Annotated in this window: 86 protein-coding genes and 1 pseudogene (1 of these 87 cut by a window edge); 41 read left to right on the top strand and 46 right to left on the bottom strand. The window is 64.4% G+C overall.

Features of this window, described 5'->3' with window-relative positions; translation table 11 throughout:
* Positions 1-799: ISNCY family transposase (locus DVW87_RS16345; RefSeq protein ID WP_239017968.1), on the bottom strand; the 799-nt coding region annotated here is incomplete at its 3' end.
* A 572-nt stretch (positions 800-1,371) separates the two neighbouring features.
* Between DVW87_RS16345 and DVW87_RS16340 the strand changes: the two genes are divergently transcribed.
* A complete protein-coding gene (locus DVW87_RS16340) occupies positions 1,372-2,346 on the top strand; it encodes an HWE histidine kinase domain-containing protein (RefSeq protein WP_125945982.1) in 975 nt (324 codons plus the stop codon).
* Positions 2,347-2,352: 6 nt separating this feature from the next.
* On the opposite strand, the gene DVW87_RS16335 is transcribed toward DVW87_RS16340, so the two are convergent.
* A complete protein-coding gene (locus tag DVW87_RS16335) occupies positions 2,353-2,541 on the bottom strand; it encodes a hypothetical protein (protein ID WP_114688876.1) in 189 nt (62 codons plus the stop codon).
* Positions 2,542-2,797: 256 nt separating this feature from the next.
* Here DVW87_RS16335 and DVW87_RS16330 point away from each other — a divergent pair, with 256 nt between their 5' ends.
* The 3 genes from DVW87_RS16330 to DVW87_RS16320 all read left to right on the top strand — a co-directional run bounded on the left by DVW87_RS16330 (position 2,798) and on the right by DVW87_RS16320 (position 5,469).
* Positions 2,798-3,277 carry a DUF892 family protein gene (locus tag DVW87_RS16330; RefSeq protein WP_114688875.1) on the top strand — a complete coding sequence of 160 codons (480 nt, stop codon included), beginning with the start codon at positions 2,798-2,800 and terminating at the stop codon, positions 3,275-3,277.
* 354 nt (positions 3,278-3,631) lie between these two features.
* The gene (locus DVW87_RS16325) at positions 3,632-4,621 is read left to right on the top strand and encodes an aldo/keto reductase (protein ID WP_114688874.1); all 990 of its coding nucleotides are present in this window, start codon (positions 3,632-3,634) and stop codon (positions 4,619-4,621) included.
* A complete protein-coding gene (locus DVW87_RS16320) occupies positions 4,618-5,469 on the top strand; it encodes an SDR family NAD(P)-dependent oxidoreductase (protein ID WP_225883564.1) in 852 nt (283 codons plus the stop codon). Before DVW87_RS16325 ends, DVW87_RS16320 begins: the two co-directional genes overlap by 4 nt.
* 519 nt (positions 5,470-5,988) lie before the next feature.
* On the opposite strand, the gene DVW87_RS16315 is transcribed toward DVW87_RS16320, so the two are convergent.
* The 4 genes from DVW87_RS16315 to DVW87_RS16300 form a co-directional block, all read right to left on the bottom strand.
* Positions 5,989-6,666: a sigma-70 family RNA polymerase sigma factor gene (locus DVW87_RS16315; RefSeq protein WP_225883563.1), complete on the bottom strand. Its 678-nt coding sequence runs from the start codon at positions 6,664-6,666 to the stop codon at positions 5,989-5,991.
* A gap of 177 nt (positions 6,667-6,843) precedes the next feature.
* Complete coding sequence (locus DVW87_RS16310; protein WP_114688889.1) at positions 6,844-8,457, bottom strand: ABC1 kinase family protein; 1,614 nt, start codon at positions 8,455-8,457, stop codon at positions 6,844-6,846.
* Positions 8,457-9,131: a TetR/AcrR family transcriptional regulator gene (locus DVW87_RS16305; protein WP_225883562.1), complete on the bottom strand. Its 675-nt coding sequence runs from the start codon at positions 9,129-9,131 to the stop codon at positions 8,457-8,459. Before DVW87_RS16305 ends, DVW87_RS16310 begins: the two co-directional genes overlap by 1 nt.
* Before the next feature lie 125 nt (positions 9,132-9,256).
* Entirely contained in the window at positions 9,257-10,201 is a 945-nt protein-coding gene (locus DVW87_RS16300; protein ID WP_114688872.1) for an MlaD family protein, read from the bottom strand.
* Positions 10,202-10,319: 118 nt separating this feature from the next.
* Between DVW87_RS16300 and DVW87_RS16295 the strand changes: the two genes are divergently transcribed.
* From DVW87_RS16295 to DVW87_RS16270, 6 genes are read left to right on the top strand one after another with little or no spacing between them, the layout of a single operon-like run.
* Entirely contained in the window at positions 10,320-10,733 is a 414-nt protein-coding gene (locus tag DVW87_RS16295) for a PaaI family thioesterase (RefSeq protein ID WP_165800952.1), read from the top strand.
* Positions 10,730-11,134, top strand: coding sequence for a PaaI family thioesterase (locus DVW87_RS18640; RefSeq protein WP_165800951.1), 405 nt, complete (start codon positions 10,730-10,732; stop codon positions 11,132-11,134). Before DVW87_RS16295 ends, DVW87_RS18640 begins: the two co-directional genes overlap by 4 nt.
* A 33-nt stretch (positions 11,135-11,167) precedes the next feature.
* Positions 11,168-12,406, top strand: coding sequence for an HlyD family secretion protein (locus DVW87_RS16285; RefSeq protein WP_114688869.1), 1,239 nt, complete (start codon positions 11,168-11,170; stop codon positions 12,404-12,406).
* Positions 12,406-13,932 carry a DHA2 family efflux MFS transporter permease subunit gene (locus DVW87_RS16280; protein ID WP_114688868.1) on the top strand — a complete coding sequence of 509 codons (1,527 nt, stop codon included), beginning with the start codon at positions 12,406-12,408 and terminating at the stop codon, positions 13,930-13,932. Before DVW87_RS16285 ends, DVW87_RS16280 begins: the two co-directional genes overlap by 1 nt.
* Positions 13,932-15,359 carry an efflux transporter outer membrane subunit gene (locus DVW87_RS16275; RefSeq protein ID WP_083949046.1) on the top strand — a complete coding sequence of 476 codons (1,428 nt, stop codon included), beginning with the start codon at positions 13,932-13,934 and terminating at the stop codon, positions 15,357-15,359. The genes DVW87_RS16280 and DVW87_RS16275 overlap by 1 nt, the downstream gene beginning before the upstream one ends.
* Positions 15,340-15,891 carry a MarR family winged helix-turn-helix transcriptional regulator gene (locus DVW87_RS16270; protein ID WP_374297650.1) on the top strand — a complete coding sequence of 184 codons (552 nt, stop codon included), beginning with the start codon at positions 15,340-15,342 and terminating at the stop codon, positions 15,889-15,891. Before DVW87_RS16275 ends, DVW87_RS16270 begins: the two co-directional genes overlap by 20 nt.
* A gap of 66 nt (positions 15,892-15,957) precedes the next feature.
* Here the strand turns inward: DVW87_RS16270 and DVW87_RS16265 are convergent, their stop codons facing one another.
* Both DVW87_RS16265 and DVW87_RS18525 read right to left on the bottom strand, forming a co-directional pair.
* A complete protein-coding gene (locus DVW87_RS16265; protein ID WP_066516399.1) occupies positions 15,958-16,527 on the bottom strand; it encodes a DUF4142 domain-containing protein in 570 nt (189 codons plus the stop codon).
* 21 nt (positions 16,528-16,548) lie between these two features.
* The gene (locus tag DVW87_RS18525) at positions 16,549-16,680 is read right to left on the bottom strand and encodes a hypothetical protein (protein ID WP_255210224.1); all 132 of its coding nucleotides are present in this window, start codon (positions 16,678-16,680) and stop codon (positions 16,549-16,551) included.
* A gap of 73 nt (positions 16,681-16,753) precedes the next feature.
* Between DVW87_RS18525 and DVW87_RS16260 the strand changes: the two genes are divergently transcribed.
* Both DVW87_RS16260 and DVW87_RS16255 read left to right on the top strand, forming a co-directional pair.
* Entirely contained in the window at positions 16,754-18,232 is a 1,479-nt protein-coding gene (locus tag DVW87_RS16260; RefSeq protein ID WP_066516395.1) for a DUF4403 family protein, read from the top strand.
* Positions 18,233-18,312: 80 nt separating this feature from the next.
* Positions 18,313-18,990, top strand: a complete 678-nt coding sequence (locus tag DVW87_RS16255; protein WP_083949045.1) for a phosphoribosylanthranilate isomerase — start codon at positions 18,313-18,315, stop codon at positions 18,988-18,990.
* A 66-nt stretch (positions 18,991-19,056) separates the two neighbouring features.
* Here DVW87_RS16255 and DVW87_RS16250 read toward each other — a convergent pair whose 3' ends face one another.
* Together DVW87_RS16250 and DVW87_RS16245 are read right to left on the bottom strand one after the other, a co-directional pair.
* Positions 19,057-19,434 (bottom strand): response regulator, encoded by a 378-nt coding sequence (locus DVW87_RS16250; RefSeq protein ID WP_066516394.1) that lies wholly within the window; start codon positions 19,432-19,434, stop codon positions 19,057-19,059.
* A gap of 47 nt (positions 19,435-19,481) precedes the next feature.
* Complete coding sequence (locus DVW87_RS16245; protein WP_114688867.1) at positions 19,482-22,445, bottom strand: Tn3 family transposase; 2,964 nt, start codon at positions 22,443-22,445, stop codon at positions 19,482-19,484.
* A gap of 136 nt (positions 22,446-22,581) precedes the next feature.
* Between DVW87_RS16245 and DVW87_RS16240 the strand changes: the two genes are divergently transcribed.
* Genes DVW87_RS16240 through DVW87_RS16230 form a run of 3 tightly spaced genes read left to right on the top strand, consistent with a single transcriptional unit; the run spans position 22,582 to position 25,546 of the window.
* On the top strand, positions 22,582-23,151 hold the full coding sequence (locus DVW87_RS16240; protein WP_114688845.1) for a recombinase family protein: 570 nt from the start codon (positions 22,582-22,584) through the stop codon (positions 23,149-23,151).
* Positions 23,152-23,162: 11 nt separating this feature from the next.
* A complete protein-coding gene (locus DVW87_RS16235; RefSeq protein ID WP_114688866.1) occupies positions 23,163-23,945 on the top strand; it encodes a helix-turn-helix domain-containing protein in 783 nt (260 codons plus the stop codon).
* A gap of 56 nt (positions 23,946-24,001) precedes the next feature.
* Positions 24,002-25,546 (top strand): type IV secretory system conjugative DNA transfer family protein, encoded by a 1,545-nt coding sequence (locus tag DVW87_RS16230; RefSeq protein WP_220149841.1) that lies wholly within the window; start codon positions 24,002-24,004, stop codon positions 25,544-25,546.
* A 524-nt stretch (positions 25,547-26,070) separates the two neighbouring features.
* On the opposite strand, the gene DVW87_RS16225 is transcribed toward DVW87_RS16230, so the two are convergent.
* From DVW87_RS16225 to DVW87_RS16220, 3 genes are read right to left on the bottom strand one after another with little or no spacing between them, the layout of a single operon-like run.
* Positions 26,071-27,024 (bottom strand): replication initiator protein A, encoded by a 954-nt coding sequence (locus tag DVW87_RS16225; RefSeq protein ID WP_114688865.1) that lies wholly within the window; start codon positions 27,022-27,024, stop codon positions 26,071-26,073.
* A 46-nt stretch (positions 27,025-27,070) separates the two neighbouring features.
* A complete protein-coding gene (locus DVW87_RS18165; protein ID WP_181814876.1) occupies positions 27,071-27,370 on the bottom strand; it encodes a ribbon-helix-helix domain-containing protein in 300 nt (99 codons plus the stop codon).
* 2 nt (positions 27,371-27,372) lie between these two features.
* On the bottom strand, positions 27,373-28,020 hold the full coding sequence (locus DVW87_RS16220) for a ParA family protein (protein WP_114688864.1): 648 nt from the start codon (positions 28,018-28,020) through the stop codon (positions 27,373-27,375).
* Positions 28,021-28,330: 310 nt separating this feature from the next.
* On the opposite strand from DVW87_RS16220, the gene DVW87_RS17860 reads away from it, so the two are divergent.
* Positions 28,331-28,534: a hypothetical protein gene (locus DVW87_RS17860; RefSeq protein WP_147276293.1), complete on the top strand. Its 204-nt coding sequence runs from the start codon at positions 28,331-28,333 to the stop codon at positions 28,532-28,534.
* Between the two features lie 54 nt (positions 28,535-28,588).
* Here DVW87_RS17860 and DVW87_RS16215 read toward each other — a convergent pair whose 3' ends face one another.
* From DVW87_RS16215 to DVW87_RS16200, 4 genes are all read right to left on the bottom strand, one after another.
* Complete coding sequence (locus DVW87_RS16215; protein ID WP_220149840.1) at positions 28,589-29,278, bottom strand: RNA ligase family protein; 690 nt, start codon at positions 29,276-29,278, stop codon at positions 28,589-28,591.
* Positions 29,279-29,291: 13 nt separating this feature from the next.
* Entirely contained in the window at positions 29,292-29,807 is a 516-nt protein-coding gene (locus DVW87_RS16210; RefSeq protein WP_220149839.1) for a hypothetical protein, read from the bottom strand.
* A gap of 11 nt (positions 29,808-29,818) precedes the next feature.
* Complete coding sequence (locus tag DVW87_RS16205; RefSeq protein WP_220149838.1) at positions 29,819-31,150, bottom strand: AAA family ATPase; 1,332 nt, start codon at positions 31,148-31,150, stop codon at positions 29,819-29,821.
* A gap of 207 nt (positions 31,151-31,357) precedes the next feature.
* Positions 31,358-32,236 carry a LysR family transcriptional regulator gene (locus DVW87_RS16200; protein WP_114688860.1) on the bottom strand — a complete coding sequence of 293 codons (879 nt, stop codon included), beginning with the start codon at positions 32,234-32,236 and terminating at the stop codon, positions 31,358-31,360.
* A 107-nt stretch (positions 32,237-32,343) separates the two neighbouring features.
* Between DVW87_RS16200 and DVW87_RS16195 the strand changes: the two genes are divergently transcribed.
* The 6 genes from DVW87_RS16195 (at position 32,344) to DVW87_RS16170 (ending at position 37,797) form a co-directional block, all read left to right on the top strand.
* Positions 32,344-33,435, top strand: a complete 1,092-nt coding sequence (locus DVW87_RS16195; RefSeq protein WP_114688859.1) for a YeiH family protein — start codon at positions 32,344-32,346, stop codon at positions 33,433-33,435.
* A gap of 59 nt (positions 33,436-33,494) precedes the next feature.
* The gene (locus tag DVW87_RS16190) at positions 33,495-34,565 is read left to right on the top strand and encodes a sulfite oxidase (protein WP_114688858.1); all 1,071 of its coding nucleotides are present in this window, start codon (positions 33,495-33,497) and stop codon (positions 34,563-34,565) included.
* Positions 34,562-35,074 (top strand): MgtC/SapB family protein, encoded by a 513-nt coding sequence (locus DVW87_RS16185; RefSeq protein WP_114688857.1) that lies wholly within the window; start codon positions 34,562-34,564, stop codon positions 35,072-35,074. Before DVW87_RS16190 ends, DVW87_RS16185 begins: the two co-directional genes overlap by 4 nt.
* A gap of 123 nt (positions 35,075-35,197) precedes the next feature.
* On the top strand, positions 35,198-35,761 hold the full coding sequence (locus DVW87_RS16180) for a recombinase family protein (RefSeq protein WP_114688887.1): 564 nt from the start codon (positions 35,198-35,200) through the stop codon (positions 35,759-35,761).
* A gap of 280 nt (positions 35,762-36,041) precedes the next feature.
* Complete coding sequence (locus tag DVW87_RS16175; protein WP_114688856.1) at positions 36,042-37,349, top strand: DNA cytosine methyltransferase; 1,308 nt, start codon at positions 36,042-36,044, stop codon at positions 37,347-37,349.
* Entirely contained in the window at positions 37,342-37,797 is a 456-nt protein-coding gene (locus tag DVW87_RS16170) for a very short patch repair endonuclease (protein WP_114688855.1), read from the top strand. Before DVW87_RS16175 ends, DVW87_RS16170 begins: the two co-directional genes overlap by 8 nt.
* Here the strand turns inward: DVW87_RS16170 and DVW87_RS16165 are convergent.
* The 5 genes from DVW87_RS16165 to traA form a co-directional block, all read right to left on the bottom strand.
* A complete protein-coding gene (locus DVW87_RS16165; protein ID WP_147276292.1) occupies positions 37,726-39,036 on the bottom strand; it encodes a hypothetical protein in 1,311 nt (436 codons plus the stop codon). The two genes, DVW87_RS16170 and DVW87_RS16165, sit on opposite strands and share 72 nt — an antisense overlap.
* Before the next feature lie 3 nt (positions 39,037-39,039).
* Positions 39,040-40,728 (bottom strand): AAA family ATPase, encoded by a 1,689-nt coding sequence (locus DVW87_RS16160; RefSeq protein ID WP_147276291.1) that lies wholly within the window; start codon positions 40,726-40,728, stop codon positions 39,040-39,042.
* 266 nt (positions 40,729-40,994) lie between these two features.
* A complete protein-coding gene (locus DVW87_RS16155) occupies positions 40,995-41,762 on the bottom strand; it encodes a hypothetical protein (RefSeq protein ID WP_114688852.1) in 768 nt (255 codons plus the stop codon).
* Positions 41,763-42,233: 471 nt separating this feature from the next.
* Positions 42,234-42,905, bottom strand: coding sequence for a DUF6118 family protein (locus DVW87_RS16150; protein ID WP_114688851.1), 672 nt, complete (start codon positions 42,903-42,905; stop codon positions 42,234-42,236).
* A gap of 51 nt (positions 42,906-42,956) precedes the next feature.
* Positions 42,957-45,884, bottom strand: coding sequence for a Ti-type conjugative transfer relaxase TraA (gene traA / locus DVW87_RS16145; protein ID WP_114688850.1), 2,928 nt, complete (start codon positions 45,882-45,884; stop codon positions 42,957-42,959).
* Positions 45,885-46,054: 170 nt separating this feature from the next.
* Here traA and DVW87_RS16140 point away from each other — a divergent pair, with 170 nt between their 5' ends.
* The 4 genes from DVW87_RS16140 to DVW87_RS16125 are packed head-to-tail and all read left to right on the top strand — an operon-like array spanning position 46,055 to position 47,522.
* Positions 46,055-46,381 (top strand): conjugal transfer protein TraD, encoded by a 327-nt coding sequence (locus tag DVW87_RS16140; RefSeq protein WP_114688849.1) that lies wholly within the window; start codon positions 46,055-46,057, stop codon positions 46,379-46,381.
* Positions 46,382-46,397: 16 nt separating this feature from the next.
* Positions 46,398-46,682, top strand: a complete 285-nt coding sequence (locus DVW87_RS16135; RefSeq protein ID WP_239017966.1) for a conjugal transfer protein TraD — start codon at positions 46,398-46,400, stop codon at positions 46,680-46,682.
* Positions 46,683-46,707: 25 nt separating this feature from the next.
* Positions 46,708-47,223 carry a Ros/MucR family transcriptional regulator gene (locus DVW87_RS16130; RefSeq protein WP_114688848.1) on the top strand — a complete coding sequence of 172 codons (516 nt, stop codon included), beginning with the start codon at positions 46,708-46,710 and terminating at the stop codon, positions 47,221-47,223.
* Positions 47,224-47,270: 47 nt separating this feature from the next.
* Positions 47,271-47,522: a hypothetical protein gene (locus DVW87_RS16125; RefSeq protein WP_114688847.1), complete on the top strand. Its 252-nt coding sequence runs from the start codon at positions 47,271-47,273 to the stop codon at positions 47,520-47,522.
* A 41-nt stretch (positions 47,523-47,563) separates the two neighbouring features.
* Here DVW87_RS16125 and DVW87_RS16120 read toward each other — a convergent pair whose 3' ends face one another.
* Positions 47,564-50,527, bottom strand: coding sequence for a Tn3 family transposase (locus DVW87_RS16120; RefSeq protein WP_114688846.1), 2,964 nt, complete (start codon positions 50,525-50,527; stop codon positions 47,564-47,566).
* Positions 50,528-50,663: 136 nt separating this feature from the next.
* On the opposite strand from DVW87_RS16120, the gene DVW87_RS16115 reads away from it, so the two are divergent.
* The 8 genes and pseudogenes from DVW87_RS16115 to DVW87_RS16080 all read left to right on the top strand — a co-directional run bounded on the left by DVW87_RS16115 (position 50,664) and on the right by DVW87_RS16080 (position 56,931).
* On the top strand, positions 50,664-51,233 hold the full coding sequence (locus DVW87_RS16115; protein ID WP_114688845.1) for a recombinase family protein: 570 nt from the start codon (positions 50,664-50,666) through the stop codon (positions 51,231-51,233).
* A gap of 11 nt (positions 51,234-51,244) precedes the next feature.
* Complete coding sequence (locus DVW87_RS16110) at positions 51,245-52,027, top strand: helix-turn-helix domain-containing protein (RefSeq protein WP_114688844.1); 783 nt, start codon at positions 51,245-51,247, stop codon at positions 52,025-52,027.
* A gap of 51 nt (positions 52,028-52,078) precedes the next feature.
* Positions 52,079-53,449: pseudogene (locus tag DVW87_RS16105) on the top strand (multicopper oxidase domain-containing protein); the annotation flags it as partial.
* Positions 53,450-53,472: 23 nt separating this feature from the next.
* Positions 53,473-54,651, top strand: coding sequence for a copper resistance protein B (locus DVW87_RS16100; RefSeq protein ID WP_174236674.1), 1,179 nt, complete (start codon positions 53,473-53,475; stop codon positions 54,649-54,651).
* Entirely contained in the window at positions 54,642-55,379 is a 738-nt protein-coding gene (locus tag DVW87_RS16095) for a PepSY domain-containing protein (RefSeq protein ID WP_066779346.1), read from the top strand. The genes DVW87_RS16100 and DVW87_RS16095 overlap by 10 nt, the downstream gene beginning before the upstream one ends.
* A 47-nt stretch (positions 55,380-55,426) precedes the next feature.
* Positions 55,427-56,026: a DUF305 domain-containing protein gene (locus DVW87_RS16090; RefSeq protein WP_197420567.1), complete on the top strand. Its 600-nt coding sequence runs from the start codon at positions 55,427-55,429 to the stop codon at positions 56,024-56,026.
* Between the two features lie 75 nt (positions 56,027-56,101).
* Positions 56,102-56,476, top strand: a complete 375-nt coding sequence (locus DVW87_RS16085; protein WP_066779343.1) for a DUF305 domain-containing protein — start codon at positions 56,102-56,104, stop codon at positions 56,474-56,476.
* A gap of 59 nt (positions 56,477-56,535) precedes the next feature.
* Positions 56,536-56,931, top strand: coding sequence for a DUF411 domain-containing protein (locus tag DVW87_RS16080; RefSeq protein ID WP_239017965.1), 396 nt, complete (start codon positions 56,536-56,538; stop codon positions 56,929-56,931).
* 166 nt (positions 56,932-57,097) lie between these two features.
* On the opposite strand, the gene DVW87_RS18395 is transcribed toward DVW87_RS16080, so the two are convergent.
* The 5 genes from DVW87_RS18395 to DVW87_RS16060 form a co-directional block, all read right to left on the bottom strand.
* Positions 57,098-57,349, bottom strand: a complete 252-nt coding sequence (locus DVW87_RS18395; protein WP_239017964.1) for a hypothetical protein — start codon at positions 57,347-57,349, stop codon at positions 57,098-57,100.
* On the bottom strand, positions 57,331-58,068 hold the full coding sequence (locus tag DVW87_RS16075) for an AAA family ATPase (RefSeq protein WP_239017963.1): 738 nt from the start codon (positions 58,066-58,068) through the stop codon (positions 57,331-57,333). Before DVW87_RS16075 ends, DVW87_RS18395 begins: the two co-directional genes overlap by 19 nt.
* Positions 58,068-59,729 carry a DDE-type integrase/transposase/recombinase gene (locus tag DVW87_RS16070; RefSeq protein ID WP_114688843.1) on the bottom strand — a complete coding sequence of 554 codons (1,662 nt, stop codon included), beginning with the start codon at positions 59,727-59,729 and terminating at the stop codon, positions 58,068-58,070. Before DVW87_RS16070 ends, DVW87_RS16075 begins: the two co-directional genes overlap by 1 nt.
* Positions 59,729-60,373 carry a recombinase family protein gene (locus DVW87_RS16065; RefSeq protein ID WP_114688842.1) on the bottom strand — a complete coding sequence of 215 codons (645 nt, stop codon included), beginning with the start codon at positions 60,371-60,373 and terminating at the stop codon, positions 59,729-59,731. The genes DVW87_RS16070 and DVW87_RS16065 overlap by 1 nt, the downstream gene beginning before the upstream one ends.
* 192 nt (positions 60,374-60,565) lie before the next feature.
* Entirely contained in the window at positions 60,566-61,006 is a 441-nt protein-coding gene (locus DVW87_RS16060; RefSeq protein ID WP_114688841.1) for a MerR family transcriptional regulator, read from the bottom strand.
* 75 nt (positions 61,007-61,081) lie between these two features.
* Between DVW87_RS16060 and DVW87_RS16055 the strand changes: the two genes are divergently transcribed.
* From DVW87_RS16055 to DVW87_RS16040, 4 genes are read left to right on the top strand one after another with little or no spacing between them, the layout of a single operon-like run.
* Positions 61,082-61,471, top strand: a complete 390-nt coding sequence (locus DVW87_RS16055; protein WP_114688840.1) for a mercuric transporter MerT family protein — start codon at positions 61,082-61,084, stop codon at positions 61,469-61,471.
* Positions 61,472-61,481: 10 nt separating this feature from the next.
* On the top strand, positions 61,482-61,805 hold the full coding sequence (locus tag DVW87_RS16050; protein WP_114688839.1) for a heavy-metal-associated domain-containing protein: 324 nt from the start codon (positions 61,482-61,484) through the stop codon (positions 61,803-61,805).
* A 30-nt stretch (positions 61,806-61,835) separates the two neighbouring features.
* A complete protein-coding gene (locus DVW87_RS18520) occupies positions 61,836-62,063 on the top strand; it encodes a GDCCVxC domain-containing (seleno)protein (RefSeq protein WP_317892284.1) in 228 nt (75 codons plus the stop codon).
* A 41-nt stretch (positions 62,064-62,104) separates the two neighbouring features.
* Positions 62,105-63,451: a dihydrolipoyl dehydrogenase family protein gene (locus tag DVW87_RS16040; protein ID WP_114688838.1), complete on the top strand. Its 1,347-nt coding sequence runs from the start codon at positions 62,105-62,107 to the stop codon at positions 63,449-63,451.
* Between the two features lie 262 nt (positions 63,452-63,713).
* Here the strand turns inward: DVW87_RS16040 and DVW87_RS16035 are convergent, their stop codons facing one another.
* On the bottom strand, positions 63,714-63,935 hold the full coding sequence (locus tag DVW87_RS16035) for a hypothetical protein (RefSeq protein ID WP_058733717.1): 222 nt from the start codon (positions 63,933-63,935) through the stop codon (positions 63,714-63,716).
* Positions 63,936-64,350: 415 nt separating this feature from the next.
* The gene (locus DVW87_RS16030) at positions 64,351-65,118 is read right to left on the bottom strand and encodes a MauE/DoxX family redox-associated membrane protein (RefSeq protein ID WP_444544615.1); all 768 of its coding nucleotides are present in this window, start codon (positions 65,116-65,118) and stop codon (positions 64,351-64,353) included.
* 47 nt (positions 65,119-65,165) lie between these two features.
* Between DVW87_RS16030 and DVW87_RS16025 the strand changes: the two genes are divergently transcribed.
* On the top strand, positions 65,166-65,573 hold the full coding sequence (locus DVW87_RS16025; RefSeq protein WP_041043303.1) for a MerR family transcriptional regulator: 408 nt from the start codon (positions 65,166-65,168) through the stop codon (positions 65,571-65,573).
* 38 nt (positions 65,574-65,611) lie between these two features.
* Here DVW87_RS16025 and DVW87_RS16020 read toward each other — a convergent pair whose 3' ends face one another.
* The 5 genes from DVW87_RS16020 to DVW87_RS16000 all read right to left on the bottom strand — a co-directional run bounded on the left by DVW87_RS16020 (position 65,612) and on the right by DVW87_RS16000 (position 70,939).
* A complete protein-coding gene (locus DVW87_RS16020; protein ID WP_114688837.1) occupies positions 65,612-66,163 on the bottom strand; it encodes a recombinase family protein in 552 nt (183 codons plus the stop codon).
* 135 nt (positions 66,164-66,298) lie between these two features.
* Positions 66,299-67,393: an ABC transporter permease gene (locus DVW87_RS16015; protein WP_114688836.1), complete on the bottom strand. Its 1,095-nt coding sequence runs from the start codon at positions 67,391-67,393 to the stop codon at positions 66,299-66,301.
* A complete protein-coding gene (locus tag DVW87_RS16010) occupies positions 67,390-68,517 on the bottom strand; it encodes an ABC transporter permease (RefSeq protein WP_114688883.1) in 1,128 nt (375 codons plus the stop codon). The genes DVW87_RS16015 and DVW87_RS16010 overlap by 4 nt, the downstream gene beginning before the upstream one ends.
* An 8-nt stretch (positions 68,518-68,525) precedes the next feature.
* Positions 68,526-69,542 (bottom strand): HlyD family secretion protein, encoded by a 1,017-nt coding sequence (locus DVW87_RS16005; RefSeq protein ID WP_114688835.1) that lies wholly within the window; start codon positions 69,540-69,542, stop codon positions 68,526-68,528.
* Positions 69,539-70,939 (bottom strand): TolC family protein, encoded by a 1,401-nt coding sequence (locus DVW87_RS16000; RefSeq protein ID WP_239017962.1) that lies wholly within the window; start codon positions 70,937-70,939, stop codon positions 69,539-69,541. The genes DVW87_RS16005 and DVW87_RS16000 overlap by 4 nt, the downstream gene beginning before the upstream one ends.
* On the opposite strand from DVW87_RS16000, the gene DVW87_RS18160 reads away from it, so the two are divergent.
* Positions 70,938-71,108 carry a hypothetical protein gene (locus DVW87_RS18160; protein ID WP_181814879.1) on the top strand — a complete coding sequence of 57 codons (171 nt, stop codon included), beginning with the start codon at positions 70,938-70,940 and terminating at the stop codon, positions 71,106-71,108. The genes DVW87_RS16000 and DVW87_RS18160 overlap by 2 nt on opposite strands.
* On the opposite strand, the gene DVW87_RS15995 is transcribed toward DVW87_RS18160, so the two are convergent.
* The 5 genes from DVW87_RS15995 to DVW87_RS15975 form a co-directional block, all read right to left on the bottom strand.
* Positions 71,102-72,265, bottom strand: a complete 1,164-nt coding sequence (locus tag DVW87_RS15995) for a patatin-like phospholipase family protein (protein ID WP_114688833.1) — start codon at positions 72,263-72,265, stop codon at positions 71,102-71,104. The two genes, DVW87_RS18160 and DVW87_RS15995, sit on opposite strands and share 7 nt — an antisense overlap.
* On the bottom strand, positions 72,262-72,711 hold the full coding sequence (locus DVW87_RS15990) for an acyl-CoA thioesterase (RefSeq protein ID WP_069319930.1): 450 nt from the start codon (positions 72,709-72,711) through the stop codon (positions 72,262-72,264). The genes DVW87_RS15995 and DVW87_RS15990 overlap by 4 nt, the downstream gene beginning before the upstream one ends.
* A gap of 1 nt (position 72,712) precedes the next feature.
* Entirely contained in the window at positions 72,713-74,011 is a 1,299-nt protein-coding gene (locus tag DVW87_RS15985; protein WP_239017961.1) for a Dyp-type peroxidase, read from the bottom strand.
* A gap of 74 nt (positions 74,012-74,085) precedes the next feature.
* Positions 74,086-74,781 carry a hypothetical protein gene (locus DVW87_RS15980; protein ID WP_114688831.1) on the bottom strand — a complete coding sequence of 232 codons (696 nt, stop codon included), beginning with the start codon at positions 74,779-74,781 and terminating at the stop codon, positions 74,086-74,088.
* 22 nt (positions 74,782-74,803) lie between these two features.
* Positions 74,804-75,892: a catalase family protein gene (locus tag DVW87_RS15975; RefSeq protein WP_239017960.1), complete on the bottom strand. Its 1,089-nt coding sequence runs from the start codon at positions 75,890-75,892 to the stop codon at positions 74,804-74,806.
* A gap of 67 nt (positions 75,893-75,959) precedes the next feature.
* On the opposite strand from DVW87_RS15975, the gene DVW87_RS15970 reads away from it, so the two are divergent.
* Entirely contained in the window at positions 75,960-76,628 is a 669-nt protein-coding gene (locus tag DVW87_RS15970) for a TetR/AcrR family transcriptional regulator (RefSeq protein WP_066693440.1), read from the top strand.
* Between the two features lie 136 nt (positions 76,629-76,764).
* Here DVW87_RS15970 and DVW87_RS15965 read toward each other — a convergent pair whose 3' ends face one another.
* The 6 genes from DVW87_RS15965 to DVW87_RS15940 all read right to left on the bottom strand — a co-directional run.
* Positions 76,765-77,418 (bottom strand): recombinase family protein, encoded by a 654-nt coding sequence (locus DVW87_RS15965; protein WP_063690335.1) that lies wholly within the window; start codon positions 77,416-77,418, stop codon positions 76,765-76,767.
* 186 nt (positions 77,419-77,604) lie between these two features.
* The gene (locus DVW87_RS15960) at positions 77,605-78,024 is read right to left on the bottom strand and encodes a hypothetical protein (protein WP_063690332.1); all 420 of its coding nucleotides are present in this window, start codon (positions 78,022-78,024) and stop codon (positions 77,605-77,607) included.
* On the bottom strand, positions 78,021-79,943 hold the full coding sequence (locus tag DVW87_RS15955; protein ID WP_114688830.1) for a hypothetical protein: 1,923 nt from the start codon (positions 79,941-79,943) through the stop codon (positions 78,021-78,023). Before DVW87_RS15955 ends, DVW87_RS15960 begins: the two co-directional genes overlap by 4 nt.
* The gene (locus DVW87_RS15950) at positions 79,943-82,066 is read right to left on the bottom strand and encodes a hypothetical protein (RefSeq protein WP_114688829.1); all 2,124 of its coding nucleotides are present in this window, start codon (positions 82,064-82,066) and stop codon (positions 79,943-79,945) included. Before DVW87_RS15950 ends, DVW87_RS15955 begins: the two co-directional genes overlap by 1 nt.
* Before the next feature lie 416 nt (positions 82,067-82,482).
* Positions 82,483-85,545, bottom strand: a complete 3,063-nt coding sequence (locus DVW87_RS15945; protein WP_114688828.1) for a DEAD/DEAH box helicase — start codon at positions 85,543-85,545, stop codon at positions 82,483-82,485.
* Positions 85,542-86,973, bottom strand: the 3' portion of a protein-coding gene (locus DVW87_RS15940) for a phospholipase D family protein (protein ID WP_114688827.1). It continues 410 nt past the right edge of the window; only the last 1,432 of its 1,842 coding nucleotides appear in the window; its start codon lies off the right edge, out of view; it ends in the stop codon at positions 85,542-85,544. The genes DVW87_RS15945 and DVW87_RS15940 overlap by 4 nt, the downstream gene beginning before the upstream one ends.

Below are 86,973 nucleotides of genomic sequence, written 5' to 3'. Positions count from 1 at the left end.
CGTTCGCGCGCTCGACGCGCCCCTTGGCTTGCGGCGAGTTGGCGCAGATGATCTCGATGTTGAGCGCGTGCAACGCCCGCCCGAGATGGGTCATGCCGTCGCCGTTCGCCGAGGCCGTGTTGTTGCGAAACGCGCTGTGCTTGTCGGAGTAAAGGGCCACGGGTTTGCCATGGCGCTCGATATAGCTGCGCGTCGCCCGCATATACGAGAAGGTGCTCTCGCTCTCCACCATCTCCAGGTGCATCAGCTCGCTGGTCGCATCGTCGATATAGACCAGCAGCGTGCATTGCGGGCCCCGGTCCTCGAACCACCAGTGTTTGGACCCGTCGACCTGGATCAGCTCGCCGCGGCAGTCCCGCCGATAACGCGGCTGGTACGGGCGAGGGCGGCGCGCTGCGCGGTCCTTCCACAGCCCCGCTGCCATCATCATCTGCCGCAGCGTCTCGCACGAGATTCGGATGCCGTGCCGCTCGGCCAGATACTCGCGCGCGAGCGTCGGCCCGAAGCCGCTATACTGCTCGCGCACGAGGCTGACGACCTGATCACGAACGGCATCGCCGTAACGCCGGTTGCTCGGACGCCCACGCTTGCGGGATATGAGCCCGGCTGCGCCGTCCTGCCGAAGTCGCTCCAGCAACCGGTAGATCTGTCGACGCTCAAGCCTCAGCAGCGCCATCGCGTCCGCCACCCTGATCTCACCGCGGTCGAGCCGCATCAGCGTGTCGTACCGCCTCACCTCGGCAGCACTCATTGTCAGCACCGTCATCGCTTGCACATCCTCGCTGCCGAGGATGGCCATGACACCGGCGACCCGCTGGCACTCGTTGTGCCTTTTCTATCTAGCGGAGGAGTGTCATTTCTACTTAGCGCCTACAATCTGCTAGGCTGATAATATAGATTATGTTAAATTCGCGTGTTGTGCGGTGTGAGAGGGAGGATCCGGCGAGGAAATCCGCTGGTCGTCGGCTGAACCTCAGCCGCGTTGACGGACGCACAGACCAGTTCCTGCACGAGATTTAAGAGACGCGACAGCGCAGCACTTATGAGCGCCTCCTCGTCGCGGCACACCCGTCGGCTGCGTAAGGCGGGAACCACGTTGAAACGGAACGGTTTCCTTTTGTTGCGCTTCTCCTCTATCCCGCAGGTGCGACAATGCGGCCTGATCAAGAGAATGTCAGAGAACATGAACCGGCACAATCCGGCACTCGCCGGGCGAGTGTTCCGGGAACTCTTCTCGAAAGCTATGGCCTCTGCTCGCGCGGAGAATGCCGGCAGGGAGCGAAGCAGGCGATTTGATTGAGACCTGAGCGCGGAACGAAGCTCGGGGCTACAAGCGGGGCCACAGAGCAGATCGAATGGAAGAGGATCGTCGTGGATAAAGAGGCAGCGGAGCGAACGGCGGCCGTTCTTGCTCGGAGAGCGCTGAGCTTGTTGGACGGCGTTGACGCCGGCGGCAGCCTCTTTGCTTGTCGTCTCTCCGAGGCGCTGGATGTCGCCGTACCGAATGCGACCGACATGGCACCGCGGTCCTCAATGATGGAGCTGGTCTCTCCCGGCCCGCACGCGGCTACGCCGCTCGCCACCTTTGGCTTGGCTGATGGCCAAGTCGTTGCGATCAATCCCGCTACCGTGTCGCACCTGTGCAGCGACGATTTCGCGACGACAATTCGCTTCCTTGATGGCTCGCAGGTGCAGCTCAAGGTTCCGTACGAAAAGGTCGTGATGGGGCTCGGTCTGCCCTCCAAAAGTCAGCCGCCAGCAAATGGCTTCATGCCAGTCAATGGCGCTCGCCATGTTCTTCGAAACCTGCTCACCATCGTCTCAGCGACGACCAATCAGGTGTTGGACGGCGACGAGCCTCTTCTTGAGAAGGGCCGAGAGCTGTCAGCCCGGGTGGCGATGCTCAGCAGGATCAGCGACTTGATCGTGCAACCCGAGGCCCACGTCACCGATCTTCAGACACTGGTCGAGCTGGCGCTTGCCGAAGGGGGTCGTAGTCGCGTTCGCATCGTCGGCTCACCTGTTCCGGTAGGACCGAGCACGGCGGCGGCCCTTGCGCTCGCTGTTCACGAGCTGGAGGTGCATTCGCTGCGCTACGGCGCCTTAAGTGAAAAAGACGGATACGTGTCATTACGTTGGGAGGTCAACGTCACGGACCAGCCGCACATCTGGCTTCAATGGGCAGAACGTGACGGTCCGCAAGTAAGGACGCCGCTTTGCACATGGAGTGAACGCTTGCTCGAGGTCGCCACCCCAAAGCGGCTAGGCGGTGTTGGAGGCGTCGATGACCTCCCAACCGGGCTGATCTGGTCGCTTCATGCACCCGTCGCTGCGCTTCAGGCCTGAACTGCTTTAGTGACGGTCGCCCGGTTCGCTGAGGTTCTGTTCGACAAGCGCCTCGACCGCAGCACTGCTGATCCGCTCGGCCGTACGCAACGCTGCTTTTGGCGTCATCACGACGTCGACGGCATCCGGGCCTTTAACTGCGACCAGGCCGTGGTTCGCCTCCGCTTCCGAAGGGGCGTCGTGTACCTCTTTCATAGTTCTGCTCCTCTCAAGTGGGAACGCAAGAGCTCTTGCCAAGGTTTCCACGATCACGTTGGCGACGATTGCTCAGGTGGGCGCGCGGTTCCTAACTCATTCCGACGCCGGTGCCTTCCCCAGGCGATCATCCGCGATCGACAAAGGGTATAGTCCATACTCCCGCCTCGTGTTCCGACGGAACTTCAATCGCCTTCAAGGTTAATGAACAAGCCGCTCTTCGTTCGAGCCGGCCGCAGGATGAGGATGAGGCTCCATGGAAAAAGACAATCTGCAGAAGCTCGTAGTTCAGGGACTGGCTGCGATGAAGGCCGGCAGTGATGTGGCTGCAAAGGCAACCGACGAGGTCAATAATGATGCCCGCCACCCGGCCCTGAAAGCGGCGCTCGAGGAAGGAAACCGGGCATCCCGGCAGTGGGCCGATAAGATCGAGCGTGCTGTCCAGCAGACGGGGTCGGGTGAGCAGCAGGACAACCCCGTGCTCGAAGCCCATTACGAAGTAAGTCGCAGGATCCGCCAACAGGCTGCGGACGACACCTCACGGGACCTCGGCATTATTGCAAGCGGACAGTTGGCGCTGCACTACTGGGTCGCATCCTTCGGCACGATGGCGAGCTATTGCGGACACCTTGGGATGGAGGACGTGGCGCGTGACATGAAGGCGTGCGCGGACGAGGCAAAAGAGGCGGACGCCAAGCACACCGAACTCGCCGAACAGCTGCTAAGCGGGAACTGAGCGACAAGCGTTTCGAACGGCCTCAGAACTCGTCCGGGATCGAACGGTTTCAGCAAGGCGAAGGAGCAGTGGGTGATTGTGCCCCTGCCCTTTCGCCTGGAACGCAATGATCATGGATACGGCTGGTAAGCGCCTCGAAGCCAGGACTGCGCGCTAGGTTGTACCACACGAACTGCACAGGCCGAGGGCGCGCCGCCAGTCGGCCGGCTCGTGTGGCATGTCGGTATCAGGACGGCCGAGTCCCGGTCGGAACAAGAAGTGAGCGGCGCCGCTGAGTTCGCCACAATCGCTGATTTGCACAATGGGAAGCGGGCCCAGACTTGGCACACTCGCCCGAAGACGAGAGGATCAACAATGACGGTAAAACAACGAACGCTGGGCGGTGAGTTGCGCGTGTCGGGGCTGGGACTGGGATGCATGGGTATGTCCGAGTTCTACGGACAGGCCGACGACGCCGAGGCGGTAGCAACGATTCACCGGGCAATCGAACTCGGCGTGACCTTTCTCGACACGGCCGATATGTATGGCGTCGGCCGTAACGAGGAGCTGGTCGGGCGCGCGATCCGCGATCGTCGTGACAAGGTCGTGCTTGCGACCAAGTTCGGCAATGTCCGGGACGAGGACGGGAGCTTCAGGGGCGTGTGCGGGCGACCCGATTATGTCCGAGCGGCCTGCGAAGCGAGCCTGCGCCGGCTAGGAATAGAGGTGATCGATCTCTTTTATCAGCACCGTGTGGACCCCGACACGCCGATAGAGGACACGGTGGGTGCGATGGCCGATCTGGTCCGCGAGGGCAAGGTGCGCCACCTCGGCCTTTCGGAAGCGGCGCCCGCAACAATCAGGCGCGCGCACGCCGTTCATCCGATCGCGGCGCTCCAGACCGAATATTCGCTTTGGAGCCGTGACCCGGAGGGCGAGATCCTGGAAACCATTCGGGAGCTGGGGATCGGCTTCGTGCCGTACAGCCCGCTTGGCCGAGGCTTCCTGACGGGCGCAATCCGGCGGGTGGAGGACCTCGCACCCGATGATTATCGCCGGCACAGTCCGCGATTCCAGGGCGACAATCTCCAGCGTAACCTGGAGCTTGTCGCCGCGGTCGAGGCGCTTGCGCGGGAAAAGGGCTGTACGCCGTCCCAGCTCGCGCTCGCCTGGGTGCTGGCACAAGGCGAGGACATTGTTCCGATCCCGGGCACCAAGCGCCGCCGCTATCTGGAGGAGAATGTCGCCGCGCTCGACGTCATGCTGAGCCGGGAAGAACTGGAACGTCTTGATTACGCGGCGCCAAGGGGGGCTGCCGCGGGCGAGCGTTACGCGGCACCTCAGATGCAGGCGCTAAACAGGTGAGCGCGCCCGAGGAGCACGGGCTCGCCGGCCAAGTCGCGATCGTCACGGGCGGCGGTCGCGGGCTGGGCCGCGCCATGACGCTGGGGCTAGCGCAGGCCGGCGTGCGGGTGATCGCCACCGCTGCACGCGAGCTTGCCGAAGTCGAGGCGGTCGCAAAGGAGGCAGAGCGTGAATGCGGCGACGATCGGGTGCGGCCGCTGCTCGCCGACGTGACCCGGGCGGCGGATTGTGCCGCGGCGGTGCGCGAAGCGGTCGCGCGGTTCGGCCGGCTCGACATCCTCGTCAACAACGCCGGGCGCGGCATGAAGTATGTAAGCGATACCTTCCTGACCGAACCGACCCGATTCTGGGAGGTCGCCCCCGACACCTGGCGCCTGGTGATCGACACCAACGTCAACGGACCGTTCCTGATGGCGCGCGCGGCTGTCCCGGCGATGCTGGAGAGAGGCAGCGGGAGGATCGTCAACGTCTCGATGAACCGCGAGACGATGCGGCGCAGAGGCTTCTCGCCCTATGGCCCGTCCAAAGCGGCGCTGGATTCAGAAACCGCGATCTGGGCGCAGGACCTTGCTGATAGCGGCATCACGGTGAACGCGCTGCTGCCAGGGGGCGCAACGCTGACCGGCATGATCCCCGAAGGGCTGCCGGACAGTGCCCGCGCCGGGCTGCTGTCGCCCGAGATCGTGGTCCCGCCGCTGCTCTGGCTCTGCTCCGACGCTGCCGCGACGGTGACGGGCAAACGGCTGGATGCCTGGCGGTGGACGGGGGCGCAGTCGGCGGGCGAGCCGGGGCATGACGCGATCGAGGATGCCGCCTGGCAGGACAGCCACGGGGCAGAACTCGCCTGACCAGCCGAGACCGCGTCCTTTCACGATCGCAGCGTCGTCCAGACGCGTAGTGCCCAGCGTGGCAGCGCCGAACGATCCGCAATCGTCCGATCGCCCCACCTTCCCCAAGCGACGCCCAGACGCGAACCAGCGCGTTCAGCTGCTGCTCCCGGACAGTGATGGCGTTGAGCTCGACCGCGAAGAGGTTTCTGTGGGCATCAAGCTCGTCGAGGTACGAGGCATAACTCCGCGGTAACGATCGCGAGCGAGATTCGACGGTCGCTGCAGGATCGACCGTCGAACCGAAACGTGGACGATCTGTTCCCGTAGCACCTGCTCGCTTGTAACCAGGGCGCAACGATCAGAGGTGAATGCTAACGAAAATACATGATCCAGGGAAAATCGCCTGTTTGGCAGCGATTAACGGGCAAACTCGCGAGACGACTCCATCGCGCCATCATTAACTCGTGGCGCCACGGGGGCTCATCGCGGGTCTGAAACGGAAGGGACACAAACGGGATCTGGTGGATCCTAAGAAAGTCATCCGACGGCGCAGCGAGCGGCCGCACGCTCCGCGCGCCACCTTCGCAGCAGTTCGATCTGCTTTGAGTGTTCATCATCAACGCGCGACGGCTCATACCGAGGGGACGAATCGACCGACAGGATCCGGGATGCTGTCCCCTTGGCTGGCACGACGTTCGCTTGATCCAGGAGTGCGCGCAGCATCTGCCGCCCTCTCACCACGCGGCTCTTGATCGTACCGACAGGAACCTGTTCGATCGTGGCTGTCTCTTCGTAGCTCAAACCCTCGATCCCGACAAATTGGATGCACCGCTGCTGCTCGGGTGTCAGGCGCGGCCACAGGCGGCGAACATCGCCCAATGTCACGACCGATTCTTGATTTGACGCCACCGGAACATCAATGAGTTCGGCGGTCTCGCCTGCCTGTCCCGCACCTTTACGACGAACCTGCGACAAAAAGGAGTTGCGAAGGATACGGAAGGTCCAAGCTTTCAAATTCGTGCCGGCCTCGAAGGACGCACGGCTGCGCCAGGCTTTCAGCACGGTATCCTGAACGAGATCCTGTGCAGCATCGGGATTTCTTGTTAGCGATCGCGCATAGCTCGCCAGCCTGGGCATCAAGTCGCTCAGTGCAGCACCGAAGTCAGACAACTCCTCAGCCGGTACATGCGCTTCGTGATCCGGTTGTTCCGACACGCAAAAGCCCTCGCTCGATCGAACCAGGGTGCGGTTTATACACCGCCTGGTTTACTTGTTCGGAAACGCCCCCTCTCGTGGGTTGTTCCACTTCTCAGCGAGGAGCCGGATACCCGAACAAGCGCGCGAAAGGGTAAGGGTGGAGAGTCGGGTGTGGGAAGGTCGGGCAGCAGGAAGTCAGCGCCTCTGCCTGCTCGAAAACCAAGCCCAGCCTGCAGGCAGCACCGCAGACGCCATCAACATCGCGCCGACAACATCATGGTCGCGCTGAAGGATCGCGCCCGCGACAAGCAGTCCGGTGGACAGAATGTTGGGATCGGCGCGCCGGGGCGATGCCGGAGTTGGGAAAACCGCGCCTCCCTGCAATTCGATCGGCAGCGCACCCGACCGCGCAACCCGCTCGGCGAAGGCCACCAGCTCGGGCGAGGCGGCGGCCAGACGGCCCAGGCTCGTCGCCAGCCGGCGTCCGCCACGCTTTAGGCCGGCTAGGCCGATCCGCTCCCGCAGCAGTTCGCGCGCGATCGGTGCCGCGCGCGCGGCAATGTCAAAGCCGGGATCAAGCCGTCGCACGAATCCTTCGGCGATCAGCAGGGTGCGCAGCAGCAGGGCGAGGTCGGGTGGCAGCGCCAGGCGGTAGGTGCGCAGCAGCGCGAACACGCGGCCGAAGATGTCGGCGAGCTCGATCTGCTGGAGTACCGCCCCGCGGAACTGGTCGATCAGCGCGTCGAGGTCGCGGGTCAGTGCCGGGCGATCGACGTCGGTCTCGCCCGACCATTGCAACAGTACGTCCGTCACCGATCGTGTGTCCTCACCCGCGATGGCAAGGACGAGCGTGACAACCTCGTTCCGCCGGGCGGGACTGAGCACGCCGACCGCCCCGAAGTCGATGAACGCCAACGACCCGTCGGCCAGAACAAACACGTTGCCGGGATGGGGGTCCGCGTGGAACCGGCCGTTGAAGATGATCATCCGCAGCACCGCATCGGCATATCTGCCGGCGACGTCGGCAGCGCCCTGACCCGCCCCGTCCTCACCCGCTCGGTCGAGGATCGCGCGGACCGGCACGCCGTCGAGCCGTTCCTGCACGTTGATCCGGCGACCAACCTGATCCCAGTAGAAGCCGGGCGTGCGAACGCCGAGCGGCTGCAGGAACACGCCGATGCTCTCGCAGGCTGCCGCTTCGGCGCTGAGGTCCATTTCCTGCGACAGGCTCTCAGCGAAGAACCGGAGCAGTTCGTCAGGCTTGAGGCGACGGATCTCCGGTGAGTGTCTCGCGGCGAGCCGCGCAATGCGGCGAAGCAGCCTCAGGTCGGCATCGACGCGTTCCGCGATCCCCGGTCGGCGTACCTTTACCACGACCTCGGTTCCGTCGCGCAGGATGGCGCCATGAACCTGCGCGATCGAGGCCGCGGCGATCGGTTCGCGGTCGAAGCTCGCGAACACGTCCGCGATCGGGGAGCCAAGCGCGGTCAGGATCGTCGGCTCCAGCGCCTCGAACGGCAGCGGGGTCACCCGGTCCTGCAGCGTCGACAACGCGCGCACCCATTCCGGCCCGAGCAGGTCTTCACGGGTCGCGAGCACCTGCCCCAGCTTGACCGCGACGGGTCCAAGGTCTCGCAGCAGCGCGACGACCCGCTCGGGGGTACCGACGTCCACCGGCTGCTCCGAACGACCGGGCAGCAGGCCCAGGCGCGAGGCGAGCCCGTTGAAGCCATGGCGCCCCATGATCTGGAGGAGCTCGGCCAGGCGCGCGCGCTCACCGATCTGAGGTTCGTCGTCGGTGGTGGGCATCAGGCGCTGCAACCATCCGCCTCGCGCGGACGGCAGCCATCGAGGAACAGGTCGATACCGCGAGAGATACGATCACGTGCGGCATCGTCGTACGCGGGAGGAGACAGCCCGAGCGCTGCGCGGCGCATGGGTGCGACCACTACGAGGGTGACGAACTGCTCGGCGGCAAACACCGGGTCTGCCAGCGATAGCTCACCCTTTGCATCGGCATGGGCGAGGATCGAGGCCACCCACTGCACGGCCCGCTGGTAGCCGAAGTCGTGGATGTTTGCCGCAAGCGCTGGAAAGCGCACGGCCTGCGCGATGACGACGCGTTCCATGGAGGTGATCCGCGGCGTCAGCAGCCACTCAAGCAGACGATCGGCGATTACGCGAAGCCGCGATCGGATGTCGGGTTCGTCGCTGCCGGAAGGTTCGAGCGCGCGCAGCTGCGTATCGATCTCGTCGAGGATCACCGCCTCGAACACGCGGGCCTTGCTGCCGAAGCGCGCGTACAGGGTTCGCTTGGAGATACGCGCCTGTTCGGCGATCATGTCGGCACTGGCGCCGTCAAACCCGTGTGCGAAGAACATCTCGCGGGCGCTCTTGAGGATATGCGAGGTCAGGCGAAGCGCATCCTCGGTCGTGGGTCTGCCCATCTTCCTGGGCCGACCTTTCTTTTCGTTGTCGCTCAATCTCGTTCTCCTGGATCGACGGTAGCCTGATCCGGACAGGTTGACGAGAAATCACGCCGAGAGGGTCGCTTGCTCGCCTGCCAGCTCGATCTCAGCCCAAGGCTGTGCTTTTGTATCGCCGTCGCTCAATCCTGTGACGTTGGCTTGTAGACGGGAAGAGACGCAGCACCCACGCCCAGTCCCTCCTGATCGATGCGAACGGCCGTATCCCTGACAGCACCGACCTTGTTCCTTGCTGAACGAATGGTCTCACGCAGTTGAGCCTGTTTGGCAGTCGTGCCGCGGATCGCGGGTCGAACCGCCTCAACGCGCGCCACAAATCGCTCGGCTCCGTCTCGAGCGTTCACCAACGTGCGGTTCGCTCTCGCGAGAACGGTCGCGCTGCGTTCGTCCACTGCCGCTCTCAGCTGTTGGGCGCTGTCGCGGGATCGCTGCAAGGCGTCGCCCACGGCAATCACGCGGCCGCGCGCACCGGTGAGAGCATCGGACGCTGCTCCGGCTTTGTCTGCCCAACCGGCGGAACTTTCCGCAAGCGCCGCCAGTCGATCGCTGGCCCGCTGCTGCTGAGCGGCGTCGAGGTTGCGAGAAACAGAATCCACGGTGCGGCTGATCTTTTCGACCAGTGCGACGGGGTCCCCTCCGCCGCCAAGGAGCCCGCCTTCCTTGGCGGGAATGACGGGAAGCTCGGTGTCGCTCGCCGCAACGATCGGGGGCGCACCAGATGTAGCGCCGTCGAGGCTGATGTTCGCGGTGCCGGCCAGTGCCGATCTTGCGATCGACGCTTTTACGCCTGCGACGATGGGGATCCGCGGGTCAAGGCTGACGGTGACGAGAACCGCTGACGGGTCATCCTTATCGAACCGTATCGATGTGACATGACCGGCCGGTACGCCCGAGAAGGTCACCGGCGACCCCTTCTCCAGGCCGGCAACGCTCCCGGTGAAGCGGATCATATAGGGATTGCCGTCTCCATCGCGTGCATCAAACAGCCACAGGGTGAAGATCAGGAGCGTGCCAAGCAGAAAGCCGGTCACTACGAGCACCAGGAATTTGTTCGACCGCGTTTCCATGCGAGACCATAACCATTAAGAAGCAGGACCATATATGTAAACCGTACCGTTTCCCAGGTGGCTGGAGCAAAGGCGGCCTTTTAAGCTGGCAAGGCCTGATCAGGACGAGGATGGAATCGTGGCTGGAGACTGGAGCCTGCAACCAGGCGACATACCGTGGGGCAACAGGCTTGGCCTGGAGCTGGTTTCGATCGGCGATGGCCTCAGCTCGCTACGTGTCGGTTGGCGTGAGGAGCTGGCGGACGACGACGAGACTTTAGCAACGGGCGTGTTGACGAGCCTTATCGATCAGGCCTGCGGCGTTGCTGTAATGTCCCGACTGGGAAGGCGATTGGCAATCTCGACTCTCAACCTGAAGGTGGACCATGTGCGGTCCCCCGAGGCGAGATGCTCCGCGACAGCGTGGGCGCATTGTTACGACGCCACCGAGCACCGTGCGTTCGTACGGACCGAAGTCTGGGATACCGATCCTTCTCACCTGATCGCGACTGCCCAAGGCGTCTTTTCGATCAATCGGGCTGTCGGGTCATGAGCGGCTTCGCGCAGCTGCTAGGCTCCACGATTTCGGAGAGCGGTGACGCCTTTGTTTTGACGCCAGTGGAATACATGATCGGCAACCCCCTCCTTCCCGCCTTGCATGGCGGAGCTGTGGCATCCTTTCTCGAAGTGGCAGCGAAGCGTGCCCTTGCACGCCAACTTCCGCATGGGCACGTCCCGAAGCTCATCAGCGTGAACCTCCAGTTCCTTGCCTCTGCTCGGCCCGATGCCCTTGTCACGACGCCTAAGGTCAGGCGTGTCGGGCGTCGGATCGCAGTCGTTCACGCCGAAGCATTCCGCCGCGGAGATCCCGCGGCTGTATGCTTCGCGCAGCTTGAGTTTGCTGTGCACGAGCCCATCAGAGTGGGTGGCAATGCCGACCGACACACACTATGATACGGCTTAGTTTACATACGATAGGGTTGCTGGGTGGCTGACGAGCAGGCTGAAGATCGAGGCGGCGACGCGCCGCATGACCACTCGGACGCAAATTCCCAGCAAAAAGCCGGGTCAGAGGACGGTTCCGAGGAGAAGAATGGCGAAAAGAAGCCCTCGCTTCTCGAGCGCTTTCCGATCATCCGCTACGTCCTCATCGCCGCGCTCGTTGCGGGCATCCTCGCGGCGGTCGTCTGGTACCTGAACTACCGCGCGAGCGGCCAATACCTGCAGTCGACCAACAACGCCTATGTGCGCGCGGACTTCGTGACCGTTTCACCGAAGGTGGGCGGCTATGTCGAGCGAGTGCTCGTCGCCGACAACCAGCCTGTCGGCCGCGGCCAGCTGCTTGCCGTCCTCGATCCTCGTGACTACCGCGCCAATGTCGAACAGGCGCAAGCTCAGATCGCCGCCGCCGGCGCCAACATTACGACTGCGCGCCGGACGCTTGACGAACAACAGGCCACTGTCGCTCAGGCCGCCGCCCAGGTTGCGAGCGCCGAGGCTGCCGCCGCAGCGGCAGAGAACGAGGTAAGACGCTACGAACCCCTTACTCGGACAGGAGCGGAATCGCGTGAGCGTCTGGCAAACCTTGTCCTTCAGCGTGATCGAACCGCCGCAGAGCTGCGCGCGCAGCGAGCCGCCTACCTCGCCGCCCGTCGTAGTGTCGCGACGCAAGCGGCTCGCATCGGCCAGGCGGAGGCGCAGCGTGGCACCGCGCAGGCGCAGCTTGCGCGCGCCTCGACGGACCTCGGTGCGGTCGAGATCCGCAGCAGCATCGACGGCATTGTCGCCGACAAGGCGGTCCGGGCCGGGCAATATGTCCAGCCGGCGACCCGGCTGATGTCGGTGGTGCCAGTCGATCAACTCTACATCGAAGCCAATTTCAAGGAGACCCAGGTCGCACTGATGCGCGTCGGGCAACCCGTGACCATCAAGGTGGATGCACTGGACGGCGCCGAACTGCGCGGCCGGGTTGCGAGCTTCTCGCCAGGCACGGGCGCGCAGTTCTCGCTCATCCCGCCCGAGAATGCGACCGGGAACTTTACCAAGATCGTTCAGCGAGTGCCCGTGCGGATCAGCATTGAAGCCGGGCCGGAGGCGCGCCGGGTGCTGCGTCCCGGCCTGTCGGTCGAGGTCACGGTCGACACGATCAGCGCAAAGGGAAGTCGTGACCGGATCGAGCAGGAAACCGAGCGGCTGAAGCGCGACGAGACGCAGGGCTCGCGCTGATGGCGTCCGAACGCGCCGGCCTGCGCGACTGGCTCGCCGTTGCGGCGGGCACGATCGGGTCGTTCATGGCGCTGCTCGACATCTCGATCGTCAATGCGGCCTTGCCCACCATTCAGGGCGAGATCGGCGCGAGCGGCACCGAGGGCACCTGGGTCGCGACCTCCTATCTCGTGGCAGAGATCGTCATGATACCGCTCAGCCCCTTTCTCGTGCGCCTGTTCGGCCTGCGCAACTTCCTTCTGGGGGCAGCGGTCAGCTTCACTGGCTTTTCCATCGTGTGCGGGATCTCGACGACGCTGCCGATGATGATCGCTGGCCGCGTGGGCCAAGGCTTCACCGGCGGTGCACTGATCCCGACCGCCATGACCATCATCGCGACACGGCTGCCGCCGTCGCAGCAGCCGATCGGCACCGCCGCGTTCGGCGGCACCGCAATCCTTGGTCCGGTGCTCGGGCCGATCATCGGCGGTTGGCTCACCGACAATTACAGCTGGCATTACGCCTTCTTTCTAAATGTGCCGGTCTGTGCAGGGCTTGTCCTCCTCCTGCTGTTCGGGCTCAAGCACGAGCATCTGCGGCTCGACCAGCTACGCCATGCCGACTGGTTCGGGATCGCGGGACTCGCGATCGGCCTGGGTGCGCTCACCGTCATGCTCGAGGAGGGGCAGCGCGAGATGTGGTTCGAGTCCGCCATGATCGTGAAACTCGCGATCGCCACGGTCTTCGGCTTCGCGCTCATCACGATCGGACAGGTCCGCTCCGCGCATCCCGTGCTCAAGTTGTCGCTGATCTTCAGCCGCTCCTTCGGTAGCGTATTCGTCCTCAGCCTCATCATCGGCGTCGTGCTCTACGGCGTGACCTTTCTCATCCCCCAGTTCCTCTCGTCGATGGCGGATTATAGCGCGCTGCAATCGGGCAAGGTGGTCTTCGTCTCCGGTATCCCCGCCCTGATGCTGATGCCGTTCCTGCCGCTAGCGTTCAAATATCTTGACGTTCGCCTGGCGGTTTTCGTCGGCATGACGCTGATCGGCGTCAGCTGCGCCATGGACTGGCACCTCACCGCGCAGTCGGCTGGGGGCGACCTGACGGGTTCACAGCTCGTCCGGGGCTTCGGGCAGATCTTCGCCATGATGTTCCTCAACCAGGCAGCGATCAGCGCTGTAGCACCCGAGGATGCTGGTGATGCGTCCGCGCTGTTCAATGCGGGGCGCAATCTCGGCGGATCGATCGGCCTTGCCATGATGGCGACCCTCCAGGACCGGCAGACCTTTCTCCACTTCAATCGGCTGGGCGAAACGGTGTCGGCCAATGCAGCGACCACGCAGGAATGGTTCGCGAAGGCTATGGCCATGCCGTCCGGCGAAGCCGGCGCCTATCGGCAGCTTGCGGGTCAACTCCTGGAGCAGTCCACCGTTATGGCCTATAATGACCTGTTCTTCGCGCTCGGCGTTGCGATCGCGGTCACGACGCCGCTGGCACTGTTCCTCCGCCCGATCTCCTCCGACACGCAGATGGCGATGCACTGATGAAGCGACTCAGCTGGGCCATTCTGCCCGCCCTCCTGACCGGATGCGTCGTCGGGCCCAACTATGGAGGGCCGCCGGGCGTCGCGAGTGGGGAGCGCTCCGGATCGACATTTCGCCGCGCAGATCAGGCAGTCACGTCACCGCAGCTCCCTATCGCACGCTGGTGGGAAGGCATGGGCGACCCGCAGCTCACGACCCTGGTCAACCGCGCGCTTGCCTCCAATCCGGACGTGGCGATCGCCGAGGCGCGCATCCGCAAGGCGCGCGCCAGCTTGCGCGAACAGCGCGCGAACCAGCTTCCCACCGTGTCGGCGTCAGGCACTGCGATCGTCGCCGATCTTCCCGCAGGCTCGCTCGCGCTGCCGACGCAAGGCGAGCAATCCGATCGTATCAGGGCCGAGTTCTATAATGCCGGCCTGGACGCATCGTGGGAGATCGATCTGTTCGGCGCGCGACGCCGCGCTGCCGAAGGTGCCGAGGCCCAGGCTCAGGCGGCCGAAGCCAATAAAGCTGATGCGCAGGTTCGTCTGTCGGCGGAGGTTGCCCAGAATTATGTGACTCTGCGCGAACTTCAGCAGCGCCTGATCCTGGCTCGCCGCTCCGCGCAGCTTCAACAGCGATCACTCGCCCTGCTTCAACAGCGCGAACAACGCGGTGCATCGTCGCGCGACGAGGTGGTTCGGCTGAAGACCGAGCTGACCCGCACGGAGGCCGGGCTGTTGCCGCTCGAGGGACAGATCGCGACCACGCTCGACCAGCTTGCCCTGCTCACCGGCGACGAGCCCGGAACACACGATGCCTTGCTGTCCACTCCTGCCCCGATCCCGATGATCCCAGGAACTGTCGCGATCGGCGACCCGGCCGCGATGCTGCGACGCCGGCCTGACATTCGCGCAGCCGAGCGGCAGCTGGCGGCATCGAACGCGCAGATCGGGGTCAACGTCGCCCGGCAGTTCCCATCGGTCAGCATTATGGGGATCATCGGGCTCGGTGGTCCCAATATCGCCGATGTGGTTGATCCTGACAGCGTCGCGGGCCTGCTCCTGCCGCGGATCAGCTGGAGCTTTCTCGACTTCGGCCGTAATCGTGCCCGGGTCGAGCAGGCGCGGGCTGACCGAGACGAGGCGGAAGCACAATACCGCAAGGCGGTTCTCGGCGCGCTGTCTGATGCTGAAACCAGCCTGACCCGCTTCGGCAATCAGCGCCGTAACCTGTTTTCGTCTGTCGCGAGCCGTAACGGTGCCAGACAGTCAGCGACCTATGCCGGGCAGCGATATGCACAGGGAGCGATACCGCTGACCACGTCCATCGATGCCGAACGCGCGGCGCTGGCTGCCGACCAGTCAGTGCTGGAAGCGACCGGCGAACTTGATCGTGCCTTTATCGCCCTCCAAAAGGCGATGGGACTTGGATGGAGCCAGCAGTGACAGTCTTGCAGCGATGCGAGGGGAGGGCACCGACCGCGTGACGGCTCCGCTTCTGCCGCCTCCTGCCCAGTATCTGCGTGATGACGCGATCAGGGGAGGAATGGATCTGATGTTCTTTGCCCACAGATCCCATCTGGCGCATGCCGACGCCGAGCTGGCAACGCGTACCCTCGGACGGGCGCATCACCGCGCCCTGTACTTCCTCGGCAGGTACCCGGAAATCTCAGTCAGCGAACTACTGGACGTTCTCTGCGTCACAAAGCAATCGCTCGGCAGGGTAATGCGGGATTTGATAGACCGCGGGCTAGTCTGCGGACGTGTCGGGGAGCGCGATCGACGGCAGAAGCTGCTGTCGCTCACCGACGAGGGACGTGCGCTCGAGCACGCGCTGTTCGAGGAGCTCAGGCGTAACATGGCGAACGCGTATCAGGCGGCAGGAGAGACAGCCGTCACGGGCTACTGGATCGTAATGCAGCATCTCATGCGCGGTGAAGCACGGGACCAGTTCCGCAGGCTGCACTCCCGTCAATAATCGCCATAAACAGGTACCGGACCAGGTCTAAAGGGGGCTTCATCGACCTGGCCCGGTGGGTATCACCTATCCTGCAAGCCCGGAGGGAGTAAGCGACTTGCCGGTGGTGAGCTCGTTTTCCAGCACCGGGACCGCGGTGCCGGCGACCTGCTGCAGCGCCGGGTCGGTCCCGTCCTGCGCGTAACCCTTGTGCACGGCCCAGGCGGCCTGCTGAACCTGCGCGGACTGCGTCAGATACAGATTGTCAAAGGCGCTCTTGGGCGCCTTCTGGAGCAGCTTGAGGAGGGCAGCGCGGTCGGCGGACAGGCTCGAGGACGGCGCCTTGATCGTGCGCTGATCATTCTTCAGCGCCGCCAGCAGCGCCTTGTGGCTGCTCTGCGTTTCCGCCAGCACGCGCTTTGCATAGGCCTTGACGTCGTCTCTCTGCGCGCGCGTCGCGGCAAGCTGCGCGGCCTTGATCTGGTAAAGGTTCGCATCGGCCGCAGCGAGCACGTAATTGGGTCCGCTCTGGCTCGCGATCGGCGAGACGCCGACGTCAGCGCTGGTCATTGTTCCCGAAGTGGCGGGCGAAACGGCCTGCGCCAGCACTGGTACCGGCGCCAGGGTGAGCAGCGCAGCGACAATCGCAATCTTCATCGAGGTTCTCCGTTGGTGTTGTCAGGCATTGACCGAAATCAACGGGTCGAACGATAAGGAAACGGAACGGTTCCCTTTCTTGCGACGCACCTCGGCGCTCTGCTGGAGAGGTGGCCGCTCGGACGTCTGGAGGTACGCGGCGATGATGAACATGGCGGCTCTTGAAGCCGTTCCAATGCCGGTTAAGTCGAAATCTGAAGCGGCAGACCGAATTGCGAGGTTTTCCTTGCGCAAAAGCGACGTCTCCCGCGCCTCGATCGTGTTCGCTCTGCTCTGCGTTGCCATCCTCACTGGCTGCGACCGAACTCCTCGCGAGGCGCCTCCGCGAGCGAAGGACACGATCAGCGTACCGCCGCAGACCTCCACCATCGACGTGCCGATCGTCGCGGACCTGGGCAAGCTGGCGGCAACTCTCGAAAAGGCGGTTCCGCGTCGCCTTTGGTCAATCGACAAGCCGGAGCAGACCTGCGTCCCGCCGAAGAAGGTCAAGATCCTCTTTGCGAGAATTAAGACGCCCGCGATCCGGTGCCGCATCACGGGCACCGTAGTCCGAGGGCCGTTGGTGCTGGAGGGCTCGGGCAAAACGATCACCGTCACCATGCCGCTTCACGCCGCGATCAGCGCCCGGGACGTGGGAGGCGTGCTCAGCCGGGAAACAGCCGAGGCGGACGCCCGCGTTCGGGCAGTAGCCAGGCTCGACATCGCCGGCGACTGGTCGCCGCGCGCAACGGTATCGATCGCCTACGACTGGACCGACGAGCCGCACGTCGACTTCCTGGGCCAGCGTATCGAGTTCACCAGCAAGGCCGACGCCAAGCTCGCCGGCGTCGTCGCGCGCCTGGAGCACACTCTGCCGCAGGAGCTCGGCAGATTGCAGCTGCGCGAGCAGATCGCGCAGGTGTGGGGCGCGGCGTTCACCTCCGTCCAGCTGAACCGGGCGAACCCGCCGGTGTGGATGCGGATCACTCCCCGACAGTTGAGCTACGGAGGCTACACTATTTCGCGCAATCGGGTGAACCTGGCGCTGGGGCTGACGGCGGGGACGGAGACCTTTGTCGGCGATCGGCCGCCTGATCCGCAGCGCCAGCCGCTCCCCGCCATGACGCGCATGCAGCCTGGACCCGGCCGCATCCTGTTCGCCATACCCGTCATCGCCGACTATCGTCAGCTGGAGCCGGTGCTCGCAAAGGCATTGGTGAAGCGTTCCCGCCGCCCCTTCGAGGTGCCCGGTGTCGGTGCGGTGCGCGCGCAGTTTTACCAGGTGACCATCTACGGCACGACGGGCGGCAAGATCGCGGTCGGGCTCCGCTTCAGTGCGGCAGCCGAAGGCGGGGAGCCTTCGCGGGGCACGATCTGGCTTACCGCCACGCCGCGCAACGCCGTCAATGATCGCCGTGTCGCGTTTGACGATCTCACCGTCGCAGGTGTGACCGACTCGGTCCGAACAAGCCTGCTTCTGAAGCTCGTCAACGCCCCCGGCATCTCCAGCACCGTGTCCGCCGCGCTGACGCAGAACTTCGAAAAGGATTTCGACGAGCTGCTCGCCAAGATCACCCGTGCGATCGACGAGAAGCGGATCGGCGACCTGATCGTGCGCGCCCACATCACGGACGTGCGCACGGGCCAGCTGAAGGCGGCGGGGCAAGGCGTGTACCTTCCCGTATGGGGGCGCGGCACGGCCACGATCCGCCTTGCTCCACGATAGAGGACGCCCGACCTCACGACGGCAACCGGCACGGACCGGCGCATTGCCCTTGCATCGGCCTGGCGGCATGTCTCCATCCCATGAGAACTCGTATAAAGATTTGCTGCATCGCCTCGCCGGATGAAGCGCGGATCGCGATCGCCGCGGGGGCGGATGCGCTGGGGCTGGTAGCACGCATGCCCTCTGGTCCCGGTCCGATCTCCGACAGGGCGATCGCAGAGGTGACGGCGCTCGTGCCACCGCCGGTGGCCACCTTCCTGCTGACATCCGAGACGACCGCCGACGCCATCTCCGCCCATGTCCGCGCGACCGCTCCGTCGGCGGTCCAGATCGTGTCGCACATCGATCCCGCGGAGTCGGGCAAGCTGGCAGCGCTGGAGCCGCACGTCCGCCGGATACAGGTCATCCACGTCGAAGGGCCGGAAGCGCTACAGCTGATCCCGGCCTATGAGCCTTGCGTTCATGCCTTCCTGCTCGACTCCGGCAGGCCCAACGCCCCGGTCGCTGAGCTGGGCGGAACCGGCCGCGCGCATGACTGGGCGGTCAGCGCCGCTTTCGTCCGTGCGACCGAGAAGCCGGTGTTTCTTGCCGGGGGCCTGACCGCCGCTAACGTGGCGGAAGCGATCGGGCAGGTTCGCCCCTATGGTGTCGACCTGTGCTCCGGCGTCCGGACGGGTGGTCAGCTCGACCCGCAGAAGCTGTTCGCCTTCGTCACCGCGGTCCAGCAGATCGACCGGGAAATGGCGCGGGCGATGTGACGGCACTGGCACCGGCGTGAACGCCTTCCTCCGCCGGAGTCCTGTGCAGTTAAGGTTAGCCCCCCGTCACAGACTTGCCGCCTCCAGTTCGCGAAGCAGGCGATGCGGATCGAACGGCTTGGGCATGAACGCGGTTCGGACCGGCAGATCCTCGCTGTCCAGGGGCACGTTGCCCGACACCACGAACAGGACGGTTGGCGGATAGCGCCCGCGCACGTGATGAGCGAGTGCAAGGCCGTCCATCGACCCAGGCATGTTGACGTCCGTCAGAACAGCGCCGATCTCCCTGTGACGATCGAGCAATTCGATGGCGCTCTCGGCATTCGTGGCCTCGAACACTTTCCAACCTGCATGTTCGAAGAAGTCGACCAGATCGAACCTGAGGATGGCTTCGTCTTCCACGATCAGGATCGTCTTGTTCGCAATCGGCTTACGCTGGCCCACTAATTGAGGGCGAGGCGCTGATCCCACGCTAAACAACGCTAAGCGGATTAGGCGGCGAGAACGTCAGTGGCGATGTTGAGCGGCTTGCGACGAACCCGTTCGGCAGCGCGATCCCACAGGAAGTCGCCAGAGAACGCAATGTGCTCCCAACCGACCGGCGACGTGTGGGCGAGCAGTTCGGGAGCGATGGCGGTGCCTGACGTCCGGAGGTGCCGCACCGCGTCGGCGATGTAGGTAGAGTTCCAGTAGACGATCGCAGCGATGACGAGGTTCAGCCCTGATGCGCGATACTGCAGCGCCTCGTGGGTGCGGTCGATCATCCGGCCCTGGCGAAACGTGCAGATCGCCTGGGTCAGCACATGGCGCTGCTCGCTCTTGTTCAGCCCGGACTGGCAGCGGCGACGCAGTTCGGGGCTCTCCAGCCAGTCGAGCATGAAGAACGTCCGCTCGATCCGGCCGATCTCCTGCAATGCGAGGTCGACCAGGTTCTGGCGCTCGTAAGCCGCGAGCTTCCTCACCCTCGTCGCTGGCGCGCCGTGCCCAGCCTTGAGCGGGCCGACGAGGCGGAGCACCTCGTCCCAGTGCTCGCGGATGACGTCGGCTTTGATCCGCTTGCCGAACAGGGATGCCATGCCGGGGTGGGTGGCGGGAGCCGTGATCGAGGCGAGACGTCGATCGGGGAAGTCACGCAGCCGAGGGCAGAACCGGAACCCCAGCATGGCGCACAGCGCGAACACGTGGTCGGTGGCGCCTCCCGTGTCGGTGTAGTGCTCGGCGATGGCGAGCGATGTCCCGTGGTGGAGCAGGCCGTCCAGCACATAGGGTGCTTCGTGCATCGAGGCGGATAGCACCGTCACGTGGTAGGGGCCGTGCTGGTCGGAGACATGAGTGTAGAGGCTGAACCCTGGGTCAACGCCATAGCGGGCGTTGAAGTCACCTACGCCCAGGCGCTTGCCGCCTCGAAAGAACTGGCCGTCCGAGCTGGAGCTCGTTCCGTCGCCCCAGACGGACGCGATCGGCAGCCGGTGCTGCGCGTCGATGAGGATGGCGAGTGCCTGGCGGTAGCTGTCCTCGCGGACATAGGCGTCCCGGGCCCAGACGAGCTGGTCGCGGGTCACGCCCTGGCTCGCGGCCGCCATGCGGGCAAGCCCGAGATTGGTGGCGTCCGCCAGGATGGCGGCGAGCAGTGCGTTGCCGTTGTCGCTCGTGCGGCCGGTGCGCAGGTTCGTGAACCCGGCGAGGAACCCGGTCTCGCTGGCGACGTCGTGCAGGAGCTCGGTGATCCTGATCCGCGGCATCATCGCTCCGATCGTGTCCGCCAGCTCCTCGGCCGACGGGCTTGGCTGCGTCCGGATGGGCGTGATCTGCAATCGGCCGTCGACCAGCTTGACGCCGTCCAGTTTCCCGCGCGTCAGACGGTCGGCGAACCGCTTCACCCGGTCGTCGAGCGCGGCCGCACGTTCCGCGATCCAGGCGTCTGCCGACGCGGGCAGGCCGAGGCCGGCAACCACGGGCGCGCTCGCCGTTGTTGGCAGCAGATAGCTGTCGAACCGGCGATAGGCGGACGAGCGCTCAACCCAGAGGTCACCCGAGCGCAGCTTGTTTCGTACATGCGCCAGGGTCGCGGTTTCGTAGAGGCGGCGATTGATCTTGCCGTCGTCTCCGACCAGCAGCTTGCGCCATTCCTTCCGGAACGGCATCGGTGCGCCCGCGGGTACGTCACGCTTGCCCGACCTGTTCAGCTCGCGCAGCAGCTCGATCGCCTTCACGCTGCCGGCACTGCCACGACCCGACTTAAACTCCAGCGCCTCGATCAGCTGCGGCGCGAACTTGCGTAGGCTCGCGTAGCGATCACAGGCGGCGACCAGCGGATCTTCCTCGACCATATCGGCGATCGCCGCGACGGCGGTACGGGCTTTGAACAGGACATGCCAGCCAACCGCGTCCTCCAGCGCCTGGATCGGGTCAGCCCCTTGTTCGTCCGCATCGCTCAGCGCGTCGATGGTCGTGCGGAACAGGCGCATGAGACGGGCGACGTCGCGTGAAGATGCGGCGTAGCGCGCACCTTGCGAGTTCTTCGCGCGCCGGAACATGGCGCCGATCAGCTTGTCGGCCATGTCCAGCGCGGCGTCGATTAGCCGCGCCTCCAGGTCCACCAGCAACGCGATCAGGATCGCACGCCGCCGCGGCACGGTATAGCGCGCGATCAGGTAAGCGGGCGAGTGTCGCCCTTCGCGCACGAACTGGTAACGACGGGCGGGGTGGACGCCCGCACCGGCGTCATGCGGGATTCCGATTTCGCGCACGGCCTGTAGGCGCTCGACGATGCCGCGCACGCTTTCCGGTTTGCTCGCCGTTGGGATCGCCTTCAGCCAGGCAAGCCGCGCTCCTTCTTTCGCGCCGAACAGCGCGTCGACCTTCGCGATCTGTTCGGCACCCAGACCGGCAACCATCATGTGCGCAGCCTTCTTGCGCGCCCGGGCTCGGCCGGCGATGCCCGCCCGCTCGATCGTGGACGGCATTGGTAGCCATATATCGGCCGCTCGCAGCGCGTCGACGATCCCGGTCGCGATCGGCAGACCCGCATCGGTTTCTGCGGCCGCCTGTTCGGCCGCGGCGATCATGGTGGCGATGTCGCCCCGGGTGGGCGGCCTCACGCCCGTTGCTTTCGCGACGAAGCGGGCGTGGTCGGTCATCGTCTGGGTGCGGGTGGCATAGTCGGCCAGGATGGTCGGATCAATCCCGAGCTGCCGGGCGAGGAACAAGACGAGCGGTGCCGGTGCGCGGGTCTGAAGCTGGAGCAGCTGGGAAAGCGGCATGCCTGGATGACGGAACAATGCGATCTGGAGCGCGGTGCCCAACCGGTTGCGATCGTGACGGCGCTCGCGGATCAGATCGAGGTCGGCGGCTTCAAGCGTGTAATGACGGGCCAACTCATCCGGAGCGGTCGGTATGCCGAACAACAAGGTCCGTTCGGCGTCGGTAAGCAAAACGTGATCGCGTGCTGACATTCCAACCGTCCAGAAAAGGCCTGTAATGCTTGTAGACAGGCCGGGTTAAAGAGACGTAGTTTGTGGACGGATTTGAACGCGATCTCGATTGGCTCGCATCCTCATCCACAGAACGGTCGTTTGGGAGACGCGAGGGATGGGCGGTATTCTGGGCTATGCCCGCGTCAGCACCGGCGACCAGGACGTCGCAGGCCAGCGCATGCGGTTGGAAGAGGCAGGCGCTATCCGCGTGTTCACCGACGTCATGTCGGGCAAGAGCATGGAGCGTCCCGGTCTGGCCGAACTGCTCGATTATGCCCGCAAGGGCGACACGCTGGCGATCGTCCGGCTCGACCGGCTCGGCCGGTCGCTCGGCGAACTGCTGACGACAGTGCAGATGCTGCGCGAACGCGGGATCGCGCTGCTCAGCCTGGAGGAGAAGATCGACACCTCGTCCGCTGCCGGCGAGCTGATCTTCCATGTGTTTGGGGCCATCGCCCATTTCGAGCGACGGCTGATCTCCGAGCGCACCCGCGACGGTATTGCCGCGGCGCGGGCGAAAGGGAAGCTCCCCGGTCGGCAGCCACTAGATGGCGACAAGGTTAGCGCGGCGCTCAAACTGGTCGCCGCCAGCGTTCCACCGGCCGAAGCGGCCCGCCAGCTCGGGATCGGGCGGTCTACCGTCTACCGCGAGATGAAGCGGCTTGGCATCGCGCGGCCGGCATAGGTCCGGACATTATGGCGACGCAGGATCCAACAGCCTTGAACGAGCGGGAGAAGGAAGCGCTTCGGCTGCTTCTGGTCGGACACGATGCCAAGTCGATCGCAAACACGCTTGGTCTGTCGGTCTACACGATCAACGACCGCCTCCGGGACGCAAGGCGCAAACTAGGAGTTTCCAGCAGCCGCGAGGCGGCGCGGCGTCTCGCCGAAATGGATGAGGCAGTACCCAATATCGTTGGGGCCAAAGAAATTGGGAAAGCCCAAGCGACCGTCGTCATGGAAAGGCTCGACACGCCAGCTGCGCCGCAATCGGCGGTCCATCGCTGGGCATGGTTTGCCGGAGGAATGCTCATTATGTCTCTTATCATCGCGGCTGTGGCGCTCGCGACCATGGTCGGGTCGCGCAACGACGCACAGGTTCCTGCCCAGAGTGCTGCATCTGCCGCCGCCCGCCCCGCCGAGACGGACGCCTCGTCGGCAGCTCGTTCGTGGGCTGCTCTTCTTGACGGCAGGCAGTGGGACGCAAGCTGGCGCGCTGCGGGCTCGATGTTCAAGTCGCAGCTCACTTCGGCGCAATGGGCGACGACCATCCAGTCCGTCCGACAGCCGCTCGGACGTGTTTCGTCACGCACCTTGCAGAGCGTGGTGCAGACGAAAACGCTGCCCGGTGCGCCGGCAGGCGATTATCAGGTGCTTCAGTTCCAGACCCGCTTCGCCACGAAGCCGGACGCCGTAGAAACCATCGTGCTCGCTCGCGAGAAAGGAGGCTGGCGTGTCAGCGGATATTTCATCCGCTGACCTCTGGGATGCACTTACCGTTGTTTAGCGTGGGATCAGCGCCTCGCCCTCTGCTAATGCCGGCGCGGATCGGGCCGCTCTGGGCGCTGCTCATCGCCTTCGTGGTGCTGATGGCGAGCAATAGCTGGCTGAAGGGCATCTTCGGCTATAGCGAGATCGCGACCGACGTGCCGTTCCTGCTGACCGGCCTGGTCCTGTTCGCGATCTGGAAGTTCAATCGCCGGGGTGGGAACCGCGGCAACACGCTGATGGGCTCGGCCCGCTTCGGCGGGCGGGCTGAAGCGCGCAAGCTGGAGAAGGCCGGCGACCTCATCATCGGCCGCTCGGGCAAATCGGGCAAGCTGCTGCGCTACGACGGACCAGCGCACCTGCTGACGATGGCACCCACCCGATCGGGAAAGGGCGTCGGCACGATCATCCCCAACCTGCTGCTGCTCGATCGCTCCGTGATCTGCATCGACCCCAAGGGCGAGAATGCCCGCGTCACGGCCCGCACAAGGGCCAGGAAGGGCGATGTGTGGTGCCTGGACCCCTTCGGCGTCTCCGGGCGTCCTGCGGCCCACTACAATCCCCTGGCGTGGCTCGACGCCACGAGCCCCGACCTCGCGGAAGATGCGCAGACGATCGCCGACGCGCTGGTCCACGATGCGCCGGGGCAAGGCGGCGAGGCGCACTGGAACGAGGAAGCCAAGGCGCTGATCGCCGGCATCATCCTGCACACCGTCGTCCACGAAGCCCCTGCCCGCGCAACGCTCGCCACAGTGCGCGACAAGCTCACCCGCGATCCTACCGGCTTCGCCGCGCTGCTGGCCGACATGCAGGCCAGCACCGACGCCCACGGCCTGATCGCGCGCGCCGCCAACCGCCAGCTCGGCAAATCGAGCCGGGAAGCCGCGGGCGTGCTGTCGTCCGCCCAGCGTCACACCCACTTCATGGACAGCCCGCGCCTGGTGGACAGCACCTCCGCCTCCAACTTCCGCTTCGCGGACCTGAAGGAGCGGCCCGGCACGGTGTTCCTGTGCCTGCCGCCCGACCGGCTCGACACCTATGCGCGCTGGCTGCGGCTGCTGGTGGCGCAAGCCGTCACCGACATGGCGCGCTCCCCTGCCCGGCCCGGTAAGCCCGTGCTGTTCCTGCTCGACGAGTTCGCCGCCCTCGGCCGCCTCGAACCGGTAGAACGCGCAATGGGGCTGATGGCGGGCTACGGGATGCAGCTCTGGCCGATCCTCCAAGACATGCACCAGCTGAAAGCCATCTACGGCGAGCGCGCCGGCACGTTCATGTCCAACGCCGGCGTGGTCCAGACCTTCGGGGTCAACGATTATGCCACCGCCGACATGCTCTCGCGCACGATCGGCGACACCACGATCGAATACACCACCTTCGGATCGTCGCGTCCGGTGAGCTGGACCGAGCCCGGCGCCGGTTCGACTAGCGCCAGCGGCCATGTCGCGGCGCGCCGGCTCGCGACGCCCGACGAAATCATGCGGATGGACGCGGACAGCCTCCTGCTGCTGCGCCAGGGCCAGGACCCGCTCGTCGTCGGCAAAATCCGCTACTATGCCGAACGCGAGTTCGCTGGGCTCTACGATCCGGCGTGATCGTACACACCCGCGGAAACGGGACGGTGAGCTTTGGGGTATCCCCTCGCTCTGCCCTTTCAACACGCGTGACGATGGCAGGTACACACCGCCGGATTGGCCCTGCTTCATCGGAAGCCTGCGGCCGTTAGGCCGCTTCTGTGACGGCGATAGCCGGCACGCAACAAGGGTGTATTGCCCGTTCAGGGCAATTCCGTTTGTCTTTCTCCGTCGTTCGGCCTTGTGCAACGGGAGTTAAAGGATTCTGTTAAATAGGAATCGTTAAGAAGGTTAAGTTGGGAAAATAGGGCAAAAAGTCGGGGATTTCTGCGGCTTTCCGAAAGGTGGCGGTGTGTGATCCCACGTGATTCGGTGTGTGATCCCACGATAGAGCGGTGTGTAATCCCACGACGCCGTGGTGTGTGAAACCACGACAATCAGGTGCTGTCTGGACTTCAAATATTGCTTGTGGGACGCTTTGGATAGTTTGTCCTGAAACGCCTTTGGCTGCCACCTCGGCACAGCGGTGTGTGAAACCACGATAGTCAGCGCCCGCCGGACAGCTTGTCCATGAGGTCGTCCACCTCGGCCGCACGTCGGCGATCGGCGTCGAAACGGCTGCGCCTCTCCTGCTCGGCCTCAAGCCTTGCAGTCAGCGCCAAGGCCTCGGTCTCGCCCCGGAGCCGGAACAACACAGCCGGACTACCGTCAGCCGTGGTCGCCATCTCCATCGCATAATCAGGAAGCTGGTCGGCCTCCACGACCTTGCGGAGCATCCGGTTGAACTCTTTGGGCTTGCTGTCGCTGCCAGTCTTATCGCGCAGCACCTCCACTCGGCACGTCCATCCGCCCTTCTGGTTGCCGGCATGCTTGCGCGCGATCCGGTACAGGGCGCGCTCCAGCCCGCCGGTCAGCAGGAAATAGTCCTGGTGCATGGTGAGGAGCGACCGCTCTCCCATGATGCCCTCATAGACCCAATCGGACAGAGTTATGGTCATGCCTCGGGGCTGGTCCGTGTCGGGGTCCACCTCCAACGTCCATTTGTCGAGCCAGTTGAAGCCGGCCTTGGTGCGCCGCTTCGGCGCACGGATCGAAGTCGATATGGATGTTGTCTGGAGCCGTTGGAGCGCCGCTTGCAACTCCTGATAGGCCCTGCCGCTTGTGTCCCGCTTGATCGCCCGCAACAGGTCGTAGGACGTGGTTCTGAGCGTCCGGGGAATGTCGTTAGCCCCCTGCTCCCGCATCCGGTTGAGCGTCGAGGCTGCCCATATGAGAATATCGGCATCCCAGATGGTCGCCATACCGTAAGCCGGGATCGCCTCGATCTTCACCCACGTCTCGCCGTCCGGGCTGCTATACTCGATCGGCTTCACGCGCTTGCGCTTCTGGAGCGAGAAGAACGGCCGTTCCATCGTCTCCCGCTGATCCTTGAGCGGGAGGTCGCCCATCAGCGGGATGAACAAATCAAATTCGGGATTGGGGTTCTGTCGCTTGGTCACGCGGCGTCAATCCTGCCGTTCTGCATAAATGCAAGTGTGCACACCATCAAGCACGGCCGAACTGCTTGTCGGCCTCATACTTGGCGACCAACTCGCTGATTGCCTCGGCGAGAAGGTCTTGGTGGCTACGCCTGGTTCGCGCCGCCAGCACCCGGAAGGCTTCAGCCGTGGGATCGGCCGGATCAAAGTAGGCTCCGAGGTGGTACTTACCCGGACGCTTGCCGCCCGACCGAGTTGCGCTTGTCGGCGGCGTCGCTGCTGGGACAGCCGGCGCATTGTCCTGCTCAGGCTCGGATCGCGATTGGGGTGTCATGGCCGGAGCCAGCAAGGAAGTCCGTTTCGCCATAATCAAACCTTCACATTTGCAGGTGTGCAGGACATCAGATCATCAAAAAGGTGCTTCTGCAAGGCTGCGACTTCCTGCGCCGCCTTGCCCTTCGGCTCATGCTCGATGACGCCTAGACCATATGGCCATGCAGCACGGTAGGCGCTCCGCTCCCGCAACACGGCACGCGCCACGCGCAATCCGGTCGCCTCGGCAAGGGTCCGAGCGTCGTCCAGCAGCGTTGTGGCGGTTGGAGGAGCCGCATTCAATACGACAGCGCCTGTGCGCCCGGTGCTGGTGATAAGCTGCGCCGTGCGCTTGATCGCGTCTAGGTCGATCAGCGAGGGGCGGCATGGAATGACAACGAGATCGGCTCGTTGCGCCGCCGCTGCGGCTTCAGCGCCAGCGGCTGGCGGGGTGTCGATGATGGTGAGCGCGAAGCCATTAGCCTCGGCCGCGTCAATTGCTTGGTTGAGCCTGCGCGCACTGATCGGCTCCACATGAGGCAACTCGGCCTCTCGCCGTTCGCTCCATGCTGTCGCGCTCTCCTGCGGATCGAGGTCGAATAACGCCGTCTTGATCCCGGCCGCCTGGGCTGCAACCGCGAGGTTGACCGCCAGCGTCGTTTTGCCGACGCCGCCTTTCTGAGCTGCAAGCGCGATTATCTGCACGTGTGCACACCTTCAATATTGACCTTGTGGTGTTATGCAGAATGGCAGAGCTAAACAACCGTTAACTGCCGGTATGAGGGTCTGCGTTCGGCTTTTTCACCATCATTACCGTCGAGCGGATCGGGACGCATCTGCTGCACCCCTCGAGCGCGCAGATGTCTCCAGCCACCTGCGCGCAATTCTGACGGTGTACAGCGGAGTACCGGGGGCCAAACGCCTTGCTTCCACGTTGTCACACGGCAAGGTGGTTGAGCCTTGAAAGACACGTGCACTGCGCCATTTCTTACCGAGTACAAAGAAGGGGCGTGCCGTGGCGAAGGTGAAGGTGATTGGATCAGGAAGCGGTGCGGATTGGCCCGCCGGCGCGATGATTGTCTGGGACTTGGAGTACATCCCGGGTGAAGGTCAGACTGTCACTGACGGCAAAGGGCGCAGTTGGAACGTTGTGCAGGTTACTGAAGAGCAGGACGGGTTCCTCGAGACAACCGCAACGATCATCGTCATAGCTGCTTAGTTGGCTTAGACATCGTGCGGATCGCGGCTGCCAATCAAGTTTGGTGGTCTTCAGCTAACGCATCAACCAATTCACCCGGTTCCACTCGATACGTCGGCGACTCCAATGTTCCTCGATCGCCTGTGTAAAATCGGTATGCACGAGCTTGGCGCGGCTCTCGCACCAATCCGCAGTTTCGCGGCGTACAACCACACCCTCCATCAATCCGGTTCGATAGCGGCTCGATCTTACGGCCAACAGTTGCTCGAGCTCGGTTAGGTCAGTTCGACCTCGCAACAAAGTGGGCACTGTTGCTAAACCTGCCGCGGAGGCTAGGGCGTTCCGGCGCCGGCTGCTCCAGAACCGTCCTGCCGCACGGTCATAGACATCGAACAGGAGGAGCCAGTCGGGCAGACAATTGTATCTAATAGAGTGTCGGGCAGCGCTCCATTCGCCAAAGAGGATGAGCGACGAGTCCAATTGGTCGCGCAATTCCTCTTCATGCTGGGCTAGCCATTCGGGCAACCGGACGAACTGCCCAGCATAGGGTTCCGTTAGATATTGACCTCGGTTTTGGGCGAGCAACGTTCCATCTTCGGCCAGTGAAAGGCCGATGTTCGCGCCATCAATCTTTTCTTCGACTAGCACCTCGCCCGCAAGAAGATTTCGCACATCTGACAGCGACAACAGCTTGTCCTCACGCGGAACGGTAGTCGGACTCAACCACGCAAGGTGAGGCGTCGAAGGAAAGCGAAAGAAGCTCATCACTGCCTTCCTACTACTTCTTCGCGTGCTTCTCCGCGTGCTTCGCGCGAGACCAAGCTTCTATAATGGGTTCAAGCAAGATGTCATGGGCGAGAAGGTTCTCCTCCCAGTCATGCCAATCGGTATCGCCAGCAAAAGCGACACAACCTTCACCAAATTCTGTATGCGACACTAGTGCTGCTGCGACCATCTTTCTGTCGGCCAAGTCATGGATTACCGATGCCAAGGTGGCAGGTAATTCGCCGTGTCCGTGTTCGTCATAGTCCACAACAACACTATCGACAGCGCACTTACTCCACTTCGACATCACGACCTGGATCCCAAAGTCCGTGTATCCGAGTTTGTTATTATATTCGTCCCAAATCCGGTTCTCGGTGTCAAATACGAAACGACTTTCACTCCGCTCAAAGGCGTCAAGCCATTGCCAAACGGCTAGACGCAACGCCGGATCGGTAGGTGTCGCGGCGATATCGGCTGGAGTGACCGGATCGGCCGCACTGGCGGCAATCAGCACATTGGTGTCGACCACATAGCGGTCCCTCATTGCCCACTGGCTTTCTGTCGCTCGAACATAAGCCGTGCCTGTTCACGTGTTTCTCCAAGCGCATTCCCAAAGAATCCATCAGGCCAGTTCTTCACACGGCCGAACTCATCAATATCTAGAGTGCAGAGTTCCGCAGATTTGTTCTTTCGCTTTACGAAATACATGGCTGTATCGCTCGCGGATGCAGTTCTCTTGGCGATCAGGGTTTGCATACGTCGAAACAGATGCTCGGAGTGGGTTTCGACAAGAAACTGAATCCCCCTTTCGCGACTAACATCCACAAAGAGCTCGGCCAGAGCAGACTGAGCAAGCGGATGCAGGTGGATTTCGGGCTCCTCGAGGATGATCGTGCTGCCCTTCGGAGCGAAGTAGGAAACTACCAGCACCGGCAGGACCTGCGAGACACCGATACCCACGTCACGAAGATTGCATGCAACGCCGTCGCGATGCACGATCAACTCATAGCGGCTAGACCGCCCTTGCTGCCGGACTTCGAGCTTGTCTGCGACGCCCATCTTGCTGAGCCAGCGAGAGACGCCGTTTACAACGTAATTCTGCTCGTCGCCCCGTAACAGGGCGCTCGCCAACAAGGCATCCACCGCACCGCGTCCGTCACTCCCCACGTCACCAGGCTTGCTCTTATTCCAAGGGTAATCTCGTTCCGGCTTACGGCGTAACGGACCAAGATAGATTATACGCTCGAGTTCACGGCGGATAGCCAAGCTCAAATCCTCGACCAGCTGACCATCCTTATCAAGAACGGCGATCGCGTCGGCCGAAAAGGCAATCGAGCGTTCAGGTGTGTAACCGCGCCCCTTGGCTCTTGGCGATTGGTCATCATCAACCAAGATCGAGAAAGCACCCTTTTCTCGACGGATGGCCTTAAATTGGCGACCCTCAGCCTTAAGGACGAGTGTCTGGACCACCACGCTGCCGGATGAGGTCTGGCCGTAGGAACATTCGAAACTGCCCTTGCTAATGCGTCCGACGCCATGATCATCAAAATCAAAGCTGATCGAAAACTGGCGGGGTGTTTCATCGTTCTGGTTCAGAACGTCTTCGAAGGCGCCAAAATCGAACAAGTCGTTGATCTCGTCTCCGCCAAGGTTAAGATGAACGGTGCGATCGGGTGAACGTGCTGTCTGCTTGAGTAGCAGTAAGCTTTGGATAAGGGACGACTTCCCTGATGAGTTGGTGCCGAGAAGCATCGTTAGCGGACGCAGGCTTATATCCTTGGTATCCGACCAAGCTTTGAAGTTTACCAATCGGAGTCGTGTGAACATAAAATTTAGCGCCCAACCCGATTTGCTGCGTTGACCACCATCCATAAACGCAAGGCGAGAAGACGCATAGCGGCGGCAAGCGCCTTTGGGTTTGCCACCTGCCCGACAATGGCATTTCTCACAAACGAAGGTTGATTGAGGCAGTGGGCAGGGAAGCGAGAAAGTGGCATGTCGCGAAATTTCTGACTTTCCAATGTCGCAGATGTCTAGGTTTTTGCGACATGAGACATCCGTTGTCAGCGGCAGTGCGGCCTACTGCTTCCCCCAACCGATCACATCCAGCAAGGCATCAGCGGCCTTAGTGCGGTAGCGTTCCTTATGGCGCAGGCCAAAGAAGGAGCGGGGATCGAACACGATCGAGGCGGCGTGCAACGTTCCCGCCTTGATCGCTGGTGCCACCACCAGCGAGGATAGGGCTGCGATGCCGGCGCCGGCCTCCACGGCGGTGCGTACACCCTCGTTCGACGGGAGAACGAGCGCTACATCGAGTGCAGCGGGATCGACACCGAGGGCGACCAGATAGCGATCTAACGTCGAACGCGTGCCCGATCCCGGCTCACGCTGCACCCACCGCGCTTGGGCCAGCCAAGCTGGATCGATGCGGATCTCTCCGAATGGCTCGGCGCCGACCAGCACCAGCCGATCCTCGCCAATCGGCCAGTGCGCCAGCGCCGGATCGTCGACTTCACCTTCAACGATCCCAAGGTCGGCCTCGCCGTCGTGGACGCGCGCCGCGGCCTGGGCGGTGTTGCCAATCGCCAGCTCGATGCCGAGCGCCGGGTAGCGTTGGCGGAAGTTGGCTAGGATCGGCGGCAACCAATAGGCTGCGATGGTCTGGCTGGCGACGACACGCAACGTGCCGCGCTTGAGGTCACCCAGCTCGTCCAACACCATCTCGGCCGCGCCTGCGCGCGCGAGCACGCTGCGCGCCTCCGTGAGGAAGAGTTGGCCCGCCTCAGTCAGCACAATTCCCCGCCCGATGCGGTGGAACAGCTTTATCGCGTGCCGCTCCTCCAGCGCCGCGATTGCCGCCGAGGCGGCTGACTGCGTGACGTTCAGCACGCGCGCCGCAGCGGTCATGTGCTCGCGCTCGGCAACGCCGACGAAGATGCGGAGCTGCTCCAGCGTCATATCACATCGCTATCAGGACCGATCAGGATTGACGATCGAAACAACAAGAAAGCTGCGTTGGATAGATTGGTGGACTGAGCATAGATCGACCGCGGAAGGAAACCGCCGTGGCCAGTCTCGCCCATCACCATCTCGCATCGTCGGCACAGGGAAGCGGCAAGCGTGCTGGCTTGCTCCCCGGCATCGGCCTGTGCCTTGCCGTGACCGGGGCTGCCTACGCCTTGGAGGCAGGCGAGCGTGCGCTGGCTGGCAAGGCGTGGCTTGAAGCCTTGGTGCTTGCCATCCTAATCGGCACGGCGGTGCGCAGCCTATGGACGCCCGGCGACCGCTGGCACGACGGCATCGCCTTCAGCGCCAAGTATTTGCTGGAGGTGGCGGTGGTCCTGCTCGGCGCATCGGTCAGCGCGGCGACCATATTATCGGCCGGCGCGGGTCTGCTCGTCGGCATTGCTGGCGTGGTGGCCTCAGCTATCCTGCTCAGCTTCTGCATCGGTCGGCTGCTCGGCCTGCCGGCGCGCATGGCGCTGCTCGTGGCATGCGGCAATTCGATCTGCGGCAACTCGGCCATCGCGGCGGTGGCACCGGTGATCGGGGCAGACAGCGACGACGTTGCCGCCTCGATCGCGTTCACCGCCGTACTCGGCGTCGTGGTCGTGCTCGGCCTGCCGCTGCTGGGGCTCGCGCTCGGCATAAACGGGCTCGCGTTCGGCGCGCTCGCCGGTCTCACCGTCTATGCCGTGCCGCAGGTGATCGCGGCCGCCTCGCCGCTGGGGGCCGCGGCCGTACAGATGGGCACGCTAGTCAAGCTGGTGCGCGTGCTGATGCTCGGGCCGGTGTGCCTAGTCCTGTCGCTGGTGGCGCCGCGGCTTGCCCCCCAGCATGTGCATGCCGGCGAGTTCGTCACCGGCGAGCCGGCCCATAAGCGGCTCGACCTCGCCCACCTCGTTCCCTGGTTCATCATCGGCTTCCTGGCGCTGGTCGCCTGCCGCTCGCTGGGGCTGGTGCCCACCGCCGCTATCGCGCCGATCGGCCGCATCGCCACGCTGCTGACCGTCGTCTCCATGGCCGCGCTCGGGCTCGGCGTGGACGTGCGCACCGTCGCCAAGGCGGGCGGTCGGGTCACGGCCGCGGTGGTCCTCTCGTTGTTCGGCCTGGGTGCTATCAGCTTCACTCTGCTTGCCGTGCTGCACATCGCGTGATCCAACGGAGCAATGATCGGAAAGCCGGGGCCATCCTGGCTTCCACACGTTCTGGCACCATGAGCGAGCAGATGATTGAGCGCAGCCCCGATCCCTATAACGCTGAGCCGGAGCCCGGCGCACTGATCGAGCAATTTCTGACGCCGCAGGCGCTCTTCTACGTGCGCAGCCATGGGCCGGTACCTGATCTGCCCGCCGATCACCGGATCGAGGTGAGCGGGATTGACGTGGAAAGCCGCTCCTTCTCGGTGGAGGAACTGAAGAGCGCCTTTCCGACGCGCATGGTGACCGCCGTGCTGCAATGTGCCGGCAACCGGAGGACTGACCTCCAGCAGGTCAGCAAGACCTCGGGCGACCCGTGGGACGTGGGCGCGATCGGTAATGCGGAGTGGACCGGCGTCCACTTGGCCGATGTGCTCGACGCGGTTGGCGCGCCGGGTGCGTCCGACCTGTTCGTGGCGTTCACCGGCGCGGACGAGGTAGACGTGGAAGGTAAGGAGGCGCCGTTCGGCGTGTCGATCGGAATGGCCAAGGCGCGGGCACCCGACGTGCTACTCGCCTGGGCGATGAACGGTGAGCCGCTGGCGCCAGAGCATGGCGCGCCGCTGCGGATGGTGGTGCCGGGCTATGCCGGCGTGCGCAGCGCCAAGTGGCTGACGCGGATCGAGGTGCGGGACGCACCGTCAGACGCGCCGATCCAGGCACACGACTACAAGCTATTCCCCGCCGACGTGACGAGCGAGACCGTCGACTGGTCACAGGGACTGACTATCAATGCCATGCCGCTCAACGCCGCGATCTGCTCGCCCGGCTCGGGCGAGAGCCTGCCGGCTGGCGGCGTGCGGATCGAGGGCTACGCCATCGCCTATGATCGTGGCATCTCGCGCGTCGAGGTGTCAGTGAATGGTGGTCGGGACTGGCGGCAGGCAACGTTCGCCGACGATCCGGAAGCGCGCTGGGGCTGGCGGCGCTGGTCACTCGATGCCACGCTGGCCAAGGGTCGCCAGCATCTGGTGGTGCGCGCGTTCGACGAGGCGGGGCAGGGGCAGCCCGAGCGGCCGGACACGATGTGGAACTTCGCCGGCTATCTCTGCACCGCCTGGCACCACGTCCACGTGCTGGTGGAATGATCCCGACCATCATGCCGCCGGACTTCGCCTTTTGGGCCGATGCGATCGGCCGCCTGATCGTGGCGACGGCAGCCGGCATGGTGCTGGGTTGGGAGCGCTCGCGCGAAAACCGGCAGATCATGGGCCTGCGCACGCTGGGGCTGGTCGGCCTTGCGAGCTGCATTGCGGTGCAGGCGATCGTGCATAGCGGCCTCACCAACGTGAACGCCGACGCAGCAGGCCGCGCAGTGCAGGGCATCCTGTCGGGCGTGGGCTTCATCGGTGCCGGGGCGGTGCTGCGCGTCGGGCAGGGGCAGGAAGTGCACGGACTGGCGACGGCGGCCTGCATCTGGGTTTCGGCGGCCCTGGGCGTGGCGGCAGGGCTGGCAGTGTGGCCGCTGATCGTCGGTGGGCTGAGCCTCGCGTTGCTGGTGCTCTTCGTCGGCGCGCCGCTCGAACGCCGCATCCGCGATCGAGCCCGGCTGACGCCGGCCGAAGCAGACAGGAAGGATGTGGAGCGCAAGCCCTAGTGCCGGCTTACGTCGCGAATATCCTGAGTTTAGCGACAGCGCCCTCAACGCTCGTATTCTCTCGTACGCTGGCGTCGCAAAAGTCGGTTGCAGAACGCCAACCTTCTGATACAGTTCTGCGACATGCTGATTGGCTACGCCCGTGTGTCCACCGACGACCAAGACCTCCGGCTGCAACGCGCCGCGTTGAAGGAGGCCGGATGCAAGCGGACGTTCGAGGAGAAGGTGTCGGGCGCGAAGCGTGATCGGCCCGAGCTGGCTAAGATGATCGAGCAACTACGCGACGATGACACGGTGGTTGTGACCCGGCTCGACCGACTGGCACGCTCCACTCGCGACCTGCTCGACATTGCCGAGAAGCTGAAGGAGGCCGGCGCCGGCCTGCGCTCGCTGGCGGAACCTTGGGCGGACACGACTTCGCCAGCTGGCCGCATGGTGCTGACGGTGTTCGCCGGCATCGCCGAGTTCGAGCGCGAGCTGATCCACCAGCGCACCAGCAGCGGACGAGTAGCGGCCAGGGCGAGGGGAGTCCGCTTCGGCCGCCCACCTAAGCTCACTCCTGATCAGATCGCGCTAGGCGAGCGGTTGGTGAGCGAAGGCACGTCGGTGCGCGAAGCCGCCAAATTGCTCGAGTGCCACCATGCCACCCTCTACCGGGCACTGACCGCCGCAGGATCGGCCGCCTGATGCCAATCCGTTCCACGCATCATATCGGAGGCAAAATGTTGACTTCGACCTGCTACTCAAGCACTAACCCGCCAGAACAATGGGAGAACGGCCATGGCGCTTCAACGCGGCGTCGATCCAAGCCATGCTCCTGGGTGCGTGATCTCCAAATTAACGCGGACAATGCCCGTATGGGCATGATCAAGTCGCTGATTGGTGTAGCCGCTCGTCGCAATGATGGGCGGATCAACGGGATTCCATCCGGCGTTGAGCGCCAGTGGGAAAGTACTGGAACAGGCGTATGAACGACATCGACGAAGCACCGGCCTGGACGTCCATCGAGCTTTTTGCAGGTTGCGGCGGGCTCGCCTTAGGCATGCATCGTGCGGGTTGGAATGGCCTGTTCGCCATCGAGCGCGATCCTATGGCTTTCGAGACACTCGAGACAAATCTGGTTGACGCTAATGCGCCGTATAAGGCGTTCAGCCGATGGCCGAATTGGATGCCACGTAAGAACACGGACCTAGTGGCGCTGCTCGCCAACAGCGAATTCTGTGACCATCTGCGTGGCTTGAAAGGTTCCGTTGACCTAGTTGCTGGAGGCCCGCCTTGTCAGGGTTTTTCCGTTGGTGGGAAGCGTGACGGCGAGGATGAGCGGAACAGCCTAGTTTATCGCATGCTCGACTTTGTTGAGCTGGTTCAGCCGCGAGCGGTGTTGATTGAGAATGTCGAAGGCATGGCTCGCCGCTTCGTATCGAAACCAGGAACGGCCGGAACGTCGGTCGCCGAAGACGCGATCGCGAAGCTTGAGGACCTAGGCTACATCGCTAGCTATCATCTCATCAACTCCGCGGACTTCGGCGTACCCCAGGCGCGTAAGCGCGTCGCGATCATCGGCGTCATGGCGGCTGGCATGTCGCGCCAAGCGCTGCATGACCTGACTGCGGTCGCGATCGAGCGGGCTGCCAAGGCCGTGCGCGTCGAGCATGGCTTGCCGGCCGAGGGCAACATCACCGTAAAGGACGCGATCGACGACCTAGCAGGCGCGCGGGTGGTAACCAGCCCCGACAGCCCGCGCTTCAAGTCGGGCGTCTATGGCGTCGCGAAGAGTGCCTATGCGAAGCTGATGCGCGAGGGTGTTATGGAGGGCGCCATCCCGGACTCGCATCGCATGTCGGTGCATGGTGAGGGTGTGCGCACCCTGTACGAGCTCGCGCACCGCACCCAGACCCCAGGCCGTCTGTCGAAGGAATTCCTGCTCAAGAACGGCACGAAGAAGGACAAGAAGGTGCTGCTCGATTCGGCGGCTCTCGTCGCCACGATCACTACGCACCCCGACGAGTACATCCACTACAAGCATGCCCGGAACATCACCGTCCGCGAGATGGCGCGCCTGCAGTCGTTCCCCGACCGCTTCACCTTCCACGGCCGCTATACCATAAACGGGCCCCGCCGCCGCTTCGACGTGGCGCGCTGCAGCCAGGTCGGCAATGCCGTGCCCCCGCTGATGGGCGAGGGCCTAGGCCGCGCTGTGATCGAGGTGCTGACGACGATCGGCGAGATCAAGGCCAAGCCCAAGACGAGCCGCCGCACCAAGGTCGATGCCTAGTAACAACCGATCCGCCGCTGGTCAGCGGCGGATCATGCAAGCGATCAAGTCCAAGGACACAAAGCCCGAGCTGCGCGTGCGTCGCCTGCTACATCGACTGGGCTATCGCTTTCGCATCCACCTGAAGGACTTGCCGGGTAAGCCCGACGTCGCTTTCACCCGCCGCCGAAAGGCCGTCCTCATCCACGGCTGCTTCTGGCACGGGCACCAGGCGAAGGGCTGCACCGACGGCGGCCGGCCGCGATCTAACACCGGATACTGGAACCCGAAGCTAGACCGGAACGCCGAGCGCGACCGCGCGAATGTCGAGGCTTTGCAGGCGAAGGGATGGGACGTACTGACTATCTGGGCGTGCGAGACGGACGATGAGAATGCTCTACGCGGTCGCCTCGTCAATTTCCTCGGCCAGCCCGTGGCCAAGATCGCCGAGCGCAGCTCCGAGGGCTGACCCCAAATCTTCGGGGCGATCGGACGAGACTAGCACCAAGTGAGCCGGTGCTCCCTTCGGGGCAATGCTCGTCGGAAACAGTAGCACGGCCTTTGGAAGCTGGTCGGGGAGGTTAGCCCAGACGCCGGCGAAATCTCGCATGTAGCCGAGTACCTTGTAAACGCTGTCGCGGATGTAGGTTGGGTCCTCGGTCTCCTTCACTTCGACGAGCACACGACGATCTGCCGTGCCAGAAATGAAGCGAACGGTTATGTCCGGTCGGCGCTCGCCGCCCACTATGCCATCGTGCGATCCAAGGAGTTGCACGTATTCGGAACCGCACCCCTTGAAGATGCTGCTTGGCACCTGATTATAGAAGACCTCTGCACGGACGCCGTCGGCGCGCTGGTAGGATGCGACAGCGGAGCGCTCACGCTGGATTAATCCATATGCCTTTGGCTCTCCAAAACCAAGGTCGCTCTCGACCGCCTGCATAACGAGGATGAGGGCGTAGAGCTCGAACAGGTCATCGCTTGACACTGGCGCCAACCAGCCTTTCCTCAATAATTCAAGGATTTGTACCCACTTACCCCGGATTACTGCTTGGTCGAAGTCGCGAGCGAGGTGCGCCAAGCGTGAGTATCGGTGGTCGCGATGACGAATGGCCGTGGATAACATGCGGGCTGTGATGCGGTGCTCCAGCTCGACGCCCGACAGGTAAGTGTTCAACAGGCCGCGCTGGGCGGTGTCGCGGATCGATGCAAAGCGCTGCGGCAGCGCACCGGTGCCTCGTCGCGCCATCTCGTTCGCGGTCGTGACGATGCGCGTGAGGAAAAGCTTCAGCAACCGGTTTTCGGGAATGTCGGCTGACTTCTCGATGTGCTGGACGAGGTAGCGGCCCCGCGGCACGGCACCCGACAAGCGGCCAAGGATCGTGTTCTGCCACAGCACCCGACCCTTAAAAGTCGGCTCAACCGAGGGCGGCGAAGACCGCGACCCGTGCCCTAGGTTCTTGAGCAGCACGGGAAGATCGCGGAAGATGAACTGCTCCACCTCAGGCTGTGACAGCCAGTAGGCACTAGCGAGAAGCTCGATGCTGCCGCCACGGTCATCGAGGCGCTCAAGGAAGGTTTGGACATCGACCTCGCCGACGTCTTGGAACGTCGGTATGAACTCCAAGTCGCGCCCAGGCAGCAGATACCTGCCAACACTTGCGGTGTCGCAGATCGCCCGCGCCCAGGTTTCGCGCCGTGAGGCCAATTGCTATTCCATCGCGCCGGTAAAGGTACGCAGACGCGCCATGCTATCTGAAGGTAGCGCCTGCAGGCCAAGCGCCGCGGCCAGTCCGGCCGCGATGTCGGCGGTCTGCTCATGCCGGCCCTCGAACTGTGGGAACAAATAAGATTCGAGCGCAGTCAGTACCAGCGTCGCGGGATCGTCCTCGAAACGACGCATGCGATCGATGAAGCGGATAATGTCTAGCGGGATGGCAGGACCGACGCGCAGCCCCAGCGCGCCCAAGCCCGCGCCGCCCTCGATCGCGAAGATCGCAACGAGCAGCCCGACGATGGCGTCGTGGAAGGTGTTATCCTGGTCATTGTCTAGAACGGCCGCCGCGGTTTCAATGATTGCTCGGTAATCCGACTCATTCGGGATCGCGATCTCGATCACCGCGACACGGCGTGAGAACGCGAACGACATCTGGAACAGGCTGGCCTTATCGAAGGTATTTATAGTGCCAATCAGACGCCAAGATGGGTCGAGGGCATATACGTGGCTTTCGGCCTCTTGAGTATTCGCCATTCCCAGGACGACACGGCGGTAGCTGCCGTCGCTCTGGCGCTTGCGATAGGGGAGCATGATGCTCTTCCGCTTGCCACCGAGCAGTGTGAACATCTCGCCAAATGCTTTATCGATGTCCGCGCGGTTCATTTCGTCAATGACGAGCCACTTGTTCGCCGCCATCGCCTCAGTGAAGACGCCGGGTATAAAATCGAGCGGCTCGGCGTCGCTTCCCGCGATTGGCACCGGCATATAGCCTCCGATCGTGTGAACCGACGTCCAGTCCGAGGTTGCAGTTACCACATCGTAAGGCTGCGGAATTTGCCGGCACACTGCTTCTGCAAGCTCGGTCTTACCGACCCCAGGCGCACCCATCAAAAGTACGTGCTTGCCGGCCGCTAGGGCAGCAACCACTTTCTCGTAGGCGTCTTGCATGCCGCGTAAGTCGCCGAGGTTAGGTATGGCAGGCAGGCTCGTGAACCAGTCAGGTTCCGGCGTAACCTCCATCTCTTCCGGTTTCGGATGCTCCTCGTGCGCTGAGGCAGTGTTACCATCCACAACCGCCATTTCGCCAAACCCATCTCCAACGGGCGCAGGCGGCAGGTTCTCGCCATAGTAGAGTAACAGAATGTTTTTTCCGAACTCGCGGATCGGTTGGAGGCGGTCAATTGCCGCGTCGACCGCCATCACCAGTTCGCCGATGTCTGCTTCAATTTCGTCGACGTTGTTCTCGTCCGGATCGGTGACCTTGAAGGTAATGAACTGCTCAAGCTGGCGTGTGACCGCTCGGACCGAGCCGGGGGCGTCGTCAGCCCACCATATGTCGGGATTGCCCCAGACTTGGTAGGCGAAGCCCCGCTCGCGCTCGAGTGGGTCTATGAGGCTTTCGAGCCTGTTACGGATGTAGGTGGCTGCGCGGCGCGGTTCCGACTGCTGTGCCCGTTCGGCACCCAGGAATATGCCGATCATCAGGCGCGTGGGGTTCAAGCCAACCAACCACAGCCGGACATACACGATGCCAAATGAGTCGTGCTTCTGGACAACGCCATCGGGAAAGAGATCGAGGAAACGAGAGGGCACACCCGTCGGGAGCTCGCGCTCACCAAATGCCCAGGAAAACTGGCGCTTTGTTTCCAATCCCGCGAGGAAAGCTGGCAGCTCGGCGTTCACCGACGCTGGGTCGTTTGCTACGAACGCGGATAGGAACAAAGATCACCCCCCAAGAAAATTAACGCTCTCAACGCCCATGAGCCCGAGAGGGATAGAGAGCGATCACCGTTAAGCCAAGCTTGCGGACTCTCTGGTGATCGCCTGAACCTTGGCCGCTGCGTCGCTGCATCACACTCGACGCACACGTTGCCCCTCGCACGCGGCAGAAGAATAGACCTTTTTGCCCCGGCTCGCTGTGCTCCGGCAATGCCGCAGTACATGGCGCCTTATCGCTCCCAGCGTGTCTCGGTGGCGAGGTATTCCCATATAACGGTCTTCACCGTTACGGCACCGGACCAGTCGATAGAATAACGGTAGCGGCCTGGTTCGACCGTGATCCAGCCCCCGACCATGGCTTCCTCATCCAGTAGATTGACAGTCATACGGCTGCCGACTTCCGGCCAGACGGCAAGGTCCGCGTCCACGCCCGTGGACTCGAAGGCGTCGCGCTGATCGGTGCTGAGCCGCTCCAGCGGCACGAACGCAACGTGTTCCGGCGCTTCATGCAGGGGCTCGCCGATTTCGTGATAGGCATGTCCCCGAGCATTTTTGACGATCACATGCCGAACCCTTTCTGTGTCTGGAAAAAGCGTGAATGGCCGCAAGTCATCGAACAGGAGGGTCTGTCCGTCCGGCCCTCTCTTAAGGGAGCGGACTACGTTCCGATTGCTGCGTAGGATGCTCGCCGCCTCGGGATGCTTAGCTGGATCGGGATAGAGACTGCCTGCCATAATCGCGTGGAGAACGCAGAGAAGGTAGTTCTCATCGGACGAAAAGCTGGAGTTACATCTTCTACAGACGATAACCTGCGGCAGATAGCTGAGTTCGTCACCCGCGCCGCGATCATAGTTGGCACCACACTCGCGAAGTGCTTTGGTAAGAAATGATTTGGTCGGGACGTGATCGCGATTACTTTCGACATCTGCGATCAGGTCGCCGCAATGAATGCACCAAGCCTTCAATCGGTCGTCGGTGAAATCTTCTATCTCGCGCACCGGCCTGGTCCCGCTCCCTGTCGGCTAGCTCACAGCCATAGCATGCAAGCCTGCCTTAACACGTCATCGATTCCGATTCGGATCGACGTTGAAAACGCGTCCGTTACGATTTATATAACGTTCCGCTCTTATTGCTCTCGAAGCGATAGGGGCTCTTACGGATCGATGGGTCGCCTTCAGACCCGACACTTATCCGTAAGGTCTTAGGTAATCGCCTTGCCCGGTAAACGGGCTGTAACTCACAGGCGCGCCAGACCTTACGGGAGAAGTGTATCTCCACGATAGCTGCGCGCCCAATTAGGGCCGGTGGAATGAAGGAAAAAATCCTTTTTGCCGCTACCGTGATTAGCTGCATCGCTACGCTGCTCGGCGTCGCGTTCCAGATAACCCACGGTTAAGCGTTGGAAAGCTGGAAGAGCACTCTGCTCTTCCAGCTGACCTCTGTAATCCCACGTTGAACGTCTATCCGATCTAGCTCACCGTGATGGTGCAACGTACGGTCCTACGCGGCTTGTCCACCCGCTTCCGACATGCTTCCAGCGCCTCACGATTAGCGGTGACGATCCGATCACCTGCCGCGATGTTGGCGAAGGCATCGGGCGCTGCGGTCCGCATCATGCGTTGTCCGCCTTCCCACATCGGCATGGCGAGCGTGCGCGCCGCCATCCTCTCAGGCCATTGCCAGCTCGCCGGGACGGCACGTGCGACGATGCCGGCGAATACGGCCCAAGCGATCATCCCGACGACGATCCCGCCTATCGCCGTCCACGCCAGCCAGCGGTTCTGCTCGTCACCGCGACGTGCTGACACGGTGATGCTCTGTAACGCGCGCGTCACGTCGCGCAGCTCGCCGGCTGCGGTCTTCACCGCCTGCCGGTCCTCGGCGACGGCTCCGGTGATCCGGGCTGCGACCTGGCGCGCGACCGACTCTTCCTCTGTCGCCTTCCTCAGGATTTCGGCGCGCTGATAGGTGGCGGTCGCCAACTTCGTAATCTGCCCCAGCGTCTCGCTATAGTCGGGCGGTTCGGGCCGATCGTCACGGGCAGCGATCCCTTCGATCGCGCGTCGGAGCAACGCCAGCTCACCGCGCACGCCCTCGAATGCTTCGGCCGCCGCATCCCGTTCGTGGTCGTCCTCGTCCATGTCGCCCCTCTTTCCCGCGCGAAAGCACGAACCTACCCGAAAGCACGAACTTTACCGGCTCATGCCCCTGTCGCGGTCCCGGCCCGGTTCGATCGACCGCGCCAATGCGTCACTGATCGACCGCTCGTGCTCGATCCTGATCTCCAGCTCGGGCGCACGACGGCGCAGCGCGGATTCGAGCTGCGGATCGCGGGCAAGTCCGCTCGCCACCTTCTCCATGCGCGCCTGCAACCGTTCGGCGCCGGCCGTGTCGCCGCTTCGCTCCAGCCCGACACGCTGACGCTGCATCGCCTGCCAGCCTTCGACGAACCGATCGGCGCGTGCATCCGGATCAAGCCGGACACGCTGCTCCTCGGCCATCGCGCGCGCCGCGCCGCCCGTGTCGCCGCTCGCCGCCTGATCGATCAGCTTTGGATCACGCTGCATCGCGGACGCGAGGTCGCGCGCCGCGTCGGGCCGCGTCGCGTCCAGCGCCTCGATCGCGCGCCGTGCCGCCGTCTCCTGATGCGGCAACACCGGCAACTCCTGCGCCTTCATTCGCCGCACGTCGGCCACAACGCGGGCATAGTCCCGGATCGCCCTGGCCTGGTCGCCACGCTCGCCAGCGGGCGGCGCGGGGCGGTTGGCCGCCGGCGACGTCGCCTGCTCCGGCGCGGTCTTCGGCCTGAACCCAGCGAACATGCCGCGCGCCTTGTCGCGCACCTTCTCGACCACCTGACGCGCGAGTTCCGGGAACCGGATCTCGCGCCGGTCGGCGAAGGCGCGGGCCTGGTCCTGCTCGCTGCGCTCGGGCGCATAGTCGCCGGCCATGTCCTTGCCGCGGTCGCGCGACAGCACGCGGGCGAGCTTGCCCTGATCGGCGAAATCGTCACGGCCATAGTGAAGCTGCACGCCGTCGCGGTGCCGCGACAGCCCGACATAGCCGCTGTGCCGGTCCATGCCCGGTGTCGCGAGGACGTGGGCGCGATCGACCGTCACGCCCTGCGACTTGTGGAAGGTGGCCGCATAGCCGTGATCGACCGCGGCATAATCCTTCGCCGCGAACGTCACCTCACGCCCGCCGTCGAGCCGCACCGTCATGCCCTCCGCCGTGACGCGCGCGGTCGTCCCCAGCGTGCCGTTCTTCACCCCAAGCGACCGCTCATTCCGCAGGAACATCAGGCGGTCGCCCGCCGCGAAGTCGCGGCGGCCCCGGTCGGCCGCGAACGCCACGTCCTCGCCCAGCTCGCCGTTCGCGCGAAGCCGGTCGCGCGCCTCACCGTTCAGCTCGCAGACCTCGGAGTTGGTGTGGGTGAGGATGATGCGCGACTGGTCGGGATCGGCGCGGCGCTGGCGATCCCACCCGTCCACCAGCTCGCTCCGGGCCTGCTCGCGCGTGTCAGCCGCGTGGACCATCCCGCGCTCGGCATAGGCGTCCAACGCCTCGCCCGTGCGACCGGTGGCGAGCGCCCGCGTCGCCTCCTTCTGCCAGTCCTCACGCTGCCGCCGAACCTCGGTGATCTCGGCCGCGCCGTGCCGCTCGGCGATCGACCGGAACGCCGCGCCCGCCTCGATCGCCTGAAGCTGCTCGGGGTCGCCCACCAGCACCACCTTGGCGCCGGCGTCACGGGCATGGGACAGCACCCGCTCCATCTGGCGGGTGCCGATCATGCCCGCCTCGTCCACCACCAGCACGTCCTTCGGCCCGAGGTGGTCGCGCCCCTGCGCCCAGCCATGCTCGAGGCTGGCGATGGTGCGCGACGCGATCCCCGACCCGCCCTCCAGATTCTCGGCCGCGATCCCGGACAGCGCCGCGCCGCGCACCTGGTAGCCCTCGCGCCTCCATGCCTCGCGCGCGACGCCCAGCATTGCCGACTTGCCCGTGCCGGCATAGCCTACGACGGACGCAAGTCCGTCGTGCCCGGTGATATGGTCGAAGGCATCGCGCTGCTCGCCGGACAGCGTAAGCCCCCGCCCCTCGGCCGCTTCCAGCGCGCCCGTCCGCTGCCGCTCGGACACACCATGATCGCTGCGGCGGCCCAGCTCGTCACCGGCCCGCTCCAGCCGCGCCTCGGTCGCGATCATGTCGCGGGAGGTGAACCGCTCCTGGTCGCGGCCATCCTTACCCAGCGCGACCAACTCGGGGCTGGCACGCACCGCCGCCATCACCCGGTCGAACTGCTCCTTGCCGTCCGAATGACGGAACGCGAACGTGGCAAGGTCGCGGGTGGTGAAAGTCGATTGCTGCCGGGTGATGCCGTCCAGCGCGATGCGTGGGTCGGCCGCGATCTTCTCGCCGTTCTCACGTGCGATCCGCCGGTGATCGTCGGCGCGCTCGGCATCCTCGCCCCGATCGAGCCGGCGCATCCCGGCCGGACCGATCTTGTGCTGCGGCTCCAGCTCGATGCCGCGGTCGGCGTGGCTGCGATGGTCGATCCGGCCCTCCAGCCCCAGCTCGGCCATGCGCTCGTTGACGTGGGCGGCCCATGCCTCGCGCCAGTCCTGCAACAGCTCCCCGCTGTTCCAGTCGCGGTTCTTCCGACCGAACCCCTCCGGCCCCACGTCGCGCATCGACAGCATGACGTGTGCGTGCGGCTTGGGGCTGCCGTCCTTCGCCTTATCCCAATGCACGTTGAGGTCGGCGACCAACCCGCGCTTCACGAACTGCTCGGCGACGAAATCACGGGCGAGCGCAACGCCCTGTTTCTCGTTCATCTCGCGCGGGATCGAGAACTCCACCTCGCGCGCGAGCTGCGCGTCCTTGCGCTTCTCGCCGGCCTCCACCTCGTTCCAGAGTGCGGTGCGGTCGCTTAAGCGCTCCGGCGCGCCTCTCGGCAACATCACCTCGGAATGGATGACGCCGGCCTTGTTCGAGAAGTCGTGGTTACGCCCCAGCCGCTCGTCGTGCAGCTCGGATGCGGAGCGATAGGCGGCGGACGCGACGGCGCTGGAGCCGTTCGCACGGCTGATGACCTTGGCGCTGAAATGGTAGATCGCCATCGCGCCAGCCATCATGCACTTCTGAGCGCACGTCGGCAACGACGTATAAGCGCGCACTCACAATTCGCTTTGCTCCTCGTGATTGACTGCGTTGCGCTTGCTGATCCGACTTGCCCTCCCCTCCCCGTTTGCTAGGCTGCTTCGGGCTGGACGCGGAAGATGGAGGCCCCATGCGCAAGGTGCGGGACTATGACGCGGAACTGAAGGCGCTGGAGGAACGCGCGCGCGGGCTGAAGGCACGTCGCGTCGAACAGCTAGGCGCACTCGTCACCTCTACCGGCGCCGATGCGCTCGACCTCGAAACGCTCGCCGGCGTGCTACTCGATGCGGTCGCCTCGACCGATGCCGATGCGAAGGAGGCGTGGCGCGCGAAGGGCGCCGCCTTCTTTCAGCGGCGCGGGCGCAAAGGTGCGCGAAAGACTGGAAGCGACAGCGACGGCGGAACGCCGCAACCGGGCGCTGATCCTGCGCCTGGAAGCGGCGCGGCGTCGGACTGATACGCGGAGCTGGGTGGTGCAAAGACGCGAGCGCACCCGCCACCTGATCGAGCTGGGCGGCCTCGTCCAGAAGGCCGGCCTGGTCGACCTCGCCGACGACGATCGCGCCACCATCTACGGCGCGTTGCTGGAGCTGGTCGGGCGCGCTCGCAATGACGATGCCGACGACACGCTCGCGCTGTGGAAGCGACGCGGGAAGCGGGCGTTCGACGCGGAAGCGGACGATAAGGAAACTGCCGTTATGCCGCGCGATGCTGACGAAGCCGGCACCACCAATTCCGCAACGGGCCGAGTGCTATGACTGTCCTACCGATACCGGAGAAGATATGACCGACGACACCGATGCCGTGACCTTGGCGACCGAACTCACCATCGCCTGGCTGAGCAATCCCAACACCCGCACCACCGCCGACGACGTGCCGGCGTTCCTCACCTCGATGCACACCGCCGTGTCCGGGCTGGGTGGAGCGGTTGCGGAACCTGCGGCGGAAGACGCCTCTCAGGAGCACGTGCCGGCCGTCTCGGTGCGCAAGTCGCTGGCGTCGAAGGACCACATCGTCTCGATGATCGATGGCAAGCCCTACAAGACGCTGCGCCGTCATCTCTCCACCAACGGCCTGACCCCGGACCAGTACCGCCAGCGCTACGGGCTCAAGCCCGACTACCCGATGGTAGCCGAGAATTATTCGGAGAGCCGTCGCGTCATGGCCAAGAAGATCGGGCTCGGCCGCAAGGCGGGGCAAAAAGTGGAAAAGGCCGTCGAGAGCGTGGCGAAGACGACGCGCAAAGGTGGCAAGGCCGCGCTCGCGGCCGCCCGCGAGGCGCTGGGTTCGGAAAGCTGAGCGACGGGCCGGGCGGGCCGGCTGACGAGTCCAAAGGAGATGACGGCATGACCATGCTCGACCTCGATGACCTCCGACAACAAATCCGCTCGGCCGACTATCCCCGCGGTACGCCCGAACAGGTAGCGCTGTGGCGCGAGGACCTGGACGAGTCCCGCGCCAATCTCGCGATTGAGGGACTCGACCTCGACGCGGAGGATGAGGCGCTGTTCGCGATGATGCTGGATGAGGGTCTGTCCCCAACCGCGATGGTGGAGGTGATCCACGGCCTCTACCGGAAGCCGGACGGGGCCTGCTAGAGGGCGAGGCGCTGATCCCACGCTAAACAACGCTAAGCGGATTAGGCGGCGAGAACGTCAGTGGCGATGTTGAGCGGCTTGCGACGAACCCGTTCGGCAGCGCGATCCCACAGGAAGTCGCCAGAGAACGCAATGTGCTCCCAACCGACCGGCGACGTGTGGGCGAGCAGTTCGGGAGCGATGGCGGTGCCTGACGTCCGGAGGTGCCGCACCGCGTCGGCGATGTAGGTAGAGTTCCAGTAGACGATCGCAGCGATGACGAGGTTCAGCCCTGATGCGCGATACTGCAGCGCCTCGTGGGTGCGGTCGATCATCCGGCCCTGGCGAAACGTGCAGATCGCCTGGGTCAGCACATGGCGCTGCTCGCTCTTGTTCAGCCCGGACTGGCAGCGGCGACGCAGTTCGGGGCTCTCCAGCCAGTCGAGCATGAAGAACGTCCGCTCGATCCGGCCGATCTCCTGCAATGCGAGGTCGACCAGGTTCTGGCGCTCGTAAGCCGCGAGCTTCCTCAGCATCGTCGATGGCGCGACGTGCCCAGCCTTGAGCGAGGCGACGAGGCGGAGCACCTCGTCCCAGTGCTCGCGGATGACGTCGGCTTTGATCCGCTTGCCGAACAGGGATGCCATGCCGGGGTGGGTGGCGGGAGCCGTGATCGAGGCGAGACGTCGATCGGGGAAGTCACGCAGCCGAGGGCAGAACCGGAACCCCAGCATGGCGCACAGCGCGAACACGTGGTCGGTGGCGCCTCCCGTGTCGGTGTAGTGCTCGGCGATGGCGAGCGATGTCCCGTGGTGGAGCAGGCCGTCCAGCACATAGGGTGCTTCGTGCATCGAGGCGGATAGCACCGTCACGTGGTAGGGGCCGTGCTGGTCGGAGACATGAGTGTAGAGGCTGAACCCTGGGTCAACGCCATAGCGGGCGTTGAAGTCACCTACGCCCAGGCGCTTGCCGCCTCGAAAGAACTGGCCGTCCGAGCTGGAGCTCGTTCCGTCGCCCCAGACGGACGCGATCGGCAGCCGGTGCTGCGCGTCGATGAGGATGGCGAGTGCCTGGCGGTAGCTGTCCTCGCGGACATAGGCGTCCCGGGCCCAGACGAGCTGGTCGCGGGTCACGCCCTGGCTCGCGGCCGCCATGCGGGCAAGCCCGAGATTGGTGGCGTCCGCCAGGATGGCGGCGAGCAGTGCGTTGCCGTTGTCGCTCGTGCGGCCGGTGCGCAGGTTCGTGAACCCGGCGAGGAACCCGGTCTCGCTGGCGACGTCGTGCAGGAGCTCGGTGATCCTGATCCGCGGCATCATCGCTCCGATCGTGTCCGCCAGCTCCTCGGCCGACGGGCTTGGCTGCGTCCGGATGGGCGTGATCTGCAATCGGCCGTCGACCAGCTTGACGCCGTCCAGTTTCCCGCGCGTCAGACGGTCGGCGAACCGCTTCACCCGGTCGTCGAGCGCGGCCGCACGTTCCGCGATCCAGGCGTCTGCCGACGCGGGCAGGCCGAGGCCGGCAACCACGGGCGCGCTCGCCGTTGTTGGCAGCAGATAGCTGTCGAACCGGCGATAGGCGGACGAGCGCTCAACCCAGAGGTCACCCGAGCGCAGCTTGTTTCGTACATGCGCCAGGGTCGCGGTTTCGTAGAGGCGGCGATTGATCTTGCCGTCGTCTCCGACCAGCAGCTTGCGCCATTCCTTCCGGAACGGCATCGGTGCGCCCGCGGGTACGTCACGCTTGCCCGACCTGTTCAGCTCGCGCAGCAGCTCGATCGCCTTCACGCTGCCGGCACTGCCACGACCCGACTTAAACTCCAGCGCCTCGATCAGCTGCGGCGCGAACTTGCGTAGGCTCGCGTAGCGATCACAGGCGGCGACCAGCGGATCTTCCTCGACCATATCGGCGATCGCCGCGACGGCGGTACGGGCTTTGAACAGGACATGCCAGCCAACCGCGTCCTCCAGCGCCTGGATCGGGTCAGCCCCTTGTTCGTCCGCATCGCTCAGCGCGTCGATGGTCGTGCGGAACAGGCGCATGAGACGGGCGACGTCGCGTGAAGATGCGGCGTAGCGCGCACCTTGCGAGTTCTTCGCGCGCCGGAACATGGCGCCGATCAGCTTGTCGGCCATGTCCAGCGCGGCGTCGATTAGCCGCGCCTCCAGGTCCACCAGCAACGCGATCAGGATCGCACGCCGCCGCGGCACGGTATAGCGCGCGATCAGGTAAGCGGGCGAGTGTCGCCCTTCGCGCACGAACTGGTAACGACGGGCGGGGTGGACGCCCGCACCGGCGTCATGCGGGATTCCGATTTCGCGCACGGCCTGTAGGCGCTCGACGATGCCGCGCACGCTTTCCGGTTTGCTCGCCGTTGGGATCGCCTTCAGCCAGGCAAGCCGCGCTCCTTCTTTCGCGCCGAACAGCGCGTCGACCTTCGCGATCTGTTCGGCACCCAGACCGGCAACCATCATGTGCGCAGCCTTCTTGCGCGCCCGGGCTCGGCCGGCGATGCCCGCCCGCTCGATCGTGGACGGCATTGGTAGCCATATATCGGCCGCTCGCAGCGCGTCGACGATCCCGGTCGCGATCGGCAGACCCGCATCGGTTTCTGCGGCCGCCTGTTCGGCCGCGGCGATCATGGTGGCGATGTCGCCCCGGGTGGGCGGCCTCACGCCCGTTGCTTTCGCGACGAAGCGGGCGTGGTCGGTCATCGTCTGGGTGCGGGTGGCATAGTCGGCCAGGATGGTCGGATCAATCCCGAGCTGCCGGGCGAGGAACAAGACGAGCGGTGCCGGTGCGCGGGTCTGAAGCTGGAGCAGCTGGGAAAGCGGCATGCCTGGATGACGGAACAATGCGATCTGGAGCGCGGTGCCCAACCGGTTGCGATCGTGACGGCGCTCGCGGATCAGATCGAGGTCGGCGGCTTCAAGCGTGTAATGACGGGCCAACTCATCCGGAGCGGTCGGTATGCCGAACAACAAGGTCCGTTCGGCGTCGGTAAGCAAAACGTGATCGCGTGCTGACATTCCAACCGTCCAGAAAAGGCCTGTAATGCTTGTAGACAGGCCGGGTTAAAGAGACGTAGTTTGTGGACGGATTTGAACGCGATCTCGATTGGCTCGCATCCTCATCCACAGAACGGTCGTTTGGGAGACGCGAGGGATGGGCGGTATTCTGGGCTATGCCCGCGTCAGCACCGGCGACCAGGACGTCGCAGGCCAGCGCATGCGGTTGGAAGAGGCAGGCGCTATCCGCGTGTTCACCGACGTCATGTCGGGCAAGAGCATGGAGCGTCCCGGTCTGGCCGAACTGCTCGATTATGCCCGCAAGGGCGACACGCTGGCGATCGTCCGGCTCGACCGGCTCGGCCGGTCGCTCGGCGAACTGCTGACGACAGTGCAGATGCTGCGCGAACGCGGGATCGCGCTGCTCAGCCTGGAGGAGAAGATCGACACCTCGTCCGCTGCCGGCGAGCTGATCTTCCATGTGTTTGGGGCCATCGCCCATTTCGAGCGACGGCTGATCTCCGAGCGCACCCGCGACGGTATTGCCGCGGCGCGGGCGAAAGGGAAGCTCCCCGGTCGGCAGCCACTAGATGGCGACAAGGTTAGCGCGGCGCTCAAACTGGTCGCCGCCAGCGTTCCACCGGCCGAAGCGGCCCGCCAGCTCGGGATCGGGCGGTCTACCGTCTACCGCGAGATGAAGCGGCTTGGCATCGCGCGGCCGGCATAGGTCCGGACATTATGGCGACGCAGGATCCAACAGCCTTGAACGAGCGGGAGAAGGAAGCGCTTCGGCTGCTTCTGGTCGGACACGATGCCAAGTCGATCGCAAACACGCTTGGTCTGTCGGTCTACACGATCAACGACCGCCTCCGGGACGCAAGGCGCAAACTAGGAGTTTCCAGCAGCCGCGAGGCGGCGCGGCGTCTCGCCGAAATGGATGAGGCAGTACCCAATATCGTTGGGGCCAAAGAAATTGGGAAAGCCCAAGCGACCGTCGTCATGGAAAGGCTCGACACGCCAGCTGCGCCGCAATCGGCGGTCCATCGCTGGGCATGGTTTGCCGGAGGAATGCTCATTATGTCTCTTATCATCGCGGCTGGGGCGCTCGCGACCATGGTCGGGTCGCGCAACGACGCACAGGTTCCTGCCCAGAGTGCTGCATCTGCCGCCGCCCGCCCCGCCGAGACGGACGCCTCGTCGGCAGCTCGTTCGTGGGCTGCTCTTCTTGACGGCAGGCAGTGGGACGCAAGCTGGCGCGCTGCGGGCTCGATGTTCAAGTCGCAGCTCACTTCGGCGCAATGGGCGACGACCATCCAGTCCGTCCGACAGCCGCTCGGACGTGTTTCGTCACGCACCTTGCAGAGCGTGGTGCAGACGAAAACGCTGCCCGGTGCGCCGGCAGGCGATTATCAGGTGCTTCAGTTCCAGACCCGCTTCGCCACGAAGCCGGACGCCGTAGAAACCATCGTGCTCGCTCGCGAGAAAGGAGGCTGGCGTGTCAGCGGATATTTCATCCGCTGACCTCTGGGATGCACTTACCGTTGTTTAGCGTGGGATCAGCGCCTCGCCCTCTACTTCAACCGCCAGCGCCAGACCCTGGCCGGGCTTCTCGCCGGCAAGGATCAGTCGCTGAAAGAGCGGTTGGAGTGGGGCAAGATGCGGATGGACCCCGCCGACGTCGCCGACGTCACGGGCTCGGTCTACACCTACCTGGTCAACGGCTACGGCCCCAAGGACAATTGGACCGCGCTATTCCGCCCCGGCGAGCGGGTGCGGCTGCGCTTCATCAACGCCTCGTCGATGACCACCTTCAACGTCCGCATTCCGGGCCTGCCGATGACGATCGTCGCGGCCGACGGCTTGAACGTGCGCCCGGTCGAGATCGACGAGTTCCAGTTCGGCCCGGCCGAGACCTATGACGCGATCGTCACCCCGCCCGACCTGCGCGCCTATACGCTGGTCGGTGAGAGCATCGATCGCTCCGGCATGGCCCGCGCGACGCTCGCTCCGCGCGAGGGCATGGCGGCCGAGGTGCCCCCGCTCCGCAAGCGCCCGCTCGCGACCATGAAGGACATGGGCATGGGCGGCATGGATCATGGCACGATGGACCACGGCGGCATGAATCATGGCGCCATGGGCGGCGCTGCGGGTTCGATGTCCGGCATGGACCATGCTGCGATGGGGCATGGCGCGGGCACCGGCGCGATGCCGGGTATGGATCATTCCCAAATGAACCACGGCGCGGCCGGCACCGCGGCAGGCGGCATGGCAGGCATGGACCACGGCCAGGCTCAGGGCGGCGCGATGGCCGGTATGGACCATGGCTCCGGCACGATGCCGGCGATGAACGGCGATCAGATGGGCGGGATGGACATGGGCGGCATGAGCCATTCCATGCGAGATTTCAGCAATGCCCCCGAGGTTAAGAAGGGACCGGGCGTGCAGACCATCTCGCCGATGCCGGTCGATCGGACCGGCGATCCCGGGCAGGGGCTGGAGAATGTCGGGCATCGCGTTCTCACCTATCGCGACCTGATGGCGCTCGACCGCAACCCGGACACACGCGCACCGGAGCGGGAGATCAAGCTCCACCTCACCGGCAACATGGAGCGCTATATGTGGGGCTTCGACGGCGAGAAGCTGTCGGAGAACCCCGACCCGATCACGCTGCTTCACGGCGAGCGGGTACGGGTGACGCTCATCAACGACACGATGATGGGACATCCGATCCACATCCACGGCCACTTCTTCGACCTGGTGACCGGCAAGGGCGCCTACGCCCCCCGAAAGCATACGGTGCTGGTGCAGCCGGGAGGCACGGTGAGCTGGGACGTGACTGGCGAGGAAGGCGACTGGGCCTTCCACTGCCACATGCTCTACCACATGCACGCGGGCATGATGCGCGTTGTCCAGGTCCGCAAGGCCGGGGAGGCCGCGGCGTGATCCGGTCGCTCCTCCTCGCCGGTATGGCGCCGCTCGGCCTTGCGACACCCGCATTCGGGCAGACCATGGACCATTCCATGCACAACATGCCGGGCATGACGATGCCGGCAAAGCCGGCCGCCAAGCCGAAGGCGAAAGCCGCGGCCAAGTCCGCGACTAAGCGTAAGGCTCCCGTCCGACGCACCGCGCCGCGGCGCGCGCAACCGGCGAAGACGCAGGCTGCCGACCCTCATGCCGGGCATGACATGAGCGGGATGCAGGGAATGGATATGAGCGGTCAGCAGCAGGCTGCGCCCACCCAGAACCCGCACGCCGGTCACGATATGTCTGCTATGCCGGGCATGGCAGCATCGACAGGTGCGGGGCAGGACCCGCATGCCGGCCACGACATGAGCACGATGCCGGGCATGGCGATGCCCGGCGATCAGCCCGCTGCCAAGGTCGGAACCGACCTTCCCCCCGGCAACAAGCCCGCTCCCGCTCCGGCCGGGGACCACCTCGCCGATCGTTTCTGGGGCGCGGACGCCATGGCCAGCTCGCGCGAGAACGATCTACGCCGCGAGCATGGCGGAATGACCGTCTATCAGATCCTCTTCAATCTCGCCGAATATCAGGCTCGCAAGGGTGGCGACGGCTATCGCTGGGATGGCGAGGCCTGGATCGGGGGCGACATCAATCGCTTTACGCTAAAGAGCGAGGGCGAAGGCACGTTCGGCAAGCCGCTCGAACAGGCCGAGGTGCAGGCGCTCTACAGCCGCGCGCTCGATCCATACTGGAACCTTCAGGCGGGCGTTCGCTACGACTTCAAGCCCAACCCCTCGCGCACCTACGCGACGGTAGGGATCGAGGGGCTGGCCCCCGGTTGGTTCGAGGTGGAGGGCGCATTGTTCCTCTCCGACAAGGGCGACGTGCTTGGCCGTGCGGAGGGCTATTACGACCAGCGCATCACCAACTGGTTCGTGCTCCAGCCTAGGGTGGAGGCCAATTTCTCCGCGCAGGACGTGCCCGAGACCGGCACCGGCTCCGGGCTCACGGACCTCGAGGCCGGGCTTCGGCTTCGCTACGAGGGCCGGCGCGAGTTCGCGCCCTACATCGGCGTGTCGTGGGAGCGGCAGTTCGGCGACACCGCGCGCTTCACCCGCGCACGCGGTGACAATACGGGCGGCTTCAGCTTCGTCGCGGGCGTGAGGACCTGGTTCTGAGCCCGCGGCTCCGCCTCCATGTCGGGGCAAGCAAGGTTCACCGCTGGCTTGCGCTCCTGATCGGGGCGCAGGCGATCGTCTGGTTCACCAGCGGGCTCGTCATGAGCCTGCTGCCGATCGACACCGTGCATGGCGATCACCGGATCGACCGGAACGTCGAACCGGCCCTGATCGCCACTCAGGATTTCGCGCCCGTCCCTGCCCTTCTCGCATCGGCCGGAGCGCCGGTGCGTCAGCTCCAGCACCGGATGCTGCTGGGGCGGCCGATCGTCGAAGCCCAGCTCGGCGACGGCAAGGTGCGTTTGCTGGACGCCCGCACCGCAAAGCCGCTGCCCCCGGTCGACGGCCCGGCCGCAGCGCTGATCGCAAGGCAGGCGTATCGCGGCGAAACTGGTTCGGCGCCCGTCGTCGAGCGGATCGAGCGCCCCAGCACCGAGTACCGCGGTGCCCTCCCCGCCTGGCGTGCTTCCTTCCCCGACACCGACGGAACCCGCATCTACGTCGCGGCGGAGACTGGCCGGCTGACATCGGTGCGAACCGGCACGTGGCGGCTCTACGACTTCTTCTGGGGACTCCACATCATGGATTGGACCGAGCACGAACGGTTCAACACGCCGTGGCTCAACGCCTTCGCAGCGGGGGGACTCGTGTTCGCCGTCGCCGGGGCAATCCTGCTCTTCATGCGCTGGCCCCGTCGACGCCGCAGAAAAGCTCAAGGGGTCCGCTAGAGAGCCGCGTATCCTTCAGTGGGTGGGGCCGAACAGGAGAGCGCGACATGGACCACGACCCCAATTCCAAACAGGGCGGCGCTATGGGGATGAGCTACGGGCGCTTCGCCGCGATGATCGTGACGTCGACGGTCGTGATGTTCGGCCTCATGTATCTCAACACTTACGCGCTGAGCCACGTCGAATACAGCCAGACCAGGACATGGATGGCGATCGTTATGGGCGCCGTGATGGCGCTCATCATGATCGGCTTCATGTGGAGCATGTACCCCAACCGGAAGGCCAATCTCGGCATCGTGGCGGCCTCGATCGTGGTGTTCGCCGGCGCCTTGTGGCTTGTCCGCAGCCAGGAGACGGTCGGCGACGTCGCGTATATGAAGGCCATGATCCCGCATCACTCGATCGCGATCATGACCAGCGAGCGAGCGCACATCAAAGACCCCGAGGTGCGCAAGCTCGCAGACGGGATCATCGACGCCCAGGTCCGCGAGATCGCGCAGATGAAGCGCTACATCGCTCGGCTCGAGGCGCACCCGACGCCCGATAATGCGCCCGACCTCCCCTCCTATCGCGACAAGCAGGTGCCTCCCCCGCCCCCCGAAACCGACGAGAGCGTCGGCATCAACACGCTTCAGCCGATCCGCTGAGCAACATCGCTTGAGGGCTAATCGTTTGAAGCCCGTATCCCTGTTGAGCGGGGGCTTTGACGCAGGAGCGACACGATGAAGAAGATGATGATTTTGGCCGTCGCGGCCGCCCTCGGCGCGGTCCCCGCGGTCGCCCAGATGCAGGGCATGGACCATTCCGGCATGAACCATGGGCAGATGATGCGGCCGACGCCGGCGAACCCGTACCCGCAGGCCGAGATGGACATGCATCAGAAGATGATGTCGGCGATGGGTGCGGATGCCACCGAGACGTGGGTCCGCAAGATGGTCGAGCACCACCGTGGCGGCATCGCCATGTCGCGTATCGTGCTGCGCGAAACCAAGGATCCCAAGGTTCGCCAGATGGCCACCAAGACGATCGCAGAGCAGACCCGCGAGATCGGCGAGTTGAACGCCTGGCTGCGGGCGCATGGCAAGAGCGCCCAGTAATCGACTATCGTCCCTCCCCCCGTCACCGTGCGGGGGGATGGCCACCCGGGAACTCAGATATGGATCGCTTTCGCCTTCTCGCCGCCGCGCTGGCGTGCGCTACCCCTGCGGGGGCTCTCGCTGCAGGTCCCGTCCTGATGCATCGCGACCCGGGTTGCCCCTGTTGCGAGAAATGGGCGCAGCAGGTGAAGGCGCAGTTCGGCCGCGCCGTCCGCGTCGTCGACGATGCGAACCGGCCGGCGTTCATGAAGGCACGCGGTGTACCTCAGGACCTCGCCTCGTGTCACACTGCCATCATCGACGGTATGACCTTCGAGGGCCACGTCCCGATCGCCGACATGAAGCGCGCCCTTGCCACGCATCCGAAGGGCGTCACCGGCCTCGCTGTCGCCGGAATGCCGATGGGCTCACCCGGCATGGAAATGCCGGGCATGAAGGCCCAGGCCTATGTGTAGCGGCTCGCAATGATGGTCGCCCGGAACTGTAATAAACAAGGCTTCTGCGCTCGGATTACGTGAGACGCTGACGATCGGCGGGCGCACGATCGTTGAGACACAAATCACATTCGCGGTGACGGACGCGAGATGTTCGCGGAGCGGTGCAGGATCGCTGAGTCAGCGGTCAAAGCGGCAGTCCTGCGGCGCGCATATCGTCAGTCAGCTCGCGCGCTCGTGCCGGATCGAGCCCGCCTCGAATCAGTTGGCGGATTTCCGCTGGCTTAGCGTCGAACTGGTCTGCCAGGCTCTTCGTGTCGTATCCGTGCCGGGTGAGTTGGGGTTCGAGGTCATCGATCTGGCGTGACAGGACGCCCTCGACAGTCGCAGCATCGATCGGTTTCACGCTGGCCTCGAACCCTACTTCGAACGCGCGCACGAGATGGCGGCCGATCTGGAGCGGGTCTTGAGCTTGACGGCGAGCAGGATCGCGGCGTCCTCGGTCAGCACGGCATCCGGTTCGATCCCAGGTGACAGCGCGGTGCGCAATGCCCAATCGATATAGTCGCGCTGCCGATCACGCAGGCCGCCAAACTCGAACACGGTCGTCCGGTCGCCGATCTCCTCCATCAATGGGCGCTTGAGGTCGTTGCGCAGTTTGGGATGGCCAACGAGGACCACGGCCAGTTGGCCACCGCCCTCGGTGACAAGCTCGACGAGGCGTTTGAGCGCGGTCAGGGTCTTTGGGTGAAGGTCGTGCGCGTCGTCGACGAACAGCGCGACCGGCCGCTTGGCCTTGCGGAACAGCTCCTGCAAATCGCGTTCCCGCCGTTCCGACTGGCTGGGGATCGAGACGGTCTTCTCGGATGACAGGTCGTAGAACAGGGCTGCGACCAGCAGCGGCACCGATATTTTCGCCTTCTCCAAGCTGAGCGCCCGCGACACGATTACGCGACCCTCGCGCTCCAGTTCCTCGCGCAGTCGCCGCGTCAGCACGGTCTTGCCCGAGCCGATGGTGGCGGTGAGCGCGATCAGGCGTCCGCCCGTGATTGCGGTCTTCAGATCATGGGTAAGTTGGGCATGATGCTCGGTCTCGAAAAAGCCGAGATCAACCGGAGGCCGTGCCAGGCCGTAATAGCGCATCACCTCGGTCTGCATCAGCCGCTCCGTCTATGACCGGGCGGGAATCGCCTGCGGATTTCATCCATCACCTCGGGCTTGGATAGCGTGCGCGCGAGCAGCGCGTCGATGAAGGCTCGGTCCTCCTCGCAAAGCCCGCCCAGCGGCAAGCGCAGCTCCTCGGATATGGCGAAGCGTGCCTTGAGCGGCGTGGCGAAGGTGAGTTCGGCGAACGGGTCGGGATCGGCAAATGGCCGAGCGGGCACGGGCGCGATGCCATCGGCAGGCTTCCGGCCGATCACCACAATGTCGTCCTCGCCCGTCAAAACCGAGCGGGGTATCCCGATCCTCGTGGCCAGCGCATCGACCCGATCGGCGCGGACCTCGCGGCGGCTTTTGCGATGCTTCCGATAACGATGCAGCGGCACCGGCCCTCCGACAGGATCGAACGGGCCGTACCGCTCCTCGCCATGCTCGATCCATAGCTCCTGATCAAACAGACCCCACCAGACGACGACGGTTTCGCCGGCCACTTCGGACGTGACCTCATAGGTGACGCCGGCCACGGTCAGACGGCAGTCGAGGCCGACCTTGCGGCGTTCGGGTTCTCGCGCGAACGCGCAGTATCGTTCCCAACTGCACATGGCGCGAATGCCGCCATCGGGCAGATGGCTGAGCCAGTCGTCGATTCGGGAATGCGGCTCGCGACGATGGTCGCCGCTGTTGTAGGTGGCGATGTAGCGCGCCAGCCTGCGATTAGCCTCCTCCTCGCTGGCGGGTTCGTGGAAGTGATACAGCGTCTCGTGCGCTTCCTTGACGGTGCGGAACGGCCGTTCGACCTTGCCCTTGGCGCGCGCGGTCGTGCGGCGTCCGTCCGACCCTGCCGGCATGTGCGGGGTGACTGTGATCCCGAGACATTCCATGACCCGCTTGAACACGCTCGATTTGCCGACCGGGCCGCCATCGAGCTGAATGTTCTCCGGGATGCCTTCGAACGGATTGCCCTCCTTCGGTGCCATCGCCCGGAACAGAAAACGCAGCGCCGCCTCAGCATCCTCACCATAGACGAGCGCATATTCCTGATAGACGACGCCCGATCGGTCATCGACCACCGAGAACAGCATCAACGTGGGCGCGCCGTTGCGATCGGGATCGATCCAGGTCGGAGCCTTCAGCTGCTTGAGGTCCGAGGGGCTCATATCGAAATGCCAGAGCATGTTGGCGCGTTCGGCTTGGTAGCGCACCGCAGCCGGCTCGCGTGTCATGCGCTCGGTATCGTACCCGCGTTGCCGCATGTGCCGGTTAAGGGTCGAGGCCGCCAACCGTCCTGGCGGCAGTTTCACCAGACCGCGATCGGGGGTCTCGACGCCGTGTTCGGTGACGATTTCGAGGATACGCTTCGTCGAGAGGCGACGGCCCTGCCGGTTGGTCGTGCGGCTCTTCATTGCCGCGACGACCTCGCACCACCACTCGATCTCGTCGGCAGACATGGTGCGCGACTGGCCCCGATGGGCGCGGTGTGCGTCCTTCGGCCGTCGCTTGCCGCGCAACAGCCGGTAGAGCGTGGCGCGGCTGATGTCGTAGAGTTTGGCGGTCGATGCCATTAGCGGCTGCCGCTCGGGATGCCTTGCCGGCAGCGCCGCCAACCGACGCCGGAGCGTCACGATCGCCTCGATGGGGACCGTGACGCCCGCGCTCATTATGCGGCCTGGCTTTGCAATTGCCGGGTCGAGCCAGCGTCGAGCAACGCCTGCCCCGGTGCCTTCGGACTGCCGTCGCCGTTGACGTAGACATAGAGCGTGGTGGTCGTGATCCCGAGACGCTTGGCGACATCGGCCGCGACGGCACCCCGATCGAACATCGCCGCCATCGCCATCGTCAGCGTCGCTCGGTTCATCTTGCGCGGTCGACCGCCCATGCGGCCACGCGCGCGCGCCGCGGCAAGGCCGGCATGGGTGCGCTCCGCGATCAGCTCGCGCTCGAACTCAGCGAACGCCGCGAAGATGCCGAAAGCGAGACGGCCATTGGCAGACGTCGTGTCGATTTGCGCGCCTGCACCGGCCAGTACCTTCAACCCGATGCCGCGTGACCGGAGATCCTCGGCCGTCGTCACGAGGTGGCGCAGATCGCGGCCAAGCCGGTCCAGCTTCCAGATGACCAGCGTGTTGCCCGGCTGAAGCGCCTTTAGGCAGGCGGTGAGGCCCGGCCGCGCGTCGTGCCGACCTGATGCCATATCCTCATAGATGCGCGATGGATCGATGCCGGCCGCGTGCAGCTCGTCGCGCTGTGGCTCCAGCGTTTGCGTGCCGTCCGACTTGGACACCCGGATATAGCCGATGAGCAATGCGTACCTCGCCAGAAAAGACCGTCGGCATGGTGCAAGATAGCACTGGTTTCCACAACGGGCTTTCTTGTTATTTTCGAAACCCCGGAGGCGGCACTTGCCCCACCGCCAGAAAACCGCTCGTTTTTCTTGCAGTGCAAAGACCGCTCCGATCGACGAATTTGCCGGTGACAGCCTGAAACTACGGGGTACTTAGTCGGCCATGGATGTTTGCGGTCTGTCATCGACCAGAGCGTCCATCACCGGGCAGGTTGGGGCGTTGCCGCCATCACAACGGGCCGACACGTCAGCAAGCGTCTTTTCCAAGCGACGAAGGTCAGCGATCTTCCGCTTCACGTCTTCAAGATGTCGCTCCGTAAGTGTAAGCACCTCGCCGCATGTGTAATTATGAGAATCTGATAGGCTAAGAAGACTGCGAAGCTGTTCCACGGAAAAGCCCAGTTCACGCGCGCGCAAAATAAAGCCGAGCCGAGCCTGATCTTTGGGCGAATAAACCCTGTGTCCACCGTCAGTCCGATCGGGTGGTTCGAGCAGCGCGATATTCTCGTAATATCGGATCGTCTCGATGTTGCATTCAAACCGCTTCGCCAGCGCGCCCCGTTTGAGAGGCTGATTGGCGGCAGAGAATGGCATCGCAAAATTACCCCTTGAACCTGTAGCTGCTACAGAGCTTACATGATGGGTGAGTTGGATTCGAGAGCAAAACCTATGGCCGAGATACGACTGAGCAACGGCCGAGTGAAAGCGCGCGGCGATGGTCGCAGCGGCTGGCTCGCCGCAGGCGGCATCGTGGGGGCGGTGTTGGCGTCCTCGTGCTGCGTCATTCCCCTGGTCTTGGTGACGCTGGGTGTGTCAGGCGCGTGGATCGGCAGCCTTACGGCGCTTGAACCCTATGAACCTTATTTCGTGGCCGCAACGCTCGCCCTCCTCGCAGGCGGCTTCTGGCATGTCTATTTCCGCAACAAGCCCGATTGCGCCGATGGCAGCTATTGTGCCCAACCGAAATCGTCGATCGTCACCAAGTCAGCACTCTGGGGTGGGACGATACTCGTTGCGCTCGCCTTGACGATGCGATGGTGGGCACCCCTGTTCTATTAGGAGAAATGAGATGAAACGCCATTTGACTGCTGCCGCTCTCGCGCTGAGCGGCGTCGCTGGCATTGCCACGATAGCGATCGCGACCCCCTCACGGTCGGTTGCTGCGCGTACGACCGAGCAGACGAGGACGTTCGCGATCGGGAACATGACTTGCCCGACCTGCCCGATTTCCGTAAAAACCGCGATGAGCCGGGTTGCGGGCGTCAGGACGGTCAAGGTGGACTTCGACACCAAGACCGCCGTTGTCACCTATAATGCGTCGATCGCCACGCCTGCAAAGATTGCTGCCGCCTCTACTGATGTTGGCTATCCGGCAAAGCTTAGCAGCAACTAATCTTCGCGAGTCGTGGCGGATAGGTGAAAGATGCTTATGGAATTACAATCCACGCTGACGTGCCCGAAATGTGGTCACGTTGAAACCGAAACGATGCCGACCGACGCCTGTCAGTTCTTTTACGACTGCAAGGGTTGCGCGGTAGTGCTTCGCCCGAACGCGGGCGATTGCTGCGTTTTCTGTTCCTTCGGCACCGTGCCATGTCCACCGATACAAGAGGCTCGCGCTACCGGGTCGGAGCCGACGTGCTGCGGTTAGCCATTATCGCTCAATGCTAGGAACGCAGCTGGAGAGACCGGATGGCTCAAAATTACGACCTGATCGTCATCGGTGCTGGGACCGCTGCCCGTGTCGCGGCCATGCGCGTCCGCAAGGCGGGCAAGAGCGTCGCCGTGATCGACAGCCGCCCCTATGGCGGAACCTGTGCGCTGCGCGGTTGTGACCCGAAGAAGATGCTGCGGAACGGGGCCGCGGTTGTCGATGACGTTCGGCGAATGCACGGCAAGGGGGTGATCGGCGACGCCGGCATCGACTGGCGGGAACTGATGGCGTTCAAGCGCACCTTCACCGACCCCGTGCCGGAGAAACACGAACGCAGCTACAGGGACGCTGGTATCGACACCTATCATGGGCAGGTCCGGTTCACCGGCCCGAACAGCCTCACCGTGGAGGGGGAGGCGCTGGTCGGCCGGCATATTCTTATAGCGAGCGGAGCCGAGCCGGTGCCGTTGGGCCTGCCCGGCGAAGAACACGTCATCGACAATGAGGCTTTTCTGGCTTTGGAGCGCTTGCCGCGCCGCATTCTGCTCGTCGGTGGCGGCTACATCGCTGCCGAGTTTTCGACGATCGCTGCGAACGCGGGTGCTGAGGTCACTATCCTCCAAAAAGGGCCGCGCATGTTGACCGGCTTCGACGCTGATCTGGTAGGCTGGCTGATGCCGCGCTTCCGCGAAGTCGGAATCAACGTGCAGCTCAATACTACGGTCGAAGCGGTCGAGGCAGGAGGCGACGGGTTCGTTGTCCGCGCTTCGGCCGATGGAGAAAGCAAGACGTTCGAGGCCGATCTTGTTGTCCACGCTGCCGGCCGCGTGCCGGCGCTGGAAGCGCTCGATCTCGACGTGGCGAACATCGCGCGCGACAGGGGCCGTCCCAAGCTTAACGAGTATCTGCAAAGCGTGTCGAACCCGGCGATCTATGTGGCCGGCGACTCGGCCCAGGTAGGGCCGCCATTGACCCCGGTATCGAGCCATGACGGAAAGGTGGTCGCCGGCAACATCCTTGAAGGCAATCATCTTCGACCGGACTACCGGGGCGTGCCGAGCGTCGCCTTCACGCTCCCGCCGATCGCATCTGTTGGTCTGAGCGAAGCGGAAGCCCGCGACAATGGACTTCGTTTTCGGGTGAAGAGCAAGCTGGTCCCCGACTGGTATACAGCGCGGCAGGCGGCGGAAACGATCTACGGCTTCAAGGTCCTGGTGGATGAAGGAACCGACATAGTGCTTGGTGCTCACCTGGTCGGGCCGCACGTCGAGGAAACGATCAACCTGTTCGCGCTCGCGATCCGCCACGGTATTACGGCCGACGCCCTCAAAACTACGATGTTCGCCTATCCAACCGGTGCCTCGGATATCGGGTACATGCTATAAGGAGTGTAGCGGCCGCTGTTCGTGAGCGACCTGGTTGTCATTGCGCGCCCGTCGCACCGAACGTGATTTGAGTCTCAAAGAACGTGCGTCGAACGATCGCCCGCGTCTCGCTTAATTCGAGCGCCATAGACCTCCTTATTGCAGTTTCGGGCGAGATACAGTGCAAGTCGCTACACCTATGACGTGATCGCGTTTGGGCTGAGCGGCCGCAGAGTGTTCGCCCGCCATTGAAAAAGGGAGGCGCGAACGCCTCCCTCTCCGCTTACTTCTTCTGCATGCCCGACATGTCGTGACCGGCGTGCTCGCCGTGCTTCATGTCCTTCATGTCGGCGCAACAATCCTTCTTCGCGCCGTCCTTGTCCTTGCAGCAGTCGGCGCCATCCTTGCAGCACTCCTTCCCGGCGCAGCAGTCAGCGGCGGCAAAGGCCGTGGCGGGAACGAGAGCGAGCGCGATGGCCGCGCCGATGAACTTGATGGTCTTCATGTGTAATTTTCCTCGAATGCACTGATTGATTGGAATCCACGTCGATCAGGCGGTTCGAGGAGGTGGCGGCGCAGGACCGCCCGAGCGACCAACAAGGGCATGAGGCTCGGGTGCGGGCAGGTTCGTCCGCACGGCGAGCTGCGGCGCGGGAGACGTGTGAACGTCGAGGACCGTCGCGATGCAGGCTCCTACGCAGTCCACCGAAGGGGCCTTTTTCACGGGCGTGGGCGGCGCTCGATCGCAATCGGCCATTCCGGCATGCGCCTCCGCAGGCGGAGCAGCCTGCGCGATGGCCTCGCACATTGGGCCCATCCGCACGAACAGCATCGCGCCCAGCAGGAGCAGCGCGAGTGTGCGGGCGAGGCGGCCGAAGCTCATGCGGCCCTTCTAGGCTGCGCCGGGACGCTGCACCAGATCAGTGCGCGACGCCCAGCACCATCCAGATCGCCATGGCGACCATCATCACGTTCTCGGTGAGCGACAGGAAGCCCAGCGGCACATTGCTGTCACCGCCCACGCACGCGCATTTCAGCTCGCGCTTGTCGACATACACGGCCTTGACGACCGAGACCGCCCCGATCGTCCCGATCACCAGCGCGATCGGCACCGACAACCAGGTCAATACGCCGGCCGCCATCAGCACGCCCGCCGCGCCTTCCGCGTAGGGGTAGATATAGGAGTATGGCACCCAGCGCTTCGCGAGCAAGTCGTAGTTGAGGAACATGGTCGCGAACTTCTCGACGTTCTGGAGCTTCAACAGCGCCAGCACACACATGGAGAAGGCGATGAACCACTCACCGGCGCGTACCGTGAAGGGTGTGCCGAGCACGGCATAGCTGGCCGCCAGCGCCATTAATGCCGTCATCGCGAACACAACCGCGACCGGCCGGTAGGTCACCGCCTTGGGGTCGGCCACGGTCTTGCCGAAAAACCGGCGCAGATCGTCGTAGCCGCCTACCCGCTCGCCACCGATGAAGGTCTGGGGTGTCGTTTTGACCCCGTGCTCGGCTTTGAATGCGTCGGTTTCCTCGCGCGTCGTCAGCCAATGGTCCTCGACCTCGTAGCCGCGTCGGTGCAGCAGGTCCTTTGCCTTCAAGCCGTAGGGGCAGGTGTGCGTCGGCATCACCATGCGGTAGATCGTTGCCTTCTTGGGCGCCGCGGTCGCCATGTTCTTCTCCACCATGTTCGCGACACCTATATAGGGGCCGTACTATGGTACGGAGTCAAGGCATGGCCGACGTGACAATTGCGGGGCTCGCGCGCGAGGGCGGCGTCGGTGTAGAAACGGTCCGCTATTATCAGCGCAGAGGGTTGCTCGAGACGCCGGAGAGGCCTGAAGGATCGGGCTCGAATGGCGGTATTCGCCGCTACACAGCAGACGATGTTCGCCGGCTCCGGTTCATCCGATCGGCGCAGGCCGCTGGCTTCACGTTGGAGCAGATCGGAGAACTGGTGGCGCTGGACGCGACCGACGATCGCGCTCGGGCACGCCAGCTTGCCAACGAGCGGATCGCGGCGCTGGATGCGAAGATCCAGGAGCTGAAGCGCGTGCGCGCATCACTCCAGCGGCTTGCTCATGAATGTGGGTCGGGCTCGGAAGGCCCCTGCCCCATTCTAACCGCGTTCGACGCCGACTGATCCGGTCGGTGCTATACCCCTTCCGCGCTGATCGCCTCTTATTCCGGCGCGGGAAGGTGGCGGTAAAGTGTCGGGACCGAGACGCCGATCGCCGGCGCGATCTCGCGCATCGGCATTCCGGAGGCCAGGAGCTTGCGGGCGGCCTCGAGCCGCTTGGGCGTCATCACTGTCTTGCGGCCGCCTACCCTGCCCTCGCGCTTCGCCACCATCAGTGCGGCCGTCGTGCGCTCGCGGTTCAGGTCCCGCTCCATTTCCGCCATGGCCGCCATGATGTGGAAGACGAGCTTGCCGGCGGTGCCGGCGGTATCGATCCCGTCCGTCAGCGAGCGGAAGCCGATACCCCGCTCCGCCAGCTCGGCCGCAAGATCGACCAGGCCTTTCATCGTCCGGCCGAGCCGGTCGAGCTTCCAGACCACCAGCACGTCGCCGGCGCGAGCGTGTGACAGGGCATCGGCCAAGCCGATCCGGTTCGCCTTCGCACCGCTCGCCTTGTCGCTGAAGGTCCGCTCACACCCCGCTTCGCGTAGTGCGTCGAGTTGCGGCGTCAGATCCTGTTCGGGGGTCGACACCCGCGCATAGCCGATCAGCATGGCACCTTCTCAAAACTCATCTCACGTGCCTAACACGACCAACCGCAATCGAGAATGTGTTTTGATACACGCTCCGCGCCTGCTAGACGTTCTCACATGGGCGCGGATCAAAATCGATCGTGGCTGTTGAAAAATTCAACGCGCGCTGTTGGTGCTACTCCAGATATTCAGCCCTCCATAAAGCGCCAAGAGTGCCATAAGCTTGGCCAGTGGACCAAATACGTCCTCCAAGCTTGCACCCATCTGATTTAAAGGAACGAAAATATGCATGGCGCAGGTGGCGGGGGAAAACCAGGCCAGCGCAGAAAGCCAGCCCGGCATTGCGTGGAGTGGCCAGGCAAAACCCGCTAGAAACACGAGCGGCACAGATGTCGGCAACAGGATCTTCAATGCATCGTCGCCGCTGTTGAACAACTTACCCAGCAACAGCCCGAGCGCCGCCACGGTTGCCGCAAAGACAGGAACTGTGACGAGGAGCGCCGGCAGCGCCCCAGCGTGCGGGATATCCTGGATCCAATAGATCATTCCGAAATAGAGCAAGGCGGACAGCACGCCGACAAGGGTGCATGCCGCCCACATGCCAAGCGCGGCTGCGACGGACATCCGCCGTTCCCTGCGGCGTTGGCGTTCCGCCATCAGCCGGGCGCAGGCGAGCAACAGCGTCTGCTGCAGGATGATGTTGGCGACCGCCGGGAAAATGTAGTCGCGGTAGCCGAGCGTGGTGTTGAACAACGGGTGGACAAGGATCGTCGGCATCGCCGCAAGCCGGGCACCGCCTTGCGCCGCGCGCCAGCGGTCGATCGCGCCGGCCAGCGTCGCGGCGACGCCGGTGCCGATGCTCTGCGCACGCAGCAGATACGTCCCGTTCAGCCACAATGCGATGCCCGCCGTACCTCTACCCGTCAGCGCGCCGCCGGTAAAATCGCGCGAGATCAGCAGGATGCCGTCCGCCTTCCGGTCACGCACGGCACCGCGCGCGGCGACCATGTCGGGAACCTCGCCGACGACGCGGACGCTGCGCGTTTCGCCGAGATCGTCGAGCAGGCGGCGCGCGGCGGTCCCGCCGTCGCCGTTCACAACCACCACGGGTAGCGCGCGGGCGGACTGGTGCGCATAGGGCGCTGGATAGTAGAAGGCATAGAGCAGCACCGACAATATCGCGAGCGACAGGAGATCGCGCGTGGTGACGATCGTCAATAGCGTGTGTTCGAGAGCCGCGCGAAACGTCATCGGCCTTCCCGGTCACGGCGGATAAGGATTATGCCCAGGCCGCCTGCGACCAGCGGATACAGCAGCAGCGTTCCCGCTGCCTTCAGGAACGGCCCGGCGGAGGCACCAAGCACCTGATCCATCTGCAGCGTCATGTAGTGGGTCAGCGGCAACACCTGGTGCCAGACCCGCGCGAACAGGCCCGCGCCATCGATCGGCAGCGAAGCGCCCGAATAGGCGAGCGCCGATCCCGCAACGATGACAGCGCCCGACAAGGCGGTGGCAATGCTGCGCGTTGCAGCGACGAGCAATAGCGCGACCGCCGCGGTGGCGACGAACAGCAATGCTTGCCCCGCCACGATCAGCAGCAGCGATCCGTCTGCGCGATAGCCTTGTGCGAGCGTGAGCCATAGCAGCCACGCAACACCCCAGAACGTTCCCGCAATCACATGAGGAGAAAGCCGCCCGGCCAGCGTTGCCGCAACGCCACCCCGTACGGCGAACGCGGCGAACGAGCCATCGTTCATCAGCACCCCGATGCTTCCCACGCAGGCAACCGCGATCAGCAGGTGCAACACCCCTGGGCCCAGCAGCAGTCCTAGATACCATTCCAGGCTGAGCGATGGATTGCCGAGCACCGTCACCTGCACGCCGGGCAGCAACGCCGGATCGACCGCGGCCAGTCCCGCCAGGCCGTGGGTGGACGCCCCGTACTGCGCCAGCGTGGCGGCCACTGCAACGCGCAGGTTCGTCGCCGCGAGTGCCCCCGTCGACAGGAACGCCGCCTGATGGAATATCTCGACCGGGGCGCGACCGGCATTACGGGTCCCGACGCCCCGGGGGATCACCACGGCGGCGACCGCCTGTTCGCGCCGCATCATCGTCACCGCGGCAGCAACGTCGGGCACCCGGCCGACAATCCGCAGGCCTGGGGAGGCGTCGATGGCGCGCACGATGCGCCGGGCCAGCACGCCGCCGTCACGATCTACAATGACGGTGGGCAAATGGTGCGGCGATCCTGCAGATAGCATCGCTGCCATCGCGCCCAGCAAGATTAGCGGCATGACAGTCAGCAACGCCAGATCGACGGGCGTCGAAATGATGCGGCCCCATTCGGCCCGGCACGCATTATACAGGGTGACCATGGCGGGCGTCACGCCGGCGGTTCGAACAGGACGCTCATGCCCGGCCGCAACCCTTGCGCCCCGCCTTCGGGTTTCAGCGTGACCTCGAACGCGCGGACGTCATAGCCGCGCGACTGGCGCGTGGCGCGCCATGTTGCAAAACTGCCTTGCGGCGCAATGTGGCTGATCCGGAACCGTAGGTCGCGGCCGAGCGCCGGGACGTGGCCGACGAGAAGGCGACCGGGGGTCAGTCCGTGATAGGCATCTTCGCGCACGGTCAACGCAACGTGCGGGTGATCGACGTCGATCACCTGAAACGCCGGCAGGATCGGGCTCACGATCTCGCCGGGGCGCAGCAACCGGCGTGACACCTCGCCGTCGATCGGAGACACGAGCCGCTTCTCGCGCTCCAGTGCGGCAGCGGTCGCGGTCGCGGCTCTGGCGGCGCGGACCTGCGCGTCGGCGATCGTGCGATTTTGCGGCCTGATGCCGGCGCGTGCCTTGTCGTACTGGGCCTTTGTCGCCTCCGCCGCACGGCCGGTGCTGTCGCGCGCGGCATGAGCCTCGTCGCGGCGCTGCGCGGCGATAACACCTTGCGCATAAAGCGTGTCGGCACGGCGGCTCGACACCGCGGCCAGGTCGGCCGTCGCCTGTGCCGCCAGCCAGGTGGAACGCAACGAGGTCAGGTCTTCCGCCCTGGCCCCCTCGATCGCCACCGATTGCAGCGCCCGTGCGCTGTCGAGCGCCGCCTGCGCCTGCTGCTGACCACCATCGATCTCCGGCGCCGACAGGATCGCCATCACCTGCCCGCGGCGGACCCGGTCGCCCTCGTCCACCGCCAGCGTCTCCACACGAGCCAGCGCCTTGGTGGCAACATTGATCTCATCTGCCTCCACCTCGCCTTGCCATTGTTCGGGCGCGGGACGGCTCGCCAGCCACAGCCCGAGGCCGACGATTACGACGACGACGGCGATGCCGATCCACAGCAACCAGCGCGCGCGGCGCGAGTGGGCGGCAGGATCGACGTCGACTGCCGGATCGGTCATGGGCGGGCATCCGTGGGCAGATGGATGTCGGCGCCGGCGATATGATCCGCGAACGTATCGAGTTGGCCCGATGCCGACAGGAGCGCCGCCAGCGCGAGGTCATATTCATAGGCGATCGCCGCCCGCTGCGTGCGGGCCGTGGCAAGGGCGGCTTCCGCGGCTAGCACCGCGGTCATCGTTGCTTCTCCCTCGCGGAACGCAATCTCCTGCACTCGCAAATTCTCCTGTGCAGCCGCGAGCGAACTGTCGGTCAGCAGGAAGGCGCGCCGTGCCGATTCGACCAGATCCCACGCGCGCAACGTCGCGGTAATCGCGCTCTTGCGCGCTTCACGCGCGGCATCGTCGGCGGCCGCGGCGTTTGCCTTTGCTGCGTTCAGGGCATGGCGACGATCGACGTTGGACAGCAATGTGTAGCGCACGCCGACTCCGGCCACCCAGTCAGGCTCGGTCGGCAATGCATTCGATCGGTTGAGATTGTATTCGCCGAACGCGAACGCCTGCGGGCGGTAGCGCGATCTCGCAAGATCCACGCCGGCGCGGGCGACCGCACCTGCCGCGTCGGCCTGCCGCGTCTGTGGTAATCTTGCCTCGCCGCCGGTGAAGCTGCCCGCGGGCGCAAGCGGATGACTGACGACAAAGAGACCGGTGGTGGGGCGTACCCGGTCCACCTCAAGCAGGCGGGCAAGGTCGTCCCGGGCGCCATCGTGGGCGATCGCGGCGCGCTGCCAGGTTCGCTCGGCGGTGTCGCGCGCAACCTGCGCCTCGAGCGTGCGCGCGTGAGCAACGACCCCCGCGGCCTCCATTTTGCGAACGTCCGACAGCAGCCGGTCGAGTGCGTCGCGGCTTTCCCGCGCCGACGCGGCGAGCGCCGCAGCGGCCTGTTCGCCGAAATAGACGCGGATGAGGTTGAGCTGCGCGAGGTCGCGCCCTTGCGCCGCGCGCGCCGCGGCGATCTCAGCGGCTGCGCGGGCGCCGCGCTGGATCGCAGGTATCGCTCCGCCGGAATAGAGCGGCAGTACCCCCTGCACCGTTGGACGAAACACATCGTCACGGTAGCGATAGCTCAGCTGGTCGGGGATCGCGGTAAACAGGCCGGGCAAAGCCTGCCCGATCCTGCCCACGATGTCGGATGCAATCTGCTGAAACGCAGGCGGGACGGTCATCGGGATGCCGGACAGGAAATCCTGCGTCGCATCGCGCGCATCCTCTTTCTGTCCGGTCAGATCGACCGCCAGCGTCTTCTGATATGCAATGTACTGCGCCGACGCGGTAACGACCGGACGCCTGAGCGTCGCTACCGCGGCTGCCGTTTCGCGCGCCGCATCTTCTGCGTGGTCGGCGGCCGCCAGCGCTGGCGAGGTCGTCTCCAGGCGTCGGCTTGCCGCATCGAACGTCATGGCGACGTCCTGTGCTGCCGCGCCGGCAGCGATTGGCATCAGCGATGCCGCGATTATTGTCGCGCGTGCCATCCCGAACCCTGCCCAGCCCCCGATCATCGTCAATTCTGTCATCCCGGCCATACGCGGCAATCGACGAACCACGACCGCGATGATTCTGTTCTATTGATGATCGAGACGATCCGCGACGGCAAGATCGGCCGGGGTGGGCGGCGTCTTGCGCCACGAACCAGTGCGTCCCCGCTCGACGCCATAGGCGTACAGGCGTCGCATGTAGGTCTTCTCGAACAGGCGGTCGCTGGGTGCGACGTCGTTCCCGATGAACGTCAAGTTCCAGTCGATGCCGTGGCGATGCGCGTAGACGTAGCTGGTTTCCGCCAGTGTCAGCAGCGCTGCCTGCTGGTTGAGCGCGAAGGCGCGCTTCAGGATCGGGACGAGCCGCGGCGTCACCATCTGAAAATCGCCGCCAAGCCTGCTGTTCATCAACAGGTAGACGTGCAGCCGGGCGGCGTCCCCGATCGGCGCGTCGCTGACCGCGAGCTGCGGCGGGATTGCGAGGATGCCAGCGGTCGTCCCGCCATCGGCATGAAGCTCGCGTACGGGCGCCCCGTTGCTGGACGCGTCGATCACCACCGGGGGAAACACCACAGGAATGGACGACGATGCCAGCAATACCCGCCGGAACAGCTCGACCTTGTCCGGCAACATGCTGGCGGCGATTGCCCCCATATCCCAGATCACGCTGCGTTGCGCGTCGAGATTGGCGGTGGCGACGAACAGGCGGCGCCCCTTGGCCTGCTCCTCCGCGATGCGCGCTACAAGTTCCGGTGTCACCTCACGTGCGATCAGTTTCGCAAGCGGTGCGGTGGAGGCGACACTGGTCGATCCCGGTATCGCAAGTGGGAAGCGGGGATGGAAGATGTCCCTTGCGGATACGCTGGTGTAAAACCGGGCGATCGATGCATCGCCTTCCTTGCCCAGAAAGGCAAAGGGAGCGATCAATGCCCCGGTGCTGACCCCGGTGACAACGCTGAACTCCGGACGCGTGCCGCTCTGCGTCCAGCCGTTGAGCACACCGGCGCCATAGGCACCCTCGTCAGCACCACCCGAAAGGGCCAGCATCGTTACCGGCTGCCCGGCCGGCACATCGGGTCGCATCCGCTGCGCGGCATCCGGCAGATCCGCCCAGAAACGGACCTCCGGCGCACCGGCAATAGCGGCCGCGGCACTTTGCGCCCCGGTGAACGGCACGCGCTCCACCGTGGTACATCCACTGACAAACGCCATTGCGGCTATCGTAACGGCGCGGAGGATCTGTCTGGTCATCGCATGGCTCCACTAGCCGTAGTTGCTTCAGTGTCACGAAGATAGAAATGCTGAGCAAGATCGGGACGAATACGCACAAGTTGCCTGGACCCGCGATCGATGCACACCAGCGTAGACTCAACTATGGCAACGTCTTCGCCGTTTCGCTCGAAGCGAGTTTCAAAGTGGGCACGACATCCTTGATGACCAATGACGCGCACTACGGCGACGATCAGATCGTGCAGCACGGCGGGCCTGTGATAGACCACGTCATGACGGTGCGCGATCCAGGCGAGCGTCTCTACCTGTTCTGGCGGCGCGGTCTTGCGCCAATAGGCGTTGACCGCTTCTTGCATCCACATGAGATAGATGGCGTTGTTCACATGATCGAGATCGTCGATCGCTCCCGGACCGACCCTGATCGGATGCCGATATTCAACGTAGCGGCCCGGACCATGGTCAGGCATCTCAGTTCCACGATCCTGCCGCGATCCATCGCAAAGCGGTGAGCGAAGGCATGAACATATATTCGCCGCCACGCAGCCGGTTGTACGTGGTGACACCGTCTATACGGCGACGAACCGGCTCGGCAGGCACGGTGAAGCGTCCGGGTTCCTCATGCAGGCCGACCACAGGATCACGCTCCTTCCCCAGGTCGATGAAATTACCGCGATTGATCCATTCCTGCTGCAGAAACTCGATCGTGTCGAACGCACGTGCCGAGATGAAGATGAAGAAGATGCCGCGATCGTCCTCGCCATCGTCGGCAGCAGTCAGGTCGGCCGACCATTTCGGACCGAAGGTGGAAGAGCGGCGGATGATCCGGTGGATGTTTTCGTCGGTCAGGATCGTTAGTCGCTCACCGCGCGGATTGAGGCGGCGCATGTGCGCGCCATGCGGACAGACAATTCCCGCCTTGTCGCCCGAGAAATCAAAGTCGTTGCGCCGGGCCGGATCAGCGCCCAGCTCTTCGTCGTCGCGGGTCGGCGACAGGATCAGCGGTGCCCCCGATCGCCAGCGGCCGAACATCTTGGCGGCCAGCAGCTCCTGCGCCGCCTCATCGTTTGCCTGGCCGCGCACGAAATCGTTGAATGCGCCCGGTCGACTGTCATACTTGCGCAGCACGACATAGGAACCGTTCCGCCCCAGCGCGTCAGGCTGCGGTATCTCCAGCGGCGCTCCCGTTTCGCTGTCCTCGCCCAGGATGAACTCGCCCGGCGCGATCGCGCGCTCCTGCCCCGGCTGTGGATCGACCCCGGCACCCGCGACGGTCGGCTGCGACACCGAGTCACGAAAGCCGAACGGGTTCTTGGCATCCGCATCGGCTCCGAAACGATGTGTTCCGATCAGCGTCACGCCGCTCGATGCATGATATTCGGACATTGCCCGGTCGGTGGCTTCGTCAAGCCGGGTCTGATCCGAAGCGAAGATGGTGAGCGCGATGTGGCAGCGATTGTCGCGATACGCCTCCTCCCATTGCTCGGGAGCATTCTCTCCCGCGTCACGCAGCTGCTCGGCGCGCGCCGCCATTCCCTGACGAAACGACAGAGGAAAGCTGGCGAGCGAGCCTTCGGGCACCCCAAGCGCCTTCAGACCCGCGTGACTGATCGCCACGCCGGTCCATGCCGTCAGCTCTTCGGTCCAGTCTGCTGCGGCAGGGATATGCGGCGCGAGCCTCCGCAGGAGATCGCGGCCACCCGCGGCGTCGTCGACGTGAAGCATTGCGTGAATGCCGACATACGGTTCAGGCCGCGCGCGCAGGATCAACGCCTGAATGTCGTCCAGCTGCAGCGTCACGCGGTCAGGGCGGAAGCGGTCCTTGAGGTGCTGGAGGATACCCATCAGTAATCCACTCCGTGCGGCACCGACACCTGCTTGGACAGCAGGGCCAGCGCGTCCCGTGTCGCGGGGTCCACAGCGGTGTTGCCGGCCATTGTATCGAGGAAGGCATCGAGCGCCGTCTCCATCCGCTGCAGCCGCCGCACGTCCACAACCGTCACCTGCGGGTTGGCGACGAACCAACCGGCCGCGTCGATCTGGTGATCGGCGATGAAATCCTTCACGTCAGGCGAGGCAATCCCCGGCCACCCTTCGACATTGGCGAACAAGAGATCCATCAGGTCAGGGATCTTGGTCGCGAAGTCGTTGATATAGGTATCCCAGTCACCGTCGTACGCCGTAGCGAACAGGATGCGCGTGTCGTCGTCGAACAGGACGAAACGCATGTCATGCAGCGTCGAAACTTTCTGGGCGCCGTCGAAATTGCCGCCGGTCAGGTTGAAGATGCGACGCAGCCGGTCGCCGCCGCCAGGCTTGAGTTTGGCGATTGCAGTCAGTTCGGACACATTGCCCGATTGCCGGCCGGCCCGGCCCGCCGACCCGGCGGTGCCCTTGAACAGAGGGTTGTGGTTGCGGATCAAGCCTTCGATCGCGATCCTGGCCAGCGTGGGGGCATCGGCGGCGATTTCTGCGGCGAGGCGACGGAACTCTTGCAGACGGGTTTCGTCATCAAGCCTGGGATCTTTACTGTCGGCCATGAACGGCTCCTTCTGGTTCGGATCAGTCCGGAATTTCATCAAGCGAGCGTGGTTCGCGCCGAGCCACGGCATTCAGCCTGTGCCGCTGGCTGGAGGACGATTCATACGCTGCCTTGCGGATTCGCATGATGCCGCCGAGCGGCCGATGCGCCGCGACCCCGTTCCACGGGTTGAAGGCGAGATGGTCGTCGCCATGCACCTGTCTGGCCGGGGCATAGGCATCCTGGGGAGGGAAGGTCAGCGTTGCGATCGCGCGATGCGGTGAAAGGGCAGGATCCCACAGGACCGCCGCGTCCTCGATCGGCATTGTATCCGGGTCGACGCATAGCTGCGCGCGTAATTCGTAGGTGGCGCCGGCGTGCCGGAAATGGTCGACTACCGCGTCACGCATGGTCGAGAAGCCCGCCTCGACCTGCCGTCCGGTCAGTTCGGCCACCCCCCCGACCGGCGCCAGCGACAGTTTCGCAACATGATCGCCGTAGCGGATTGCCGCCTGCGTATAAAATGTCTCGCCCAGCATGTTCGCATGGTCGCGCGCCAGTCCGTCAAGCGTGGCATTAGGGCTGCCGCCTAGCGCCTCCACGGCGCCCTTCACGCCACGCGCGGCAGCGGCGATCAGCCGCTGCGCCGCCTCAGGCGCGTCCGCGTTCTTTTCAAGCAGACCCAGCATGACCTTGTATTTGGCGATCGTACCAAAGGCGAGCGTCGGAAAATTGACCATCAGGAAATCCTGATTGGCCCCCCCGAGGGTGGGTGACAGGCGCTCGCCCCCAACGCCGATGACCTTGACCGCAAAGCCGCGCGGGGCCGGCACTGCATCGCTGTGAATATCACCCGGCGCCGATGACAGTCGAGCTACGATCTCATGTTCGCCAGGGTGGGCGAAGATGCCCTGCGCCAATTCGGCAGGCAGATCCTGATGGACTGTCATCCGCCCTTTCAGGATCGCATGGCTCTTCGCATGTGCGTCTCGGTGCGCATGATGATGCCGCTCTGCGTGAGCAGCCTGTGTCGCCGCCATTCGAGCCACGATCTCACGCGTCAGCGCAGCTTCGTCGGGCTGCTCGATTTCGAGATCGTCGCGATAGGCGATGGGGCGGCGGGTGGTCACGGATGACGGCTTTCATTGAGGCGGGCGTCATTAACATATCAAGCGATATATTAGTTGCAATGCCTGTGTGGCTGTTGCCCTTGACGCCAACGGGCTGCATCTGGTGTCGGTGGATTATGAGACGACACCGACGACGCAGACGGTACCACGCCGCAGGAAGCGTCCCGAGATGCGCATGGAGACGCGGACACGACTGCTCGACGCCGCGATAGGGCTGATCGTTGCAGGAGGGGTCGCAGCCGCCTCGATTCGAGGCATCTGCGAACGCGCCGGCTTTTCGCAGGGCGCATTCTATTCGTATTTCGCCAGCAAGGACGATCTGCTCTTCACGCTGGTCGAAGAGCATATGGCGAACCTCGCAAGAAAGTTCGACATGTTGGTGGCAGACACCCGGTATCAAACGGCGGAAGCCATCCTGGATACGATCGGTGCCAGTCTGGATGCCTTGTCCGTCGACGCCAGCTATTCGGTTCTGGTGGTCGAACTTCACCTGCACGCACGTCGCAACGCCGCGTTCCGTGCTCGCTTCGAACCGGTCAAGATCGCGTACGAGTCCGCTTTCGCCGGTGTAATGTCCCATCTACTACGACGTACCGGCCTGACGCCGGTCATACCGAGCATTCAACTGGCGCGCATCCTTCTTTCGCTGTGGTCCGGTTTGACCCTTCAGGAAAGCAGCGATCCCCCTCCCTCTATACAAATGCGACATGTGTTCGCTGCGCTCGCGCAAGATTGATCGATGCCGCCCGGCAGGATAATCAACGTTGCCGATGCGGTAGGGGGGCGGTACCGCACAGATCCTGACCCTAGCGCCTTGCCCGATCCGCGATGCTGTTTAGAACATTACGATCGGCGATGAGACATGCATGAACTCAGTCACCCTGCTGAGGCGGAGTCGCCCTCGAGCGATGGATTGCGGTCACGCGCTTGACGTGAGCTATGCTGCATCCGGCGAGCTCCGCAGTTTTCGCGATGCTCATGCCCGCCTCCCGCAGACCTACGATGCGTCGATGGTGGGCGAGATCCGGCTTGCGTCCGGTGTAACGCCCCGCCCTCTTCGCGACCTCAATGCCCTCGCGTTGCCGCTCGCGGCGCGTCTCGTAGTCGTCGCGCGCCGTCTGCAGCGCCACCCGCAGCAGCATGTCCTGCACTGCCTCCAGCACGATGCGCGCCACGCCCGCGCTGTCGGCCACCAGGTCGGACAGGTCCACGATCCCCGGCACTGCGAGGCGCGCCCCCCTGCCCCGGATCGTCTGCACCAGCAGCTCCGCCTCCGGCAGCGGCAGGCGGCTGATCCGGTCGATCTTCTCGGCTACCACCACCTCGCCCGGCTGCAGGTCCGCTACCATGCGCAACAGCTCGGGCCGGTCGGGCCGCGCGCCCGACGCCTTCTCCCGGTACACCGCTGCCACGTAGAAGCCGGCCGCCTTGGCGCCGGCCACGATGTTCTCCTGCCGCGCCAGGTCCTGATCGACCGTACTCACCCGCAGATAGACGCGCGCTACCTTCGCTCCGCTGCCTGCCACCTACTCATCACTCCTGCTCGGCGTTCTTGGGTATAGCCTCGCGAGCCGTTGGCTGATTGAGCAAGTTGCGACCCATTATGGCCGAGAAAATATCGCGGCCATCTAAATATAAGACGCTTAACAGCCTTCAGTTTCGTTCAGATTTCTTCTCGGCCTTCTAATTTTTATGCATACGGAGCTAACTACCTAAAGCAATTGATGAATTAGTTCGACCGCTGCAGCTGAGAGCAAACCGGCACTCGGCATGAGCAGGAGCAGGCGGTGAAGCTGTTTACGTTGTGAGAGTACCGCCGACTCATTCTGGGCGTTTCTTTGCTCCGTCATGGTCGCGAGCGCCGCCCGCAATTCGGCGTGCCAATGCTCATGTTGCATGGCGACGCATCCTAGTTGATCGCCCAACTGGTTGAGGCTAATTGTAATGGTCTCGACCTGCCTACCGGATGTGTCCAAGCCATCCTTCATGTCGTTAAGATCGCTGCTGAGCGCCTTTAAAACGCCCTGCGTTTTTTTCAACTTCTCACTCATCACCTTCTCGACGGGAGTGGCGATCAGCTTTTCCAGCAGCTTCTCCAATGCTTCGATGTCGGGGTCGGTAGCGTCGGTCATGCAGCATTTGGACAAATGAGAAGGTGTGTTTGACGGGCCAAGCGCAGGCCGCACAGATTTGCCAGCACCACTGCGGCGTTACCCTCGTACGTCGCTGCGATGATCCTCTTGCCGATCGTCAAGCTTTCCGCGGCATAGCCTTGCGCCATATGCGCGTCGAAGTCAGCGAGTCGTTTCTGATCGTGACGTAAAGCATCGCGCTTCTGTCGCAGATCGTTCCAGGTGCGCCTGAAATCTGCGCGCGAATCAGCCAGCTTTGCCGTCAGCCGAAGCTTCAGCTTGTCTAGGTTACTGCAGCGCACGACCGCTTGCCGTTGTCGCCGGGCACGCCTGCTCCGTTCCTCCCGTACCGCGTCGCGAAGCTGCGCGGGCAGGGTTCTAACGATCACCCTACGACGCTCCAAGGCAGCCTTTTGCAGCCTCTGGCAATCCTCGGCGAATTGCCCGGACAGCCACGTCCAGTACTTGCCCGCGCCAAGCTGCGCACACTGGGCGTCGTAGGCCTGCTTCATCGCTTCAACACACTCTGATGCAGCCACGGGGGGATGCAGGCCTGCCCGTTCGCTCAGCGTTCTCGCGATGCACTCGCACGCGTCAACGAGCTTGTCTTGGTCGGCTTGCAACCACGCCGCCAGCGCGTCGACATGGGGCAATACCGGCTTGCCCTCCTCGTCCATCAGGGTCAGCGTTCCGTCGGGCGCGTAGCTCACAGCAATGGGGATCGCGGTCACCTGCGTCCGAACCACGGCCTCGATCCCGGCCAGCGCGGCGTTCAGCGTGTCCCGCGCCTTTGTGGCGTCGTCCAGCCGTCGCTCCCACCGCGTCTTTGTCCTTTGCACCACCTGCACCTTTGCTCGGCCCCGGCGCAGGTCGTTCCGTGCGGCCGTCAGCGCGTCCGTCCGCTCCTGGCGCAGCATCTCGACACGCCAGACCGTCTGCTCGCCCACCTCCTGGCTGATCCGCAACCGGGTGTCGCCTTCGCAGGATCGGGCGATATCCTCCTCCAGCGCGTGCAGACCCTGCGCCCGCACCGCCGCCGCCCAGTCGCGATACGCCCCCGGTTTCGCGAGTTGATCGCTCCAGCTCTTGCCGAAGTCCAATGGGTAGAGCCGCTTGCTCAGCGTCGGTTCGACGGGAAAACCGAACAGCCCGATCTGCTCCACGAAGTGCGCGCGCACCGCCTCAAGGTCGGGCATGTCTTTGAACCGGCGCTCCATTGATTCTTGGTCGAATGTGTAGGTTAGCACCAGACGGTAGCGCAGCCGCGAGCGCATCCAGCCCTTCAGCTCCTCCAGCTGGCGTCCCAACTCAACGGGGTCCAGCATGCCGAGCTTAGACGCGTGGCCGACCAGCAGGATCAGGCTGGCGGCGGGCAGATGCCGACGGGCGATCCGCTCGACCAGCAACCGCTCCCTGGGTGCGGCCGCGGCGATGCCGGGCAGGTCCAGCACGGACACGCGCACCGCTGGTTCACCCACGGCAAAGTGGTCGGCGGGAAGGAACAGCGTCACCGGATCGGTGCTCTGGTGGCGCCCGTCCTCTACCGCGGCGCGAACCGTCCCCAGATGCGCGCGCACCGCCTCCGCCGACAGACCGGGCGTGTCGGCCGTATCGATTCGCCACTGGTTGTCACGCGACCGCAGGTAGCGCATCGGCAGCGCGGTGGACGATTGACCATGGACGCGGCCACCGCGCAGCACCGTTTCCACCTCCGCGGCCGCATCGTCGCGGATGCCCAGCAGCGTCAGCAGCAGCGTAGTCTTTCCCACCTGCGTCGGCCCGAACAGGACCACTCTGGCTTCCGGGTTCCGCTGGGCTCCACCCCGCGCATCGCGCGACAGCGAGGCGAGCCATGTCTCGTTCGCCTCAATCGCCCACGCCCGTGTGCGGGCATGCAGCTGCCGCCAGAGGCTGGACATCAGGCGATCTGCGCCCGCGCTTCTTCCTGGAACCAGGCGCGCGTGTTCGCCAAGTCGCTGATCGCGAGCTGCGCACGCAGCCTGTGGCCCAGCATCTCGTCCAGTCGCAGCATGATCTGCAATTGCTCGTTTACCCGCCCCTTGAGCCAGCCCATCATCTCGTCGAACGCTGCAAGGTGACGCACCTTCTGGTCGCGAATTGCGGCAACGGCGGCCGTCCTCGCCTGTTCGGCGCCCTGGGCTTGATGGCGGCTCAGCACCTCGATCCCGGCATAAGCGACCACGGCCGCACCTACTGCGATGCCGGCGCCTGTCGCAACAGTGGCCGCGACCGTTCCAGTTGCCGTCCCAGCAGCCGCGGTTCCGGTTGCTGTTCCGGCAGCCACGGTTCCTGCGGCGGCACCGCTAGAGGCAGCCCCGGCAAAGCCGATCGCGGAGGCGATCCCGTTAACCAGGCCAGGTATGCTGTCGATCTCGCCATCCGCTGCATCGATCACCAGCACCGCCGCCGCGGCCTTGACCAGCCCTTTTGTCAGCCCGTTCATGCTGTTGATCGTATCCGTTCCCGCCTTCAGCAGGTCGGGCAACCCGGACACCTCTTCAGGCACCGCCGACGTCGCAACCGCGGTTTGCATGGCAGATAGATAGCCGGCCGCGATCGCCGGCAGCTGCCGGATCTCCCGCCGGAGCGACTGGGCCTGCATCAGGTTAAGGCTCGTCGTTTTGGGCGGATGTGCGGTCACCAGCATGCCCAGTGTAGCGAGGGACTCCGCGCTCGGGGTGCTTGCATGCTCGACCAGCGCTCCGCTGGCCGGAACGGGCGGAGCAAGGGCCAGGGCGAGCGAGTCCTTGGCCAAGCCGGCCAGCAGCTCTGCGTGCGTCGACGCAAACGCCGCCCCACCCCCGGCCTCCAGGATTGCCGCACGCAGCCGGTCGGCCGCGCGCTGCTCGCTCTTGTGCGACGCCAGCAACGCCCATTCCGCCACCTGTCGGCCCGCATTCGACCAGCCCATCTCAGCTGCGATATAGTCTGCTTTGGCCGCTTCGCCGGCAGCCTTCGCAACGCCGCCCAGAGCCTTACTCAACCCGCTTTCATAGCGGGAACGCGTCGCGCTGACCGCATCCTCTAGCTCTCTCAGGACGTCCAGCAGCGTCTCGCCGTCGTCGGACAGATTTGCTGACGTTCGAACGGCGCGTCGAGCCTCGTTCACTACGATTCCGACCATACGCCCAAGCTTCTCCAGATCCTTCAGCTGACGCGCGCGTGTTTCCGCGCCGACCCCGCCATGACGGCCAAGGGCGGCAAGCAATGGCCCCTCCCATTCCGTAGCGTTCCCGCTGCCGGTGCAGATGGTGCGCCCCTCTGGCACGCCGAAACGTGTCGCGGCGGTGACACGCAGCTCCGCTCGGCGTTCCTCGGCCATTTTCTCCGTCTTAGCGATCGCGATCACCGGCTCGACGCCGGCCAATTGCTGCTCCTTGAGATCGATCAGGATGGTGTCGTGATGCTGCGCCAGCAGGCTGCCGTCCGTTACCAGCACGCAGGCACTGGCGGCGACTAGGGCCAGGCGCATGAACGCCTGCCATGACTCATTTCTGTCGTTGATTTCCTCGTATCCAGGCAGCAGCATGAAGCCGGCTTTGGACCGCCCGCCAGCATGCCGAACGGGTACCCGGAGCACCGGCAGCTCCAGCGTGTTGCCGCTCCACGCTCGCGTCGCATTCCCGAACGCCGCGGGCGACACAGGCGTGCCGCGCATCCCCTCCGTTCCCACCTCGTCGGTCCAGCGGTACAGGAAGCCTTGTGGAGCGGTCACGGCCTCGTCCTCCAACACCATCACCGGTACCCGCTCACCCTGTCCGTTGTCGCCAGCCAGCCAGCTGTCATCCAGGCCGTAAAGCTCGCGTACCAGCGTGGTTTTTCCGGCCCCCTGGCTGCCCGCGACGGCGATCACCGTGTGGCCGTAGATCAGGCTGATCATCTGACAGGCACGGAGCGCCCGATGCAGCTCGGGCACGAACTCCTCCCGCTCCTCCTCCGGCAGATAGCCGGTGGCGACGTTCACGCTGTTCAATTGGCGAACCAGCGTCTTGAGATAGGCTTCCGGTGTGCCGAGATGCATGGATGATCGTGCCCCTCAAAAAATATCGCTCATTCGGCGCGTGAATACGACAAGGCCGATGGCATGCCTCACCGTCCAAGCACTCCCAACCTGCACGATAACCATCAACCCGAACGGCGCAATCCAGGAGCGGGCCTGTCGAACTCTGCCGCAAGGCACCATGCGATGGCTTGCGTGCCGATGTTCACCCCCAGAGAGTATGTCAGCTCCCGACGGTTCGGTCAGCGCGAGCCGTGCTACGCTTCGCTGTTCACAGTTGCGGGCGCGATCACGACCTTGCCGAGTGACGTGCCGTCACGCACTTCCCTGGCTCCTCAATCACATCGTTCGCGTCCGCGAGTTCGTCAAACACCTGATCCTCGCTCCGATCGCTTCAACGGGGCAGCATCAGAGTTGGCTGCGTCATTGCGCGAACTTTAGCTTTCCTGCCTGTCGTCGGGTTGATGTATTGCCAGACTAAGATCGACGGTCGACTTAAGCGGCCTTAGGTCCAAAGCCAGTGCGCTCAGTTCGGCGATCTTTGTGTCGCTGCCTCTTGCCAGATGATTGACCAGATCCTCCTGGTTCGGCTGGCCGAGCGCGAGGCGATAGAGCAGGCGCTGGCGCTGAAGGTAATCGAACCGTGCGATGTCACGGCTCCTCGACAACGCGAGCACGTGGCGATCGATGTCGGCATGCTTGAACGTCCACCAAGGTGACAGCCCGGTGTCGTCTTGGAACCGGCGCTCGCCCAATGCTGCGGCCTCTGTCCAAGGTGAGCGACCGGTGCGTGCCGCGGCCACTGCGTCGTCCTGCACCAGCGCGCCGAGCGGACGTCGCACCAGGAGACCACCATAGCGCGATATGCGACCTTCACGCTGTTCAAGGTCGACCGGGTTAGATGGCAAATCCCAGTGAACGATGCGTCGGCACCAGCTGTGGAAGTCCAGCCCTTCCTGACCGATCGAGGTCGTCGCAAGAACATGGGGCCAGAATGGCGTGTTGAACGCTCGCCGGAGGCTTTCAGCGCGTGGCGGCGCTTCGGGTTCAGACTCGCTCAGCGCACGTTGCGCTGCTTCGGCATCGCCGCTTTCGGTGCCGCTGAACGGCACGGCAGCGTGGCAACGAAGGCGGATCGAGCTCGATGTGGTCGGGATGCCGCGGAAGGTGAACCAACCGAGCGAGGCGTGCAGCGCCGATGCCAGTTCGTCGAGAAGATTTGGGGCGTCGGTCTGGCCTTGGGCGAGCCAGAAATGCTCATCAAGCACGCTCTCGAGCCCGCCGTCGCGGACCGCCGCCATCAGCACCTCGGTGGGATTGCCGTCGCCCAGCCGGCCCCAGAACACCCGGTTGTCGAGATAGGGACGCAGCCTGTGCCAGCAGAACGAGACGAGCTTCGAAAGGTGGTCTGCCTCGATGGCCGCCGGAAAGTGCCGGAGCAGTGCGCGGCCGACAGCAACCGCCGGTGAGGCCAAGGCGATCTCGGCCAAGCGTTGCAGCTCCTTGGCGCTGATCCAGTCGATACTCTCGACGTGGTTGCGCTCGGTGACGATGCGCCCGAGCACTGCCTCAGCCCCCGCCGTCTCGTTCCATGCCGTCTGGGATGCCGCGAAATCGCCGGACTTTCGCTCGATCGCGGCAAGGAGGTTCCAAAGCGGACGCGCGCGTTCGGCGTCCTTTTTCGGCTTGCTGCGGATCTCGACCTTCTGAGCTCTGAGCGCCTTCCGTAACTGTCCGGTGACCGTGCGTAGCGCGTAGCGGGCGGACGAATGGTTGCCCTTCAAAGGATCGGTCGCCCGGACTAGGAACGGCGACGGATGGAACAACGACATCACGGGCAGGCCGGACTGCGGAGCCAGCCGCTTGCTTTCCCACGGTCGCCGGCGGGCGGTTGGCCCGACGTCGAGGTAAGCGTCCTCGACACCGAGGCTGATCAAGGATGCAACACTTTGCGGGGTGGCGCGAAAACGGCTGAACAGAAGCGTTTTCTGCGCCGGGCTGTGCGCCCAGGGACCTGCAAGCGGCCACCACTGCATGGAAGGGGCAACCCAAGGGAGCGCGAGATCGGGTGTTCGCGCGATCTCGCGAAGGGCTCGGAGCTTCGGGCTGCCCCAGCCGTCCTTGCCGTCGCCGGTGCGTCGAGCAGAGCGCAGCACCGGCACGCCCGGTTGGCGGCTGAACTCGACCTTGTCGGCGATTTTGTAACGGGACCCGAGCGCCTGCGCCGGTAGTGGGACGGACAGCCAGTAGGCAGAGGCCGCGGTCTTGTTCCGGTCTGACACCTTGCTGGCGAAGTGCCGGAAGGTATGAAGATCGCCGGGGGAAAGGGCCAGCGGATCGCGCCGGGTGCGGTGATCGAGGCCGATAGCGGGCGGGCGCTCGGTACGTGCTATGCAGGGGCGCAGAAGGCGGTCGATCCGGTCGCGCGTCGCTTCCGCACGCTCCTTCAGAAGCGGATCGATGGTGTCGCCCTCTGCGTCACCGATCGCACGCAGGATCTCGCCGAAGCTGGCAAAGAGCTGCTCGGCGTCCTCCCGCACGGCGGTGCTGCGCGTCAGAAACTCGATCGTGTCGAAAAGCTCTTCGTGAGCCTGAGGACCGTCTTTTCCGTCCCAGGACTCACCATACAGGCGATAGGGTGTGGCCGACAAAAGCAGCATGGCAGGCTTTTTCGAGCCGATCCCGAGAAGGGCGCGCCCCAGCCGGTCGCTTTTCGAAGGTGCCAGCATCTCGCGGAAGCGCTGAAACTCGTCGAAGACGATAAGGTCCGGCGGGGTCGCCTCGAGACATGCCTCCGCAAGAAGGCGGCGCAACACCGTCAGCGTCCGCGCCTCGGGCTTTGTCTGTGCGGCTGTCGCGATGCGTTCGCGAAGACCCGGCCGTTTACCCTCCGGATTGAAGCGCGACTTGAGCGCGGTGCGGAAGGTGCCGACAAGCTTCGGATCGATGCCGCCCATTAGCCGCTGCGCAGTACGGCAGGCGCCGTCCCAGCTCACGGTCGCGCGCTGTTGGATGAAGCGCTCGGGGAGTGTCTCCAATATCCCCGGCACGGCGCGTTCGAGCAGTAGACTCAAAAAGGCACGCTCGACCGCAGCGCCAGGTGTCGGTCGTGTGCCTTCGGGCGGGAAGGAGGTCTGAGGAGACAGCGAATAGAGCCGGAGCGGCGATGGCGGCTCCTTGTCGTTCGGCCGTTGATCGAGCGGGATCATCGACAGCCGATCGACCTTGGAAAGGGCCCGCAGCCTGGCGCGCTTGTCCTCCAGAAAATCGACCAAACGCGCCGCGTTCTGGTCGGAGACACGAGCATTGCTGGTGACGTAGTAGACCGTGAACTTCTTCCTACCGCCACGCGACAGCTGCCGGACGACCTCCCGAGCGACTGTCGTCTTGCCGAGGCCGACCTCGTCGGCCACCAGAAAGCGGCGACTGCCCTTACCGGTCAGCGCGGCTACGGCAGCGCCTACCGTCGCGTTCTGAAAGGCGCGCGGCGTGCTGCTCATCTTGCGATCAGGACCTCGCGCGCGATGCGCCAAGTCTGCTGGAGGGCGGTCAAATCGTCTCTGTCCGCCTGCGTAAGGTGCTCGCCATGAGCCAGGACCGCAGCCACATAGCGGTCGATCACGGCATCGACACGCTTCAACGAACCGGACTTGTTGGTCTGGTCCTTGGCCCAGGCGGTCAGGATATCCTCGAGCGCGAGCCCGTCATGCTTCCAGCTGCTCCGCTTGGGCGCAACCGCTTCCGGCTCCGTGTCCCAGTCGTCCTCGCTCCCCGCCCCTGCTCCACCCTCGAGCATCTCGCGCAGCCACGCCTGCAGGCCGGCGACGCTCAGAAAGCGGCTGATCGCGGCAGCGTCCCGCTCCGCGTCGATCGACGGGACGACCGGCACGCGCAGGAGCCATGACGCCGGCGGCAGGTCCCCGATCGTCAGCCGAAACTGAACAAGATCCGTTTGCAGGGACAACGGAACCTCCCCGAGCTCAATGTGCGTCACGCCGGGCTGCCAGCGGTGGAGCGCCATCGTGGCGAGTCCTACGTCCAACTGAACTGAGGGCGTCAGCGGCAGGGCTTCGCCAGAGGTGAGACGATATTTCTTGCCGTTGCGGTCCAGGCTGAGCGACGTGTCCGCAAGCGTCCAGCGCAGCCTTTCGAGAGCAAGTTCGGCTGTGTCAGCTTCTGTTTCCGTCAGCGTCTGCAGGAGAGCATCGGAGACCGGTGTGGCGGACCCGACGATCGCTAGGACGCCGTCGATCTCGCCGCCGCCGCCGGTAAAGCGGGCAGCGACTTCCGCATTACGGCCCGACCAGGCCCGGTCGGTGGCATTGGCGCTGCCGGCGACGATCTTGATCCGATCGCCCTGGATCGCCGCGAACAGCTTGGCGTGGAGCCCCGAATGCGTAGCGCCGCCCGAACCGTCGTCTTCTTCGTCCGTTGCTGGCTCCCGGTCTGTCTGCTCAACCTCAGCGACGTCGTCGCCGTCCGGGAGGGGTGCCCCAAGCGCCAACAGCTTGAAATCGGCGAGGCCCGTGCGACCTTCCTTGCTGAGCTTGCGCAGCGCCGGAAGCGTCGTCACCAGAGTGCGGTCCGCACTTGCCTCGGTCATGTCGGCAAGAGATCGTGCAAAAGCATCGCAGAGGAACGGGCTCAGGACGACGATCTTGTCTCCGGACGCCGCATTGAGCGGAGCGACCGGCTCCGAGCCGCGCGTCCAGAGGTCGATCCGAGACACCTCGATGCCGTCCGGCGCGATCCAGCGCACGGTCCCGAGCTCATCCGCGAGATCGTCCGGATCGACGCTCGGCAGCTCGGCTGCGCGCGCGAGGGTTGCACCCAGCGCATCGATGCCGCCGATGATCTGGCTCCCCTTTCTGCGGCGGCTTTCGCCGTCCAACACCAATCCGAGATCGAGGTCGCGGCTCATGGTGAGG

It is taken from the genome of Sphingomonas aracearum (genome assembly GCF_003345355.1).
GTDB classification, from domain to species: domain Bacteria; phylum Pseudomonadota; class Alphaproteobacteria; order Sphingomonadales; family Sphingomonadaceae; genus Sphingomonas; species Sphingomonas aracearum.
The sequence above is the reverse complement of the archived record's forward strand: the minus strand, read 5'-3'. Positions and strand labels throughout refer to the sequence as shown.

What these genes read in the sequence shown, in the direction of transcription:
- DVW87_RS16335 (WP_114688876.1), bottom strand. Translation starts at nt 2,541, where the DNA reads ATGAAAGAGGTACACGACGCCCCTTCGGAAGCGGAGGCGAACCACGGC.
- DVW87_RS16330 (WP_114688875.1), top strand. Translation starts at nt 2,798, where the DNA reads ATGGAAAAAGACAATCTGCAGAAGCTCGTAGTTCAGGGACTGGCTGCG.
- DVW87_RS16325 (WP_114688874.1), top strand. Translation starts at nt 3,632, where the DNA reads ATGACGGTAAAACAACGAACGCTGGGCGGTGAGTTGCGCGTGTCGGGG.
- DVW87_RS16310 (WP_114688889.1), bottom strand. Translation starts at nt 8,457, where the DNA reads ATGCCCACCACCGACGACGAACCTCAGATCGGTGAGCGCGCGCGCCTG.
- DVW87_RS16300 (WP_114688872.1), bottom strand. Translation starts at nt 10,201, where the DNA reads ATGGAAACGCGGTCGAACAAATTCCTGGTGCTCGTAGTGACCGGCTTT.
- DVW87_RS18640 (WP_165800951.1), top strand. Translation starts at nt 10,730, where the DNA reads ATGAGCGGCTTCGCGCAGCTGCTAGGCTCCACGATTTCGGAGAGCGGT.
- DVW87_RS16280 (WP_114688868.1), top strand. Translation starts at nt 12,406, where the DNA reads ATGGCGTCCGAACGCGCCGGCCTGCGCGACTGGCTCGCCGTTGCGGCG.
- DVW87_RS16275 (WP_083949046.1), top strand. Translation starts at nt 13,932, where the DNA reads ATGAAGCGACTCAGCTGGGCCATTCTGCCCGCCCTCCTGACCGGATGC.
- DVW87_RS16265 (WP_066516399.1), bottom strand. Translation starts at nt 16,527, where the DNA reads ATGAAGATTGCGATTGTCGCTGCGCTGCTCACCCTGGCGCCGGTACCA.
- DVW87_RS18525 (WP_255210224.1), bottom strand. Translation starts at nt 16,680, where the DNA reads ATGTTCATCATCGCCGCGTACCTCCAGACGTCCGAGCGGCCACCTCTC.
- DVW87_RS16255 (WP_083949045.1), top strand. Translation starts at nt 18,313, where the DNA reads ATGAGAACTCGTATAAAGATTTGCTGCATCGCCTCGCCGGATGAAGCG.
- DVW87_RS16245 (WP_114688867.1), bottom strand. Translation starts at nt 22,445, where the DNA reads ATGTCAGCACGCGATCACGTTTTGCTTACCGACGCCGAACGGACCTTG.
- DVW87_RS16240 (WP_114688845.1), top strand. Translation starts at nt 22,582, where the DNA reads ATGGGCGGTATTCTGGGCTATGCCCGCGTCAGCACCGGCGACCAGGAC.
- DVW87_RS16235 (WP_114688866.1), top strand. Translation starts at nt 23,163, where the DNA reads ATGGCGACGCAGGATCCAACAGCCTTGAACGAGCGGGAGAAGGAAGCG.
- DVW87_RS16230 (WP_220149841.1), top strand. Translation starts at nt 24,002, where the DNA reads ATGCCGGCGCGGATCGGGCCGCTCTGGGCGCTGCTCATCGCCTTCGTG.
- DVW87_RS18165 (WP_181814876.1), bottom strand. Translation starts at nt 27,370, where the DNA reads ATGGCGAAACGGACTTCCTTGCTGGCTCCGGCCATGACACCCCAATCG.
- DVW87_RS16215 (WP_220149840.1), bottom strand. Translation starts at nt 29,278, where the DNA reads ATGAGCTTCTTTCGCTTTCCTTCGACGCCTCACCTTGCGTGGTTGAGT.
- DVW87_RS16205 (WP_220149838.1), bottom strand. Translation starts at nt 31,150, where the DNA reads ATGGATGGTGGTCAACGCAGCAAATCGGGTTGGGCGCTAAATTTTATG.
- DVW87_RS16200 (WP_114688860.1), bottom strand. Translation starts at nt 32,236, where the DNA reads ATGACGCTGGAGCAGCTCCGCATCTTCGTCGGCGTTGCCGAGCGCGAG.
- DVW87_RS16190 (WP_114688858.1), top strand. Translation starts at nt 33,495, where the DNA reads ATGAGCGAGCAGATGATTGAGCGCAGCCCCGATCCCTATAACGCTGAG.
- DVW87_RS16185 (WP_114688857.1), top strand. Translation starts at nt 34,562, where the DNA reads ATGATCCCGACCATCATGCCGCCGGACTTCGCCTTTTGGGCCGATGCG.
- DVW87_RS16180 (WP_114688887.1), top strand. Translation starts at nt 35,198, where the DNA reads ATGCTGATTGGCTACGCCCGTGTGTCCACCGACGACCAAGACCTCCGG.
- DVW87_RS16175 (WP_114688856.1), top strand. Translation starts at nt 36,042, where the DNA reads ATGAACGACATCGACGAAGCACCGGCCTGGACGTCCATCGAGCTTTTT.
- DVW87_RS16170 (WP_114688855.1), top strand. Translation starts at nt 37,342, where the DNA reads ATGCCTAGTAACAACCGATCCGCCGCTGGTCAGCGGCGGATCATGCAA.
- DVW87_RS16150 (WP_114688851.1), bottom strand. Translation starts at nt 42,905, where the DNA reads ATGGACGAGGACGACCACGAACGGGATGCGGCGGCCGAAGCATTCGAG.
- traA (WP_114688850.1), bottom strand. Translation starts at nt 45,884, where the DNA reads ATGGCGATCTACCATTTCAGCGCCAAGGTCATCAGCCGTGCGAACGGC.
- DVW87_RS16140 (WP_114688849.1), top strand. Translation starts at nt 46,055, where the DNA reads ATGCGCAAGGTGCGGGACTATGACGCGGAACTGAAGGCGCTGGAGGAA.
- DVW87_RS16130 (WP_114688848.1), top strand. Translation starts at nt 46,708, where the DNA reads ATGACCGACGACACCGATGCCGTGACCTTGGCGACCGAACTCACCATC.
- DVW87_RS16125 (WP_114688847.1), top strand. Translation starts at nt 47,271, where the DNA reads ATGACCATGCTCGACCTCGATGACCTCCGACAACAAATCCGCTCGGCC.
- DVW87_RS16120 (WP_114688846.1), bottom strand. Translation starts at nt 50,527, where the DNA reads ATGTCAGCACGCGATCACGTTTTGCTTACCGACGCCGAACGGACCTTG.
- DVW87_RS16115 (WP_114688845.1), top strand. Translation starts at nt 50,664, where the DNA reads ATGGGCGGTATTCTGGGCTATGCCCGCGTCAGCACCGGCGACCAGGAC.
- DVW87_RS16110 (WP_114688844.1), top strand. Translation starts at nt 51,245, where the DNA reads ATGGCGACGCAGGATCCAACAGCCTTGAACGAGCGGGAGAAGGAAGCG.
- DVW87_RS16100 (WP_174236674.1), top strand. Translation starts at nt 53,473, where the DNA reads ATGGCGCCGCTCGGCCTTGCGACACCCGCATTCGGGCAGACCATGGAC.
- DVW87_RS16090 (WP_197420567.1), top strand. Translation starts at nt 55,427, where the DNA reads ATGGACCACGACCCCAATTCCAAACAGGGCGGCGCTATGGGGATGAGC.
- DVW87_RS16085 (WP_066779343.1), top strand. Translation starts at nt 56,102, where the DNA reads ATGAAGAAGATGATGATTTTGGCCGTCGCGGCCGCCCTCGGCGCGGTC.
- DVW87_RS16080 (WP_239017965.1), top strand. Translation starts at nt 56,536, where the DNA reads ATGGATCGCTTTCGCCTTCTCGCCGCCGCGCTGGCGTGCGCTACCCCT.
- DVW87_RS16075 (WP_239017963.1), bottom strand. Translation starts at nt 58,068, where the DNA reads ATGCAGACCGAGGTGATGCGCTATTACGGCCTGGCACGGCCTCCGGTT.
- DVW87_RS16070 (WP_114688843.1), bottom strand. Translation starts at nt 59,729, where the DNA reads ATGAGCGCGGGCGTCACGGTCCCCATCGAGGCGATCGTGACGCTCCGG.
- DVW87_RS16060 (WP_114688841.1), bottom strand. Translation starts at nt 61,006, where the DNA reads ATGCCATTCTCTGCCGCCAATCAGCCTCTCAAACGGGGCGCGCTGGCG.
- DVW87_RS16055 (WP_114688840.1), top strand. Translation starts at nt 61,082, where the DNA reads ATGGCCGAGATACGACTGAGCAACGGCCGAGTGAAAGCGCGCGGCGAT.
- DVW87_RS16050 (WP_114688839.1), top strand. Translation starts at nt 61,482, where the DNA reads ATGAAACGCCATTTGACTGCTGCCGCTCTCGCGCTGAGCGGCGTCGCT.
- DVW87_RS18520 (WP_317892284.1), top strand. Translation starts at nt 61,836, where the DNA reads ATGCTTATGGAATTACAATCCACGCTGACGTGCCCGAAATGTGGTCAC.
- DVW87_RS16040 (WP_114688838.1), top strand. Translation starts at nt 62,105, where the DNA reads ATGGCTCAAAATTACGACCTGATCGTCATCGGTGCTGGGACCGCTGCC.
- DVW87_RS16035 (WP_058733717.1), bottom strand. Translation starts at nt 63,935, where the DNA reads ATGAAGACCATCAAGTTCATCGGCGCGGCCATCGCGCTCGCTCTCGTT.
- DVW87_RS16030 (WP_444544615.1), bottom strand. Translation starts at nt 65,118, where the DNA reads ATGGTGGAGAAGAACATGGCGACCGCGGCGCCCAAGAAGGCAACGATC.
- DVW87_RS16025 (WP_041043303.1), top strand. Translation starts at nt 65,166, where the DNA reads ATGGCCGACGTGACAATTGCGGGGCTCGCGCGCGAGGGCGGCGTCGGT.
- DVW87_RS16020 (WP_114688837.1), bottom strand. Translation starts at nt 66,163, where the DNA reads ATGCTGATCGGCTATGCGCGGGTGTCGACCCCCGAACAGGATCTGACG.
- DVW87_RS16015 (WP_114688836.1), bottom strand. Translation starts at nt 67,393, where the DNA reads ATGACGTTTCGCGCGGCTCTCGAACACACGCTATTGACGATCGTCACC.
- DVW87_RS16010 (WP_114688883.1), bottom strand. Translation starts at nt 68,517, where the DNA reads ATGGTCACCCTGTATAATGCGTGCCGGGCCGAATGGGGCCGCATCATT.
- DVW87_RS16005 (WP_114688835.1), bottom strand. Translation starts at nt 69,542, where the DNA reads ATGACCGATCCGGCAGTCGACGTCGATCCTGCCGCCCACTCGCGCCGC.
- DVW87_RS18160 (WP_181814879.1), top strand. Translation starts at nt 70,938, where the DNA reads ATGGCGACGTCCTGTGCTGCCGCGCCGGCAGCGATTGGCATCAGCGAT.
- DVW87_RS16000 (WP_239017962.1), bottom strand. Translation starts at nt 70,939, where the DNA reads ATGACGTTCGATGCGGCAAGCCGACGCCTGGAGACGACCTCGCCAGCG.
- DVW87_RS15995 (WP_114688833.1), bottom strand. Translation starts at nt 72,265, where the DNA reads ATGACCAGACAGATCCTCCGCGCCGTTACGATAGCCGCAATGGCGTTT.
- DVW87_RS15990 (WP_069319930.1), bottom strand. Translation starts at nt 72,711, where the DNA reads ATGCCTGACCATGGTCCGGGCCGCTACGTTGAATATCGGCATCCGATC.
- DVW87_RS15980 (WP_114688831.1), bottom strand. Translation starts at nt 74,781, where the DNA reads ATGGCCGACAGTAAAGATCCCAGGCTTGATGACGAAACCCGTCTGCAA.
- DVW87_RS15960 (WP_063690332.1), bottom strand. Translation starts at nt 78,024, where the DNA reads ATGACCGACGCTACCGACCCCGACATCGAAGCATTGGAGAAGCTGCTG.
- DVW87_RS15955 (WP_114688830.1), bottom strand. Translation starts at nt 79,943, where the DNA reads ATGTCCAGCCTCTGGCGGCAGCTGCATGCCCGCACACGGGCGTGGGCG.
- DVW87_RS15950 (WP_114688829.1), bottom strand. Translation starts at nt 82,066, where the DNA reads ATGCATCTCGGCACACCGGAAGCCTATCTCAAGACGCTGGTTCGCCAA.
- DVW87_RS15945 (WP_114688828.1), bottom strand. Translation starts at nt 85,545, where the DNA reads ATGAGCAGCACGCCGCGCGCCTTTCAGAACGCGACGGTAGGCGCTGCC.